This is a genomic window from Rhodocytophaga aerolata, assembly GCF_030503435.1.
GTDB lineage: Bacteria > Bacteroidota > Bacteroidia > Cytophagales > 172606-1 > Rhodocytophaga > Rhodocytophaga aerolata.
The window spans coordinates 288,357-403,699 of record NZ_JAUKPO010000003.1 but is presented as its reverse complement, the minus strand read 5'-3'; the positions used below and the strand labels follow the sequence as shown (position 1 = coordinate 403,699).

General features: G+C 39.2%; 99 protein-coding genes and 1 tRNA gene (1 of these 100 only partly in view). 57 read left to right on the top strand and 43 right to left on the bottom strand.

Annotated features, from left to right (window positions below):
• Window positions 1–8: 8 nt before the first annotated feature.
• From Q0590_RS08485 to Q0590_RS08435, 11 genes are all read left to right on the top strand, one after another.
• Entirely contained in the window at window positions 9–158 is a 150-nt protein-coding gene (locus Q0590_RS08485; protein WP_302037081.1) for a hypothetical protein, read from the top strand.
• Between the two features lie 163 nt (window positions 159–321).
• Window positions 322–528 (top strand): helix-turn-helix domain-containing protein, encoded by a 207-nt coding sequence (locus tag Q0590_RS08480; RefSeq protein WP_302037080.1) that lies wholly within the window; start codon window positions 322–324, stop codon window positions 526–528.
• Window positions 515–751, top strand: coding sequence for a hypothetical protein (locus Q0590_RS08475; RefSeq protein WP_302037079.1), 237 nt, complete (start codon window positions 515–517; stop codon window positions 749–751). Before Q0590_RS08480 ends, Q0590_RS08475 begins: the two co-directional genes overlap by 14 nt.
• Window position 752: 1 nt before the next feature.
• The gene (locus tag Q0590_RS08470) at window positions 753–1,382 is read left to right on the top strand and encodes a hypothetical protein (RefSeq protein WP_302037078.1); all 630 of its coding nucleotides are present in this window, start codon (window positions 753–755) and stop codon (window positions 1,380–1,382) included.
• Between the two features lie 278 nt (window positions 1,383–1,660).
• Window positions 1,661–2,320: a hypothetical protein gene (locus Q0590_RS08465; protein ID WP_302037077.1), complete on the top strand. Its 660-nt coding sequence runs from the start codon at window positions 1,661–1,663 to the stop codon at window positions 2,318–2,320.
• A 97-nt stretch (window positions 2,321–2,417) separates the two neighbouring features.
• A complete protein-coding gene (locus tag Q0590_RS08460) occupies window positions 2,418–2,771 on the top strand; it encodes a hypothetical protein (RefSeq protein WP_302037076.1) in 354 nt (117 codons plus the stop codon).
• Window positions 2,772–2,785: 14 nt separating this feature from the next.
• Window positions 2,786–5,299 (top strand): coiled-coil domain-containing protein, encoded by a 2,514-nt coding sequence (locus tag Q0590_RS08455; RefSeq protein WP_302037075.1) that lies wholly within the window; start codon window positions 2,786–2,788, stop codon window positions 5,297–5,299.
• A gap of 2 nt (window positions 5,300–5,301) precedes the next feature.
• Complete coding sequence (locus tag Q0590_RS08450; protein WP_302037074.1) at window positions 5,302–5,832, top strand: terminase small subunit; 531 nt, start codon at window positions 5,302–5,304, stop codon at window positions 5,830–5,832.
• Entirely contained in the window at window positions 5,816–6,070 is a 255-nt protein-coding gene (locus tag Q0590_RS08445; RefSeq protein WP_302037073.1) for a hypothetical protein, read from the top strand. The genes Q0590_RS08450 and Q0590_RS08445 overlap by 17 nt, the downstream gene beginning before the upstream one ends.
• 27 nt (window positions 6,071–6,097) lie before the next feature.
• Window positions 6,098–6,307 (top strand): hypothetical protein, encoded by a 210-nt coding sequence (locus Q0590_RS08440; protein WP_302037072.1) that lies wholly within the window; start codon window positions 6,098–6,100, stop codon window positions 6,305–6,307.
• Window positions 6,308–6,309: 2 nt separating this feature from the next.
• The gene (locus tag Q0590_RS08435; protein ID WP_302037071.1) at window positions 6,310–6,483 is read left to right on the top strand and encodes a hypothetical protein; all 174 of its coding nucleotides are present in this window, start codon (window positions 6,310–6,312) and stop codon (window positions 6,481–6,483) included.
• A gap of 130 nt (window positions 6,484–6,613) precedes the next feature.
• Here Q0590_RS08435 and Q0590_RS08430 read toward each other — a convergent pair whose 3' ends face one another.
• Both Q0590_RS08430 and Q0590_RS08425 read right to left on the bottom strand, forming a co-directional pair.
• A complete protein-coding gene (locus Q0590_RS08430) occupies window positions 6,614–7,726 on the bottom strand; it encodes a hypothetical protein (RefSeq protein ID WP_302037070.1) in 1,113 nt (370 codons plus the stop codon).
• A complete protein-coding gene (locus Q0590_RS08425; RefSeq protein ID WP_302037069.1) occupies window positions 7,723–8,274 on the bottom strand; it encodes a hypothetical protein in 552 nt (183 codons plus the stop codon). The genes Q0590_RS08430 and Q0590_RS08425 overlap by 4 nt, the downstream gene beginning before the upstream one ends.
• A 566-nt stretch (window positions 8,275–8,840) precedes the next feature.
• Here Q0590_RS08425 and Q0590_RS08420 point away from each other — a divergent pair.
• A complete protein-coding gene (locus Q0590_RS08420) occupies window positions 8,841–9,617 on the top strand; it encodes a hypothetical protein (protein WP_302037068.1) in 777 nt (258 codons plus the stop codon).
• 89 nt (window positions 9,618–9,706) lie between these two features.
• Here the strand turns inward: Q0590_RS08420 and Q0590_RS08415 are convergent, their stop codons facing one another.
• On the bottom strand, window positions 9,707–9,886 hold the full coding sequence (locus tag Q0590_RS08415; RefSeq protein WP_302037067.1) for a ribbon-helix-helix domain-containing protein: 180 nt from the start codon (window positions 9,884–9,886) through the stop codon (window positions 9,707–9,709).
• Between the two features lie 236 nt (window positions 9,887–10,122).
• Here Q0590_RS08415 and Q0590_RS08410 point away from each other — a divergent pair, with 236 nt between their 5' ends.
• From Q0590_RS08410 to Q0590_RS08395, 4 genes are read left to right on the top strand one after another with little or no spacing between them, the layout of a single operon-like run.
• Entirely contained in the window at window positions 10,123–10,389 is a 267-nt protein-coding gene (locus Q0590_RS08410) for a hypothetical protein (RefSeq protein ID WP_302037066.1), read from the top strand.
• The gene (locus Q0590_RS08405) at window positions 10,376–10,660 is read left to right on the top strand and encodes a hypothetical protein (RefSeq protein WP_302037065.1); all 285 of its coding nucleotides are present in this window, start codon (window positions 10,376–10,378) and stop codon (window positions 10,658–10,660) included. Before Q0590_RS08410 ends, Q0590_RS08405 begins: the two co-directional genes overlap by 14 nt.
• 5 nt (window positions 10,661–10,665) lie before the next feature.
• Window positions 10,666–10,902, top strand: coding sequence for a hypothetical protein (locus Q0590_RS08400; protein ID WP_302037064.1), 237 nt, complete (start codon window positions 10,666–10,668; stop codon window positions 10,900–10,902).
• 3 nt (window positions 10,903–10,905) lie between these two features.
• Window positions 10,906–11,325, top strand: a complete 420-nt coding sequence (locus Q0590_RS08395; protein WP_302037063.1) for a hypothetical protein — start codon at window positions 10,906–10,908, stop codon at window positions 11,323–11,325.
• 153 nt (window positions 11,326–11,478) lie between these two features.
• Here the strand turns inward: Q0590_RS08395 and Q0590_RS08390 are convergent, their stop codons facing one another.
• The 3 genes from Q0590_RS08390 to Q0590_RS08380 form a co-directional block, all read right to left on the bottom strand.
• Window positions 11,479–12,237, bottom strand: a complete 759-nt coding sequence (locus Q0590_RS08390) for an MBL fold metallo-hydrolase (RefSeq protein ID WP_302037062.1) — start codon at window positions 12,235–12,237, stop codon at window positions 11,479–11,481.
• 70 nt (window positions 12,238–12,307) lie between these two features.
• Window positions 12,308–12,922, bottom strand: a complete 615-nt coding sequence (locus tag Q0590_RS08385; protein ID WP_302037061.1) for a hypothetical protein — start codon at window positions 12,920–12,922, stop codon at window positions 12,308–12,310.
• A 238-nt stretch (window positions 12,923–13,160) separates the two neighbouring features.
• Entirely contained in the window at window positions 13,161–14,552 is a 1,392-nt protein-coding gene (locus Q0590_RS08380) for a saccharopine dehydrogenase C-terminal domain-containing protein (RefSeq protein WP_302037060.1), read from the bottom strand.
• Between the two features lie 185 nt (window positions 14,553–14,737).
• Between Q0590_RS08380 and cdd the strand changes: the two genes are divergently transcribed.
• Window positions 14,738–15,220: a cytidine deaminase gene (gene cdd / locus Q0590_RS08375; protein ID WP_302037059.1), complete on the top strand. Its 483-nt coding sequence runs from the start codon at window positions 14,738–14,740 to the stop codon at window positions 15,218–15,220.
• Between the two features lies 1 nt (window position 15,221).
• Here the strand turns inward: cdd and Q0590_RS08370 are convergent, their stop codons facing one another.
• The 6 genes from Q0590_RS08370 to Q0590_RS08345 form a co-directional block, all read right to left on the bottom strand.
• Window positions 15,222–17,123 (bottom strand): LysM peptidoglycan-binding domain-containing protein, encoded by a 1,902-nt coding sequence (locus Q0590_RS08370; protein ID WP_302037058.1) that lies wholly within the window; start codon window positions 17,121–17,123, stop codon window positions 15,222–15,224.
• 219 nt (window positions 17,124–17,342) lie between these two features.
• Window positions 17,343–17,984 carry an O-methyltransferase gene (locus tag Q0590_RS08365; RefSeq protein ID WP_302037057.1) on the bottom strand — a complete coding sequence of 214 codons (642 nt, stop codon included), beginning with the start codon at window positions 17,982–17,984 and terminating at the stop codon, window positions 17,343–17,345.
• A 120-nt stretch (window positions 17,985–18,104) separates the two neighbouring features.
• Window positions 18,105–19,340: a M16 family metallopeptidase gene (locus tag Q0590_RS08360; RefSeq protein WP_302037056.1), complete on the bottom strand. Its 1,236-nt coding sequence runs from the start codon at window positions 19,338–19,340 to the stop codon at window positions 18,105–18,107.
• Between the two features lie 110 nt (window positions 19,341–19,450).
• Window positions 19,451–20,017 (bottom strand): C40 family peptidase, encoded by a 567-nt coding sequence (locus Q0590_RS08355; RefSeq protein WP_302037055.1) that lies wholly within the window; start codon window positions 20,015–20,017, stop codon window positions 19,451–19,453.
• A 15-nt stretch (window positions 20,018–20,032) separates the two neighbouring features.
• On the bottom strand, window positions 20,033–21,709 hold the full coding sequence (locus Q0590_RS08350) for a L,D-transpeptidase family protein (protein WP_302037054.1): 1,677 nt from the start codon (window positions 21,707–21,709) through the stop codon (window positions 20,033–20,035).
• A gap of 463 nt (window positions 21,710–22,172) precedes the next feature.
• Window positions 22,173–23,312 (bottom strand): cystathionine gamma-synthase, encoded by a 1,140-nt coding sequence (locus Q0590_RS08345; protein WP_302037053.1) that lies wholly within the window; start codon window positions 23,310–23,312, stop codon window positions 22,173–22,175.
• A 373-nt stretch (window positions 23,313–23,685) separates the two neighbouring features.
• Between Q0590_RS08345 and gldJ the strand changes: the two genes are divergently transcribed.
• Window positions 23,686–24,855, top strand: coding sequence for a gliding motility lipoprotein GldJ (gene gldJ / locus Q0590_RS08340; protein ID WP_302037147.1), 1,170 nt, complete (start codon window positions 23,686–23,688; stop codon window positions 24,853–24,855).
• A gap of 58 nt (window positions 24,856–24,913) precedes the next feature.
• On the opposite strand, the gene Q0590_RS08335 is transcribed toward gldJ, so the two are convergent.
• Window positions 24,914–25,396 carry a ComF family protein gene (locus Q0590_RS08335; RefSeq protein ID WP_302037052.1) on the bottom strand — a complete coding sequence of 161 codons (483 nt, stop codon included), beginning with the start codon at window positions 25,394–25,396 and terminating at the stop codon, window positions 24,914–24,916.
• A gap of 313 nt (window positions 25,397–25,709) precedes the next feature.
• On the opposite strand from Q0590_RS08335, the gene Q0590_RS08330 reads away from it, so the two are divergent.
• From Q0590_RS08330 to Q0590_RS08270, 13 genes are all read left to right on the top strand, one after another.
• Window positions 25,710–26,054, top strand: a complete 345-nt coding sequence (locus Q0590_RS08330) for a carboxymuconolactone decarboxylase family protein (protein WP_302037051.1) — start codon at window positions 25,710–25,712, stop codon at window positions 26,052–26,054.
• On the top strand, window positions 26,054–26,401 hold the full coding sequence (locus Q0590_RS08325) for a hypothetical protein (protein WP_302037146.1): 348 nt from the start codon (window positions 26,054–26,056) through the stop codon (window positions 26,399–26,401). The genes Q0590_RS08330 and Q0590_RS08325 overlap by 1 nt, the downstream gene beginning before the upstream one ends.
• A gap of 655 nt (window positions 26,402–27,056) precedes the next feature.
• The gene (locus Q0590_RS08320) at window positions 27,057–28,823 is read left to right on the top strand and encodes an ABC transporter substrate-binding protein (protein ID WP_302037050.1); all 1,767 of its coding nucleotides are present in this window, start codon (window positions 27,057–27,059) and stop codon (window positions 28,821–28,823) included.
• Between the two features lie 228 nt (window positions 28,824–29,051).
• Window positions 29,052–32,396: a DUF4175 family protein gene (locus Q0590_RS08315; RefSeq protein WP_302037049.1), complete on the top strand. Its 3,345-nt coding sequence runs from the start codon at window positions 29,052–29,054 to the stop codon at window positions 32,394–32,396.
• 56 nt (window positions 32,397–32,452) lie between these two features.
• Complete coding sequence (locus Q0590_RS08310) at window positions 32,453–32,854, top strand: ATP-binding protein (protein ID WP_302037048.1); 402 nt, start codon at window positions 32,453–32,455, stop codon at window positions 32,852–32,854.
• Window positions 32,854–33,291, top strand: coding sequence for an rRNA maturation RNase YbeY (gene ybeY / locus Q0590_RS08305; RefSeq protein ID WP_302037047.1), 438 nt, complete (start codon window positions 32,854–32,856; stop codon window positions 33,289–33,291). Before Q0590_RS08310 ends, ybeY begins: the two co-directional genes overlap by 1 nt.
• Window positions 33,292–33,351: 60 nt before the next feature.
• Window positions 33,352–35,214: a tRNA uridine-5-carboxymethylaminomethyl(34) synthesis enzyme MnmG gene (gene mnmG / locus Q0590_RS08300; RefSeq protein ID WP_302037145.1), complete on the top strand. Its 1,863-nt coding sequence runs from the start codon at window positions 33,352–33,354 to the stop codon at window positions 35,212–35,214.
• Window positions 35,204–36,130, top strand: a complete 927-nt coding sequence (locus tag Q0590_RS08295; RefSeq protein ID WP_302037046.1) for a class I SAM-dependent methyltransferase — start codon at window positions 35,204–35,206, stop codon at window positions 36,128–36,130. Before mnmG ends, Q0590_RS08295 begins: the two co-directional genes overlap by 11 nt.
• Before the next feature lie 84 nt (window positions 36,131–36,214).
• Complete coding sequence (locus Q0590_RS08290) at window positions 36,215–37,822, top strand: Ig-like domain-containing protein (protein ID WP_302037045.1); 1,608 nt, start codon at window positions 36,215–36,217, stop codon at window positions 37,820–37,822.
• Between the two features lie 480 nt (window positions 37,823–38,302).
• The gene (locus Q0590_RS08285) at window positions 38,303–40,132 is read left to right on the top strand and encodes a tetratricopeptide repeat protein (RefSeq protein ID WP_302037044.1); all 1,830 of its coding nucleotides are present in this window, start codon (window positions 38,303–38,305) and stop codon (window positions 40,130–40,132) included.
• A gap of 907 nt (window positions 40,133–41,039) precedes the next feature.
• Window positions 41,040–41,489: a MarR family winged helix-turn-helix transcriptional regulator gene (locus tag Q0590_RS08280; protein WP_302037043.1), complete on the top strand. Its 450-nt coding sequence runs from the start codon at window positions 41,040–41,042 to the stop codon at window positions 41,487–41,489.
• A 38-nt stretch (window positions 41,490–41,527) separates the two neighbouring features.
• Window positions 41,528–43,990, top strand: coding sequence for a 3-hydroxyacyl-CoA dehydrogenase/enoyl-CoA hydratase family protein (locus Q0590_RS08275; protein ID WP_302037042.1), 2,463 nt, complete (start codon window positions 41,528–41,530; stop codon window positions 43,988–43,990).
• A 41-nt stretch (window positions 43,991–44,031) separates the two neighbouring features.
• Window positions 44,032–45,207 carry an acetyl-CoA C-acyltransferase gene (locus tag Q0590_RS08270; RefSeq protein ID WP_302037041.1) on the top strand — a complete coding sequence of 392 codons (1,176 nt, stop codon included), beginning with the start codon at window positions 44,032–44,034 and terminating at the stop codon, window positions 45,205–45,207.
• Window positions 45,208–45,296: 89 nt separating this feature from the next.
• Here Q0590_RS08270 and Q0590_RS08265 read toward each other — a convergent pair whose 3' ends face one another.
• Entirely contained in the window at window positions 45,297–46,031 is a 735-nt protein-coding gene (locus Q0590_RS08265) for a DUF4397 domain-containing protein (RefSeq protein WP_302037040.1), read from the bottom strand.
• 176 nt (window positions 46,032–46,207) lie between these two features.
• Here Q0590_RS08265 and Q0590_RS08260 point away from each other — a divergent pair, with 176 nt between their 5' ends.
• Together Q0590_RS08260 and Q0590_RS08255 are read left to right on the top strand one after the other, a co-directional pair.
• The gene (locus Q0590_RS08260) at window positions 46,208–48,004 is read left to right on the top strand and encodes an acyl-CoA dehydrogenase FadE (RefSeq protein WP_302037039.1); all 1,797 of its coding nucleotides are present in this window, start codon (window positions 46,208–46,210) and stop codon (window positions 48,002–48,004) included.
• A gap of 158 nt (window positions 48,005–48,162) precedes the next feature.
• Window positions 48,163–48,471 (top strand): DUF4235 domain-containing protein, encoded by a 309-nt coding sequence (locus Q0590_RS08255; protein ID WP_302037038.1) that lies wholly within the window; start codon window positions 48,163–48,165, stop codon window positions 48,469–48,471.
• A gap of 311 nt (window positions 48,472–48,782) precedes the next feature.
• Here the strand turns inward: Q0590_RS08255 and Q0590_RS08250 are convergent, their stop codons facing one another.
• The 5 genes from Q0590_RS08250 to ilvC all read right to left on the bottom strand — a co-directional run bounded on the left by Q0590_RS08250 (window position 48,783) and on the right by ilvC (window position 54,388).
• Entirely contained in the window at window positions 48,783–49,958 is a 1,176-nt protein-coding gene (locus Q0590_RS08250; RefSeq protein ID WP_302037037.1) for a 2-isopropylmalate synthase, read from the bottom strand.
• Window positions 49,959–50,060: 102 nt separating this feature from the next.
• Window positions 50,061–51,113 (bottom strand): 3-isopropylmalate dehydrogenase, encoded by a 1,053-nt coding sequence (gene leuB, locus Q0590_RS08245; RefSeq protein ID WP_302037144.1) that lies wholly within the window; start codon window positions 51,111–51,113, stop codon window positions 50,061–50,063.
• A 50-nt stretch (window positions 51,114–51,163) separates the two neighbouring features.
• Entirely contained in the window at window positions 51,164–51,748 is a 585-nt protein-coding gene (gene leuD, locus Q0590_RS08240; RefSeq protein WP_302037036.1) for a 3-isopropylmalate dehydratase small subunit, read from the bottom strand.
• Window positions 51,749–51,835: 87 nt separating this feature from the next.
• Window positions 51,836–53,239 (bottom strand): 3-isopropylmalate dehydratase large subunit, encoded by a 1,404-nt coding sequence (gene leuC / locus Q0590_RS08235; RefSeq protein WP_302037035.1) that lies wholly within the window; start codon window positions 53,237–53,239, stop codon window positions 51,836–51,838.
• Between the two features lie 105 nt (window positions 53,240–53,344).
• Window positions 53,345–54,388: a ketol-acid reductoisomerase gene (ilvC, locus tag Q0590_RS08230; protein ID WP_302037034.1), complete on the bottom strand. Its 1,044-nt coding sequence runs from the start codon at window positions 54,386–54,388 to the stop codon at window positions 53,345–53,347.
• A gap of 123 nt (window positions 54,389–54,511) precedes the next feature.
• Between ilvC and Q0590_RS08225 the strand changes: the two genes are divergently transcribed.
• A complete protein-coding gene (locus tag Q0590_RS08225; protein ID WP_302037033.1) occupies window positions 54,512–54,679 on the top strand; it encodes a hypothetical protein in 168 nt (55 codons plus the stop codon).
• Between the two features lie 30 nt (window positions 54,680–54,709).
• Here the strand turns inward: Q0590_RS08225 and ilvN are convergent, their stop codons facing one another.
• The 5 genes from ilvN to Q0590_RS08200 all read right to left on the bottom strand — a co-directional run bounded on the left by ilvN (window position 54,710) and on the right by Q0590_RS08200 (window position 61,292).
• Window positions 54,710–55,291, bottom strand: a complete 582-nt coding sequence (ilvN, locus tag Q0590_RS08220) for an acetolactate synthase small subunit (protein WP_302037032.1) — start codon at window positions 55,289–55,291, stop codon at window positions 54,710–54,712.
• Window positions 55,292–55,390: 99 nt separating this feature from the next.
• Window positions 55,391–57,130, bottom strand: a complete 1,740-nt coding sequence (gene ilvB / locus Q0590_RS08215) for a biosynthetic-type acetolactate synthase large subunit (RefSeq protein WP_302037031.1) — start codon at window positions 57,128–57,130, stop codon at window positions 55,391–55,393.
• Between the two features lie 10 nt (window positions 57,131–57,140).
• Window positions 57,141–58,841: a dihydroxy-acid dehydratase gene (gene ilvD, locus Q0590_RS08210; protein ID WP_302037030.1), complete on the bottom strand. Its 1,701-nt coding sequence runs from the start codon at window positions 58,839–58,841 to the stop codon at window positions 57,141–57,143.
• A 48-nt stretch (window positions 58,842–58,889) separates the two neighbouring features.
• Window positions 58,890–59,786: a branched-chain amino acid transaminase gene (locus tag Q0590_RS08205; RefSeq protein WP_302037029.1), complete on the bottom strand. Its 897-nt coding sequence runs from the start codon at window positions 59,784–59,786 to the stop codon at window positions 58,890–58,892.
• A gap of 507 nt (window positions 59,787–60,293) precedes the next feature.
• Complete coding sequence (locus Q0590_RS08200) at window positions 60,294–61,292, bottom strand: zinc-binding dehydrogenase (protein WP_302037028.1); 999 nt, start codon at window positions 61,290–61,292, stop codon at window positions 60,294–60,296.
• A 112-nt stretch (window positions 61,293–61,404) separates the two neighbouring features.
• On the opposite strand from Q0590_RS08200, the gene Q0590_RS08195 reads away from it, so the two are divergent.
• The 7 genes from Q0590_RS08195 to Q0590_RS08165 all read left to right on the top strand — a co-directional run bounded on the left by Q0590_RS08195 (window position 61,405) and on the right by Q0590_RS08165 (window position 69,832).
• A complete protein-coding gene (locus Q0590_RS08195) occupies window positions 61,405–61,986 on the top strand; it encodes a GNAT family N-acetyltransferase (RefSeq protein WP_302037027.1) in 582 nt (193 codons plus the stop codon).
• A gap of 139 nt (window positions 61,987–62,125) precedes the next feature.
• Complete coding sequence (locus Q0590_RS08190) at window positions 62,126–62,740, top strand: TetR/AcrR family transcriptional regulator (protein ID WP_302037026.1); 615 nt, start codon at window positions 62,126–62,128, stop codon at window positions 62,738–62,740.
• A 199-nt stretch (window positions 62,741–62,939) separates the two neighbouring features.
• Window positions 62,940–64,295 (top strand): TolC family protein, encoded by a 1,356-nt coding sequence (locus Q0590_RS08185; RefSeq protein ID WP_302037025.1) that lies wholly within the window; start codon window positions 62,940–62,942, stop codon window positions 64,293–64,295.
• A 105-nt stretch (window positions 64,296–64,400) separates the two neighbouring features.
• On the top strand, window positions 64,401–65,477 hold the full coding sequence (locus tag Q0590_RS08180; RefSeq protein ID WP_302037024.1) for an efflux RND transporter periplasmic adaptor subunit: 1,077 nt from the start codon (window positions 64,401–64,403) through the stop codon (window positions 65,475–65,477).
• A gap of 80 nt (window positions 65,478–65,557) precedes the next feature.
• Window positions 65,558–68,620, top strand: a complete 3,063-nt coding sequence (locus Q0590_RS08175) for an efflux RND transporter permease subunit (protein ID WP_302037143.1) — start codon at window positions 65,558–65,560, stop codon at window positions 68,618–68,620.
• A gap of 144 nt (window positions 68,621–68,764) precedes the next feature.
• Complete coding sequence (locus Q0590_RS08170; protein WP_302037023.1) at window positions 68,765–69,310, top strand: NUDIX domain-containing protein; 546 nt, start codon at window positions 68,765–68,767, stop codon at window positions 69,308–69,310.
• A 114-nt stretch (window positions 69,311–69,424) separates the two neighbouring features.
• Complete coding sequence (locus Q0590_RS08165; protein ID WP_302037022.1) at window positions 69,425–69,832, top strand: hypothetical protein; 408 nt, start codon at window positions 69,425–69,427, stop codon at window positions 69,830–69,832.
• Window positions 69,833–69,919: 87 nt separating this feature from the next.
• On the opposite strand, the gene Q0590_RS08160 is transcribed toward Q0590_RS08165, so the two are convergent.
• A complete protein-coding gene (locus Q0590_RS08160) occupies window positions 69,920–71,887 on the bottom strand; it encodes a T9SS type B sorting domain-containing protein (RefSeq protein ID WP_302037021.1) in 1,968 nt (655 codons plus the stop codon).
• Window positions 71,888–71,956: 69 nt separating this feature from the next.
• A complete protein-coding gene (gene hisS / locus Q0590_RS08155) occupies window positions 71,957–73,348 on the bottom strand; it encodes a histidine--tRNA ligase (protein ID WP_302037020.1) in 1,392 nt (463 codons plus the stop codon).
• Window positions 73,349–73,678: 330 nt separating this feature from the next.
• Between hisS and Q0590_RS08150 the strand changes: the two genes are divergently transcribed.
• Window positions 73,679–73,939 carry a hypothetical protein gene (locus Q0590_RS08150; RefSeq protein WP_302037019.1) on the top strand — a complete coding sequence of 87 codons (261 nt, stop codon included), beginning with the start codon at window positions 73,679–73,681 and terminating at the stop codon, window positions 73,937–73,939.
• A 75-nt stretch (window positions 73,940–74,014) separates the two neighbouring features.
• Here Q0590_RS08150 and Q0590_RS08145 read toward each other — a convergent pair whose 3' ends face one another.
• A complete protein-coding gene (locus Q0590_RS08145) occupies window positions 74,015–74,500 on the bottom strand; it encodes a phage holin family protein (protein WP_302037018.1) in 486 nt (161 codons plus the stop codon).
• 173 nt (window positions 74,501–74,673) lie between these two features.
• On the opposite strand from Q0590_RS08145, the gene Q0590_RS08140 reads away from it, so the two are divergent.
• The 5 genes from Q0590_RS08140 (at window position 74,674) to Q0590_RS08120 (ending at window position 80,650) form a co-directional block, all read left to right on the top strand.
• On the top strand, window positions 74,674–75,468 hold the full coding sequence (locus Q0590_RS08140; protein ID WP_302037017.1) for an XRE family transcriptional regulator: 795 nt from the start codon (window positions 74,674–74,676) through the stop codon (window positions 75,466–75,468).
• Between the two features lie 117 nt (window positions 75,469–75,585).
• On the top strand, window positions 75,586–77,130 hold the full coding sequence (locus tag Q0590_RS08135) for an AAA family ATPase (protein ID WP_302037016.1): 1,545 nt from the start codon (window positions 75,586–75,588) through the stop codon (window positions 77,128–77,130).
• A 136-nt stretch (window positions 77,131–77,266) separates the two neighbouring features.
• The gene (locus Q0590_RS08130) at window positions 77,267–77,779 is read left to right on the top strand and encodes a hypothetical protein (protein WP_302037015.1); all 513 of its coding nucleotides are present in this window, start codon (window positions 77,267–77,269) and stop codon (window positions 77,777–77,779) included.
• 60 nt (window positions 77,780–77,839) lie between these two features.
• Window positions 77,840–79,468: a VWA domain-containing protein gene (locus Q0590_RS08125; RefSeq protein WP_302037014.1), complete on the top strand. Its 1,629-nt coding sequence runs from the start codon at window positions 77,840–77,842 to the stop codon at window positions 79,466–79,468.
• Window positions 79,469–79,684: 216 nt separating this feature from the next.
• Complete coding sequence (locus Q0590_RS08120; protein ID WP_302037013.1) at window positions 79,685–80,650, top strand: TPM domain-containing protein; 966 nt, start codon at window positions 79,685–79,687, stop codon at window positions 80,648–80,650.
• A gap of 5 nt (window positions 80,651–80,655) precedes the next feature.
• Here the strand turns inward: Q0590_RS08120 and Q0590_RS08115 are convergent, their stop codons facing one another.
• The 4 genes from Q0590_RS08115 to hslV form a co-directional block, all read right to left on the bottom strand.
• Entirely contained in the window at window positions 80,656–81,879 is a 1,224-nt protein-coding gene (locus Q0590_RS08115; RefSeq protein ID WP_302037012.1) for a serine hydrolase, read from the bottom strand.
• A gap of 168 nt (window positions 81,880–82,047) precedes the next feature.
• Window positions 82,048–83,343, bottom strand: a complete 1,296-nt coding sequence (locus Q0590_RS08110; RefSeq protein ID WP_302037011.1) for an amidohydrolase family protein — start codon at window positions 83,341–83,343, stop codon at window positions 82,048–82,050.
• A 72-nt stretch (window positions 83,344–83,415) separates the two neighbouring features.
• Complete coding sequence (locus Q0590_RS08105) at window positions 83,416–86,430, bottom strand: amidohydrolase family protein (RefSeq protein WP_302037010.1); 3,015 nt, start codon at window positions 86,428–86,430, stop codon at window positions 83,416–83,418.
• A 373-nt stretch (window positions 86,431–86,803) separates the two neighbouring features.
• Window positions 86,804–87,340, bottom strand: a complete 537-nt coding sequence (gene hslV, locus Q0590_RS08100) for an ATP-dependent protease subunit HslV (RefSeq protein ID WP_302037009.1) — start codon at window positions 87,338–87,340, stop codon at window positions 86,804–86,806.
• 145 nt (window positions 87,341–87,485) lie between these two features.
• Between hslV and Q0590_RS08095 the strand changes: the two genes are divergently transcribed.
• Window positions 87,486–87,917, top strand: coding sequence for a YbjN domain-containing protein (locus Q0590_RS08095; protein WP_302037008.1), 432 nt, complete (start codon window positions 87,486–87,488; stop codon window positions 87,915–87,917).
• A 71-nt stretch (window positions 87,918–87,988) separates the two neighbouring features.
• On the opposite strand, the gene Q0590_RS08090 is transcribed toward Q0590_RS08095, so the two are convergent.
• Window positions 87,989–89,656, bottom strand: coding sequence for a pyruvate dehydrogenase complex dihydrolipoamide acetyltransferase (locus Q0590_RS08090; protein ID WP_302037007.1), 1,668 nt, complete (start codon window positions 89,654–89,656; stop codon window positions 87,989–87,991).
• Between the two features lie 111 nt (window positions 89,657–89,767).
• Window positions 89,768–90,118, bottom strand: coding sequence for a gliding motility protein GldC (gene gldC / locus Q0590_RS08085; RefSeq protein WP_302037006.1), 351 nt, complete (start codon window positions 90,116–90,118; stop codon window positions 89,768–89,770).
• A gap of 447 nt (window positions 90,119–90,565) precedes the next feature.
• Between gldC and Q0590_RS08080 the strand changes: the two genes are divergently transcribed.
• Complete coding sequence (locus tag Q0590_RS08080) at window positions 90,566–90,709, top strand: hypothetical protein (protein ID WP_302037005.1); 144 nt, start codon at window positions 90,566–90,568, stop codon at window positions 90,707–90,709.
• A 90-nt stretch (window positions 90,710–90,799) separates the two neighbouring features.
• Here Q0590_RS08080 and Q0590_RS08075 read toward each other — a convergent pair whose 3' ends face one another.
• Window positions 90,800–92,368 carry a GAF domain-containing protein gene (locus tag Q0590_RS08075; protein ID WP_302037004.1) on the bottom strand — a complete coding sequence of 523 codons (1,569 nt, stop codon included), beginning with the start codon at window positions 92,366–92,368 and terminating at the stop codon, window positions 90,800–90,802.
• Window positions 92,369–92,690: 322 nt separating this feature from the next.
• Between Q0590_RS08075 and Q0590_RS08070 the strand changes: the two genes are divergently transcribed.
• On the top strand, window positions 92,691–93,374 hold the full coding sequence (locus Q0590_RS08070; protein ID WP_302037003.1) for a DUF2306 domain-containing protein: 684 nt from the start codon (window positions 92,691–92,693) through the stop codon (window positions 93,372–93,374).
• A 70-nt stretch (window positions 93,375–93,444) separates the two neighbouring features.
• Here Q0590_RS08070 and Q0590_RS08065 read toward each other — a convergent pair whose 3' ends face one another.
• The 5 genes from Q0590_RS08065 to Q0590_RS08045 form a co-directional block, all read right to left on the bottom strand.
• The gene (locus tag Q0590_RS08065) at window positions 93,445–94,614 is read right to left on the bottom strand and encodes a hypothetical protein (RefSeq protein WP_302037002.1); all 1,170 of its coding nucleotides are present in this window, start codon (window positions 94,612–94,614) and stop codon (window positions 93,445–93,447) included.
• A gap of 206 nt (window positions 94,615–94,820) precedes the next feature.
• Window positions 94,821–96,104: an adenylosuccinate synthase gene (locus tag Q0590_RS08060; RefSeq protein ID WP_302037001.1), complete on the bottom strand. Its 1,284-nt coding sequence runs from the start codon at window positions 96,102–96,104 to the stop codon at window positions 94,821–94,823.
• Between the two features lie 280 nt (window positions 96,105–96,384).
• The gene (locus Q0590_RS08055) at window positions 96,385–96,738 is read right to left on the bottom strand and encodes an STAS domain-containing protein (RefSeq protein WP_302037000.1); all 354 of its coding nucleotides are present in this window, start codon (window positions 96,736–96,738) and stop codon (window positions 96,385–96,387) included.
• Window positions 96,735–97,211 carry a Fur family transcriptional regulator gene (locus Q0590_RS08050; protein WP_302036999.1) on the bottom strand — a complete coding sequence of 159 codons (477 nt, stop codon included), beginning with the start codon at window positions 97,209–97,211 and terminating at the stop codon, window positions 96,735–96,737. Before Q0590_RS08050 ends, Q0590_RS08055 begins: the two co-directional genes overlap by 4 nt.
• Before the next feature lie 88 nt (window positions 97,212–97,299).
• Window positions 97,300–99,516, bottom strand: a complete 2,217-nt coding sequence (locus Q0590_RS08045; protein WP_302036998.1) for a RelA/SpoT family protein — start codon at window positions 99,514–99,516, stop codon at window positions 97,300–97,302.
• A gap of 324 nt (window positions 99,517–99,840) precedes the next feature.
• Between Q0590_RS08045 and Q0590_RS08040 the strand changes: the two genes are divergently transcribed.
• The 4 genes from Q0590_RS08040 to clpX all read left to right on the top strand — a co-directional run bounded on the left by Q0590_RS08040 (window position 99,841) and on the right by clpX (window position 103,812).
• Window positions 99,841–99,922, top strand: a tRNA-Leu gene (locus Q0590_RS08040).
• 80 nt (window positions 99,923–100,002) lie between these two features.
• Window positions 100,003–101,370: a trigger factor gene (tig, locus tag Q0590_RS08035; protein ID WP_302036997.1), complete on the top strand. Its 1,368-nt coding sequence runs from the start codon at window positions 100,003–100,005 to the stop codon at window positions 101,368–101,370.
• Between the two features lie 213 nt (window positions 101,371–101,583).
• Entirely contained in the window at window positions 101,584–102,255 is a 672-nt protein-coding gene (locus Q0590_RS08030; RefSeq protein WP_302036996.1) for a ClpP family protease, read from the top strand.
• A gap of 327 nt (window positions 102,256–102,582) precedes the next feature.
• The gene (gene clpX, locus Q0590_RS08025) at window positions 102,583–103,812 is read left to right on the top strand and encodes an ATP-dependent Clp protease ATP-binding subunit ClpX (protein ID WP_302036995.1); all 1,230 of its coding nucleotides are present in this window, start codon (window positions 102,583–102,585) and stop codon (window positions 103,810–103,812) included.
• Window positions 103,813–103,872: 60 nt separating this feature from the next.
• On the opposite strand, the gene Q0590_RS08020 is transcribed toward clpX, so the two are convergent.
• A complete protein-coding gene (locus Q0590_RS08020) occupies window positions 103,873–104,667 on the bottom strand; it encodes an SDR family NAD(P)-dependent oxidoreductase (RefSeq protein ID WP_302036994.1) in 795 nt (264 codons plus the stop codon).
• Between the two features lie 166 nt (window positions 104,668–104,833).
• Between Q0590_RS08020 and Q0590_RS08015 the strand changes: the two genes are divergently transcribed.
• Entirely contained in the window at window positions 104,834–106,744 is a 1,911-nt protein-coding gene (locus Q0590_RS08015; RefSeq protein WP_302036993.1) for a RecQ family ATP-dependent DNA helicase, read from the top strand.
• Window positions 106,745–106,827: 83 nt separating this feature from the next.
• On the opposite strand, the gene Q0590_RS08010 is transcribed toward Q0590_RS08015, so the two are convergent.
• Together Q0590_RS08010 and Q0590_RS08005 are read right to left on the bottom strand one after the other, a co-directional pair.
• Window positions 106,828–107,382, bottom strand: coding sequence for a hypothetical protein (locus tag Q0590_RS08010; protein WP_302036992.1), 555 nt, complete (start codon window positions 107,380–107,382; stop codon window positions 106,828–106,830).
• A gap of 146 nt (window positions 107,383–107,528) precedes the next feature.
• Entirely contained in the window at window positions 107,529–109,748 is a 2,220-nt protein-coding gene (locus tag Q0590_RS08005) for a WG repeat-containing protein (protein WP_302036991.1), read from the bottom strand.
• A gap of 389 nt (window positions 109,749–110,137) precedes the next feature.
• Between Q0590_RS08005 and Q0590_RS08000 the strand changes: the two genes are divergently transcribed.
• Both Q0590_RS08000 and Q0590_RS07995 read left to right on the top strand, forming a co-directional pair.
• Entirely contained in the window at window positions 110,138–112,147 is a 2,010-nt protein-coding gene (locus tag Q0590_RS08000; protein WP_302036990.1) for a DUF3857 domain-containing protein, read from the top strand.
• A gap of 111 nt (window positions 112,148–112,258) precedes the next feature.
• A complete protein-coding gene (locus Q0590_RS07995; protein WP_302036989.1) occupies window positions 112,259–114,172 on the top strand; it encodes a DUF3857 domain-containing protein in 1,914 nt (637 codons plus the stop codon).
• A gap of 433 nt (window positions 114,173–114,605) precedes the next feature.
• Here the strand turns inward: Q0590_RS07995 and Q0590_RS07990 are convergent, their stop codons facing one another.
• Window positions 114,606–115,343 carry the 3' end of an OmpA family protein gene (locus Q0590_RS07990; RefSeq protein WP_302036988.1) on the bottom strand. Its footprint extends 1,317 nt past the window's final position, so only the last 738 of its 2,055 coding nucleotides appear in the window; the start codon falls outside the window, past its right edge — the gene reads right to left on this strand; its stop codon occupies window positions 114,606–114,608.

The following is a 115,343-nucleotide window of genomic DNA, read 5'->3' as shown; positions in this document are numbered from 1 at the left end:
GAAAAGATATGAGCAGAACTGAATTAATATCCAAACTCCTCAAAGTAGAGCCGAACCTGGCTATACAAGTACTGCGTAATGACCGGCTGGCTGCTAAGTTAAAAACCGATGCCTTACTCAAAGAGCTGGGTATAGCTGTAGAAAAACGGCCTTCCTAGCTATTTTAAAGCCCTCATGTAAGATTTACTTTCATAACTGGCCTAAAGTTTTACTAGAAGAAAACAAGGCTAAATCCTTACAATTCAAACTCACAGGTAATTGATACTGAGTTCATAAGGTATGCTATTATACCTATATTGTAGCTATAAATACCTGTAAGATATGACGCAAATCAAGCAAGTACCCACGCCTTTAGCCAGCTCTCAACCAAATGATGAAGTCTACACAACAGAAGATGCAGCAAGGATTCTAAAGTGTGGCAAGCAATCACTGCTTAGAAAATTCCGCAGTGGTGAAATACCGGCTAAGAAGAAACGCAAACGGTGGTATACGACACATTCCAATCTGTTAAGCTATGTCAACTCCTGATTACACCCTGCTAAAACAGGCTAAGAGCCTTTGCCAGCAAATCATCAGTACCGGCCTGCTAGTGGAGGGAATGCAGGTAGAGCAGACCATTGAGCAAATCAATACCTCTTCCTTACCGATCCGGCATAGGTTGCATTTGATTTGCGCCTTGAAAGAAGCCCAGGCCGGTGTGAGCAGGAAAACCAGAAAGTCCATCCGTCAACATATTCAATCTATTCCATAACATGAGCCCACAAGCACAAAAAGAACCAACCGAAAGAATACTAATCAGTGAAAATACAGAGCAGTTTGAGAATACGGTAAAGTACGCGGAAACTCTTTTACCTCTGCTATCAGAAGTACTTACCAGCTACCAGGCGAACAAGTTTGAAACTAAAATTAGTGATGCCGAAACCCTGGCCGACTTACTACGGGCTCCTGAATCCTTCATTGAAACCGAACGCCTGAAAGCCGTACCCGCTGATATCAACGGTATGCCCATTAATAAAGTAAAGTTCCTCTATGAAATAGCCGAGAAGCCTGCAACGGTTGAGGCACTGGAAAGAGCTATTGAAGCCGTACGAAGCAAAGGCGTAGACTGGGCTTTTTACACCATAGATAAGAAAGGTATACGCCTGAATACAGAATATATTGGTACCTACAAAGAACAGGTGAAAACCTATGCTACCGGTAAGCAGGCCGAACTATTGAAACTAGCCATGGAGCTGGAAAAGCTGGCCAATGAGTTTCACAGGCTACATGTCAACCAACCCTGGGGGCTGCTCTCTTTCCACTTTGGAGGCAGCTATGAAGGCGACCATTCCAGATACTACATTCAAAACAAACGCTTCTGCCTGCAATACGAAGCCCAGTAAACATATCAACGCCTTATGAAACAGTTAATAAGCGGCCTAAGGCTTTTAGCCGATGATTTGGAACTAATCGAGAAAAGAGGTCTGGACTCGAAAGAAGTAGTTGAAATGATAACCGATAGTTCTTTTATACCTGAAGTAAGTAGCCTCTATCAAAACATAGAATTCTTGCTGCAAACCATTCACGGCAAAGCGCCAAGAGAAATAGCCCAAGAGCGCATTCAACTCAATATTATCAAAGACAAAATAAAATTAGTGAATCAACAAAAAGCAATCAACATATGGCAACTACAACACAACAAGCTCCCAAAAGCACAACACAAGCAAGTCTTACCTTCTACCACAAAAACTTTTTTCACATCAAGCAACTGGCTGCAGACACTTGTAAAGAATTTCAGGAGTTAATTGATGCCCTTGCTCCGGAAATAAAAGCAGCCTTACCGGAAGATTTTGAACTAGCTAACCTGGAACCGCTATTCCGCAAAGAACGGGTAAAGCAGCTACCAGGCTGGCAGGCATTTGAAGCGGCTGGCGTAGATCTAACAGGGCAAGTGAAACTACAACCGGCAGAACTTGCTTTGATGGAAGAGGTCCGCAATCCTAGTTTTTCTCAAGGGAGTGTAAACTTTAAGCCAAAAGGAAATTTCCGCTATAAAAACGGCAAGGTATGCCTGGAAACTACTCAGCTGGCACTCGATCAAAACACCCTTATACTGGAAGGATTGGCCATGGAAACTTATAACAAGCTAACAACCCTGTATAACTCCATTATTCCAGAGCGGGAAAATGAACTTGAAAAGATGGCTCTGAGAAACAAGGCTGCCTGGTTTGTTTCTTTGGAAATGCTTACTGACGCCAGAGACTGGACTATTGATGGCAAAGAATGCCTGATTAATCCGAGTGTATTAAAACACCGGTTAGGCCTGCTATCACATTTTTAATTTTTCTATTGTATTCACGAATAAACAAGCCTTTAGCCCTGCTAATTGCCTGTTTTACAATTTATTCATCACTTGCTAACCTCCTCTCCGATACCTTATGTTTACCCTATTCAAAAGAAATCCTAGAAATACCCGCAAATTCTTAAAGCAGGAAAATGAGCAGCTAAAAACTGACTACCAGAAAGAACGGGAAAAGTGCTACCAGGCTAAAAAGCAAATCAAAGAATTAGAGCAGCAAAATAAAGAACTGAAAGCCTCCCTGAAAAATGCGGAAGGCCGGTGCAGTTCCTACCTGGATCAGATGATCAACTTATCAAATCAGGTGCTTAACCTTCGGGAAATAACCCTGGATAGCAAAGTAAGGCTGCATAAAGCAGAAATCTTAAATGAGCAGCTGCTAGGTGAGTTCCCGGATGATTTATCTAACCTGTTGAATTCAGACAATCAATAAACTATTTCCCATAGATGGAAACCACTGGAAAGAAAATCTTATTTGACCTTGCCATTGATAAAGGCGGATTGCTCAAGAATTTAGAGGAGGTAAAAGCTAAGCTAAAGGAAGCTCAAAAAGAATTTGAGAAATCGGATGCTGGTAGCGAAGCTTTTCAGCAGGCGGCTAACCGTGTATCAAGGCTCAAAGATGAGGTGGCAAGGCTTACTACTGTACAAAAGCTTAATCAAGGCTCCCTGGCTGCAAATAAGGAAGAGTTAAAGAAGCTACGCAAAGAATACGATAATCTGGCCAATCCGACAAAAGAGCAGATTAAGCGGATTAAAGATCTTAGCGATACGATTAAAGACCAGGAAGAGGCCATAGGTGTATTTTCCCGTTCTGTGGGCGATTACCGGGGCGCTATATCGGATGCCATTAAAGAGAATACCAACTTTGGCAAAACCATTGACGGGGTAGGCACTGCCTTTAAAACAAACCCCATTGGCCTGTTTCTCACCAGCTTAATTAGCCTGGTTACCCTATTGCAGGAGAACACCCAGTTTATGGAGTTCTTCACCCGTACCTTTGGCATACTCTCCACCATTACCAAAGCTATATCAAATGAGATTGTAAAGTTTGGGGAGAACTTTGTTAAAGCCTTATCTGATCCAAAGCAACTGCTTATTGACTTTGGCAACCTGATTAAAGAAAACATAGAAAACCGGTTTAAAGCCTTTGGTGTGATAGTCAAAGCCATAGGTGATCGGGATCTGAAAGCCCTGGCCAACGGATTACTGCAGGCAAGTACTGGTGTATCAGATATTACCGGTAAGTTTTCCAGAGGGGCCTCCGCTGCTAGTGATTTTGCTAAAGGTATCTATTCCCAGGCAGATGCGTTGAATAAGCTCAACTTAGAGCGTAAGCAATTAGAGAGGGAAGAAATCTTATCGCTATCCCGAACTAAGCAAATGCTGGCAGAAGAGGAGAGATTAAAAAATATTCGCGATGATGAGTATAACACCATTGAGAAACGCATAGCCGCTAACACAGCGGCCAGGAAATTGGAACAGGACCGGCTTAAAATTGAATCAGATTTATTCCAGCGCAAATTTGATAACCTCGATAAAGAAATAAAGCTGTTAGGTGAGGCCAACATCAGTAATGAGAAACTACGTGAACGGGAAGAGGCCAGGCTGGAGCTTGCTGATTTGCTGGAAGATTCCTTAGGCCGGCAGAATGAGTACATCACTGAAAACTTTAACCTGAATAGGGAGGCAGAAGAGAAAAACAAAGCATTCCTGCAGGCAAAGCTGGAAGACCGGAAAGCCACCATTGAAACCGAACTACTAGCCGTAGCAGCAGGATCAGAAAAAGAACTGGAACTTCGCGAGCAGCTGCTAAAAGCGGAACGAGACCTGACCTTACTAAATGAAGGCACCACCCAGGAAAAGCGAGTACTCATTGAGCAGACCACGATCAAAGAAATAGAAAAGCTTCGCAAAGAATTTCTAGAGAATCGAAAGAAAGAAGCCCTGGAGCTACTCGAACTATCCCGGCAGCAAGCACAAGAGGCACTGGATTTTGCCAAAGCCGCTGCTGATGCGGATAAGGAAATCCGTACACGTACAACCAATGAGACATCTGATAAAAAGACATTAGAGCTTACCACCAAACTGTTAGGAGGTGGTATTGAAAATGAGGAGTTTCAGGCAGAGCAGGATAAAATTGAGCTAGAACGCTTAGAACGCCAGCTGGCCTTAGCCCAGGAGTATGGCGAGTATACCGTTGATATTGAGCAGCAAATAGCAGATAAGCGGGTAGAAATTAAGCAAAACCAGGCAGATAGGGAGACTGCTATAGAGCAGGCTAAACTGCAAACGCTTTCTGCTATAACCGACTCTGCTGGATCGCTCATAGAACTACTTACCGGTAAGTCTGCTGAAGCAACTGATTTTGGAAAGGGTATTGCCGTAGCACAAATAGCTACAAACACAGCTATTGCCATCTCAGAGCTGATAAAGGCATCTGAAGGAAATCCTTTAAACTTACTCACAGGTGGTGCAGCAGGTGTATTACAGTTTACAGCTGGCCTTGCCAGAATCCTTGCTAATGTGGCTCAGGCTAAGAAGCTATTATCAGAGCCTACACCCGAACCTCCAAAGTTCGAATATGGGGGAGGCTTCCTGGTAGGTGGTAAAGATCATTCGGCTGGTGGCACAACCTTCTACTCTCCCGATAGTGGCCAGACATTCGAGGCTCAGGCAGGAGAAACCATTGCTATTGTTAAACGCAACGATACGAGAAGATTATCCATGCTCTCAGCAGAGAACGTAAGGCGTGGTGGCAGACCTTTCTTTGAATATGGAGGTGTGGAAGTGGTAAAGGGATTATCTACACCAGTGCAACAAAGGATTGATTCTAACAAGGATATATCTCAACATGTACAGACGGGTGTAAAAGCCCAGCCTATCTATGTGAGAGTATCTGATATTGAGAAAGTGCAGGAAGGTGTAAAATATGCAAAAGGATCAGCAGAACTTAAATAAGTATGCTTAATCAACGGCAAACGGTTTTTGTAAATGAATACCTTAGGTCAGGTAATGCTTACCAGGCAGCCCTTGCAGCCGGCTATTCAGAAACCTATGCTAAAGCCCGGAGTCATGAATTGTTGGAAAATGTTGGAATAAAATCAGCAATTGAAAAATTTAATCAAGCTATGGCAGAGAAAACGATTGTAACAATAGAAAAGCTAGTAGAGGAACTATCAAAGATTGCTTTTGCCAACATTGGAGACTTTATTGATTCGGATCATGTATGCAAAGACTTTACTCAGATAGATGTCAGTAAAGCAGCCGCTATCTCTTCCATTAAAACAACCATTACCAAAGGCAAAGACTATCAAACCACTACGAAAGAATTTAAGCTACATTCCAAGCTGGATGCCATTGATAAGCTTATGAAGCATTTAGGCGGCTATGTATCGGTAGATGATATTATTGACCGCATGACAGAAGAGCAAATTAATGAACTGGCAGATAAGCTAGTAAACAGAGCAGCACCCCATGAAAAAAGCAACTAACCGCAAATTACTACAGGCTATCAAGCAAGGCGACAGGCAGGCCGTTCAAAACTTAACTAACCCTACTGAGCAGGCACCTAAGATTGTGTTCTTGCATCGGAAGGCAGGCAGTGAGAATTTATACAATGCAGACGATACCCTATATGAAAATCCCAAAGATGGAAGCCATCTGCCGGTTATTCTGGTAGCCTCTCCGTTAATGAAACTTGCCTCCTCTGAAGATGAAATACAGCTTTAGCAACCTCACTAAACCTCACCTGGAAACATGAAAAAACAATACAGTAAACTTCGTCAGGCCGTCCGATCCGGCGACCTTTCCAAAATTAAACGGGCTACCACAGGCGACCTGGTAGTTGAGTATGACAAGCAAGGCAAGTATTACCAGAGGCTGTATAATCCTAGTAGGTTAGTAGAGATTGCAAAGCCTGAAACCACCCAAGTATTATTATTATTACCCGTTAACTACAGAGATTAGCTATGAGAAACCCCAAAAGCAACCTGCGATCTGCCATTAAATCCGGCAACGTAGAGAAGATAAAGCAGAGAAAGAAAGAGAAGGATTACAGCTTTTACTTTGGTCCTTTACCAGATGTACCTGTAGAGGAGCGGACTGGCTTCTGGTTTCTGCCTGATGGTATTACAAGTTTTTAACTAATTGACTATAAATACGTTACAAGAGTAGATTACAATCTAAAAAGTTATGGGTAAAACAGCCTTTCCATTGGAGGGGCTTTTTTATTTAATCTTTTTGGATTTTACCTAAAACATTTAGCATTAGCTTTCAATCCGGTTTCTTTATGTCAAGCATTTCTATTTTTTTAGCAGATCGCTTAAACCCAACAACAGTAACTACTTCTTCCCAATAAGGTTTTACCACATCAGCCATTAAGCCTTTTGGAACAATAACTTTGTATCTATCATTTTTATCAGTTATTAATCTAATTTCACTGTTATCAACAGAAGCAAATCCAAGGCGGCCAGTGATCTCAACAGGCTGATTCATTAATTCTATTTTCTTTATATCATTTGAAGGAGTAAGGGAGATATCAAAGTTTTTCTTTGTAAATGCTACTTTTTGAATATTACCTTGGTGCATAGTTGTTAGTCCAACCAACTTAACTCTTTCTCCATCTGGCGCCATCTGTCTAGTAAGAGCCACAAAGTTTTTGTAATAATCTTCATTTGCAATTTTCTCACTCAACAACTCATGTTCATTCGAATTAATCAAAGATATTCCACTGAAAATTTCTTTTACAACATCATTAGTTAAATCAACTATCGACAATTGTTTAGTTGGTTTACCAAGTTTAACAGTTACAGCAAAACTGGCTGCTCTTGGCACAGATATGTATTGCTCAAAATCATTTTTTATAATATCCTTTACCTCACCGGTTTCTCTAAAAGGTGTTCCTTTGATTCTCTCAGCTGTTCGATATACCAATTTTTCAAAAATTAAGAGTCTTTTGGTAAACTCCTCTACCCTGGCCACACCATAACCCACATCTTTCCCTGAAAGGGATAATTGAATATCATTCTCATCAAGTGTAATACCCTTTAATGCTAAGTGCCTTTCAAAATTTATTTGCTCAAATAAATCTCTTAGTTCCTCAGCTATTTGTTCTGGGGGGTCCCCTGCCAAGCCTAAAGCAACCATTCTTTCCGCTTCTCTTAAATTTTCTGATTTCATAGCTAGCGAGGCTGCACTTTTAAACAGAATAGACCGTGAAGGTTCGCTTCCTGATAACATCTGTGTCCTCAAAGCTGCATCTCTTTCGTAAATAAAGGCTTCAGCAAAAAGGTCTATAGCCTTTTCATAATTGCCGTTTCTTTTTTCAAGAAAAGCAATCTCAGCCAAGTCCATGGCTTTGTTATGTTGTACAATAATTTCGCTCATTTTTTACAAAAATGCCCCATTGGGTTATTAAACTCTACTACTGAAATAAACGCATCAAGATTAGTATTGTCAGAGCGATCGGTTTGTTTCTTTTTTGCTTCAACTCTTCTTAGCACCGTTTTTTTATTGCCCTGTTCTATACCAGAAATCTCAAGCCTGGCTGCATGCTGAAAAGGTAAAACATCATTGTCAGTTCTAGAAAGAAGATAATAATCAAAACCTGTCCCTTTAAAAGATCTTTCTACTGTTGTATATTCAGTTAGACGTACAGCTAACAAAATTGCTATACCTGTAGCTCCATACTCAGTAGCCTCTTGATGATCCCTCCAACCAAATTTTGCTCTTTGGTCAAGTGGCGTTTCCCACTCCAAAGAATAATCTTTATTGCATAAGCCATTGATCGAAAATGTAACCCCACTGTTATGGTTCCTGCTCATCAGCAGATATTTTGCTGCTTCAACTAAATAGCATCCAATATTTGGTGTAAGCGTAGGAAGTCCTTTACTTAATAAATCAATATTAAGTGATTCAATTTGTGAAATTTTCATTTAGAAGTAGAGTAGTAGAAGGTTAAAAGCTTGAAGCTTTATTTTTATAAAAGAGTACTATAAAATAATTGTAATGTATTGAGGGTGATTTACAGAAAATAATAAAGCTTGTCAATACCTGGAAATGGGTATTTTTAGCCTAATTCATCCGCAAATATTCGGTTTCCACAAAATTCTGGCAGGCATCCGCAATGTTATCGATTAGGTATTGATTAGAGAAAAGCAGGGAGCTGGTCATTGGCTTATTTATAAAGTCTGAATATATAAGCCAGAGGGAATAATTCCTAATAGTCGTATTTCTTTCTCTGCTTCTTTAGCCATTGTTTCCTGGTTGGATAAATGAGCGAGTGTAGCCATAGACCGCCAGTGATAGCAATGGCAAATATAAGTACCTGCAAAATTGGATGATATACTGAGGGATCTAGCGGCCATTCCATGCAGATAGATTCTGGAATGAAAGAAGAAGTAACAAACAAAGTAATTTTATAAGAATCAATTTCTTTATTTTAGTTTAAATATTTCTTTTATTCCTTAAAGTTTACCGATTAACCTCCTTAAAGCTAATTATGAAATTATTTTCAGAAAAGAATATTCCTATTCTAATTATTGCTACAGGTCTGCTTTTCGCATTACTAGCTCCATTCTTTTTTACACGTCCTGCTTTCCATACCGCTTTACAATTTAATAATACTGGCGCAATTGGGGATACTATTGGCGGTATTACAGGCCCAATATTAAATTTTGTTGGATTGCTTTTAGTCTATTTATCATTTAAGCAGCAATTTAATGCTAATAAAAGCCAATTTGATAGAATTGATAAGGAACGCAACTTTGAATTAACACTAAGATTATTAGAAGATTTTAAAAAACATAATAGTGCTCCAGATTTTGAAGCTATTAAATCAAATATCATTGCAAGTATGTATTCTAATATTGGAAGCTATAACCAAGATATGGGGCTAGTAAAATATGGCAGTATAACAGCAGAGGATTTACATAAAAAAGAAAGAGAGCAGTTTGAAAGAATTTTAAGACAAGAGTATTATGGAAGTGAATTCAACTCTCTGTTGTTTTTAGCCTCGCAAATTTTAAACAAGATAGAAACTTTACAATTTTATCATGAAGAAAAAGAATATTTAGAAGCTAGTTTTGACTATTTATTATTTGATAAATTTAATCATTCTGAGTTTTCCGAACTACTAAATTTCCTAAATAATGAATATAGCGAAATAGGCACAGTTATCGTGAACAATGATTACATTAAAAATGTAACGCTAAAAACAAATTTCTTTATAAAAATGAATCACCTTAATTCTTACATGATAAGAAGAAAAATACATTGATTTAAATTAAAATCTTTTTTGACTGGCTATACCCGTAACTTGATGAACTTTGTCGTTGAATGAATAATTTCATACTTTATAATGGTTCATCATTGACTATTTTTTCTCTTCTCAAACTCATCAATTTCTCTCATTAAAAGGGAACGTAAAAAATCAGATAGATTACTAAAGCCTTTTTCTCTGGCTACCTCCTCTCCTTTCTCTACAGCTTTCTCAGTAAGGCGTATGCTTCTGCTTACTTTGGGGTTATCAACTTTTGGTCTGGCCATTCAATTACGGTTTATTCAAATATAAAATAAATGTGTTGCATTAATAAAAAGTTGAATAAATTAATAATTAACGTACCCCATTTATTTGTATTAATGTAATACATTTACTATATTTGTTATACGGATTTGCACCCGTTCCCAATATATCAAAAGACATTCTAGAAGCCTTGAAGCTCAAAGGTGGGGAGTATTGGCCCCGTGCAAAACCTGAGAGCTCCAAGGTTTTTTCTTTTAGCATGTACACCTTTCAACTACCTCCGCAACAAACGAATCAAGCTAGATTCGTACGCCCGGCCCAGGCTAAGCTGGATCACTACAAAGAACAAACCGACGAAATGCTGGAAACGACTCATGAGCTATTACTGGCCTATGACCTGGTGAAAGACTACAGCAAGCAAGATGCCTCCTACTACTTGGAAATGTATCACTGGATGAACGCCAGATATGATTACGTGATGAGTTATGCCATGAGCTTTATTCCTGTTAGCCATGCGACATATTAAACCACGTCAAAGCTTTGAGGCTTATCTATACGGCCAGAAGCTGATAAGCATTGATGAGCAGCCAGAGCCGGTGGCAGCTCCTGTTACGGATGTATTCTCATCCGATGATGATAAGTTCAAGCAACTCGTAGAATATACCAGGCAGTTCCGGCACTATCAGAAGCTATACTTTGCTAAGACTAAGAAAGGCGAGTTTGCTAAAGATGAGCAGCACTTTATGATGAAATACCAGGAGAAAATTGATAACCTATTAAAACAAATTTCATTTTAGCTATTATGTCCACACAAACACAACTTCCATTATTAAAGGCAAGACTTGAAAGTTTTTCTCTGGATGAGACCTACATTGACTTCTGCCAGAAATGCAAAGCAGATACTGAATTTAAGCCCTTTCAAATGCAGGCTATAGATACAAGGGCATTTGCTAGGCTCGCCTGCCTAACGTGTAATACACCTATCCGCTGTGTATTTGAAGATCAAAATATAACTATTTATTCACCCTTAACTTTTTAAAACATGTCAGTAGTATTAGAAAATGACCGCCTTGTAATCTCTATCAAAACAGGCTCTCCTGAAGAGGAAATAGTAAACCTTCAAAAGAATTTACTCAGACTGCTTTCTGATCAACGGGAAGATGCAAACCATGATAATTACTGGGTACTATGGCTATTGCAGGAAATGATGCCAGACAAAAACAGTTTTCAGAATGCCAGTACCGGCAATAAGTTTGACATTACTGCGATTAAAGAAGTACTCTTTTCCTATTACCCCGGACAAATACTTGAATCTTTACTCAAGGCTCAGACTTATCTATGGAAGTATGCAACTATTCAAGAAGGCAGAAGTGTGGAAATAGAAGATATTGTAGGAGATCTAAGCTGTTTAGCTAAGGCTGTTGAGGAGGGTTTTAAGCAGCAAAAAGTAGCAATTTCTTAGCTTTCTGTTTCTATTTTGTTACTCATTAGCTCTTAACTTATTGATAATCAGCAATAGGTTATACTCTTATTAAGAGTGTAACGGACGAGCATACAGAGATAAGTAATGTCATCTCTGTATGAGACCATTTTGTAAATATCTCTAGGGTTACTGCTACGTACCAGGGTACCAATTTTTCAATTTCACCTCTATTTTACTATTGCCTGTAGTTACAGCTTTTTTAAATGCTTCTGTATCACTTAAGCCATTTTGCCCGCGGTAATGATATGGATAGACAAGCTTAGGTTTAAAAGCCAATACGGCTTCTGCTGCCTGGTTTACATCCATTGTGAAAGGCAAGTTCATACACACAAAAGCCACATCAATATTTTTAAGGGAACGCATTTCAGGAATATCTTCTGTATCACCAGAGAAGTATACATTCTTGCCTCCGATGGTTAATACATACCCATTTCCACGGCCCTTGGGATGCCTGGAATCTGCAGTTTCTGGCAAATTATACATTGGAATAGCAGTAATGCTTATACCTGCTTGTTCTGTTTTATTCCCATTGGCCACAATTACTAAATTGCTTTTATATTTCTCCGGAAGTTGCTCTGCCACCGCTTGTGGTACTACCATTTTGGCTTTAGAAATATCTATGCTCTCCAGAGTTTTAAGATCCATATGGTCTCCATGTATATCAGTGATCAGAATTAAATCCGGAGCAGCTATACCTGTATAAGCCTCTGCACCACCATAAGGGTCTATATAAATCGTTTTGTTATCCCAGGTAAGTACCGCACTCCCATGCAAAATGGGTTGTATAGTCAGCGTACCTTTATTGGTTGATATCTGATCGGCAGAAGATCTTTGGGCTATGGCAGAGCTTATTAGTATAGTAAAACAGAATAAAAAGATTGTACGGATCATAGGAAGGTTATCTTGAATACTATTAACTAATTCTGTAATGGTTTGTTGGCCTTATGAGTAAAATCTTTTATTATGAATTGCTGAAATAGGCAAAGAGCATCGTGCCTATAAAAGAAAGGATTGCTATTGAAGCTAATACGGCCACGCCTATCAATAGCTTATCTATAAAATACACACCTTTTTCCTTTTTGGTGGGTTGGACTTGAACTTGGGATGATGGTTTTAATTGATGAGATACTTTTTCTTGAAGAGATTGGATAATGATGTTTTGCTCTCTGGTACGTTCTGATAACATACCTATATTATTGTTTAATCCTTCAATAGCTAAGGATAAGTTCATTATAGTGGCATTTTTAGATTCAATTTCATCCTTTAAATCTTCTATGCGCTTGTCTTTTTCATGTAATAACTCTAAGGGATGCTGCTTAACTGCTTCTTTAAATTGTACTACTTCTTGTTCAAGGGATTTTAATCGTTCATAATCAACACTTATAGGCAATTGCATAGCTTTATTTTGTGGTGGATAGGAAGTATACAGAAACAAATCATTTACATATAGTTTACCTTCAACATCATATTTATAATCTCTTCCTTTTAAGCCTTTTCTACATAATCTCCGAATGCTTGCATCGCTCATACCCGTAATCTCGATGGCTTCCTTAATAGATACATATTGCTTATTCATACGCTTAGGCTTTAGTATACCTATGAATTTAATGGAATCCTTGTTAAATTCCTATTCAATACAGATTTTAATTAAAATATTGAGCATAATAACTAGCATTACATTTACCTATAACTACCTATGCTTTTATATTTGACATGTTGGTTTCTAATTAAAACTTTTGTTGAAGAAACTGTTACATCATATAAGAAAAAAGCCCCAATAGAGAGCTATTGAGGCTTGCAAAGAAGTGGTTATATTAAGCTGATAAATGTTGACTTTTTTTAGATTCTTCGTCTTTAAATTCTACACCTAATGATTTTAACTCTTCCATTACCGGCGCATATATTTCTTGCCAAACAGGAATCTGTACCCCTCTTGGAACAATTTTTCCTTGTAATACTAATTTTGCTGCTACTGCCAATGGTAAACCTACTGATTTTGCCATTGCTGTATGTAAATTATCTTCTCCTTTGATAATCAGTGATGAAACTAAACTTCTTATCTCACCCTCAATTTCATATTTGAATTGATGCTGCATAATGACCATATCTTTATCGCCGGGTGAGAGAATCCATTTTTTTTCTAGCAGTTCCTGAAGTATTTGTGCTGGTGTAGCGTTTGGTAAATTTATTTTTTCATCTTCAAATAAACCTAACCATTTTATTTTCCGCATTTCTTCAGAGTCTTCCGCCAGTCCCATATATGCTGCTACACGTTGCTCGACTGATTTTTCTACATCAAACCTGTTTGATAAAAAAGTAGTAATAAAATCCAGGTAAGTCATATTTTCTGAATTTTCCAGCGTATAACTGTCATCAGTTATGCCCAGTCTAACTAGTATCTGCCATGTTTTGCAAAAACCTGTTTTCCGCAATGTTCCTCTCATAATAGTTGTAGCCTTTTGTAAGCCATATATATCTTTATAAGATAGAGAATCGCGGTTACCATAGGCTTCCATTAACCCAAAATCGTCTACATGCACAGGTTCTGCCCGGTCGAATATCTGGTGAGGCGGAATATATTTATACTGGCCATCTTCCATATACTTAACTGTGCTCTGGCCGGCTACTACTACATTCCGGGGGTTCCAGGTAAATTTGTATCCCCAGGGATTATCATCAGATTCCGAAGAAACTAAGCCACCACAATATGATTTATATGAAATAATACTTCCTCCCTGAGATCTAATCTGGTCAATTACCTGCATAGCCGACATATGGTCAATTCCAGGGTCTAATCCCATTTCCATCAGAATAAGAACATCTTCTTGCAAAGCTTCTTTATTTAATTCTTTAATTTCAGGAGAAATATAGGAAGCTGTCAGCAAGTGCTTTCCAAACCGAATGCAAGTACGTGCCACATGAATATGATAAATAGCAGGCAGCATAGAAATTACTACATCTGTCTGACTAATTTGTTTTTCTCTTTGTTTCTGATCAAAAATATTAAATAAAATAGCATCTACATGTGCATAGGGTGCTGTTTTACGCTGCGCCTGCGACAAATCTGCATCTCCCACCGTCAGGTGCCAGCCATGCGTAGGAGCTTGTTCAGCTAAATATTCAATCAAATAAGTAGATGACCTCCCAGCCCCTAGAATTAATATTTTTTTAAGTTGAGATTCTTTATTATCGAAAGAATTAAACATATGAATAACGGCTTTAGGTGCTAATGGATAATTTTTTGTTTAAAATTTGTATATCTATGCTTAAGTAAAAAATGAATAATAGGAATATATCAAGATAATTTTTAATCCTAGGTATATTCTATTACATTTAACCTTACTGTAGATACAAAATTTGTCTACCCACTAAATTAAACGATTAATGAATTATGAAAAAACTAGATTTAAATATTTTTCTTTATGAATATAACGCAGAAGAATTGGATAAATTTGATATTAACCTGCTAGAAAAAGCGAAACAAACTTGCCAAACAGCCTATGCTCCCTATTCAAATTTTTATGTAGGAGCGGCTTTACTACTTGCAGATGGAACTATTGTTTTGGGAAGTAATCAGGAAAACGCTGCTTATCCATCAGGGCTTTGTGCGGAGAGAACGGCTGTTTTTGCTGCCAGTGCCAACTATCCGAAGCAGAAAATAATGGCTATTGCCGTAGCTGCATGTAAGAAAGATGCCTTAGGTTTTACATCTGTTGCTCCATGTGGGGCATGCAGGCAAGCCTTACTGGAATATGAAGTAAAACAAGAAGCTCCTATACGGTTGATAATGCAAAGTGAGAATAACAAAATTTATGTCTCTCCCTCTATTAGCAACATGTTACCTGTGCAATTTTCTATACATCAGCTGAAATAATTTATTTAGCTTGTTTTATCTTTAACGTCTCCCCTACCGCAACATTATAATCTGTTTTGTTATTCCATTCCTGTAATTCTTGCACGGTTACTGCATGTGCTTTAGCTATTTTGTATAAGGAATCTCCTTTCTGAACAGTATATTCTTTAAACTTGTCCGCAGAATCATTGCTCGTTTGTACTGGTTCAGACGGAGGCGCCACCTGTAAAGCTTGGCCAACTTTTATGCCCTCTGTTTCGGGAAGGTTATTCCATAGTCTAAGTTGAGCTACAGTAATAGCATATAATTTAGCTATTGCATACAGTGTTTGTCCGGTTGTTACAGTATGTACCTGTGTTTGTTCACCAGTTGTTTCTCTATCATCGGGCAATGAATCTACAGCTTGCTGTACAGGCGAGGTTGATGCCTGTTGAATGGGTACCGTGTCAGCTTTTATTTCTGTTAAAGTCTCTATTGGCGAAGTGGATTCTGATGAAGGAGGCGTTGACGATACTGGAGACGTTGCTATAGATGGTTGTTCAGCTTTTGGAGACGTTGTTTTTTCAGGTTGTTTTTCGACAGTTGTAGCAGTTGATGGCTTGCTAGAAACTATTTTTTCTGATTTAACAGGTGCTTTCTCCACTGGCTTAGAAGCTATTGTAGTGGCAGGTTTAGGTATGTTTCTGAATTCAACAGGTTTACTGGCAGGCCGGATATCACGTAGCCATAATACTCTGCCATGTTTTAGCTTTTCGGGTCTTTTCATCCGGTTCTTCCGCATGAGGGCTTTCATCGTGATACCATACATTTGTGAAACTTTCCATAAAGTCTCTCCCTCAGTTACAATGTGTTCCTCTACCCTTGCTCTGCTTTTCTTTTTGCGCAGATAATATACTTCGCCCGGAATAAGAGCCTCGTTACCTTTTAAATCATTGTATTGCAAGAATTTTACCCGGTCTATGTCTGCTTTCTGGGCAAGTTTTGCGCTGTTATCTCCGGGTTGTGCTTGTATGCCCGGCTTACCATTAATGGCATATAATATAACTTTATTGCTTCCTCTAATGCGGTTCTTTTTAGCTTTTAATTCCGGAAAAGCCGCTGTTAGCTTAGCCTGATATGCAACCGGAATCACTTCTTCCTCTTCTTCGGATACATTTTCTACAGGCAAATTTGCCCGTGGTACATTTAATTTTGCTAAGAGAACTTCTGCCTGCTGCGTAGGCGTGGGGAGAATCACAATGTAATCACGGTCTTCCGGAACTCTTCTCCGGTTAAGCCATTTATTATACAATTCCAGTTCAGCCAGAGGGACATCTGTTTCTTGAGCTATTTCTTCCAGGGTTTTTCCTTCACAATCCGGATATTGCAACAAGGTTACCGGGAGATCTGCCGACTTATCTATGGCATCTTCAAAGGCTATTTTGTGTGCCAGGAATTTAAGTATATACCAATGGGTATTGTTGTCAATATCCATTTTCTCAGCCCCAATGTGGCGTTGGTTCACACTACGTTGTGTACCTCCCAGCCCATTATTATAGGATTGGAGTGTATAAATCCAGTTTTGCAGGTAAAAATTATTTCTTTTTAAATAGCGGGCAGCACCGCGGGTAGCGGCTATAATATGTTTACGTTCATCTACATCACGGTCTACCACCATACCTACTTCCAGAGCCGATTCTTTTTTAAATTGCCAGTAGCCTACAGCATTCGACGTAGATACGGCATCAGAGATCAGTGAGCTTTCTTGTACAACAAGGTATTTAAAATCGTCTGGTAAGCCTTCTTCTGCCAGTATCTGCTCAATTAGGGGAAAATACATATTGATGCGGTCTACTTTCAGCTGAAAATACTTGGAATTGCTGGTTAACGCTTCTACATCGGCTGCAATCTTTCTGCGGGCCGACTCATGAATGCGCAGTTTCATGCCGGCAAATTCCATATATTGAGGAACCTCTTTAGCGAATGTAGTACAGATACATAGGAAACAAAATAGTATTGTAAGATATAGGTGGTGTTTTTGAGACATATGTAGTGGTCGGTTTGTTTTGAAACTCTACGTAAAAGCAGATTATTGTGTTCTTACACAAATATCATGTTAATTTCTGGTTGCTTCAACAAACTTTTTACCAACACGTCGCATTCTCTACAATTTGCGGGCAACTAACAAACCATCGCGGATGGGGAGCAAAATGTTTTCTACCCGTGAATCTTGCTGCACTTTTTTATTGTAATCCAATATGGCTTGGGTATCTACATCTACTTTTTTATGCGTTTGCTCAACAACTTTTCCACTCCACAATACATTATCGGCAATAATATATCCGCCTGGCCTTACTTTATCGAATACCAAATCGTAGTAAGTAGCATAGTTGATTTTATCTGCATCAATAAATACGAGATCAAATGTTGCTTTAAGCTCAGGAACTATTGTTAAAGCATTTCCTATATAATACTCCACATTATTTTCTATTCCTGATTCTGCAAAATAAGACCTAACCTGCTCTTCCAGCTCTTCGTTGATATCTATGGTATATAATTTACCATCTTTCTGCAAACCTTCAGCCAGGCATATAGCCGAGTATCCAGTGAATGTACCTATTTCTAAGATAGCCTTTGGCTGGATCATGTGAGAGAGCATAGCAAGTAACCTGCCTTGTAAATGACCAGAAAGCATTCGCGGTTTCAACACATTGGCATGGGTTTGCCGGTTTATTTTCTGAAGAAGTTTTGTTTCTGCTGTTGTGTGAGTTTCTACATAGGCAGTTAACGATTCATCGAGTATCATTTATTTCGGATGATGATGTAGTGAAATGGTAGCATCGGTATTCAATTAATAACAACGTATGATTGAGTAACATACGTAAGCTCATTAAATATAAATTTATAAACCTTGCAAAGTTAATCTCTACTGTTCAGGCAGAAAGGTTAAAAGGCTTAGCTCATCTTGGGCAAACATTTCATTTGCTAAATCTTGTAATTCAGCTGCTGTAACGGTTCGGATACTATCAAAAATTTCAGCAAGCGTATCAATCCGATTTAAATCCAATATGCTTTTACCCATCATCAGCATAAAATTTAAGTTACTTTCCTCAGCCATGGCTAGTTGCCCCATCAGTTGCTCCTTAGCTGCATGCAACTGAACAGTACCCATTTTCTTCTCTTTCAGCAATTTTAATTCCTTCTGAACCAAAGCGATACTTTTATTTAACTGTCTTTTTTCCGTACCGAAATATACAGCCATAAAACCTGTATCTATATAAGGTGTATAAGTAGCCTCTATTGAATAAACAAACCCGTATTTTTCACGAAGTGCCAGGTTTAGGCGTGAATTCATACCTGGGCCACCTAGAATATTAATGAGCATAAAAAATGGTAGCCGCTTACTATCATTTAATGCGTAGGCTGTGCGGCCAATAGCACATTGCGCTTGTGTAACGCTACGTGTTTTTTCTATCTGCTTGGGTTTGTAATTTGTAAAAGGATCTCTGACATGTTTAGCAGAAAATACAGGAATATGAGCCAGATACTTTTCAGCCATTTTCACTACTTTGGAGAAAGGCAAATTACTCACTGAAGAAAAAATAATCCGCTCGGTATTGAGATTTTCCAGAATAAACTGTTTGAAGTCTTCCTTATGAAAAGACCGGACACTTTCGGTAGTACCTAAAATATTATTGCCTAACGAGTGGTCTGCAAAAATTACATTATCGAAATCATCCTGAATGGCATCTTCCGGGGAGTCGTAATACATGGCCATTTCTTCCAGAATTACACTGCGTTCTTTTTCAATTTGCCGTTCAGGGAATACAGAGTCAAAAGTGATGTCGGTGAGCAGTTCAACTGCTTTTTCAAAATGTCTATCCAATACGGAGGCATGAAAGCATATTTTTTCTTTGGTGGTATACGCATTCAGTTCTCCACCTAGTGACTCTAACCGATTGATAATATGAAACGACCTGCGTTTTTTGGTGCCTTTAAATGCCATATGCTCCCAGAAATGAGCTATACCTTGTTGATGAGGCTTTTCGTCCCGGCTGCCAATATCTAAAATAAAACCGCAATGAGCTATTTTGGTATACGTTACCTGTTTATGAAGAATGCGTATACCATTGGGTAAGGTAAATATATTGTAATCTTCCATCTTTATCTCTCAACATACAAATTTACTCAAAAGTTGAAAAGAGCCCTTGGAAATTTAATTTTGTACACCCTATCAGAGCCAGCTTTAATTAGGCTACTGCTTGATTTTGTTTACTGTTCACTCTCAGGTAGTACCCTTTTTACTTTTAAAAACCTCCGCTTATAGTTTGGCCGAGCCAACGAATCATATTTTACATATGCCGAACTGGTTGCCGAAGACGCATGAACAAATTTTAGTGGTTCTCCTGGCTTAGATACTACAATACCCACATGGCCCACTTCCGGATTATCGGGGCTTGTTCCTCTGAAAAAGACCAGATCGCCTGGTTGGGCTATACTTGTATCTACTTCCATACCTAATTCCGCTAAGTGGCGAGAAGAGTGTGGCACTTCTACATCATACTTTTTAAAAACATAATAAATAAACCCTGAACAGTCAAATCCGGTGGTATCTCTGCCAGCTACTTTATAAGGTACACCTGCTAACGATGAAGCGTAATTTACTATTTTTTCACTTAGCCTTGAAGTAGGTTGTTCAATCGAATCTATGGAGGTAGGAGAAGTAATTTCTATATCTGGAGTTTCACTGTCTGTATCATAGGTAACATTGTTCCCTGAATCGCAGCCCGTATTATAAACTAACAGCAAGATTATGAACCCTTTTAGTTTCTGAAACATACTATCTCCTACCGCTTATAATTTACTCAATTGATTTTCTTTCCTGGTAATGGCTCTCAGTTGTACTTTATCGTGCCCATAAATATCCTCTCTGAAGTTAAGTATTCCTTCTTCGTCCACCCAAGCGGTACGGTATACAATTTGTACCGGCATTTTTTTAGGCAGTTTCACATTTTCTGGCTTTTCCTTTTTCATATATTCTTCCACTTTTTCCTCATCCCACTTGAGTAAATATTTAGCCAGTTCAGCGGGTTTCTCCAGCCGGATACATCCATGACTTAAATTTCTTTTCTTTTTCTTAAACAAGTGGTCGGCAGGGGTATCATGTAAATAGATAAACAAATCATTAGGCATCATAAATTTAACAGAGCCTAAGGAATTCTCAGGTCCTGGATTTTGTACAATACGGTAGTTAAAAGTTTCCGGAGTAAACTGCACCCAATCCACTTCATGAGGGTCCAGAGCAGTGGTATCTTTCACATCCCAGGTTTCATAAACAGACATATTGTGCTCCATCAGATAATCTGGATTTTTTTGTAGGATAGGCAACATTTCTTTTTTTGCAATGGTAGGTGGCACTGTCCAGTCCGGAGCAAATACAATGTATTCCAACGTATCGGTAAATACTGGGGTAGACGTATATTCCTGGCCTACAATTACATTCATCACTAACTCTTTCTTCCCTTTGTCAATTGCCTTAAGCCGGTATTCAGGTGTATTTACCAGAATATATGTATCGCCAATGCTGTCTGGCAACCAACGGATTCGCTCCATATTAAGCTCAATCATTTGAACAACCTCATTTACCGGCTTGTTTAGCCATTTTATTGTTTCCCTGGTAAGTTTTCCATCTGGCTGTATGCCATGACGTTCTTGAAAAGAGCGGATAGCTTCCTCTAATTGATTATTTTTTGCCGAATTCTCTACCTTGGTTGAATCTAGTTCGCCTGACATCGCCAACCTTTTTCTAACGATCGTAGCTGTTTCGTCAGACATAGTTTTCTCAGCGCTTCTTTCATTTGTTAACAGAGGCCATCCTCCTAATTTTATTACTTCTCTATGCCTAGCCAGCTGGCTTTTTAGCTGATTGTATTGAGCAATAGCTGGTGATAATTCATTCAATGATTGCCTGATACGTTTATTAGTAAGAGCTTCTTCCAGATGAATAGCCAGATCCTTTTTCCGGGGATGAACAAGCCATAAAGTATCTAGTTGGTAAGGATCTATTCTGCCAGAAAGCAAATGGGCTCCATAAGTCATATAGGAAGCAGTCATCATAAAGTCCAATTGTACAAGTTGTTTGTATAGTGTACTATCGTTTTTTACGGTTTTATCAGCATTTTCAACAAACAACTGATTTTTTAACTGACTTATTTCTTCCAGTTTATAGTTGGACGGCTCAAGGCCCTCCTCATATGCTTGAGTAATTGCCTTTATTAACGAATCTGCCTGGGGTTGCAACTCACTGCTTGTTAGCCATGCCAGTTGGTACTTTCTATTCTTGTAAAAATTATCAAAATCTTTTTTTACATACTGCCTAATGCTTTTATCTTTAAAATATTCTGCCGCTTTGAATGAAGCCATTTGCTGCTTCATTTCTTTTTCAAGTTCTTTTGTGTTATCTTCTTCACTCCTATTACACGCCACTCCTACTAATATACATAGTAGAAAAAAAATATTTTTCTTAAACATGTTTCTTAAATTATTTATAAAGCTAATCTTCCAATAAATTTCAGGCATATACGTAATTTATGGCAATACGTATGGAATAAACAATCAAAAGTTTTGGAGGAAACACGAATTATCTTCTGTAGAGATGATAGCTAAAAACAGGCTATATATCGAAAATATATAATCAATTATCGAAACAATACAAATAGTGTTTAGTTTTTACCGTATATTCTCAGATACAAAATAGCCCTTGCCTATGAATACAAAATATACTCCTGTAATTGAGCCCTCTCCACTCCTGGTAGGAATTGGAATTGGGTTTATTAGTGGCTGTTTGGCTACTGTACTCGTTCTTATTTTAGTTCTATAAACTTTTCTTGTTCAGCTTATCAATAATTCACTAGCTCTTTGAGCCTTTGTACAAATAAAAAGCCTGTATGAAATATGAATCATACAGGCTTTATTTCTTATTATCTGTAACTACTTAGCCAATAGCTTGTTTTAGATCATCAATTAAATCTTCGGCATCTTCTACGCCAATACTTAATCGAATAAGTGTATCTTTCAAGCCTGCTTTCTCACGTACTTCTTTTGGAATACTCGCATGCGTCATGGTAGCCGGATGCGTACATAAAGATTCTACGCCACCCAGAGACTCAGCCAGAGAGAATACTTTAAAACTTTCCATCACCCGTGTAGCATCTTCCATATTGTCTCCTTTTAATGTAAATGAAAGCATGCCGCCAAAATCTCGCATTTGACTCTTGGCAATAGCATAATTATTATGGCTTTCCAGACCTGGCCAGTATACCTTACTTACTTTAGGATGTGATACTAAAAACTCAGCAATTGCCCGGCCGTTTTCACAATGTCTTTGCATGCGAAGGTGCAGCGTTTTTATGCCGCGTAAAACCAAAAATGCATCCTGAGGACCACTTACTGCGCCACTCGCATTTTGAATAAAAGCAAGCCGGCTATGTAAGTCGTCATCATTTACAATAAGCGCTCCCATTACTACATCCGAATGACCAGCCAGGTATTTTGTAACTGAATGCATGACAATATCAGCTCCCAAATCCAATGGATTTTGAAGATAGGGTGAAGCAAAGGTATTGTCAACAGCTACCAGTACCTGATGATTTTTAGCAATTTTTGCAGCGCCAGCTATATCTATTATATTTAATAGCGGATTGGTAGGGGTTTCCAACCAGATTAACTTAGTTTGAGAATTGATATAGGTTTCAATAGATTGTATATCATCCATATTAATAAAATGAAACTTTATGCCAAAGTTCTGATAGATCTTTGTGAAAATTCTGTACGAACCTCCATACAGATCATTGGTTGAAATAATTTCATCTCCGGGCTTAAATAATTTCAAAATGGCATCAATAGCTCCCATGCCAGATGAGAAACATAATCCATATTTTCCATTTTCCAGCGCCGCCAGATTGTTCTGTAAAGCATCACGGGTTGGATTTTGTGTCCGTGAATATTCATACCCTTTATGCTTTCCCGGCGATGCCTGCACATAGGTAGATGTTTGATAAATGGGTGTCATGATAGCTCCAGTAGTTGGATCAGGATGTACACCGGCATGTATGGCTTTTGTTCCGAATTTCATATAATTGACTTAGTTAGATTAATGATTAAAACGTATGTCCGAATACTATGTATCGTAAATGTTCTTTTTGCAAGTCTATGGTACACCCAATTGAATCTGTTAGAATAAGCAAATTATTTTTGCATTTTTCCTTTACTTTTGTTCTTCAAGTTTGAGTGATAGGTAGCAAATTGATTCTATTTATTACATAATGCCTTTTTAGCGTTCTTTTTTAATATTATTACAATTGTTTCCTGCAATTTAGCGTTAGATAGTAAGATTTATAGAACAACAAAATTTATTTTGAATAAAATCTATAGTATATTAGCACTCCTCTTAAAGAAAAATAAGAAAACAGGTTATGAATAAAAATTTTAGCATACTTAAAACCGTTATGCTTGCCATTATAATAACGGTATTTGCTAGCGCTTGTAAAAAAGGGAAGCATCCTACGGCCGCCAATCCTGGCAATAAAAGTACGGCTACTGGCCTAGTTTACAATGAAGATGATGGCTTTCAGGTTCCAGATTTTGCAGGCCAACCTGCCGGACCTAACCTAGTTTTTATTGAAGGAGGCCGTTTTACAATGGGTTCTGCTGAGGAGGATATTTTAAATACAAGAGACAATCTTGAGAGAACTATCAGTATTCAATCCTTTTTTATGGATGAAACTGAAATCGCTAATATTCACTGGCTAGAGTATCTATTTTATATAGAGCGTGATTCGGGTGGGGTTGATGGTGAATTTTATCAGTCTGCTCTACCTGATACTACTGTTTGGGCCAGTGAGCTTGCTTTCAACGATTCGTATGTGGATCATTATCTGAGATATCCTGGTTTCAGGTATTTTCCGGTAGTTGGTGTCTCCTGGGAACAGGCAGTGGATTACAGTACTTGGAGAACTAATGTTGTTAACTATAAATTGGCCCAGGATGCCGGTGTTGAACCCCCTGCCGATGGTGGACGCATTCCGTTGGAAACAGGTGTTGTGTTACCAGAATATCGTTTACCTTCTGAAGCTGAGTGGGAATACGCTGCTAAAGCATTAATTGGTACACAGTATTTAGACGAGAATCAAACAAACGGACGTTTATATCCATGGGATGGACATGCTTTACGTAATCCATATGGCAAACAAATGGGTACTTTTTTAGCTAACTTCAAACGTGGACGAGGCGATTATGCAGGTATAGCTGGTAAATTAAACGATGCTGCTTTAATTACTGAACAAATTTATGCGTATCCACCAAACGATTTTGGTTTATATAACATGGCAGGTAACGTAAGTGAGTGGGTATATGATGTGTACCGTCCGCTTTCTTTCCAGGATTTCGATGATCTTAACCCAATCAGAAGAAATGGATTTTTGGATAAATCCTCTAGTTACGATAAAGCTAACTTTGGCTCATTAATAGATGACTCTGTACGGGTATATAAAGGCGGTTCTTGGAAAGACGTAGCTTATTGGATGGCACCTGGTACAAGAAGATACTTAGAGCAAGATTCAGCTACTTCGTTTATCGGTTTCAGATGCGCAATGATCAATGCTGGAACCAACAGATAATAGCAATCAACAAAACTAATATGTAACAAAAAGCCTGCTGATAGCAGGCTTTTTGCTTTTAAGCTGTTGCAATAGTAGCAATACTTACTTCCTTACAAGCTGCCTCTACTAATGTTAGTGCACATGCCTCTAAGGTAGATCCGGTAGTTACTACATCATCTACTAACAGAATACGTTGGTTAGCTATTACTGTAGCATCTTTTACACAATATACATCTTTTACATTCTGCCATCTTTCTAATCGCCGTTTGTTAGTTTGCGTTTCATTAAAAGTGCCTTTTTGTAACACATTCTGGTACCAGGGCAACCCCATAGAGTCTGATAACCCTTTAGCAAATGTATCACTTTGGTTGTACCCACGCTTTTTTAATTTATCTGGATGTAAAGGTACAGGCAGGATGAAGTCAAACTCTTTATTCAAACTTGCAGCACTAAGTTCATGCCCATACCAGTGTCCGAGTGTAATACCTATTTGCTGGTGCCCATTATATTTTAATTTATGTAATACCTTCTGCACGTTGCCTTGTTTTGTAAACTTCAAATAAGCCCAGGCATACCTTAGTGGCACTTTGCCCCAAAATTTTTGAAGCACTTCTGCACTACTACTCAGGTGATGATTTGTAACTGGCAAATTGTATTTACAATGGATGCATATTGATTCTTCGCCTCTTTCTAAAGGTCCTGAACACATTAGGCAATATTCCGGAAAAAGCATCGAAACGAAGTCTGTGAACATACGGTGCATAAGATACTAAATCAAATAAAGGAGATTGATCCAACTTTAATTTACTTATTTTCCTGGGTCTCGCTTATATTTTGTAGCTTCGCATAAGGTATATAATGTAATTAATACAATGGATTTAGTTGAAAGTTTCAATGACTATAGAAGCCGCATGAACGACAAAATCATGGGAGCTGATAATATTATTTTAAAACGAATTTTTAATCTGGATACCAATTGTTATGCGCCGGGTTCAGTTGATGTAGTTACCAAGGAAATGATTGGACTAGCTTGTTCGATGGTATTGCGATGCGACGATTGTGTAAAATACCATTTAGGTAAGTGTAAAGAGCTAGGCGTTTCAAATGACCAAATGTTTGAAGTATTTGCTATTGCCAATTTAATTGGAGGAACTATTGTAATTCCTCATTTGCGACGTGCTGTTGAATTCTGGGAAGCATTAAATGCCAAACAATGATGCAGGCTGAAGATAACGAACTCAATTTGAAATGGAATGTACTTCTGGATAAACTCCAAGAAGCAGTAGGTAAACGTCCGGCTGATTTAAATGCTGTATTGTTTTTAATAGGTGTACAGGAGCTTGGTCAGGGCATCAAACAATTTTCAAAGGAGCAGAAACAAGATTTGATGCATATTGCTATATGTAAGCTTTTGAGTTATTCTGGCATCTATGAGTTTGTAGGTACCGACGAACAAGGTTGGCCACACTGGAAGCTTGTTAAAAATTTGCCTTTTTTAGATTTACTGGATCAAGAAAAATTATTAAAATCTTTGGCTATTGACTATTTTGAAAAAGAGGTGTAAAAGCTGAATTACTTGTTTACTGCTATTTAAACACATCTTAATTTAAATTTTTACCTGCAAACTTGCCTTTTTAAGAAGCATTTTGGCTTGCTATCTATTCTATTTCAATCCCTCTCAACTCTTTTATTTAAGTCTTTCTTGACCCGTTGATTTTTTTTAATAGTAAAACATTGAGAAATATAGTACTACAACTATTCATTTCTCATGTATTCAATGTTCTTAGGGCCATGTAATACTTAAAGTTGGAAAAAGATTAATAGGTCTCTTTTGCTACTTTTTTCCGAATCCTTACATCTTAGAAGGTTTTTTAAAGCGATAATCTGCCTTATAGTACACCCTTATCACTCAACTTTTGCCAAAAGCTTGTAAATTTATAGAGTTCAGTAATCTTTATTTATGGAAGGCGTGAAACGGATAGAGGACGGATAACAAATGAATGTTTAGTATACATACTCTAATACTTTCTCGATTCATTTATTGAGAACTACTTTAACCTGATTTTTGAAGGTATTAGCAATGTATATAATTTTTTATTTTATGCCTTTATATTTCTGATGTTAGATTTTTTGTGCATTGTCTAACTTATTTGAACCTATCCTTCTAATTTACATCGAATCATTTGCTATTTCTTAGATCCTAATAATTAATTATTTCAATGAAGGTATCTTATTTATATATTATTCTCTTTTCAGTAGTGTTCTGGTCGTGCGACAATACACCGAAGCGTTCTACTATAAAAAGCAATTTGCCAGCTGAAGCCAAAGGAAATAGAAGCTATGGAGGTGTGTTCAGACTAAGCGAAGCAGAGTACATCAAAAGCCTTTATCCACCCAATATTACTGATGCTTTTTCGTACCGGGTAGCGGCACAGACATATGAAGGGCTTTTTAAATTCAATAAAGAAAATCTGGAAGTAATTAATTGCTTGGCCGAAAATCATCAGGTAGATGCTTCTGGTACTATATACACGATTAAGTTAAAAAAAGGTATATTTTTTCAGGACGATGCTTGTTTTGAGAATGGTATAGGGAGAGAAATGGTTGCTAGTGATGTAAAGTTTTGTTTTACGCAGCTTTGTACGCAGAGTCCAACAAACCAAAATTTCCCTATTTTCAAGGATATCCTTAAAGGTGCAACTCAATATTTTGAAGCAAGTGCAGGAGGAAAAAAACCTTCTTTCGAGGTAGAAGGAATCAAAGTTATTGATGATTATACCTTGCAATTAACACTTGAAAAACCCTCATCCGTACTGCTTTATAATCTTGCCGGGCCTGCAACCTTTATATATCCTAAAGAGGCTTTTGACAAATATGGCATTGACATGCGTATTAAACCTGTAGGTACCGGACCGTTTAGACTCTCTGATGTTGATGAAAATATCTCTATGGTGTTCAAACGTCATGATAAATATCATGGAGTAGATGAGTTTGGCAATAAACTGCCTTTTCTGGAAGCAATCAGTATTCAATTTATCAAGGATAAAAAAACAGAGTTGTTCGAGTTTAAGAAAGGCAATTTGGATATGCTTTACCGGTTACCCACTGAATTTATTATAGAAATCTTAGAGGAAACCGGAAGTAATGCTGCTGGTACAGAATATGCCCAATACGATTTGCAGCGGGCTCCGGAGATGCTTACACAGTTTCTGGCTTTCAATACGCAAGACAAGATATTTGCAGATGTTAATGTTCGTAAGGCTTTCTCTTTTGCTATTGACCGGGATAAGATTTTAGAACAGGTATTAAATGGAGAAGGTTTTGCTGCCGGTACGCATGGTATTACTCCTCCCTCCTTCAAAAATTATGACATCAATCAAATTAAAGGATATACTTTAGATGTAGATTCAGCTAAATATTATCTAGCAAAAGCTGGTTACGCCAATGGGAAAGGCTTTCCGGTGGTTACTTTGCAGTTGAATTCAGAAGGCGATAGAAATACCAACGTAGCGGTTGAAATACAGAAGCAGTTAAAAGATAATCTAAACGTCACTGTTAATTTGAATCTTGTTCCAATGGCACAGTTGGTTGATAATAGTATTTCAGGCAATTATAATTTTAATCGTATGGCCTGGCAGGCAGATTATCCTAGTGCCGAAAACTTTTTATGGATATTCAATGGAAAAGATGTGCCAAACTCTCCAAAATCTGGATCATTTCCCAATATAATGCGTTATAGAAACAATACCTTTGACAAGTTCTATACACAGGCATTAAATGCAAAAAGTATTGAAGAAGCCAATCGGTTGTTTTTACAGGCTGAACAGATAATAATGAATGATGCCCCTATAATTGTGTTGTGGTATGATGAAGGATACAGGTTAATTCAGTCGTACATCAAAAATTTTCCTAATAATCCTATGCAATATAGGGACTTCTCAGAAGTTTATTTAGAGAGGGCAAAAGATTCTAAACAAGAAATATAACAAGCTGTTATGTTTTCCTGTATAAGTGTTTTACCGATCAATATAATTTAGTAAATTATAGATTGTAATCCGGATAAATTTAGCAGTTCAATCTTTATTGTTCAATGACGGGCAGATCGCTTTCCCGTTGTTGAACAATTTATCAATTTAATAGCTTTAGATAGAATATTGCTTTACCCGACGATTATTTAATCTACATTATTTCGTAAACTACCTATTCTATTTTATATGTCCGATTTATCTTACCAAAACTTATTAGATAGGTTAACCGAGTATAAAAAAAAATACTACAGTAACTTATTGGTCCGGGGATGTATTGTTTCCCTTGCATTACTACTTTCGGCTTATCTATTTGTGAATACGCTGGAATACTTTGGGCAGTTTAATCCGGTATCCCGTGCCATCTTATTCTTTTCTTTTATTACTGTTCTGTTGTTCTGTGTGGTTTATTGGATTATCAATCCATTGTTAAAATTATACAACATTAATAAGCCGATAAGTGATGAAGAGGCAGCGGTACAAATCGGAAAATATTTCCCTGAGATAAGTGATAAACTGCTGAATACAGTACAGCTGCATTCATTAAGCAGTTCACAAAATGAATTATTGCAGGCTAGTATTGCTCAACGGACACAGCAACTTAGCTTGATTCGATTTTCGGACGCTGTAAAATATGATGAGAATAAGCGGTATCTCAAATATGCTGCTATTCCTACTTTACTTATCATTATTATACTCATATTCGCTCCTCAGTTCCTAACCGAAAGCTCTGCACGGATTGTTAATTTTAACAAAGCCTATGTTCCTGCAGCTCCCTTTTCGTTTACGCTTCAAAATTCTTCCTTAGACGTCTTCAAGAATGAAGATTTTACTATTTATCTTAACTTAGAAGGAAAGGCTATTCCCGAAGCAGTTTACATTACCTACAACGGCAGAAACTATAAAATGAATAGTCTGGGAAACCACAGCTTTTCGTATACCTTCTCAAAAATTCAGAAGGCTATAGATTTTTCATTTGATGCTGCCGGTTTTACTTCAACTACTTACTCACTAAATTTAATTACCCGGCCAAGTTTAACCCAGTTTAATGCACATATTTCCTATCCGGATTATTTAAACAGGGTAGACGATAAGCTAAACAATGTTGGAAACTTGGTTGTGCCAGAAGGTTCTCAAATAGACTGGGAATTTTCTTCTTCTGAAGCCGATAGCTTGCTTGTGTATTTTGAATCGGATAGTGCTTATGTACCAGCCCAAAAGAAGGCTAGGAATAGTTTTGGTTTTAATAAACAAGCTTCTGTTTCTGAACCTTACCGCATAAAACTGAAAAACAATTTTGGTTCTAACAAAGAGGATATTAATTATTTCCTGGAAGTGATACCTGATCAGTATCCAAAAATATCAGTTGACTATTTCAAGGACACTACTTTGTTTAATTATATTATTCTAGGAGGCAACATTTCGGACGATTATGGCTTAAATAAATTGACTTTGTTTTATAAAATAACTAAAGCAGGTTCATCTCCAGATAATAAGCCTTATCAATCTTTTCCAATTGGCATCCAATCCAAACAGGCTATACAGAATTTTTATTATCAATGGGTATTAGATAGCTTAAAACTATCTCCCGGCGATAAGCTTGACTATTTCGCTCAGGTCTGGGATAATGATGGAGTGAATGGTAGTAAAAGCACACGCTCTTCAAACTTTACATTTCAACTACCTTCTATTAATGAACTGGAGAAAAACTTGGAAAAAGAAGCTGAGCAGGCTAAGGGCACGATGAACAGTACGTTGAGTCAGGTTGATAAGCTGAAAAAAGATATTAGTAGTTTAGAAAACCGGCTAAAGTCAAAAAAGAATCTAGATTTTCAGGATAAGAAACTTATTGAAGATATCCTGAAAAAGAAAGAAGAACTCACAAAGAAGATTGAGGAAATGCAGAAACAGATGGGCGTCATGAATGAAAAACGGGACCGCTTTTCTGAAAACAGCAATCAGCTTTCTGAAAAAATGCAGCAATTACAAAAGCTTATGGATGAATTGCTCGATGAGGAAACCAAAAAACTTTACGAAGAACTTCAAAAACTTCTCGAGTCTAACCGCAATAATTCGCAGGATATATTAGAAAAAATTAATAAAAAAGAATCTAATCTAGAGAAAGAGATTGCCCGTGCTTTAGAGATGTTTAAGCAAATTCAGTTTGATCAAAAGTTAGAAAAGGAGATTAATGACTTAAACAAATTAGCTGAAGAGCAAAATAAGCTGAGCGAAGAAACAAAAGAAGGAGATGAAAATAAAGATAAAAACAACAAACTATCTGATGAGCAAAAGCAACAGAAGCAGGATGAATTGAAGCAAAAACAAGATGAATTGAAACAGAAGTTTGATGAAACAAAAGAATCCATAGAAGAACTAAAGGAGATGAATAAATCTTTGGAGCAACCCAGTGAGATGCAGAATACCTCCGAAGAAGAAAAAAACATTTCAGAGGAACAGCAAAAAAGCATGGAGCAGCTTCAAAATAATCAAAACAAGAAAGCTTCTCAATCTCAGAAAAATGCTGCTCAACAGATGAAAGACATGGCTTCTAAGCTTTCTGAAATGCAAAATGAGATGGAGATGGAACAAGCGCAGGAGAACCTAGATCATCTGAGAGACATTCTTGAAAATCTTATTACGCTTTCTTTCGATCAGGAAAAGTTAATGAAAGATTTCAGAAACGTAAATTTGTCAGACCCCCGCTTTGTTAATCTGTCTCAAGAACAACTGAAATTAAAAGATGACGCTAAAATTATTGAAGACAGCCTGTATTCATTAGCCAAGCGGGTTTTCCAAATAGAATCTTTTGTAACCCGTGAAGTAAGCTCTATGAAGGAATACATGGATGAAAGTGTACAAGGCATTCGGAACAGACGATTGAATGTAGCTACTGGTAATCAGCAACTGGCCATGACATCTATGAATAACTTGGCTCTCCTTCTAAATGATGTTCTTAAACAAATGCAAAACCAGATGTCGCAAGCCAAATCTGGAAAGCAACAAAAGTCCAAACAGAAAAGTCCAGGTTTAAGCCAGCTGCAACAACAGCTAAATGAAAAAATTCAGCAACTTCAAAAGAGCGGAAAATCCGGACGTGAATTATCTGAAGAATTGGCAAGACTTGCAGCCGAACAAGAAATGATCCGGAATGCGCTAAAAGAACTAGAGAAAGGTAAGATGAAAAACCGCGATGGCAAAGATGCAGATGGTGGATCTATGGGTGAACTTATGAAACAAATGGAAGAGACTGAAAAAGATTTGGTGAATAAAAAAGTTGACCCTAAAACTGTTGATCGTCAGAAGGAAATTCTTACCCGGTTGCTTGAGTCAGAAAAAGCCATGCGTGAACGTGACGAAGAAGAAAAGCGGAAAGCAGAACAAGCTAAGGACAAACCACGTAATGTACCTAGTCAATTTGAGGATTACATTAAGGTAAAGGAGAAGCAGATCGAATTATTGAAAACAGTACCTCCTGCCCTTTCACCTTATTATAGAAAAGAAGTAGATGAATACTTCAAGAAAATAGAGTAAACCCTTATATTTGCTTGCTTTTCAATTATGATTTATAAGAATAATTATTGTAACTAATGGAGTCTATTAATATACAAATTCCTTCTCTCATGGAGAATATCCGGATTATTGAAAGTTTTATTGATAATACGAAAGATATTTACAACATTGATGATGATATCTATGGTAATATTATGATTGCTGTTACTGAATCTGTCAACAATGCTATCAAACATGGGAACAAGGAAGACAAAACTAAAAATGTAAATTTATCCTTAATTCTAAAAGAAAACGAAGTTCGTTTTGTAGTGGAAGATCAAGGTCCCGGATTTGACTTTACCAATCTTTCTGATCCTACCCTACCCGAAAATATTGATAAACCAGGTGGACGCGGCATATTCTTAATGAAGCATTTGTCTGATGAAGTTCATTTTACTGATAATGGCAGAAAAGTTGAGTTGGTTTTTTATTTTGATTAATGGCATCTATTCATTTCTTTTCTGAAGATATTACTTTTCAGTTAAAAAATAAAAATGCTGTTCGTAAATGGTTGAAGTCCGTCATCATTTATGAACAGCATTCTCTTTTAACCCTTAATTACATTTTTTGTTCTGATGCTTATTTATTAGAAATTAATACTAAATATTTAAACCATAATTATTTCACAGATGTTATCACCTTTGATAATTCTTCATCTGAACTTTTAGAAGGTGACATTTTTATCAGTATTGACCGTATAACTGATAATGCAACTAAGTTTAATTCTACTTTTGACTTTGAACTTTTCCGGGTTATGGTCCATGGCTTACTTCACCTACTTGGGTATAATGATCATTCAGATAGTGAAATTGCTCAAATTCGGCTAAAGGAAAATTATTATTTATCTTTGATTGATTTTACAGTACGTTCCACGTGAAACAAAACTGCGATATACTAATTAAAAGGTTTCACGTGGAACAAAACGAATAAAAATATGATGTTTAAAGAATATGATGTTATTGTAGTTGGAGCGGGACATGCAGGTTGTGAAGCAGCACACGCAGCAGCAACTATGGGATCTAGCGTAATGCTCATAACTATGAATATGCAAACGATTGCTCAAATGTCTTGCAACCCAGCTATGGGAGGAGTGGCAAAAGGTCAAATTGTAAGAGAAATTGATGCACTAGGAGGAATGTCAGGAATTGTAACTGACAAAACGATGATACAATTCAGAATGCTGAATTCGTCTAAAGGCCCTGCCATGTGGAGCCCTAGAGCACAAAGTGACCGTATGAAATTTGCTGAAGAATGGAGATCGGTATTGGAGCAAAACACGAATATTGATTTCTGGCAAGATATGGTGAAAGGGTTGATAGTAGAAAAAGGAAAAGTAGTGGGTGTTAAAACTGGTTTGGATATAGAGATAAGAGGTAAAGCAGTAGTACTAACAAATGGAACATTTCTCAATGGTTTAATTCACATTGGAGAAAAAAATTTTGGAGGCGGAAGAACAGCAGAAAAAGCAGCTAAAGGAATAACCGAACAATTAATAAAAATGGGATTTGAAGCTGGGAGAATGAAAACCGGAACACCTCCACGAGTAGATGGCCGAAGCCTGGATTACACAAAAATGGAAGAACAAAAAGGGGATCTACACCCAGGGAAATTTTCTTACACTCTCACGGAACCATTAACCAAACAAAGAAGCTGCTATATCACCTATACAAACCAAAAGGTACATGAAATACTGAAAACCGGGTTTGAAAAATCACCCATGTTTGCAGGAAGAATAAAAGGATTAGGTCCAAGATATTGTCCTTCAGTAGAGGATAAAATAAATAGATTTGCAGATAAAGACCGCCATCAAATATTTGTAGAACCCGAAGGATGGAATACAGTTGAAATATATGTAAATGGCTTCTCTACATCCTTGCCGGAAGATGTTCAATATAGGGCTTTATCAAAAATTCCGGGTTTTGAAAATGTTCGCATGTTTAGGCCTGGCTATGCTATTGAGTATGACTACTTCCCTCCTACCCAACTAAATTTAAGTTTGGAGACGAAACTAATACAAAATTTATATTTTGCGGGCCAAATAAATGGCACTACAGGATATGAAGAAGCGGCATGTCAAGGATTAATGGCAGGGATAAATGCTCATAATAAGGTTAAAGGAAAAGAAGAATTTATATTAAAAAGATCTGAAGCCTATATCGGAGTTTTAATAGATGATTTAATCAACAAAGGTACAGATGAACCTTACCGGATGTTTACTTCCAGAGCTGAATACCGCATATTGTTGAGACAAGATAACGCAGATATCCGGTTGACAGAAAAGGGATACGCTCTTGGATTAGCTGACGAAGACCGTATAAAATTACTTCATATAAAGAAACAACAAACAGCGGAATTGTTAGATGAGGTAAAAAAATGGAAAGTGTCTCCAGAGTATATAAACCCGCATTTGGAGCAATTAAATAGCGCTCCCATTAAAGAGAAAACCAGTATCTATAATTTGTTAAAAAGGCCAGATATCTCTATAAATGATATATATAATTTCACTCCGGAAACAAAAGCAAGTCTGGCTATATATTCAGAGGAGATCAGAAATCAGGTAGAAATTAATATCAAATACGAACATTATGTAGAGAAAGAACAAAAAATGGCAGATAAAATTGGCAACCTAGAGGATCTAAGAATAAGTGAAACCTTAAACTATGATATGTTGGTGGCTATGTCGAAGGAAGGAAGGGAAAAATTAAAAAAAGTAAAACCAAAAACGATTGGTCAAGCATCCAGAATAAGTGGCGTTTCGCCGGCAGATATTTCAATATTAATGGTATACATTGGCCGATAATTTCATACAAATCAAACCGAATAGATTGCAAGTGACTTTAGAAAAAGTTGAGGCCTGTCCAGTATGCGGGTATAGAATAAGTAAACCCTATCTTATTTGTAAAGATCATTCTGTAAGTGGTGAAGAGTTTACTTTAGTTCAATGTGCAAGCTGTAATTTTGTATATACAAATCCACGACCTAATGAAAAGCAGATAGGAAAATATTATCAGTCAGCAAATTATATATCACATACAGATACAAATAAAGGAATCATTAATAAGGTGTATCACCTGGTAAGGAAAAAGACAGTAGCAGATAAAGTAAAGTTGGTAAACCGCTTGCATGAAAAAGGTAAGTTGCTAGATATTGGATGTGGCACAGGTGTTTTTTTAGAACACTGTCAAAAACAGGGATGGCAAACGAAAGGTATTGAACCTGATGAAGGAGCCCGCACTATAGCATATAACCGGTTAAATGTTCCCATTGAAAAAGATTTTCTAACATCTTTTCCAAATGAAAAATTTGATATTATAACCCTTTGGCATGTATTAGAACACATTCATGAACTCAATAAAACGGTTGAGAAAATAGTGAGTATGATGACGACAGATGCAAAAGTAGTTATAGCTGTCCCGAATATAGGTTCATATGATGCACAGCTGTATAAAAACTATTGGGCAGCATACGATATACCTAAGCATCTGTATCATTTTACAAAAAAAACGTTGGAATCATTAATGAGTAATTATGGGGTAAGGCTTGTGGAAATAATACCAATGAAGTTTGATGCATACTATATTAGTTTGTTAAGTACAAAAAATAAGTACAAGCAAATTAATTTTCTAGAAGCGATAACAGAAGGCTATAAATCTAATAAATGGGCAGAACAAAATGACAATAATTATTCAAGTTTAACGTATATATTTTCCAAATAAAGCAAACTAGCATCTACTAAGTAGATAACCCTCACAATTATAATAAATTGTGAGGGTTATTCATTTTTCGCTAAATTACTGAATATGAAACAATTAATAATTATCTTAAGTGTACTGATACTATCAATTACATTACTTCATAGGTGTGCAAGTGTTTCTCCTCCAACAGGTGGTGAGAAAGATGAACTTGCGCCAAAAGTTATCTCTACGATACCAGCTCAAAAATCTACCAACTATAATGGCAAAATAGTCGAAATGCTGTTTGATGAAGCAATTACGCTGGAAAATATTAAGCAAGAATTGCTTATAACTCCAAGAATAGAAGGCAATTATGAATTTGAAGTTAAAAAGAACCGCGTAAGTTTAAAATTTGATAAAAGCTTTTCGCCAAATACTACCTATACATTGAATTTCAGAAAGGCCATAAAAGATATAACAGAGAAAAATATTGCAGAAAATGAAAAGATAGTTTTCAGTACAGGAAATACAATCGATTCCCTATACATTAATGGCTCGGTTAAAGATCTTCTGACAAATAAACCTGTAGAAAATGCACTGGTTATGTTATACCAATATAACGATACATCAGTCATTACCAAACATCCACCCTACTACTTTACAAAAACTGATAAGCAAGGAAAATATTTAGTAGAAAATTTAAAAGGAGGAATTTATAATATCTATGCGTTGGTGGATTATAATAACAATTTGAAATATGAAGGAGCTAAAGAAAAAATTGCTTTTTTACCAGATTCGCTGGCTTTAACAACGAATATAGATTCGTTAGAATTTAATGTTACTATAATAGATAACGAAAAACCAAAAATACTTAGGGGAAGTGCAGATACAGATATTTATACCATAGAACTGAACGAAGGGTTAATCAATGCAAATGTAGAGAAGGAAAATCAAGAAATTTATTTTCAGATTGAGAAGAATAAATTTATTCAAGTATACAATACCTTTCAAACAACCGATAGCATTGCTGTGCAAATAACTGCTCAGGATTCTGCACAAAATATTCTACAGACTGAGACAAAAATAAAGTTTAACGCAGCAGGGAAAACCAAACCTAGAGTCCGGCCTTTTAAAGTAGATACAGATCCTAAAGGTGGAGACAAAATCACCGGTAATCTTTCCTATGAAATTGCATTCACAAAACCAGTCCGGACATATGACTTAGGGAAAATCCAGGTTTTGGCAGATACAATCACTCCTGTTCCACTAGATGAAACTAAAGATTTTGCCTGGAATGAAAGCCGGACGCAACTCAAAATTGAAAAACAGATTCCAACTTCGAAACTAACCAGAGTGGAAATTCCGGAAGAAACTTTTTTTAGTGTGGAGAATGATACCAACAAACATATTGTGACTGACCATGAGTTGAAGGACATAGAGGAGTATGGAACAATAAGTGGAATGATAAATACGAGAGAAAAAAATTTTATTATCCAGTTACTTAATGCGAATTATGACGTAGTAGAAGAACAGCGGAACATAAGCACCTACAGTTTCAATTATCTGCAAGCTGGTACCTATTTTCTACGGGTTATTATAGATAGCAATGGGAACGGACGTTGGGATCAAGGAAACTTTACAGAAAAAATTCTTCCTGAACGTATACTATATAACAAAAACGAAATCCCTCTAAAACAAAACTGGGAACAAACAGGACAAGATTTTTCCTTTTAAATATGAAAAGGTCAATTTGATATTAAAAAACTTCAATAAAAATGTGGATAACTTTGTGGATATGTCTAAAAACCCAGTAGACAACACATGGTTTTATAAAGAGAAACAGGGCGTAGAAAAAGGAAGAATGTGTATATAACTAAAAAATCCAACTCTTAACCAGTTAGCCTATACAAATACACAATCTGTAAACTACTTTATCCACAACACAAAAAATAGAAAAGCTCTAAAAGTTAACCACAATCTTGGAAATGTGGACAAGTGGACGGGAGAATATAACAAACAGAAAATCAGAAGCAAAAATGTGGATAACTCTGTGGACAAGTGGATAAATATCCACAAACATCAAAAGCAAATAATAAAAAGAAAAAATTTATCCACAGTATCCACACACTAATAATAAAAACTGTTATATATAAAAAAGAAAAATTATTAAAAGAAAGAGAAAGAAAAGTAAAAGAAACTTAAATAAAGAGCCATATGAGAAAACCCAGATTCATTAAACTGAAAAAGTGTGCGGTGGGGGTAATGTTGATTATGCCCATAGGGGTGTTTGCCCAGCAACAAGATATTCAACTGGCGAATCAGTATTTCGAGCAAAAAGAATATGACAAGGCAAAATCAATATACCAGAAACTAATCAAGAAAGAAGACAATGAAAAGTATGTCTATAAAAATTATATCCAGACATTGCAAAGATTAAAAGAAGGAGGTGAAGCAGAAAAATATATTAAAAAGCTTATAAAAAATAAGCCAGAAAATATAGCCTATAAAGCAGAATACATCATACTTCTGGAGAACCAAAATAAAGTAGAAGAAGCAAGTAAAACAGGAGTGAAATTCATAAATGAAACAGTATCGGATTCTGCAAGAACAGAACAGATGGCAAGTTATTTTATGGAAAATGAAAAGATAGATTGGGCAGAGAAAACATACCAGGAAGCAAGAAACAGAAGTGGTAAAGAAACTGCATTTGCCATTCAGTTAGCTAACATTTACAGATTGAAAAATGAAACTGTAAAGATGGTAGAAGAATATATCAACATAGCAGCGGAGAATAAAAGTAATTTGAGTGGTTTACAAAACATTTTGCAGGATAACCTTACAAAACAAGAAGATCTTGAAAAATTTGAGCAAATACTTATAGCAAAAATTCAGAAAGATCCAGGGCAGAGTGTTTATAGCGACTTATTGATTTGGTATTATATACAGCAAAAAGAATTCACCAAAGCATTTTTTCAAGCAAGGTCACTGGATAAACGATTAAAATTAGAAGGCGCAAAAGTGATGGAAATCGGATTGATCAGTTTACAGAATAAAGATTATAAAAGTGCTAGTAATATTTTTGAATATTTAGTGAAAGAATACCCAAGAAGCAGCACCTATCCTACAGCCAGAAGATACCTGATTTTATCAAAGGAAGAACTAGTAAAGCAAACCTATCCGATAAACACAGAAAATATAGTATCGTTAATTGCTGATTATCAAAAGCTTATAGCAGAATTAGGCAAAACTCCCCAAACAGCAGAAGCGTTAAGAAGTATGGGTTTGCTACATGCATTCTACCTGGATCAAAAAGAAGAAGGACTAAATTATTTGAATGAAGCTGTAAAAATTGCCCGGACAGAAGGTGACTTAACTGCGAAATGCAAGTTAGACATGGGGGATATTTATTTATTGAAAAATGAACCCTGGGAAGCTACGTTACTTTACTCACAGGTAGAAAAAAGCAATAAAGAGCAGCCCATAGGCTACGAGGCAAAGTTAAAAAATGCCAAATTATCCTATTACAAAGGAGAATTTGAATTGGCACAAGGACATCTGGATATTTTGAAAATGGCTACTTCCAGAGAAATTGCCAACGATGCCATGGATTTGAGTTTGCTCATTCAAGACAACACCGCAATGGATACAACCGGTGAGGCAATGAAAGAATATGCTTCCATAGAATTGATGCTTTTTCAAAATAAGAACCAGGAAGCTTTGCAACTTTTGGAACAAATGATGGAAAAATATCCAAACCATAGTTTGACTGATGAGATACTATGGCAAAAGGCGCAGATTTATATAAAAGAAAATGAGAATCAAAAAGCCATAGAAAATTTAGAAAAAATTGTGGCCAGCTATGGCCTAGATATATTGGGAGATGATGCCCATTTCTTGATGGCAAAACTGTATGAGGAAAAATTAGGGGATAAAGAAAAAGCTATGGAACTCTATCAAAATCACCTGACCAAGTATCCGGGAAGTATCTACGTTGCCGAATCACGCAAGAGATTCAGGCACTTACGAGGAGATTCTATAAATTAGACGAGTCTAAATTAGACGAGTCTAAAAAAATTATAAAGTTTAGACTCGTCTAATTTATGTAGATGTAGTAAAAAAAACAGCCCAAGAAAAAAGGATAGAAAGAAATACCTGCCGAACAACATTGGAGGAATTTTGAGATAGAAGGGATAAAAGAGCGTGACTAAAAAAGGAAAAAACTAGCAGATGTAATGTTGAAAATAGAAATAAAGAAAAACTCTTAAATGACGGAGCGATTTAAAAGCCCTATAACAAATGCAATCATCTAAATAGACAATCACACCACCACTATCATTAGATTAGATAGACACCCCTTCTAAATCGAAATTAGGCCACTTCAAGAGCAGTAAATCAATTTCACAGCAGGGAATATCTCAAACGTAAGATTTTTTGGAAGGTTGCCTCAAGTCAAAAGCAGTACTCGCCTCCAGTAGAAAAGCTAGTAGCACATAAACATGTACAAATTTTCACTCGTTATAATTGACTGATAGCCAGTAAATTTAGTATCTTAGTCCCCCTGTTTTTCAAAACACTACTAAAGAAAATCAGTTAAGAATAAGAAGGGTTTGTCTGGAAAATTCATTAGCGATACTTCAATCGTTGCCTGAAATAAAGATACTCCCATACAAGGCATGCGCCGGCCTGTTAACCTCTCTATGGCTCATACTTTTCTACTGCAACTACATCAAATAAATACCCTTCCTTCAAATAAATTTTCAAATAAAAATCTCTAAAATATATACAAGATTATCTGTATAACTAATCTAAGAGGGCTTAAAAACAAAGAAAAAAGGGCATATAGCATAATTATTTCATATATAATCTGAAAATAATTATTAATTTATTATGCTTGCATACTAAATATGCTTACATTTGGAGATATACCAGTACCTTAGAAATAGATTGAGAAATGAAGGCGCATCAAACAGTAGATTACCATATAAAAGCAGCCTGGCATGCTATCTCTAGGATGTATAATGCGCAGGCAGTAAAACATGAGATGACGGCATCCATTGGCTATGTATTGCTCAACATAGACGTAGAAAAAGGAACATCTGCCACTAAAATAGCTCCACTGCTAGGCCTGGAAACTAGGAGTCTCACACGGATGCTAAAAACAATGGAAGAAGATAAAATGATTTACCGGGAAGCAGACCTGAATGATAAAAGAGGAGTAAAAATTAAGCTGACAGAAGAGGGAAAACGAAAGCGGGAAGTGGCAAGAAAAACGGTAATTGCTTTCAATAAAATGATTCAGGAGAATATATCATCAGCAAAACTAGAGGTGTTTTTTGAAGTAATAGAAGAAATAAACAAGCTGGTTGAAAACAAAAAAAGTTATCAGGAAATAGAAGTTTAAGTCTACATCTACTCTATAACAAATTAAACCGGATACGTATGGAACCTACATTAGTAGAAAAAAAAATACAGCCAGAAAAAAGTAAAACAAGAAGTGCAAAAAGAACTATCAGGAAAGTAGCTGTGCTAGGCTCAGGCATCATGGGCTCTCGGATAGCTTGCCATTTTGCAAACATCGGCGTAGAAGTATTGCTGATGGATATTGTGCCAAAGGAATTAAGTGATGCGGAAAAGGCAAAAGGGTTGAGCTTAGAAAACAAGCAGGTAAGAAACCGGGTTGTGAATGATTCTTTTCAGAATGCCATAAAATCTTCCCCTGCCCCACTCTACCATAAGTCTTTTGCCAGCCGCATAAAGCTGGGAAATTTTGAAGACAATATGAAGGATATCGCCGCCTACGACTGGGTGATAGAGGTAGTAGTAGAAAACTTAAAGATCAAAAAAATTATCTATGACCAGGTAGAACAATTCCGGAAACCAGGCAGCCTGGTTACTTCCAATACATCCGGTATTCCAATACACCTGATGGCTGAAGGAAGAAGCGAAGACTTCCAGCGTCACTTCTGCGGCACACACTTCTTTAACCCACCCCGGTATCTGAAACTATTGGAAATTATTCCTACCCAAAAAACGGATCAACCTGTAGTAGATTTTCTGATGCACTACGGAGACTTGTATCTGGGCAAAACTACCGTACTTGCTAAAGATACGCCGGCTTTCATCGCAAACCGGGTAGGTGTGTATTCACTGATGCGTACGTTGCAAATCGTAGAAGAAATGGGGCTCACCGTAGAAGAGGTAGATAAACTTACTGGCCTGGTAGTGGGAAGGCCAAAATCCGGTACTTTCCGCTTGTCGGATATAGTAGGCCTGGACACGACCATTAATGTTTCTAATAACCTGTATGAAGGCCTTCCCACTGATGAATCGAGAAACGGATTTAAACTGCCTACAATCGTTCAGAAGATGCAGGAGAGGAAATGGCTAGGGGATAAGACTGGTCAGGGATTCTACCGCAAGATAAAGACACCAGAAGGCCAAACCGAAATCCTTTCCCTCGATCTGAATACATTTGAATACCGCCCGCAGCAAAAGGCCAGGTTCGAAACTCTGGAATCTACCAAAAGCATTGAGAATGTAAAAGACCGGTTTGCTGTGCTTTTAGCTGGCAGAGACAAAGCCGGAGAATTCTACCGCCGTACCTTCCTAGATATATTCCAGTATGTGAGCAACCGCATTCCAGAAATCGCCGATGAACTATACCGTATCGATGCGGCTGTATCTGCCGGCTTTGCCTGGGAGGTTGGGCCTTTTGAAACCTGGGATGCCATAGGTGTAAAGAAAGTAGTACAACTGATGGAAGAAACTGGTAAAAAACCAGCAGCCTGGGTGTATGAAATGCTGCAGTGTGGCCACGAAAGTTTTTACAAAGTAGAAGGTGGACAGAAACAGTACTATGATATTCCTACCAAAAGCTATAAAGCCATTCCAGGTACCGAAGAGTTTATTATTCTGGATAACCTGAGAGGCAGTGGAAAAAAAGTATGGGGCAACAAAGGAGCTACCCTGTTTGACATTGGAGACGGTGTACTAAACCTGGAGTTTCATACCAAAATGAATACGCTGGGAGCCGAAGTAGTAGAAGGTATTACAAAGTCAATTTCCTTGGCTGAGAAAGATTTTGCCGGCTTAGTGATAGGCAACGATGGAGCCAACTTCTCTGCCGGAGCTAACCTGGCCATGATCTTCATGTATGCTATAGAGCAGGAATATGATGAAATAGATTTTATGATCCGCCAGTTTCAGAACACCATTATGCGGGTACGGTACTCTGCTATACCAGTAGTAGTGGCGCCACACGGAATGACTCTGGGCGGAGGTTGTGAAATGGTAATGCATGCTGACCGGGTGCAAGCCGCAGCCGAAACCTATATGGGTCTGGTGGAGGTAGGTGTAGGCCTGATCCCTGGAGGCGGGGGTACTAAGGAAATGACCCTACGGGTTTCAGATAGAATAGAGGCAGGTGACGTGGAACTGAATGCCCTACAAAATACATTTATGAATATTGCCCAGGCAAAGGTATCTACGTCCGCACAAGAAGCCTTTGATTTAGATATTCTCCGCAGGGGCGATCAGATTACCCTGAACCGTAGCCGCCTGATTGCCGATGCCAAAACAGCTGTACTGGATCTGGTAGAGCAAGGATATACACAGCCTTTGCCACGGAAAGACATTAAGGTACAAGGTAAAACTGGTATGGCATTATTCAAGACTGGTATTTACGGAATGCTAACCGGCCGCTATATTTCCGAACACGATGCTAAAATAGCCAACAAAATAGCCTATGTCATGTGTGGAGGAGACCTCTCCTACCCTCAGCTGGTTTCTGAACAATACCTGCTCGATCTGGAACGGGAAGCTTTTCTTTCGTTAACTGGAGAAAAGAAAACCCTGGAAAGAATCCAGAGCATACTACAAGGTGGTAAACCTTTAAGAAACTAAAGTTTGTTATAAGATTAGTAACATCAAAAACAGAAAATTTTATGGATGCATATATAGTAGCAGGATATAGAACAGCCGTAGGCAAAGCTAACCGGGGTGGATTCCGCTTTACCCGCCCCGACGATCTGGCCGCTGACGTAATCAAACATCTCACTGCTTCCATTCCCGGATTTGACCCATCCAGGGTAGAAGACCTGATCGTAGGAAATGCTGTTCCAGAGGCAGAGCAAGGTATGCAGATGGGCAGAATCATCTCTCTGTTATCCTTACCACAGAATGTACCAGGAATGGTTATCAACCGGTATTGCGGTTCAGGGGTAGAAGCTATTGCTATTGCCTCTGCTAAAATACATGCTGGTCTTGCCGATTGCATTATTGCCGGAGGAACGGAATCTATGTCCCTAGTGCCGACAATGGGATGGAAAACAGCCTTGAATTACAAGATAGCTTCTGAAACCCCCGACTACTATACCAGTATGGGACATACGGCTGAAAATGTAGGCGAAAAATACAAGGTATCCCGGCAGGATCAGGATGATTTCTCTTACCGTTCACATATGCGGGCACTGGAGGCAATCAACAAAGGCATATTCAAAGAAGAGATTGTGCCTGTTACTGTGAAAGAAACATATATAGATGAAAACGGGAAAAAGAAGACGAAAGAATATATAGTAGACACCGATGAAGGTCCCAGAGCCGATACCTCTATGGAAGTGCTTGCCTCCCTGAAACCGGTATTTTCTAACCGAGGTAACATCACCGCCGGTAATTCCTCACAAACATCAGACGGAGCAGCTTTTGTGATGGTAATGTCGGAACGGATGGTAAAAGAACTCAATCTGGAGCCAATAGCCCGCATGGTAAGTTATGCAGCCATGGGGGTACAGCCAAAATATATGGGCATTGGGCCAGTAGAAGCCGTACCAGTAGCCTTAAAAAAAGCAGGCATGACCATGAACCAACTGGACTTAATTGAGCTAAACGAAGCTTTTGCGGCACAAGCCTTGGCTGTAATCCGCGAACTTGATATGGATATGGAGAAAGTGAATGTAAATGGCGGGGCTATTGCCTTGGGTCATCCACTGGGGTGTACTGGGGCAAAATTATCGGTACAACTGTTCAATGAATTGCGCAGACGAAATAAAAAGTACGGAATGGTAACTGCTTGTGTGGGAGGTGGCCAGGGTGTAGCGGGTATCTACGAATTATTATCTTAATAAAAAAACCTGTTAGGCTTTTTATGCAAGTCTAACAGGTTTACCACTATCCTATGCTTGAAAGAAGTTCAAGCAATTCTTTGACAAACTTATTGAGCACCAGTCGGGGTGTTATCGATAATTTCAGCTCCCAATGCGTTGCTATTGCCGGTAGGTGGGCTTAAAAAACCACGGGCAAATACAGTTAAAATTTTGCCAGCTTGTAATGTTACGCCAGGCAATGTTAAAGCTGTGGTTTGAGTACCGGCCACTCTTACAGCCAGATCATAGGTACCGGCAGGTAAAGGCGTAAAATCAGTAGCACTCTTGTACGCCCGGTTGGGTATCAGCACTGTGTTTGCTCCATTTGTTACATTAACAATATCTACAGCAGGCGCATCAGGTGACAGGTGGATAAAACGTACATGGGCTTGTCCGGAAGCTGGAAGAGCCAGGTTGTCTTCGGTTACCAAAGCTTCAAAAGCAGTTCCGGAAGCATCTGTGTTGATAGCAAAAATGGAATAATTCATGTTGGCTTCTACCATTTGGTTTGCTTCAATAGCGGTAGTAGAAGTTCCGGCAACATTTACTTTAAAATTTCTGGTACCGGCATCTACATTCAGGTAGCCGGTGTTATTCGGGAAAGTTAAGGGGGCAGTATTTACTTTAGAATTGTCTACCAGTAAATCTACACCGGGAGCACTAGGAGATGCATGCACTACCATAACCCTTGCCTGGGCTGGCGTGGCGTTATTATCATCGTCTTTGCAGGATGTAAAAGAAAAGCCAATACTGAGAGTAAGTGCAGTTAGAAGGAGTTTGTTGATTAATAGGTTGATTTTCATAAAACTACATATTTAAATTAAACGACTAATTAATGTTAATGTAACAGGCATATATGTATATTGTTTAATTTTTTTATAAAAAAGTTAAACAAATTTTGTAAGTAGTGTTTTGACAAAACAGAGATAGCCTTTCAAAAAAGATTTTCTAAAACAGAAACTTTTATTCACAATAGATTATGGAAACAGTAGCCAATAAAAAAATAGTAAAAGGCGGAGAATTTCTCATCAAAGAAACAGAAGCACAGCAAGTGTTTATTCCGGAAGAATTTACCGAAGAGCAGCAAATGGTTGCACAAACCTGTCAGGACTTTCTGGACAAAGAAGTCTTCACCCGGTTGGATGAAATAGACTCCATGAAAAATCCGGAACTGATGCCAACTTTAATGGATAAAGCTGGAGAACTTGGTTTACTAGGTACCTCTGTACCGGAAGAGTATGGTGGATTTGGTATGAACTTCAACACCTCTATGCTGGTAACCGAAGTTATTGGTGCCGGACATTCTTTTGCTGTAGCATTATCTGCCCACACCGGCATAGGTACCTTGCCAATCCTGTATTATGGAAATGAGGAGCAGAAAGCCAAGTATTTGCCAAAACTTGCCACCGGCGAATGGAAAGCGGCGTACTGCCTCACAGAACCAGATTCCGGATCGGATGCTAATTCTGGCAAAACCAAAGCTATCTTAACAGAGGATGGCAAGTATTACCTCATCAATGGCCAGAAAATGTGGATCACCAATGGGGGATTTGCCGATGTATATATTGTATTTGCCAAAATAGATAACGATAAAAATTTGTCTGCTTTTATTGTAGAACGTTCGTTTGGCGGAATTACCATGAATGAAGAAGAAAAGAAAATGGGTATCAAAGGCTCATCTACCCGGCAGGTTTTCTTTAATGATTGCAAAGTGCCAGTAGAGAATCTATTATCTACCCGGGAGAATGGTTTTAAAATAGCGGTAAATATCCTCAACATTGGCCGGATTAAATTAGGGGCCGCAGCTATTGGTGCATGTAAACGGATTATTAACACAGCCGTTAATTATGCCAACGAGCGTAAACAATTTGGCATTTCCATTTCCAGGTTTGGAGCTATCAAACACAAAGTAGGCGAAATGGCCACCCGTACCTATGTGAGTGAATCTGCTGCATACCGGGCCGGACAAAACATTGAAGATACGATCAATGCGTTAATTGCGAACGGAATGCCGGAAGCCGAAGCCAAATTAAAAGGAGTTGAGCAGTTTGCCATTGAATGTGCTATTCTGAAAGTGCATGGATCAGAAGTATTAGATTATGTAGCCGACGAAGGAGTTCAAATATATGGCGGCATGGGTTATTCGGCCGAAGCGCCTATGGACCGTGCGTACCGCGATGCCCGGATCAACCGGATTTTTGAAGGTACCAATGAAATTAACCGCTTGCTTTCTGTAGATATGATGCTGAAGCGGGCCATGAAAGGCGAACTGGATCTAATGGGGCCGGCTATGGCTGTTTCGAAAGAGATTATGTCTATCCCGGAAATGGGTGAAGAGGAAGAAGGTTTATTTGTGGCTGAGAAGAAAGTACTGCGGAACCTCAAAAAAGCTATATTAATGGTGGCCGGCGCTGCTGTTCAAAAGTTTATGCTGAAATTATCGCATGAACAGGAAATTATTATGAACATTGCCGATATGGTAATTGAAGTATATGCCACCGAATCAGCTTTATTACGTACCGAAAAATTAATTAGCCAACGGGGCGAAGAAGCTTGTGCGCATCAAAAGGATATGACCTTGCTCTATCTGAATGATGCCGTGGATAGAATAAATACTGCAGGTAAAAATGCCATCAATTCATTTGCTGAAGGAGACGAACAGCGGGTAATGTTGATGGGCCTGAAGCGGTTTACTAAGATTGCTCCAATCAATACAAAAGACACCCGCCGGAGAATAGCGGACCGGTTAATTGCAGAAAATAAATATATTTTTTAACACAGGTAAAACGCAAATCTGAGAAAAGCAGCCATACTTTATATGGCTGCTTTTTTTATACTGTAAAGTTTTCAAAAGAAATCTCATTTAATGAATCATTTACCTGAAGGAAAGAGTATATGAATATAAAGTAATTAACATTTTTAAATCGATTAGCTATGAATACTAAATCATTATTTGCCAATCAGGACATATATAAGCTAGCTCTTGCAGGTTCTACCGTAGTAGTAGGTGCCGCTGTAAAATCCCTATTAAATACCAGCTGGAAAACAGTAGCTAAGAAAAATCCACCACTGAATCCGGCTGCAGCAGATACCAGCTGGAAGGAAGCTATTTTATGGACCATTGTAAGCAGCGCTGCAATAGGTGTAGCCCAGTTGCTAGCCAGAAGAGGTGCAGATGCTTTGTTCCATAAAGCAAATGGAAATGTAGGCGTAAACCGGAATGCTACGTTAGCAGGTTTATAACTCTACAAAGTTTTTCATTCAAACAGAGATAACAGAAATTCATTTTATGTGGGGAGCCTTCTCTATAAAAACAGAAATGCTGTTGAATTTTTTTGAAAAACAGTTGAACAGAATAGATGCTTTATTAGATAAGTATTTATACATTTGAAACTTACTGTATTCTAATTTGTAGTTAGTCTACTATCGAGTTATAATGCGGTGTAATAATCAAAAAGAATCTTTTCTTAAATACACATAAAAAGCAAAAGCCGCTCCTGCATAGAAGCGGCTTTTGCTTTTTATGTGTATAATTTGTTATACTTATATTAAATTTATTTCCGGTTAGCTTCTGCTTTTACAGGGTATTGCTCAGCTACCAGTTCCTGCAAATCTTCGTCAGTAATCAGCTTCTTCTCATCAGCTAATGCAATAAACTTTTTGTACATATCATCCAGTTCAGCTTTATCGAAGCTATACCCTAGTAGCTCCAGGCGATGCTTCAACGCATGGCGGCCACTGCGGGCTGTCAGTACAATAGAAGAAGAAGGAATACCTACTTCCTGTGGGTTAATAATTTCGTAGTTCTCCGCATGCTTCAGGAAACCATCCTGATGAATACCAGAAGAGTGAGCAAAGGCATTTTTACCAACAATAGCTTTATTCGGCTGAACCGGCATACGCATCAGTTCAGAAACCAGTAAACTTGTTGGGTAAATTAATTTTGTATTGATATTTGTATGGAGCTTTAAATCCTGGTGAGTTTTTAGAATCATGGCTACTTCTTCTAAAGAAGTATTACCAGCTCTCTCCCCTATTCCATTCATGGTCACTTCTACTTGGCGGGCACCATTTACCAAGCCTTCCACAGCATTAGCCGAGGCTAAGCCCAGGTCATTGTGGCAATGCACAGATATAGTAGCTTTGTGAACATTCTTTACATGCTCAAATACATATTTAATGCGGTTACCAAACGTATGAGGCAAACAATAGCCGGTTGTATCCGGAATATTTACCACAGTAGCTCCGGCACCAATAACGGCCTCTACCAGTTGCACCAGAAAGTTAAGATCGGCACGTCCGGCATCTTCTGCATAGAATTCCACATCTTCTACAAAGCTTTTCGCATATTTTACGGCCCAAACAGCTTGTTCTAAAATTTTCTCCCGGGTGCTATTAAACTTGTATTTAATATGCATATCGGAAGACCCAATACCGGTATGAATTCTTTTATATTTAGCAAACTTGAGTGCGTCAGCTGTAATTTCAATATCTTCTTTTTTTGCACGTGCTAGTCCACAGATTATTGGATTGCGAACAGCTTTAGATATTTCCACTACCGAATTAAAATCGCCAGGGCTGGAAATAGGGAATCCGGCTTCGAGAATATCTACACCGAGGGCTTCCAGTTCAATAGCAATTTCAATTTTTTCTTTGGTTGTTAACTGGCAGCCAGGAACCTGCTCGCCGTCTCTTAAGGTAGTGTCGAAGATATAGACTCTATCGCTCATGATAAAATGGTTTTGTTAGTAATACCTATACATTCTGTACGCCGATTCAGCGTAAGGAAAGTTTAAAGATTGAAAGTTAAGGATTTATATTAAAAATGTACATTAAATCTTTTCAACAATTTTTTCGCCCATGGCATCGGTGCCTATAATTTTATCAGCAGGAGTAGTGCTATCGGCAATATCTCTGGTGCGGAAACCTTCTTTCAGCGTGGCTTCTACAGCCTTAATTACTCTTTCTGATTCTGCTTTCAGGTTAAAAGAAATATCTAACATTAAAGCTACTGATAGAATGGAAGCCAATGGATTAGCTACTCCTTTACCGGCAATATCATAGGCAGAACCATGGATTGGTTCATACAAACCAGTAATATCTCCTAAAGAAGCGGAGGCAAGCATCCCCATAGAGCCAGCGATCTGCGAAGCTTCATCTGTTAAAATGTCGCCGAATAAATTACCGGTAAGCACTACATCAAAAGATCGAGGATCTTTGATTAGTTTCATAGCGGCTGTATCAATGAACATATGTTCTACTTCCACATCCGGATAATCTTTTGCCATTTCCTGCACCACTTCGCGCCACAGCCTGGAAGATTCCAGTACATTGGCTTTATCTACAGATGTCACTTTTTTCCGGCGGGTTCGGGCAGCTTCAAAAGCACGTTTGGCTATGCGACGTACTTCGAACTTAGAATAGATCATAGTGTCTAACGCTACATTGCCATTGTCGCGGCGTTCACGGGGTTCACCGAAATAGACATCCCCGGTTAGTTCTCTAAAAAATAATATATCGGAACCTTTCAAAATTTCAGGTTTGATACTGGAGGCATGAATGAGTTCATCGAATAATTTGATGGGGCGTAAATTGGCGTACAACCCTAACTCTTTCCGCATTTTTAGTAAGCCCTGTTCTGGACGGACTTTTAACGAAGGATCATTATCGTATTTGGGATGACCTACCGCACCAAAAAGCACGGCATCCGAAGCTTTCAGTTTTTCTAAGGTTTCGTCTGGCAGTGGATTGCCAGTGGCTTCAATGGCTGTATGCCCAATAAGGGCTTCATCGAATGAAAAATGTACACCTGAATTAGCGGTAACTTTTTCCAGCACTTTTTTGCCCCAGGTGGTAACTTCCTTACCAATGCCATCGCCAGGCATTACTACTATTTTGTATTCTCTCACGTTGTTGTTAAGTGGTGTATTAGAATTTAATTTGCAGATTCAAACTGGGTTATTCTATCTTTTAAGCTCAGCAAATAATCTATATCATCATAGCCATTCAATAAACAAGCTTTTTTATAAGGATTAATATCAAAGCTTTCTGAAGAACCATCCGCTAAGATGACTTTCTGCGCTTCCAGATTTACCTCTATTGTAGAATGTGGATCGGCCTCTAATTGTGCCCATATTTTGCTTAAAAACTCATCCGAGACTTGTACTGGCAACAGCCCATTATTGAGGGCATTATTTTTAAAAATATCCGCAAAGAAACTAGAGATTACTACTTTGAAGCCATAATCATGGATAGCCCAGGCAGCATGTTCACGGCTAGAGCCGCAGCCAAAGTTCTTGGCAGCCACCAGGATATCCCCATAATAATTAGGATTGTTGAGGATAAAATCTTTTTTGTTACCATTGTTATCAAACCTCCAGTCGCGGAACAGGTTCTCACCGAAACCTTCACGGGTGGTAGCCTTTAAAAATCTGGCTGGAATAATCTGGTCTGTATCTATATTCTCTATCGGCAGTGGAACTACGGTAGAGGTAAGTGATTTGAATTTCTCTTTTTGCATGAGATAAAAATAAAGGCTGAAAACTTGAAAAGTTTTTTATATCATCTGGTAAAAACTTTTCAAGTTTATAAAATTTATTCAATGAAATTAAATCAATTCCCGCACATCAGTTACTTTACCAGTAATGGCAGCAGCAGCAGCTGAAAGTGGACTGGCAAGGAACGTACGAGCACCTGGTCCTTGGCGGCCTTCAAAATTCCGGTTAGAGGTAGAAATACAATATTTACCAGCAGGTACTTTGTCTTCATTCATTCCCAAACAGGCTGAACAACCCGGGCTTCTTAACTCAAAGCCTGCCTCTTCAAAAACCTTATCCAGTCCTTCTCTGATGGCTTGCTGTTCTACTTGTTTAGAACCTGGAATTACGAGTACCTCTACATTAGCTGCTTTCCTTTTACCTTTTACAAAATCAGCTACCAGACGCAGATCTTCAATGCGGGCATTTGTGCAACTGCCGATAAATACATAATCTAACGATTTACCAAGCAGTTGAGAACCTGGCTCCAGGGCCATGTACTCCAGTGATTTTTTAAACGAAGCTTCTTCACGGTGGTCTTTCAATTCTGCTACCGTTGGAATACGTTCAGTGATACCAATACCCATTCCAGGATTGGTTCCATAGGTAATCATGGGCTCGATATCTTCGGCATTGAAGGTCAATACTTTATCGTATTGGGCTCCTTCATCTGTTTTAAGGGTTTTCCAGTAAGCAATGGCTTCTTCAAACGCTTCACCTTGCGGTGCAAACTTTCTACCTTTTACATAATCGAATGTTGTCTGGTCTGGAGCAATTAATCCGCCGCGGGCACCCATTTCAATGCTCATGTTGCAGATAGTCATGCGGGCTTCCATGGAAAGATTGGTAATAGCCGAACCTGCATATTCTACAAAATAGCCGTTGCCGCCACTGGAAGAAATCTGGGAAATAATGTAGAGAATAATATCTTTTGATAATACGCCTTTACCCAGCTTTCCATTTACCTCAATCCGCATTTGCTTGGGCTTGTACTGCAATATACATTGTGTTGCTAAAACTTGCTCTACTTCACTGGTACCAATACCAAAAGCAATGCTGCCAAAAGCCCCATGCGTAGAAGTATGGCTATCTCCGCAAACCATCGTCATGCCTGGCTGGGTTAATCCCAGTTCCGGACCAATGATGTGTACAATGCCCTGGAATGGGTGAAGCAAGTCGTACAATTCAATGCCGAACTCCCGGCAATTTTTCCGGAGGGTTTCTACCTGAAACCTGGATAAGGCTTCTTTAATCGGCAGGTGTTGATCTTTGGTAGGAACATTGTGGTCGGCGGTAGCCGTTGTTCTGTCAGGGCGGGCAACCGGAATCCCCCGTTTACGCAATCCATCGAATGCCTGTGGACTGGTTACTTCATGAATATAATGCCGGTCAATATATAATACGTCAGGAAAGCCTTCTCTGCGGTTTACCACATGGCTGTCCCATAGTTTATCGAATAAGGTTGTTGCACTCATAGTTTGCCATCCAATGTTAGTAATAGGCTATGTAAAAAATAAAGAATAGGTATCAGATGTAAAATTACTTTATTCATCCGATACCTATAAACTAAGAGCTATATTTTACTTTTTGGGTCTTAATTTTCTCACTTGCAAGCCTGCCTGCCACATTTCTGATTCTCTCAGTTCTTTCAACTCTTGTTCCAGTTTCACTCGGTAATCTGGCTGGCTGTTCAGTTTTATGGTTCTTTCGGCTTCTTTACCAGTGGCTACACTTTCGTATAATTCCTCGAACACCGGAGCTACGGCATCGCGGAATTTATGACGCCAATCTAGGGCACCACGCTGAGCAGTGGTAGAGCAGTTGGCATACATCCAATCCATCCCATTTTCGGCTACCAGCGGCATTAAACTCTGGGTAAGCTCCTCTACCGTTTCGTTAAAAGCCTCACTAGGTGAGTGGCCTCTTTTGCGGAGTATGTTGTATTGTGCTTCAAAAATACCTTGAATAGCACCCATTAAAGTACCTCTTTCGCCGGTTAAGTCACTGTATACCTCTTTTTTGAAATCTGTTTCAAACAAATAGCCTGAACCTACGCCAATACCCATTGCCACTACTTTATCTTTGGCTTTGCCAGTATAATCCTGGAAGATGGCAAAGCTAGAGTTTAAGCCCTGTCCTTCTAAAAATAGTCTCCGCAAGCTGGTACCAGAACCTTTAGGAGCTACCAGAATAACGTCTACATTTTTAGGTGGAATAATACCAGTTTGTTCTTTGTAGGTAATACCAAATCCGTGAGAGAAATACAAAGTTTTGCCTTCTGTCAGGTATTTGCTAACTGTTGGCCACATAGCAATTTGTCCGGCGTCAGATAGTAAGTAACAAATAATCGTACCTCTCTGTAATGCTTCTTCGATTTCAAACAAGTCTTTGCCTTCTACAAAACCATCTTTCACCGCATGATCCCAAGATTTAGAGGGCTTCCGTTGACCAACGATTACATTAAATCCATTGTCACGCATGTTTAACGACTGGCCTGGGCCTTGTACACCATAGCCAATAACAGCAATGGTTTCGTTCTTCAACACTTCACGTGCTTTTTCGAGGGGGAACTCTTCTCTAGTCACTACATTTTCTTCAACCGTTCCGAATTTAATTTTTGCCATGTTTAGTTAATAATTGAAAAGGGGTTTAAAAAATAATATAAATTGAATTAAGATTATGTAAGCCAACAGGTTGTAATAATATTGATTAATTACCTCATCGAGGGCTTCTTACTTTTATTTTGCTTGTCCAAAATAAAAGTAACAAAACAAAAAGACAGCACCAACAGAGATTTTTTTACGCCTGAAAAGGCAGGCCCACAGCCTCTGGCAACTGCACATGCCCAAAAAGTCCGCGCTGTTACTGCACCACCTATCGCACAAGAATTACATCTTAAAAAGTATAATCTGTAACCAGCATATGAGCATACCAGCACATCTGTTTTATTCCTTTACTAAAGAATTGGCGCTCAGTTCTTCCAGTTCTTTGAGGAAAGTTTCTGTCCGTCGCTTTGATTTGGATATGGAAATCCGCCCGGACCGCACAAATTCCGATACGCCATAGGCCTTCAGTTCTTCAAACAGCTTTTGCGTTTCTGACTTACGGCCGGTTTTCTCTATAATAATATATTCTCTTTCGATTACTAATATCCTTGCAAAATTATCGCGGATCAGTTTTTCTATCCGGTTGTTGCTATCATTGAGGAAAGGCTCTAAGGGCACTTTGTATAAAGCCAGTTCCTGAAAGTGCGTTTCTTCTTCCTCATATAAAAAAGCGCCCAGCACTTCAATCAGTTTTCGGACCTGTTTTACCAGTTTCTCAGCCCGTTCACGGGTAATTTTTACTACAATGGTATAGCGGCTTACACCAGCTACTTCTGATTCAGAAACATTAATGCTTTCAATATTTATTTTCCGGCGGGTAAAGATAATAGTAATGGCATTTAATAATCCACTTTTATTTTCAGTTAGCACAGAAATTACAAAAAGTTTTACTTCTGTACTATAGCCATTTGGATGTTCCATGGGGTAAATTTATTCTTTTTCAGGGAAGGTTTGTTAAATTTTGAAGTGAATCTCCCTTTTATAGGAGATTCATCTATATAATTTGTATTGAGCTGCCTTTTACTCTAAACGGATATTTCCTACTGAATCTCCGGCAGGAACCATTGGGAATACGTTTTCTTCCTTCTCTACCACTACTTCCAGTAAATAGGGTCCGTTGTGGTCCAGCATCGTTTGAATAGATTGCTTCAACTCTTCTCGTAAAGAAACTTTAGCAGCATTGATATAAAAACCTCTGGCAATGGCTACAAAATCCGGGTTGGTCATTTCAGTGGCAGAGTAGCGCTTATCGAAAAATAGCTGCTGCCACTGGCGAACCATACCTAAGAAGCTGTTATTGAGAATCACTATTTTAGCGCCAATATTAAACTGAAAGATAGTACCTAATTCTTGTAAGGTCATCTGAAAGCCACCGTCGCCGATAATAGCCACTACCTGTTTATCTGGCCTTCCTATTTTGGCACCCATAGCTGCCGGTAAAGCGAAACCCATAGTGCCTAATCCGCCAGAGGTAACATTGCTGTCTGTGGTATTATATTTATAATACCGGGAAGTTGCCATCTGATGTTGTCCTACATCGGTTACTACAATGGCTTCGCCTTTAGTCATTTCAGAAATAACGTTTACTACTTCTGCCATTAACAAACCTCCTTCAGCTGGGTGCAAGGCTTTATTTACTACTTTTTCATACTCAATTTTATCACACTCCCTGAATTCATTTACCCACTTATCATGCTTGTTTTCTTTTAGTTTGGGTAATAAGGCTTTCAAGGCAGCTTTTGCATCGGCATTAATAGCAACTGTTGTTTTTACATTTTTATCGATCTCCGATGGGTCAATTTCAATATGAATTACCTTGGCTTGTCTGGCATACGTTTTTAAATCGCCGGTTACCCGGTCGTCGAAACGCATACCAATGGCAATTAACAAGTCACATTCATTGGTTTTTACATTTGGGCCATAGTTGCCATGCATCCCTAGGTAACCCACATACAAGGGATGATTACATGGAAAAGCAGATAAGCCTAGTAAGGTAGAAGCTACCGGAACCCCTGCTTTTTCAGCCACTGCCAGTAATTCTTTCTGTGCACCAGATATTAAAATGCCATGGCCTGCCAGAATATATGGTTTTTTAGCAGCATTAATCAATTTAGCAGCGGCTTCTATATCATCGTTATTTACCTTTGGATACGGAGCATAACTTCTGATTTTTTCGCATTTCTTGTAAGTATATTCAAATTTGGCAAACTGTACATCTTTGGTAATATCTATCAATACCGGGCCGGGGCGGCCAGTTCTGGCGATAAAGAAAGCTTTGGCTATCACTTCAGGTAGTTCTGTTACATCGGTAACCTGATAATTCCATTTAGTGACCGGCATAGAAATACCTAGTACATCTGTTTCCTGGAAAGCATCTGTCCCCAAAAGTGGCGTGGCAACCTGGCCAGTAATACACACCATTGGCGTAGAATCTATCTGTGCATCGGCAATACCAGTAATCAAGTTAGTAGCCCCAGGGCCTGACGTAGCAAACACTACTCCTGTTTTTCCGGTTACGCGGGCATAGCCTTGGGCTGCATGCGTAGCCCCCTGTTCATGACGCACTAAAATATGCCTCAATCTATCCTGATATCCATACAGGGCATCATAAATGGGCATAATGGCACCGCCCGGATAACCAAAAATCGTATCTACTCCCTCTTCCAGTAAGCCCAGTAAAAGTGCTTCTGCACCTGATACAATTTGACTTACTTGTTTTTCTGATTGATCGCTTAAAGTTTGCTTGGTTAATGCTTCCATGTTTCGTTAATTATAAATCTGTCACGCATCCTTCAGAAGCTGAAGAAACGGTTTTAATGTATTTTCTTAGTACCCCGGATGTTGCTTTCAATGGTGGAGCTACCCAGGCAGTTTTTCTGCGGGTAATTTCCTCTCCGGATACGGCTAAGTCTATCGTATTATTTACGGCATCTATTACTATTCTGTCTCCATTTTTTACTAAGGCAATAGTACCTCCATCCTGCGCCTCTGGTGTGATGTGGCCTACTACAAAGCCATGTGTACCTCCAGAAAAGCGGCCATCAGTAATTAAGGCTACGCTGTTTCCTAATCCTGCTCCCATGATAGCACCTGTTGGTTTTAACATCTCTGGCATACCTGGTCCACCTTTAGGTCCTACATAGCGGATTACTACTACATGGCCGGCCCTTACTTTACCAGTTAAAATTCCGTCATTTAGTTCATCTTCCGAGTCAAAAACAATGGCTTCACCGTCGAATTTTTCTCCTTCTTTGCCAGTTATCTTGGCTACCGCTCCCTGTTCGGCCAGATTACCAAATAAAATTCGGATGTGTCCGGTTTCTTTAATAGGGTTGCTGAATGGACGGATAATATCTTGTCCGGCCGGCATATCTTCTACTTGTTCCAGGTTTTCCCGTAAGGTTTTTCCAGTTACGGTCAGGCAGTCTCCGTTAATAATTCCTTCTTTCAAAAGCATTTTCAGAATGGCTGGCACCCCTCCCACCGCATCCAGGTCTTCCATCATGTATTTACCGCTGGGTTTCAGGTCTGCCAGAAGTGGCACTTCATCATTCACCTTTTGGAAATCTTTCAGAGACAATTTTACACCTACAGATTTAGCAATGGCTAGTAAGTGTAGCACTACATTGGTAGAACCTCCTAGAATGGTAGTAAGCTTAATAGCATTCAGGAATGACTCATAGGTCATGATGTCTTTCGGCTTAATGTCTTTCTTGAGTAATTCTAATATGGCCGGGCCTGCCATGCGGCATTCTTGTTTTTTCCGTTCACTTAAAGCAGGGGAAGAAGAACTATAGGGTAAGCTCATGCCCATCGCTTCAATAGCCGAAGCCATGGTATTAGCTGTATACATGCCACCGCAAGCCCCGGCACCTGGAATAGAATTCTTTATTACTTGTTTAAAATCTTGTTCTGAGATAGTACCTGCCGATTTTTTGCCTAAAGCTTCAAACGCAGAAACAATATTTAATTTTTCGCCTTTATACAAGCCTGATTTAATGGTTCCGCCATACACCATCAATGACGGACGGTTCAGCCGGCTCATAGCTATCATGGCACCAGGCATATTTTTATCGCAACCTACCACGGTTATAAGGCCATCGTAATAATGAGCACCGGAAATAGTCTCTATGGAATCGGCAATAATGTCGCGGGAGGGTAAGGAATACGACATGCCGTGTGTTCCCATGGAAATACCGTCGCTTACGCCTATGGTATTGAAAATAAGGCCGACGAGTTTAGTATCCAACACACTTTTTTTGATCTGGGCAGCCAGTCCATTCAGGTGCATATTACAGGTATTTCCTTCATACCCGGTACTGCAAATACCTACCTGCGCTTTAGACATATCTTCTTCGGTGAATCCTGCGCCATACAGCATCGCCTGGGAGGCTGGCTGTGTTTCGTCCTGCGTTAAGGTGGCACTGTATTTATTGAGTGGCTGTGTAGAGGTGTTTTGGGAGGTTTCCATTAAAAATTCTTTATGTACAATAAGGGGTTAAACAATAGGTAGTTTGTTTTATATAATAGTATAAGCCGGATCGTGGTAGTTCCGCACAAAATGCTTGAAATCTCTTTCCAGTTCGTAGGTAATGGTATGGTGATATTCCTTCTTATATTGAATTTTGTTTACAGATTTGATGGGAGCTATTTCTACGGCGGTTCCTGTCAGGAAAGCAGCGTCTGCGGCATATAATTCATCAGTAGTAAACAATTTTTCAATTACCTCAATCTCCTTCTCTTTGGCCATCTCCATAACGGCTCCCCGGGTAACACCGGGTAATATATTTCCACGGGGAGGCGTATATAATTTGCCATTTTTTTCAATAAATAAGTTAGAGGCGGCGCCTTCGGCTACAAATCCATTCTGGTCCAGTAGAATAGCTTCATCATAGCCAGCATTACGGGCTTCGGTGGAAGCTAGAATGGAATTTACATAGTTACCACAGGTTTTGGCTTCTACTGGAAAAGCTTTGGGACTTGGCCGCATAAATGAAGAAATATACACATGAATGCGTTTATCACCTAAGTACTTGTCCCATTGCCAGGCGGCTATAAATAAATTAGACGTAGAATCTTTTTTTACCTGTAAGCTCATATTTTCATCCATATAAATTAAAGGACGGATATAGGCATCTTCCAGGTTATTTTTTTCTAACAGCAAATAAGTGGCTTGAATTAATTCCTCTATATGCAAAGAATGAGGAATTTGCATGAGTTGTGCCGAGTGTAGCAAACGTTCGTAATGCTCTCTGGCTTTAAACAGTCTGGTGCCATGCTGTGTGTGGTAAGAACGGATTCCTTCAAATACACCCATTCCGTAATGAACGGTTTGTGAATACAAGCTGCACGTAGCCTCTGACGCCTTCACAAATTTGCCGTTCAGGTAAACAATCGAATCTTTCGTATGATACATTCCGCTTTTAAAAAATTTTGTTTCGTTCGTTGGTAACTATACTTACAAAAAAAGCCTTCCCCATTCATGGAAAGGCTTTTCATTATACATAGATTACCTGTTGTTTACTTATAAAAGTAGAGCAACAAGCATTTTTAGAATATTTTCTTGACAATGTATGCATATCCCTTATTAGATAAAAAAGCCTTTCTGTTTGAGAAAGGCTTACGTATATAATACACCTTTCTCATGCTACTGAAGTACCACCAGTAGAATGAGAAGAAGGAATAAATTGACTCTATTTAAGTTCATTTCAATCTAAAAAGTGGGTTAAGTTTGCTAAAATTCCTCATTTATGCAAAAAATATTACAGAAAATTTTGATTATTATTGAATATATAATATTTACTTTTGGATAAGTCCTATTTTTAATTTTTGTCTTAGGTTTAACGTAAAAATGCTTAGCGTATAATTATTCATATATAGTTTATAGTCACATCGTTAAATTTGGTTACTTGAGTAGATATACCTACTCAATTTTCAGAACAATTTTACCAAATTGTTCTTTGTTGTCCATTCGCCGTAAAGCCTGTTCGGCTTCTTCCCAGGGAAATATCTTGTTTACAACCGGCCTCAGTTGATGTTGAATAATAAAATATACCATTTGCCCAAATTCTTCCTCCGATCCCATGGTAGCACCCAGAATGGAAAGCTGTTTCCAGAAGATCCGTTGAGGCACCAGTTCTTTAATTACCCCTTGGGTACCTCCATAGATGGCAATTCTTCCTCCTACAGCGGCAATGTCTACCAACTTTGCAAAGCCTTCTCCGGCTGAACTATCTATTAGTACATCAAAGCCTCCGGTCTGTTTTTTTAGCTCATCCGCCCAGTCAGGTGAAGTATAATTGGTACCACCTATAGCGCCCATTTCTTTGGCTCTGGCAATTTTTGCTTCTGAACTGGAAGTAACATACGCTTGAGCACCTATAGCTAACGCATATTGCAGAACAAACAGGGCTACGCCTCCCCCAATGCCGGTAATTAATACTTTCTCGCCTTTTTGCACCTGTGCCCGGCTAATTAATGTCCGGTAGGCAGTAAGGCCGGCTAATGGCAGGGCTGCAGCTTCTTCAAAACTCAGGTGTGCTGGTTTATCAGCCAGATACCGCGTAGCTACTTTTACATATTGTGCAAAAGTGCCTTCATCCGGCAACCCTAATATTTTAAAACTTTTCCCCTGCCCCTTCGGATTATTGCCCCAGTTATGACTAGGATTAATAATAATTTCTTTTCCTACCCAATGTTTTTCGGCTTCACTGAACGCCTCCACCACCACCCCTGCCCCATCTGAACCCAGAATAGACGGATATTTAATACCTCCATACTGGCCTTTCTGAATCCATACGTCCCGGTGATTAAGAGCTGCGGCTTTCACCTGTACCAGTACTTCCCCAGGCTGTAGAGAGGGCGTTGATACTTCTTTTATAGCTAGTGGCTGGTGTAAACCTTCTAAAACAAGTGCTTTCATAGGTTAAAAATTTTTGTAAGGAGGAGGCTACTGAGTAAATAATCTAACACGTACTAAGCCTATTATTGTTTATATTCGTGTGGAAAGTAAAAAAGCAAAAGCATACCTGCATATGCAAGAAATTCTAGCCCCAATTCCTCAAAAGCTAACTTCACCAAGACTTATGCTACGCCCGTATCAGGAGGGTGAAGGCGCTATGGTATATCAATTGGTAGCCAGTAACCGAGACAGATTAATAGATCATTTCCCGAAAACCATTACTCAACTCACGGATGAAGCACGGGGAGAGTTGTTTATAAAAAATAAACTTGCTGAGTGGCATGCACAAAAGGGTTATGTATTTGGCATGTGGGAGGCAAGTGGGCAGCAGTATATCGGACAAATATCAGCCAAAAACATAGACTGGGAAATACCCCGGGCAGAGCTTTCTTATTATATAGATCAGGCCTATGAAGGGAAAGGATTTGTAAAGGAAGCCTTGTTACTACTGATTAAATTTTGTTTCGACCATTTGCACACACAAAAACTATTTATACGCACAACCCCCACCAATACCCGTAGCGGCAAACTAGCCGAAAGCTGTGGCTTCCGAAATGAAGGGATTATCCGGAAAGATTTTTTAACATACGATAAGACGTTATCCGACGTAGTGTACTATGGAATGACGGCAGAGGATTACCATTCATCACTATAGTTTATAATTTTAATTATTATTAATGTATTTATAATCAGCAACTTACGACATGTAATTCTTTGATGTATAAAGAAAATTTGAGAAAGTGCTTGACTTTACTAAACACTGTTCAGTATATTTGTGTCGTTAAGTTTTAAGAATGGGAATTTCAGAGAGAAAAGAACGGGAGAAGCAGGAAATGCGGGATTTAATTTTAAATGCCGCCACAGCTATGTTTATTGAAGAAGGCTATGATAAAACATCTATCCGCAAGATTGCTGATAAGATAGAATATAGTCCGGCTACTATTTATTTGTACTTCAAAGATAAAGATGAGATTTTCCATGCCATTCATGACAAAGGCTTTGATAAGTTTTTTGCCTTAATGGAAACAACCAGATCTATTGAAAATCCCTTCGACCGCCTGATAAGGTTATCGGATCTATACATAGATTTTGCGTATGAAAATCCGGAGTATTATGATCTGATGTTTATTATGATGGCTCCTATAGAAGCTCTCACACATAATAATGAGGACTGGACCTGCGGATTTCAGGCGTATAACTTTCTGAAAGCATTAATTAAAGAATGTATGGATGAAGGGCTAATGAAAGAAATGGATGTAGAGGTTGCGGCTCTATCCATATGGTCATTTAAACATGGCATGACCTCCCTGGCCATTCGTAATAGGTTTAAAATGTATAGTGAGGCAGAGGTAAAAAAGCTTATGAAAGAATCATGCGATATGATGCTTGATCTGTTCCGGAAAAAGTAAAAAATTTTGCTTATAACTAAACGGTGTTCATAAAATAAATATCGTTCATATTCGACTACTATTCAAAGCCAGATTCATACACTTCAGCTACAAAAGCATAGCATTCACCCCAATAAGGCGTGCTAACTGGGTTCCGGAATTGTATACTTACCATAAAAGGAGAAAATAACAAGCACTTACACATAAACAATAAACTCTTATGCAACCCAATCGTTTCTTCATAGTCTTTCTGCTGATTGGCACCGCATGCATTCAAGCTTTTTCGCAAAGCACTATTCTCAATGCTTATGTAGAAGAAGGCGTGCACACTAACCTGGCTTTAAAACAGCAAACCATTAGCCTTGAAAAAAATATTGCTGCTCTGCAAGAAGCAAAAGCTTTATTTCTGCCCACCCTAGATTTGGATGCCCGTTATTCCAGAGCTGCCGGAGGCAGGTTAATAGAGTTTCCGATCGGAGATATTCTTAATCCGGTGTATAGCACCTTAAACCAGTTAACGGAGAGCAACCAGTTCCCTACCCTCAACAACGAAGCTATTCCTTTCTTGCGTCCACAGGAACATGAGACCCGCTTACGGTTTGTACAGCCCATTCTGCAGCCAGGTATTTTATACAACCAGCAAATCCGCCATACCCAGGTAGACATACAGAGCAATGCTGTTGCTGTATACAGGAGGCAACTGGAAGCCGATATCCGCAGCAGTTACTATACTTACCTGAAAACCATCCGGGTGATAGACTTATACAAAAAAGTACAGCAGTTGCAGCAGGAAAATATAACCTTTAATGAAAAGCTATTTAATAACGACAAAATCACCTACGATGTAATCTATGCCTCCAAAGCAGACCTAAGCGAAACAGAGCTGAAACTGGCCGAAGCTGAAAAAAACCGAAAGGTAGCGGCAGCTTACTTTAACTTCCTGCTCAATAAATCTTTGGATACAGAAATACAGGCAGACACCGTATTTGCTTTTAAAGACGTAGTACTTCCAGGAGAAGAAGAATTAATATCTCTGTCTTTACAAAACCGCGAAGAATTAAAGCAATTAAGTAGTGGTATTGTTGCCTCTGAGCAAAACGTAAAACTGAATAGAAGCCGGGCATTGCCCACATTAAACCTGGTGTTAGATTATGGCTTTCAAGGCACCAGATACAGCTTTACCAGTAACGACGATTTTGTACAAGGATCATTGCTGCTAAACTGGCGCATTTTCGGAGGTCTGCAAAACCGCAGCCGAATTACCCAGGCCACCTTAGATAAACAACGTTTGCAAACCCAGCAAAGCGAGCTGCAAAACCAGATTAAACTTCAGGTAACAACCGCTGCCGAAAATGCCAAAGTAGCCAGGCAAAGCATCCAAACAACTACCGAACGCCTGGAAAGTGCCCGCAAATACTTCAGTATAGTGAATAAAAAATACCGGGAAGGAGCCGCCTTATATATAGAGTATTTAAGTGCCCTCACTACCCTCACCAATGCAGGTATCAGCAAAATAGTGGCCGAATACGATTACCAGATCAAACTCATTGAACTTAACCGCATAGCCGCCAGATAGAATAATGACGCATGATGCGTAACGAATGAATACTATTCGGTGATTCTCAAAAAACTATAATCCTTTATCCGCACATCAACACACCCGCACATCAACTTTATCCCTATGAAAAATACAGCAAATATCTTCTACATGGGCATATGGGTTTTGGGTATATATGCCTGTAGCCCAAATCAAGCAAAAGAAAACACCATTACAGAAGAAAAGGTACCGGTAAAAACACAGCAGGTGCATGCCCAGACTATTACACAGCCTATTAGTACAAGTGGCTTACTAGCTTCCAAGCAAGAGGTAAAATTGTCTTTTAAAACAGGCGGCATTATTCAGTCCATAGCTGTAGATGAAGGGCAGACGGTAAAAAAAGGCCAGGTGCTGGCAAGCCTGAATTTAACAGAAATCAATGCACAGGTGAGCCAGGCCGAGCAGGCATTTGACAAAGCACAGCGGGATTTGAACCGGGCGCAAAACTTATATGCTGATAGTGCGGCCACTAAAGAGCAGGTACAAAATGCCACCACCGGGCTGGAAGTAGCTTCCGCTACGCTGCAATCCGCCAGATTTAACCGGCAATATTCAACCATTTATGCACCGGAAAACGGACAGATTCTAAAACGGTATGCTGAAAGTGGAGAGCTGCTTTCTCCAGGTTCGCCGGTATTTGTGTTTGCTTCTGCTAGCAAAGAACAGTGGATTCTGCGTACAGGTGTATCTGACAGGGACATGGTACGGATAACCTTAGGAGATAAAGCCACAGTACAATTCGATGCTTACCCCGGAACAGATTTCCCAGCTACGGTAACAGAAATAGCCCAGATGGCCGATGCGTCCAAAGGTACTTTTGAAGTGGAGCTGACTGTAGATCCGCAAGGGAAAAAGCTGGCAACTGGTATGGTAGCCAAAGTACAAATACTTCCTTCCCAGAAAGTAGCCGCTGTAATAGTGCCAATAGAGGCTTTGATAGAAGCAGATGGTGAGAAAGGATTCGTGTATGTGCTGAGTGATGACAAGCAGACAGTAACGAAAACAGCCGTAACACTGGCCGGAATTTATGATAATCAGGTAGGAATTAGCAGCGGTTTAGAGGAGAACACCACCATCGTTACGGAAGGAAATAATTACCTGACTGAAAGTTCCAAGGTGAAAGTAATAACCCAGCCCACGGCTGTTAGCCAGGTTAAATAATCTTTTATAGCATAGGATTTAAACCCTACGCTATGAATGAGCACTACGCTATTTATCTCTCACACTATCAAGATATAGTTATGAAAATTGCTGAATTTTCTGTGAAAAATTACCAGTTCACCATTATCATTTTCATTATGGTATTGGCACTGGGCTTGAATTCGCTGTTTAATATGCCCCGCGGCGAAGATCCTACCTTTAAATCTCCACAATTCGGAGTGGTCGTTGTGTATCCGGGTACCAGTCCTACGGATATGGAGGAGCTGGTGGTAGATCCATTAGAGGAAAAGCTAAATGAACTGGACGACATTAAAAACATCCGGGCAGATATTGACGATGGTCTGGCGGTAATCCGCGTGGAGTTTACCTATGATGCTGATCCGGATAAAAAGTATGACGAGGTGCTCCGGGAGATAAATAACTCTCGCAGCAGCTTGCCTGAAGGCATTATTGATCTGCACGTGCAAAAGTTTACTCCTTCTGATGTAAATATTCTGCAAGTAGCCCTTATTTCGGAAACAGCTCCTTACAAAGTCCTGGAAAAACAGGCAGAAGAATTACAGGAACGCCTGGAAAAAATTAAAAGCCTGAAAAACATCGATACCTGGGCCTTTCCGGAGCAGCAGGTACGCATTTCAGTAGACTTAGGTAAAATGGCCTCTTACCGCATAGGGTTGAACAAAGTGCTGGGAGCTATTCAAAGTGAAAATGCTAATATTCCCGGAGGTAGCATAGAAGCGGGCACGAAGAAGTTCAATGTAAAAACCAGTGGCGACTATGCCTCTATTGACGAAATCCGGAATACAGTGATTCAATCATCCGGTGGGCAGACTATTTACCTGAAAGATATAGCCGATGTAAATTTCAACTACGAGAATGAGAGCTACCTGGCCAGGCTCAATGGAAAACGGGCTGTATTTGTTACCGCCAGCCAGAAAGATGGCATGAACATTTACCACGTCCGTGACCAGGTAAATCCGGTACTGGAAGCCTTCCAGAAAACCTTGCCAGCTACCATTCAATATGAAAAAAGCTTCGATCAGTCGGAAAGTGTGGCACACCGCTTATCTGGCTTCACCAGAGACTTTGCTATTGCCATATTTCTTGTACTGTTAACTCTACTCCCCTTGGGTTTCCGGGCTTCCGTAGTGGTCATGATCTCCATTCCATTATCCCTGGCTATTGGACTGGCCTTACTGGACTTTGCCGGATTCAGCATTAATCAATTAAGTATTGTAGGGTTGGTTGTCGCCTTAGGGTTATTGGTAGACGATTCTATTGTGGTAGTAGAGAATATTGCCCGTTACTTACGAATGGGCTACCGCCCGAAAGATGCTGCCATTGCTGCTACCAGGCAAATTGGTGTGGCCGTATTGGGATGCACGGCTACGTTAATCTTTGCCTTTTTGCCGCTGATGTTTTTACCCGAAGCTGCCGGGGATTTTATCCGCAGTTTACCGATGGCTGTCGTTACCACCGTACTGGCTTCCTTATTCGTATCGCTTACAATTGTGCCTTTCTTATCTAGCCTGATTTTGAAAGAGGAAGCACATGAAGAAGGCAATTTCTTCTTGAGAGGATTAAAACAATTGATTGGAGGCTCATACCGTCAACTGCTGAATAAAGCTATTGCTTATCCGATTGCTACTTTATTCATAGCATTGGCCATTTTTGTAGGAAGCCTGGCCCTGGTTCCGGTAGTTGGGTTCAGCTTGTTTCCTAAATCCGATAAGCCTCAGTTTTTAATTACCGTTGAAACTCCGCTGGGTACCAGCCTTTATGAAACAGACCGCATTGCCAGAGAGGTAGAAAAAGTGTTGAATACCAAAAAGGGCATAAAAAACTATGCCACTAACGTGGGGCGGGGCAATCCGCGGATCTATTATAATGTGATTCAGAAGAATGAGTCGGCCAACTTTGCTGAGATTTTTGTACAGCTGGAGAATATGCCCCCCAAGGAGATTGAACATTTTGTAGACGAATTGCGGGTAAACTTTACCGATTATCCCAATGCCAAAATTCAGGTGAAACAGTTTGAGCAAGGCCCACCCATAGATGCGCCTATTGCTATCCGTATCTTCGGTGAAGACCTAGACTCTCTGCGTTCACTGGCTTTCAAAGTAGAGCATATAATTAAAAATACACCTGGAACCATCTATGTAGAAAATCCGCTTACCACGCTGAAAACCGATTTGCAGGTACGCATCAATAAAGATAAAGCAGGTATATTAGGCATTCCAGTAAGTGAAATTGACCGCACCATCCGGATGGGTATTGCCGGTTTACCGGTGGGCATGTTCCGGCAGGATAATGGAGACGAATACCAGATTAATGTAAGCCTGCCCCGAGGCAACCGCCAGACCATGGCCGCTTTTGATCAAATGTATGTGCATTCTGGAACAGGCACGCTGGTTCCGTTGCGACACCTGGCCGATGTGCAGCTGAAAGCCTCCCCTACCATTGTCCGCCACTACGACAAAGACCGCTATGTTACAGTAAACGCATTTGTAAGAACAGGCTACCTGACAGACAATGTGACCACAGAAATTCTTCAGAAACTGGATACGTTTGACTTTCCGGATGGATACCGCTACATGCCTGCCGGAGAACTGGAGAGCCGCCAGGAATCTTTCGGTGGACTGGGTACCATCGTAATTGTAACTGTATTTGGTATTCTGGCTATTCTGATTCTGGAGTTTAAAACATTCAAAAGCACGTTAATTGTATTATCCGTTATTCCATTGGGTATTATTGGTGCAGTGCTGATGCTGTTGTTTACCGGCAACTCGTTCTCTTTCACAGCTACCATTGGCTTAATTGCGTTGGTTGGCATAGAAATCAAAAACTCCATTCTGCTGGTAGATTATACCAACCAGTTACGGCAAAATGGAATGGGTTTGGACGAAGCAATCCAGGAAGCCGGGGAAACCAGATTTATCCCGATCATCTTAACTACTTTAACAGCTATTGGTGGTTTAATCCCTTTGGTGTTAGAAAACTCACCACTATATTCTCCACTGGCCCTGGTGATTATCGGTGGTTTAATAAGCTCTACCTTACTTACCAGGGTAGTTACCCCAGTATTATACAAATTATTGCCACCCAGAGTGGAAGTAGCAAAAGAGGCCGCTGTATTGGCGTAGATTGATTAGTAATGTGTGTTATAATAGAAAGGAGCTTAAATAGCTCCTTTTTAGTTGATGGAAACACCCTAAGAAAAAGACTATGTGCTAACATTAAACATAACCTAGCCCATTCTCCGTATACTGATCAATAATTTAGGTAAGATGATGGAAAAGAGAAACGGACCCTGGACAATTCAATCTACTCAGAATAAATACAAAGATGAGTTTTTAGAACTATGTGTAGACCAGGTAATTAAGCCCAATGGGGAACCAGGACAATATGCAACGGTAAAATTAAAGTCTGGTGTAGCCATTTTGCCTATAGATGAACATGGCCATGTATATCTCACCAAACAATTCCGCTATGCTATAGGAAAAGACAGCCTTGAAGTGATCAGCGGAGGAATAGAGGAAGAAGGAGAACCGCTGGAAGCTGCCAGACGTGAAGCTAGGGAAGAATTAGGTATTCAGGCAAAACAATGGATAGAGGCAGGGTATTTTCACCTGGAAACATCTATGATAAAAGGCCCGGTGTATCTATATATGGCAAAAGACCTGCAATTTACCGATACTTCTCAGGATGATACGGAGGACGTAAAAAAGGTGAAGATGAGCTTAGATGAAGCCGTTCAACTAGTAATGGATAGCAAAATTACTCATGGCCCCAGTTGTGTGTTACTGCTGAAAGCACAAAAGATGTTGAAATAATCTTTCCGGCTTCTACTCAATTTTTGCTGGAGTTATTCTATTTATAAGCACTTTTAAACAAAATATCCATACTTGGTAGTAAAGCCAAACGTTGTGAATAGTAGCTTTACTGCTATGAGCAAAAAGAACCGCCTTCGAAATGGTATTATCCTTGGAATTTTAGCCCTTTTAGGATATATCCTTTATGACAGCTTCTCGCAACCAAGTACCGGGGATTTAAGTGGAGAATTTAAAGAAGTAGCTTTTTACCGGAATGAAAACAACACCGGGCCAGTTAACAGAATATATGCCGTCACACTCAAAGATACACTCTGGCAGCAAATGCAAACCTATGGTGAGTTGATGCCGCATACCAAATATGGCACAACAAAAGTTTATTACTTTTTACAAAGTACGCCTGCTCCCACCCATGTATCTGCCGGTAAAGACAATTTTGAGGACACCTACAAACCTTATTGCCTTGCCGTCTTTGAGAAAGATGCCTTAAGCCGGGTATCCTTCAAAAAATATCCTTTTAGGTAAGCAATGTATCTTTCAGGGGGGATAGTGTTCAGCGTTTCTAGATATATGACAGGTAATTTACCTGCCTATCTATGAGTAGCCAGCACTCTACCGGATTAATTGAACGGCACCTTCTTTTGTATACACTCTGCCGGAAAAATCCCGGACCCGTACAGAGTATACGTATTTTCCGGGTGGGGCTTCTTCATTGCGGTAAGTTCCATCCCAACCGTTTTCCGGTGCATCAGATTGAAATACTACTTCTCCCCAGCGGCTGTAAATAGTAAGCGTGAATTCACTGATAAATAACCCTTTGGTTGTAAAAATATCATTTAACCCGTTTCCATCAGGTGTAAAGCCAGTTGGCAGATGTACTTGTACTGGTTGTACGAGTTCTACAATGTTAGAATAGGCTGAATCTATCTGGCCATTGACAGGCAGGGCTAGTATCCGGAAACGCAAGATTTGTGTAGTCGTATCAATCACCTGGCCTTCAAACTGGGTAGTAAGAGACGTACCCATCGACTGAGAATTGTATACATTTCCTTGTGCATCAACCCGTTCCAGAATATATCCGCGAACTCCTCCGGGCCACTCCCGGTAAGCTGTCCAGTCGAGTTGAACGGTGGATGAGGTAGTAGTTTGCGTAAGTAAAACCGGGCAGGCAAGTATACTTTCGGCGGAGGTATTGCCACAGGTATTGGTATACTGAATGCGGTAACAATACGTATTAGCTGGAGTTATCGGATTCCCAGTATTATCCAGATAGGTATTGCTGGTGGTACGGTCCAGTTCCCGGAAAGCACCCCCATTATCCGAACGGAAAATGACAAATTCTTCTGCTTGCTGTCCTCCTGGTAATTCCCAGGTAAGGAGTGCAAAATTTCCAGTTTGTACAGAAGCTGTTAAGTTTTGTATAGCTGGAGGCGTATCAGTAGAAATGGCTCTTACACAGCTTTGAGTAGAAGTAGATTGAGCCCCGTTGCTATAGTTTGCTACTACCTGATAACAATATTCATCCGGACATCTAACACCAGCATCTATATAGGTCCGTTGGTTAATGTCTGTTATAGCTGTTAATGCTTGTCCATTGCGGTAAATGGTGAATCCCTGGAGTAAAGGCAAAGAATTAATCTGCCAGGAAACAACATTCTGATTATTGGTAGTAGTCGTTGTAAGAAGGATGCTGCTGATTTCATCGGAGCGTAGCTGGTTGCCGCAAACATCTACAGCAGCTACCTGAAATGTATAAAGCTCAGTGCTCACATCTACCGTATTTACCGCTTGCTGAAGCGGGTTTGCTGGTGGATTGTTAACAGCTGCTATTTCCTGATAAGCCCCGTTGGTACCAGTTTTCTGGTAAATTCTATAGTTCAGATGATTATTGGTCTGAAAATCTAACACTACATCGGTAAAGCTGTTAGCCGTGAGTGTATTAATAATGGGTTTTACTAAAGCTTGTATAGGGGTAATAGTCTGGCTGCTGGAGCTACCTGCACACGCCAGATTAGTTGGCCTGGTAATATGCTGCCCGGTAACGGTAATGGTGCGGAGAGTTACATCCGGATAAGTTCGCCGGGCAGTTGTGTTTGGCGTTACAACCTGGGTAGAACCATCGCCAAAGTTAATCAGGTACGAATCATAATTTGTATCGGTAATGCCAACTTCTACAGTCCGGCCGGCACAGGTGCTTAGTACAAAGGCAGGTGGAGGTGTGTCTAAGACTTCAATATAATCAACTCTAGTCAGGGTATCTCCTCCATTAGAAGATTCAAAGTTGCCAATCTGTCGGATGGTATAAATGCCGGGCGTGGTATAAGTAAAAGAGGTATTGTTCGTAAAATTTCCATTTCCGTAATCATAGCCAATCTGAGTGCCGTCTGTAGAGCAAGTGGTTACAGTAACGGTTAACGGAACACAACCCCGGGTAATATCAGCCGTAAAGCAAGGACCCGGCTGAGCAAAGGAATAAGTTACCGATAAGACAAATAGACTGATGCATATTCCTAAGTACCCAGTTGCTTTCCAGTTATGCTGTATAAAAGAAGAAACCAGGATACGCAGGAGTATAGGCATTAAGGGTATACGAATGGTTTTTGGTTAAACAGGAGATTGCTGATAAAACGCAGAAAATAGGCTAACCTGTTAAAGAATCACAGCTTTTATTAATTCTTCCAGAGTGACTTGTTGCTGGGAACCTATCTGCATATTTTTCAATGTAAGTTTGCCGCTCGCCATTTCATCGGAACCTACCAGTACGACAAAAGGAATTTGTTTGCTGTTGGCGTAATCCAGTTGTTTTTTCAGTTTGCCTGCTTCCGGATATACTTCGCTGTTAATGCCATTTTCACGAAGTTGTTTTAACAACGGCAAGGTATACAGCAAAGCGGCTTCATCAAAATGGCTGAATAATACTCTGGTGGTGGTAAAATTATTCTGCGGAAATAGGTTTAGCTCTTCCATAACATCATATATGCGGTCTACCCCGAAAGAGAAGCCTACCCCTGAAATACCAGGCATACCAAAACTACCAGTCAGGTTGTCGTAGCGGCCACCACCGCTGATGCTGCCTATTTGTACATGGTGGGCTTTTACTTCAAAAATTGCTCCGGTATAATACGAAAGTCCCCTGGCTAACGTGGTATCAAATTCCAGATGAGTGTTGCCTATTTCGAAAGCTTCTACCAGCTGCATTACTTGCCCTAATTCTTCCAGTCCCTTTCTGCCGGTTTCGGAGCTGGCAAAAAGTTCAGATAAGACTTTTTTCTGTTCTGCAAAGCTGCCTTTCAGAGAAAATACCGGATTCAGCTTTTCTACAGATTCTCTGCTAAATCCTCTTTCTTCCAGTTCTTTCTCTACCTTTTCCCGGCCTATTTTATCCAGTTTGTCTATGGCTACACATAAGTCGCCTTCTTTGCCCGGAGAACCCACTGCTTCAGCAATTCCAGTAAGAATTTTGCGGTTATTAATTTTAATGGTGAAGTCTTTTATACCCAGTTTACTTAGCACTTCGTTCATCATCAGCACAATTTCCGCTTCGCATAGTAAAGAATCGGTTCCTACTACATCGGCATCGCACTGGTAAAATTCCCGGTAGCGGCCTTTCTGCGGACTATCTCCCCGCCATACAGGCTGTATCTGGTACCGTTTAAATGGAAACTTAATCTCGTTACGGTTCATCACCACATACCTGGCAAAAGGCACGGTAAGATCGTAGCGGAGCCCTTTTTCTGTTAAAACAGGCGAATTAGTATTCTGGGTAAGCAGCCGGTTAAAATCTTGCCGCATCTTTTCTTTTTCACTATCACGGGCTTCATGCGGGCGTGAATTAAGGATTTTATACAGTAACTGGTCGCCTTCTTCGCCGTATTTGCCAGTTAGTACCGACAAGTTTTCCATAGCCGGTGTTTCCAAGGGCATAAACCCAAATTTTTGAAAGGTAGCTTTAATGGTATCGAAAATAAAATTCCGTTTCACCATTTTGTCTGGGCCAAAATCACGGGTACCTCTAGGTAAGGAAGGTTTCTGATTACTCATGGTATACTCTTATTATGATCAATCAACAGAAATGACGTACAGGGTTATTCTATGGATTAGATTAAATGAAGTGCGAAATTACTAAAAAAGTAGATGCTGCGGCTATTGTGCCGGGTGCATTCTTACCGTTTTAAAAGAAACCGGATACAGCAGGTATTCTTCTAAGCAAAGTTTTCTCTAAGGCAGGTACATTAACAGATGAAAAATATATCAGCTGAATGAATTGATTTTTAGACACAACTTTTAGTTTTGTGAGCGGATAGCTTTTATTAACAAAGCCGTACTCATTGCGTATAATAAATTAACTACTCACCAAATCTTAACATTATTATGGCTGCATGCGACCCAGTAACCTACCAGGGAGTTACTCCCCAGATATTTCAATCCGTAAAACAAGAGTTGGAAAGCAACGGCTTTTCTGTGCCTGGCACCAGCGGAACTATCCGCGGACCTTACGGCATCGTGATTGATTATGCCTGGGACGAACCTACAGAAAGCTTATTTATTCATGTGATAGATAAAAGCTTTTTTGTTCCCTGTAGTCAGATACACAACCAGTTAAACAATGCATTAACTAAATTTACTGCATAAAACTACTTACGTATGTTCTTATTATTACCTATGTTACCTATGCACATTTTCTAAAGCTCAGGTAACATAGGTATTTTATTTAGCCGCTTTCTTCACTCCTTTTGCTTCAAACCTCCCGGTCTTATCATAGTGTTTGAGCCGTTTCAGAATCCAATGCGGAATAAGGTCGGGCCGTATACTACCTATATTTTCCAGAATAGAAATTCCTTCCCGCACCATTATAGCTGAATAGGCCACAGCTGTAAACCATCCGAAGAAGCTGTTCCGCTCGCCAGCTATCGTATAATTAGCCATAATATGTACCAGTACCAGAAAACAGATATAGATTAGCATTTTCTGGAAAACAATACCAAACAGTTTCGCCGATACCGACTTACTGACTATAGCTTTGTAAAATAATAAAATCGTATCCGTTACCTGCAAAGTCAGGAAGAAAGTCAGAAATTGCCAGTCAGCAAACACATAGGTTTCAAAAAAATGCAGTAGCTGTGCAATGCTTTCTCCAGTATCTAATTTTGTAAGCATACACACAAATGCCGGTAGTACAAATAACATGTTCATAGCCTTAGTAGTTAAAATAATTTTATTGAAATGCTAAAATTTATATTTATTTATTAGTCAATCTGTTGTGTATTTTCATTAAAATTATTATATATTGCAGTATTATAACACGAATATACGTAAAATAATTTTAGTTACTGCAAACAATTTTAGCTTTTTAAACAAATAAACTGATGAACATTGAAGAAAGGATTAAACAACTGGCCACTGAGAAAGAAATACCGCTCAAAACCCTGGCTACTAAAATTGACATGACGGAAACTGGTTTTTATGCCATGCTGCGGAACAAAAGCATGAAAGTAGAAACCCTGCTAAAAATCAGTAAAGTATTGGGGGTAGAACCGGCTTCTTTTTTCAACAGCAAGCCAACAACCGAAGTAGCACCCGCCGCTTCATCCAGTGCAGAGTTTTATACTGGAGCTAATATCCGGATATTACCGATAGTAGTAGATAAAGAGGAAAACGAACGCATTACGTTTGTTCCCATTAAAGCAGCCGCCGGTTACCTTACCCGGTACCAGGATGTAGAATACATTCAGCAACTGCCCAGCTTTAATCTACCCAATCTGAAAGATGGCACCTACCGGGCTTTTGAAGTAGAAGGCGATAGTATGAAGCCCACCATTCATGCCGGCGATATTGTAATATGCCGCTACGTAGAAAACTGGTACCATATGATGGATAATAAGATCTACCTGGTAGCTGGCGTAGATGGAATTGGAATTGTGGTAAAACGGGTATTAAACCGTATCCGGAAAGAGAATAAAATAATATTGTGTTCGGAAAATGACTTTTATCCGGCTTTTGAGCTGGCCGCCAGTGAAATATTTGAAATATGGGAAGTAAAAGTAAAAGTCAGCACTAACCTGGAACCTCCTTTATACCTGGATAACCGCCTGCGTAGATTTGAAGAAAGCATTAATTCTGTTGTAGGGATGCTTACCAAAGTAATGGTCTCAGAAAGATAATTTATACAGCTCACAGGTTTAGGATGCTGAAATCTGTGAGCTGTACTTTCTCCAAACCTGCATTTTTCCGAACAATTCTAGCTTTTTCACAGTTAGGCAACTGAATAGAACACCTGCATGAGCCGAAAAGAAAGAATTAAACAGATAATACAATCCTTGCAAGCTGGTTTATACGAGAAAGAAGAAGCCATCCGCCTATCCTTACTCTCTGCTATGGCTGGCGAAAGTATATTTTTGCTGGGCCCTCCAGGAGTAGCTAAAAGCTTAATAGCCCGTAAACTCAAATATGCTTTCCGAGGAGGTAACTCCTTTGAGTACCTGATGAACCGCTTTAGTACACCCGACGAAATTTTCGGGCCGGTATCTATTAAAAAATTGAAAGACGAAGATAAATATGAACGGCTAACAGATAAATACCTGCCTGGAGCTAATGTAGTGTTTCTGGATGAAATCTGGAAAGCCGGCCCTTCTATTCAAAATGCTTTGCTTACGGTCTTAAATGAGAAAATTTACCGCAATGGCGAGCAGGAAGTAAAAGTGCAGATAAAAGCTATTGTTTCTGCTTCCAACGAACTGCCCGGACAAAGCGAAGGCCTTAGTGCCTTATGGGACCGTTTCCTGGTGCGGTATATGATTACAGAGATTAAAACGAGTGGCAATTTTGTAAACATGATTGTAGATACCTCAGATGTATATGAGGATGTGATGGAAGAAGAACTAAAGATTACCGAAAAAGAACTACACGAGTGGGATGAAGCTATTAACAGCATAGAAGTACCTGCGGAGGTTATTAATGTTATTCAGGTTATTAAGCATAAACTAGAGCAATATGATGCTGCCCATACCGAAAACTCCTTTCATGTATACGACCGCCGCTGGAAAAAAATGATCCGCCTGTTGCGTACTTCTGCCTTTTTGAACGAACGTACAGCTGTAGACCTGATGGATTGCTTTCTGCTCCCCCACTGCCTCTGGAACCGCCCCGAACAACTGGAAATAGCCCAGGAAATAGTTGCCGAAACTATCCGCAAACATGGGTACAGTATTGCCTTGAATATTACTCCACTGAAAGGAGAATTACGGGATTTTGAAGAAGATGTCCGTAAAGAAACCCAGATTCCCAATGTTGTGCTGGTAGACAAACCCCGGCCGGTAGATAAAGAGTATTACGAAATTCTGAACATAGAACAATACTTCGATGGCAACCGCATTAAGCGGGGAGATTACGACCGGCTGGCTATTGATGAGGAATCTACGATTAATTTGTATGATAAAAACGGTAACCTCACCAATCGCCTCAAAGCCCGAAAACCAGAAGATCAACCGACAGGTTTAGTCATTAATTACAATGCCCGCATTTATACGTTTCAACTGCTCACCGATAAAGCCGAAAAAACAGAATATATCTATAAGAAACCACATCCGCTGGTGCAGCGGTACTGGAATGACCGGGCAAACCAGTTAAATTCATTCATTCTGGAACAAAAGGAAACGATTAAAAATAGTATGCCAGAAGCTTTGCTTCATCTGCGGAACAATCTGTTTGTAGCCCCGGAATTTAGTGAACTGGTAGAAACTAATTTTCGTGAATCGGCTGATTCTCTGGATTCTTTAGCCTTACAGATAGAAAAGATTAAGCATTTGTACGATAGTATAAGGTAAACACAGTTGCATAATTTTTCTCGAATAAGAAGCATCTTTTTTAAAGAATCTTATACAGTCCTTACATCAGCTGCAGGTAAATCAGCTTCTCTGAAAGGAAAGATTTATGTATATTTATTGATAGCTTTCCGTTCAGGTGACACTCATCCTCATTATATGGCTCTTTATTGGCAGGTTGCTTTTTCCGGCAGCTTCAGAAGCGGATACACCCCGCTGGTACCGGCCAACTATGTATAATGATTATCTGGATTTCTTTGATGCACAGGGGAATAAAATAGGCCGGCTTGCCTATAATCCTGCCAGTTCTAAAGCTGTATTTACCTCCCGCCGGGTAGCCTTGCAATTCAAAACGAAAGGCTTTTACGATGGAGAAATCAAAATTAGACGCTACGATAGCCAGGATAAAATTGGCGTAATCCGAAAAATAAACCGCCGAAGGAATAAGCTGATCATGTCAGATGGCCGGGAGTATACCATAGATTTAAAATCCATGACGGTTAGTGAAGATGAGGTAGTGCTATTGAAATTTGAGGAGAAGAACAAAAATGAATTTATGGTGCAAAGCAACCTGCACAACGAGCAGGAAATGATGGAACTCAACGCCATTCTCATGTATGGCCGCATTGCCTGGATGTTCAGCGGGGTGTAACGCTAGCTCTTTAAAACTTTTTCCTTTCTTTAGTGCTTTAGTAAGTATAGTCTTACTCCCATGAAAGCATACGAACAGGCAGAAGAGGAATTCAAGCAATTTATTGAATTTGGGAATATATTCGATAAAGCCACTAGGCGGTATCTGGTGTATTACCTTCAACACAAAGTGCAGCCAGCAGCAGCCCTGGAATCTCACCGGTATAACAGTCCGCAGTACGATTACCTGAAAGAAAGCCTGGATACGGTGTTTGCTGATGATAAACTACTTAAAGTGGCTTCGGGCAATCTGAGCCTTTCCAAGCAGATCATCCACGATACGTTGCAGTGGATGCGCAAATCGCAACAGGAAATTAACCGGGATAATCCTTGCCAGGAGGAGTTTAAACGCCTGCAATCCTGGAAAGACCGGCCATTGCAAATTTATGCCGATACCTGGTATCACCTGACTAATTTCCTGAAAGAGACCTATACTAGAGAAGAAATAGACATCAGCTTTTATGAGAAGTATTTTGATGACATTTTCCGGGATAAGGCAAAATTTCTGGAATCTATCAAGAACCAACAAGAGAAACTGCCGATAGATATACTGCTCGACGATTTGCTGATGCAATGGGAAAAGTTGCTGATTGCAAAAAGTCTGCAATACGAAATGCAGGAAATGGTCAGGAAGCAAGACGAGTACGCCAAGTTGCTGTATGCGAAGGTAGAAGAGTATGAAAACATGATGGAACTGATTGCCCCTTTTGCGCAGGAAGTAGGCCGTTTCTGGGATATGTCGCGGGGCTTGTGGAAGCAAACTAATTTTGATGTATTGCATCGGTATGCTGAACTGCTGAAAAACGAAAAATCTATCCGCGAACTGGCAGATCTGCTGGGCCGGATGCGGGAAGCACAAACAGAGATAGAAGAACAGTTGTATGAATATACTATTTCCAAAGCTTCCTGGAAAGGCAGTATAGAGCAGAAAACAGAAATTGGGGGCATTCACGAAAGTGATGATTTAAACTATGTATTGCCTTCCGAAATGGCTATGCTATCGGATGCGGTAACAGAAACAGCTTTTTACAAAAAATATGTAGAAAAAGGCTTACTTACTTTTCAGTATCAGGGCCGTGAATCTGTTTCCGGGGAAGGTACCGCTACCGATAAGCGGGAAATTACCAGGCGGAAAGAAAAAGGACCATTTATTATTTGTGTAGATGCCAGTGCCTCTATGGAAGGCTTGCCAGAGCATGTGGCAAAAGTGCTTTGCTTTGCTATTCTGAAAATGGCTGCCGGTGAAGGGCGGAGGTGCTATCTGATTTCCTTTTCTACCGGCTTGCAGGTAATCAACTTGCTGGAGCTGGAAACCTCCCTGGATCAGGTAGTTAAATTCTTATCTATGACGTTTAACGGAGGTACCGATATTCACCCACCTATGTATGAAGCCTTAAATATGCTGCAAACCCGCGACTACAAAGAAGCTGATGTGCTGATGATTTCTGACTTTATTATGTATGAAATGCGGGAAGACCTGATGAAGAAGATCAAACAAGAGCAGCGGCGCGGCACACGTTTCCATAGCCTTACTGTTTCTACCGAGTCTAACGCCAGTATTGTAGAGCTATTCGATAATTACTGGATTTATCATCCCGAAAATAAAGAAATTGCCCGCCAACTGGCCGAAGATTTACGGAAGATAGATTGATGTGCTTATGTGTTGATGTTGGGTGTTCAGAGTAAAAACCTGTTAGGTTTTCAAAACCTAACAGGTTTGGGTTTGGCATATAAGTAACTATTTGCACAAAAACTATAAATGTAAATCGCACAACCATCAGCACATTAGCATATCAGCACATCATCCTTGGTTTACTTTATTTGAAGAATGCCATTAAGGATACATTTTGGCCATCACCTCAAACAAATGAACTTCAGATACATTCTTTTATTTTTTGCTCTGCTTTGCATCGTTGCCCATCAAAGCTTTGCCATACAGGTTCCTGTGCTGCAAGGCAGAATAAATGATTACTCCAACATCTTGTCTGCCGAAACCCGGCAGGCGCTGGAATACCAACTCCAACAGCAGGAAGACACTACCACTAATCAACTAGTACTTCTCACTATTCCTTCGCTTGAAGGGCAACCCATAGAGATGTTTGCCAATGAGGTTTTCAACACATGGAAACTCGGGAAAGCCGGAAAGAATAATGGCGTATTGTTGCTAATAGCCGTCAATGACCATCAAATGCGTATTGAAGTAGGCTACGGATTGGAGCATGTATTGACAGATGCCTTGAGTAACCGCATTATCCGGAATGAATTAACGCCCCATTTTAAAGAAGAACAGTACGAAGAGGGAATAAAAGCATGTATAAAAGCAATTGTCGGAGCAGTTGATGGAACTTATACGTTGTCTGCAGAAGATACCGAAGATGAGCTAAACGTAGCTGAACAGCTTTGGATCGGTATACCGGTGATGCTTGCACTACTGGTTTTTACAGCCATCATTATTTTTCTTGACTTTTTTGCCCCAGATTTAAAAATCTCCTGGTACCTGTTTTTATTTATCCTGATCTTCTACCTGGTGTTTCCGCCTATCATTTTTGGGGCAGCCGTTGGATTCAGCATTGCAGCCCTATATGTACTCTTCTTCCTGCTATCCAGAATATACTTTGGCAGCAAAAATGGCAAAGAAGCTGTTAGCCGCTTCCAGACATCCAAGTTTATGACAGCTGGCGCATCGTCCGGCAAATCCCGTTCTTCCAGTTCAAGCTCCTCTGGTTCTTCTTCCGGTTCTTCCTTTAGTAGCTGGTCATCTGGTAGTAGCGGCAGTAGTTACTCCGGTGGGGGCGGAAGCTCTGGTGGTGGGGGTAGCAGCGGCTCCTGGTAAATAGACTATTGTTGGGTATAATCAATGCTGAATTTTGAAAGGTCGGGTTTATTTTTCCTTTTTCGTTTAAACTCATGTTCTAAAATTACCCGGCCCAGGTTGGCTAAAAAAGGTTTTCCAATAGTTTCATATTCATACTGGTTGTCGTTGAAAATGCCATTTTCATTTACAAGAATGGTAGCCGTCAGCAAAAACTCTATCTTATTTTCCAGGTCAATAATATAGGCATTGTCAGTGAGGGTACCGTAGGCCCAGCCGGCTTTGTTGAAAATGCGGATGTTGGCAGGAATTTTCTTTTTAGTATCGCCATAGAGAAAGAACTTGCCATAGCTGTTATAATAACTTTCGTCATATACCGGGCTTTTGCTCTCTTCCGGAAACATAGACATATATTTATAAACAAACTGGTAATCAGCCTCTGTTAGCCCAAAACGTTGTTTTTGGGGCACGGCTTCTGGAAAAATTAGTGCCTGAAGTATACCATGTAAATCCTGCAAGGCAATCTGGTTTAAAGCAGAGAAATCCATGGGCTTTTCAATCAGTGTTTCCTGCTGCATATAGCCGCTGCCTTTTAAGGTTGTTTGCAGTTGATTGGGATACTCCTCCTGATTATAAGCAGCTGGTTGCTGATAAAGGATCTCCCCTTTTGTGTTATAAAAAGTAAATCCATTCGTACAACGGTCTTCTTCAGCAGTGCTTCCAACTTGAAGACGTTTGATGAAACGATTATTCGTAAAACCTTTGTTATGCAAACCATCGTGCATGCCTTTCTGTCCCACAAATTCATAGAGCCGGTTATACGCATCATTATCACTAACAAGTAGTATCTTTTTGATGTAATGTGCCAACGTAGGTTTGCCATCCGCAGCTGTAGAATCTTCCAACACGGCAGCTTGTTTGGTACAAGTGCTATCTATTTTCAGCGGACTTTCCTTGATTAAGCCTGGTACGTTGAGTTGATTGAGCTTTTCCAGGGAGAGCAGAACTGCCGGAAGTTTTACGGTACTAGCCGGGTAAAAATACTGACCTGCATCTGTGCGGTAAGAATAGGTGGTAAAAGAAGGTTTGTTGTTTTTGTCCCGGTTGATTTGCGTATACAGTACTTGTACCTCAAATTTTTCCGGATTCTGCAAAACCTTACTGAACAGTTCGGAATGGGATTTTAATAAGTCTTCTATCAAATTTTTGCCTTTGGCGGGTTTTGTTTGTGCAAATAGAGTGGTACTCATCAAAAGTACAAGAATTGAGATAACAACAAGTTTAAGCAAACGAAATGGCATGAGGTGATACATAAAGGGATTTAGAACAAGATAAGCTATTTTCTATAGCCAGGCAAAAAGCCTGACTTCAATAGTCAGGCTTTAGGCATTGTGTACAGATATGGGAAGCCTTGGATTTTACTTCGTGCTGTACTTTTCATCGAAGCGTTTAAACAGGCGTTTGTGCTTATTATCTAATACTATCTGGCGGCCTTGAATAAAGGCGTAGGTAACGTCATTAGTTCGCATATCTAATAAGTCGCCGGAAGAGACTACAAGTGTGGCATCTTTCCCTTTTTCCAACGTACCTGCCTGATTGTCTATACCGAGTATCTTGGCATTGTTAGCAGTAACCAGAGTAAGTGCTTCTTCTTTGCTGAGACCATACCCGGCAGCAGTACCGGCCATAAAAGCCAGGTTGGTATAATTTTTTGTTTCACCAGGATAACTTAGTCCTACCAGAATTCCTGCTTTGCTCAGCATGGCCGGAAGTTTGAAAGGTAAATCCACATCGTCTTCGGGACGGGTTGGCAAGCGGTGAAGTTCACTAACTATCACTGCTACATTGTTTTCTTTTAAAAAGTCTACGACCATCCAGGCATCCTCCCCTCCCATTATAACGACTTTCTTCACCCCATGAATTTTGGCAAATTGTACACCTTCTATAATTTCTTTGCCGTAATTGGCATGAATGTATAAGTTTTTGCTTCCATCAAACAGACCCCTCATCGATTCTAGTTTGAGATTAGCAGGTGAAGGATTTTTAACCTGGCTGTAGGCTAACGCATCGGCAAAGGTGCGGCTTAGTTCATCTAGAATTTTCGGATGCCCTTCGTTCTTCTTAATGGGTTCCGGGTCATACCAGATTCCTCCGGCTACAAACATAGCCGGCCAGTTCAGGTGAATGCCATCTTCTTTTACAGCCGCATCTTCCCAGTTCCAGGCATCTAACTTAACTAAGGCAGAGGTGCCAGTAACCAGGCCGCCTTGTGGTACTACCTGGGCTATCAATACGCCATTTGCCCTGGTGGTAGGGATCAGTTCAGAGTCGGTGTTATAGGCAATCAGCGAACGTACATTGGGGTTAATACCTCCTACTTCACTAAAATCCCTGGTAGCCCGTACAGCTGAAACTTCATCCAGTCCTAATCTGGTATTTGGTGCAATTAGTCCGGGATATATATGTTTGCCAGATACGTCTATAATATCGTATCCGGACCGGTCGAAATTGGCTGTAGCTGCCGAAGCTACTATCGTCAGTTTCCCATTTTCAAAGGCTATAATAGCATTTTCTATTACTTGTCCGTTGCCTAGATGTGCTGTTCCACCTACTAGGGCTACGGCTTTAACTTGGGGCTTTCCAGGGGTGGGTGGCTGGGCAATGAGGTGTATAGAAATGAATATACAGTATATAAAAGTGAATAATGCTCTCATGGGTTTGTTGAATAAAGGATGTTAGTTATTTGAAGAAATTTTAACATAGTCTTTCAGGCTTAATGACTTTGCCTACTCCTCTATTCCACCTATATCTTCACAATGCCAGATCTGAGTTTTCTTCAAAGCAGGGCTTTCTGCGGCAGCACCTCCGTTTTTGGCATCCATCATTTTTCTTACAATCCGGTTGCGTTCTGCTTTCAATTCTTCCCGCAACTTAATATCTCTTTCCAGGTCATAGTATAAAATGCCATCTACAAAGGTTTTTTCAGCTCTTGCATAGATAGAAAGAGGATGATCAGACCAAAGCACAATGTCGGCATCTTTGCCAGGTTTAATGCTTCCCATGCGATTATCCAGGTGAAGTAGTTTCGCAGGATTTAGGGTTACCATTTTTAAGGCCTCTTCTTCGGATACACCACCGTACTTTACTGTTTTGCCAGCCTCCTGATTAAGACGGCGGCCCATTTCAGCATCATCAGAGTTAATAGCAGTAGTAACACCTACTTTATGCATAAGAGCTGCATTATACGGAATGGCATCCTGTACCTCCATCTTGTATGCCCACCAGTCGGAGAACGTAGAGCCACCAACCCCATGCGCCTTCATTTTATCAGCTACTTTGTATCCCTCCAGAATATGAGTAAAGGTATTTACTTTAAAACCCATGGAATCCGCTACATGCAGCAACATATTAATTTCAGACTGTACATAGGAATGGCATGTGATAAAACGTTTGTTATTCAAAATTTCTACCAGAGCTTCTAATTCCAGATCTCTTCTAGGCGGAGTACCGATCTTGTTTTTAGAAGAATTATAGGCTTTCATGGCTTGTTCATACTCTTTTGCTCTAGTGAAGGCATCCATAAACACTTGTTCTACGCCCATACGGGTTTGCGGAAAACGGATACCATAGGCTTCGCCCCAGTTTGCCTGCTTTACGTTTTCACCCAAAGCAAACTTTATGTAGCCATCGGCATTGGGTATTTTCATTTCTTCTGGTGAAGCTCCCCATTTGAGTTTTATTAAGGCAGATTGTCCGCCAATAGGGTTTGCGGAGCCATGCAGCAGCTGGGAAGCCACTACCCCACCTGCCAGCTGCCGGTAGATATTAATGTCCTCTGAATTTACCACATCGCCAATACGTACTTCTGCTGTTACTGCCTGGGCCATTTCATTCACTCCATTGCTAATACCAATGTGTGAGTGTTCATCTATAATACCTGCTGTTAGGTGTTTTCCTGTACCATCTATTGTGCGTGCACCTGCCAGTGAGAGGTTTTTTCCTACCTTAGCTATTTTGCCATTCTGAATCAGTACATCTGTATTGTCTAATTTACCTTCTTTCTCGTTGGTCCATACCATAGCATTTTTGATAATGATATTCTCTGCCGATAATTTGGTATCCACTCCAAATGCATTAAACGGGTAAGTAACTTTACCCAAACTAGCCACATCAGCTTTAGCAGCGGAGTCTTTTTTTGCAGGAATTGCTTGTTTGAAAGCTTCTGAATACGTAGCTACCCATTTTACAGGGGTACCTTCGGCTGTAATACCTTCTCCTTTTAATGTTTTATCTTCTATCCAGCCGCTAAGTCTGTTTTCTCCTTTTTTGCTTTTTTTGTCAGGTGAATAAGCCAGGGTTAGCAAATTACTTGCTGAACGGGTAGCTTTTACTTTTAAGGTATCTTTGCCAGCTTGTACAGCAAACTCCGGATTACCGGCTTTCCCAGAAACCAGTAGTTTCATACCTGTTTGACCTCCTACTCTCAGATCGTATACTCCTCTGATATCTGTAACCGGCAGTTGATTTACGACATACTTATACCCTTGCACCCAATTCTCATAAATGGTATTTTGCTCACTGAACAGGTTATCGGAAGTAATAATAAAGTTGGCTAACATACCTTTTTTTAAGCTTCCCAGCTGATTATCTGCTTTTATTAGGTGTGCAGGAGTATAGGTAAGAGCTTTTAATGCTTCATTATCAGGTAGACCATATTGAATGGCTTTGCGTACATTGTTCCAGAAATCTTTTTTATCTTTTAAGCCACTGCTTGTAAGACTAAAAGTAATTCCTGCTTTGGCTAACGCTGCCGGATTAGCAGGAGCCAGTTCCCAGTGTTTCATATCAGCAATAGGGATCATTACTACATCTTGTGGATCGTCTACGGTGAGGGCATTTGGAAAATTAACAGGAATGACCAGAGAAGCGTTGGTTGCTTTAATTTCTGCTATCCGCTGGTATTCATCGCCAGCCCCTTTAATAATATATTGTATACCAAACTCATCTCCCAGTTTATCTGCACGCAGAACATTTAATTTATCACTTACTTCAAAAAACTGTGGCAAATTTTGCAATTGATTGAAAGCTTCCAGAGAAAGATTCTGCTCTTTGGCACTGCCTCCTTTTTTGTACCAGTCGGCATCCAGGTAGGTTTGGCGGAGTAAAGCTATAGCACCCATCAGCGAAGTGGGATAGTCTTGTGTAGAACTTCCTTTATTGAAGGAATACCAGGCAGCCGCTTTCTGCTTCAGCGTGGCCTCATTTTCCAAGCCTTCATGTAGGGTTATTAAAGTTGCAGACCCGCGTGCAATTCCGTCAGGGATGTGGCTAAGCACAGTGCCAAAACCCAGGCTACGCATTTCTTCGGCTTCCTTGGCATTTAATTTATATTGTTCACTGGCGTTTGTTTCCGGACGTATAGACTGGTTCCAGCTGTAAGGCCCCTTCTTGGCCGATTCCATTTGGGGGCCATTTTTAGGAGCCGGCTTAGGTACTTCTGGCATACTATAGAATGTGTGCAAATCTATTAGTCCGGGGTAGATATGATTGCCTTGTAAATCTACTTTTACATAGCCATTGGGTACTTGAAGATTAGCACCTGCTGCTTCTATTAGCCCATCTTTGATCAGTAAAGTTGCTTTTTCCAGGGTAGTCTGATAATCCGTGTGAAGCGTGGCATTGGTAAAAGCATACATTCTGCTTCGCTGGTCATACACACCATTTCTGGGGAATGTAACCTGTGCAAACAGGTGTACCTTCAGGAGCAGCAAGCCACCTAAGAGTAAAAACTTTTTATTCATATTGGAATGGTTAAGATTTGGGAGAAGCTATCAAATTATTCTATTATCGGACAGGGTAGTAGCTAACTAAAGGTCCTTTTAGTAGAATTATTATACTAAATATATAAAATCAGATTTAGAAAATTACGGGATGCTCTAACTAATAGATGGCTATGATTGGATAGGAAAATCATCTCAAGTGTACTATAATTAACCAAGTACAATAGGTAGTACTCACGTATAAGCTATACTATAAAAATTAACCCATCTGTAGGAGAATTAACTTGACGTTTTCTTCACAGATAGGTTAATTTCTAGTTATTAGTTAAAATTTTAAACTTACCCTTTTTTCTTACTACTACAGTTCTAGGCAGTAAATTGTAAACTCCTACGGTTATAGCTTTTCAATAACCAGATTATGATTGGTATAGATGCAAATGTCTGCCGCAATATGTAGCCCTTCTTTTACAATTTCTTCAGCAGTGAGATGAGGTGCATGTCTTTTTAAAGCTAACGCAGCGGATTGGGCATACATCCCTCCTGAGCCAATGGCAGCAATTTGTTCATCCGGCTCCAGTACATCGCCTGTGCCGGAAATCACCAGTAGTTCGGTTTTGCTGGCCACTACCATCATCGCTTCCAGGCGTCGCAGGTAGCGATCTGTGCGCCATTCTTTCGCCAATTCTATAGCTGCCCTTTTCAGGTTGCCACTATAGGCAGTTAATTTTTCTTCAAATTTTTCCAGCAGCGCAAAGGCATCAGCTGTAGAGCCAGCAAATCCGGTAATTATCTTACCATCCATGAGCTTGCGTATTTTTTTAACATTACTCTTTGCTACGGTATTCCCAATAGTTGCCTGCCCATCTGCACCAATGGCTGCTTCGCCATTATGCAATACGGCCAGTACGGTGGTTGCATGTATTTTATTCATATAATGTTTCTTTTTGTTTTTTTTATGCAATTCCCTTCCCCGAAAATTACATCTGAAGGGGTAAAGTTACTAAATAAAGGGAATTACCTTTTTTGCTTATTTTACTTTATTTCTGTTAATTTATTTACAAGACAAAACTCAAACTATGGAAAACATTGAATACTACTACAACATGATTGAAAACTGTATCACCAATCTGGGCGCAGATCCTAAAATATGCCGCGGTGAAAAACCAGGGCAATGGGATTTGAAAAAAGGATCGGCCAAAGTATGGATTGATATATGGAAGCAAGAGGGAGAAGAGTATGGCTATTTCCAGGCTATGGCTCCTGTGGTGGAAATTCCTAAGATGAACCGGGAAGCTTTTTTTAAGGAAATATTGGAAATTAACCACAAATTGTATGGAGTGGGCATGACCGTATTTGAGAACTGGGTATATATAAAAACGGTGCGGGAGCTGGATAACTTTAGTGAAGGCGAAGCATTAGCTATGCTCAATAGAATAGGCAATTATGCAGATGATTATGACGATGTGTTACTGAAAAAATACCACGCTGGCACAGCCCCTTTGTCATAAAAAGAAATGCCGAATGATTAATGAAATGATTTAGCTTTATTCATTAATCATTCGGCATTCTTTATTAATCCTTATACTAATATTCTTACCGGATCTTCCAGCAAGCCTTTTAGTGTTTGCAGGAAAGCAGCTCCCAAAGCACCATCAACCACGCGGTGGTCACAGGATAAGGTTACTTTCATCACATTTCCGATTTTAATCTCTCCATCTTTCACAATTGGCGTTTGTTTAATACCTCCTACGGCTAATATACACGCATCTGGTGGGTTAATAATAGCTGTGAAATCTTCAATACCAAACATACCCAGGTTAGAAACAGTAAAGGTATTTCCTTCCCAGTCAGCAGGTTGTAATTGTTTGTTTTTTGCTTTGCCACCTAGATCTTTAACTTCAGCTGCAATATGAGATAAGGTTTTATTGTCGGCAAAACGGACAACGGGCACCAACAATCCTTCTTCTACTGCTACAGCTACCCCAATGTGTATGTGCTGGTTATACCTTATTTTATCACCCCGCCAAGAAGAGTTAATTTTTGGATGTTTCCTTAAGGCTACAGCCGCAGCTTTTATTACTAAGTCGTTGAAGGAGATTTTAACTGGAGAAAATTCATTCATGCTTTGCCGGGCTTCTACTGCTTTATCCATGTTAATTTCCATGGTGAGGTAGAAGTGGGGTGCACCAAATTTACTTTCGGCTAGGCGGCGGGCAATCGTTTTACGCATTTGCGAAACTGGTACCTCTTCGAATTTTTCTTCGCCTACTATGCTTGGCAATACCATGGGTTTTTCGGCAGGCTTTGCAGCCGGAGCTTTTTCCTGAGCCGGAGCTGAAGTAGCAGGTTTGGCAGCAGGTACAAACGATTCTACATCTCTTTTTACAATACGCCCATTGTCTCCTGAGCCCTTAATCTGGCGGATATCAAAGCCTTTTTCCTGGGCTAATTTTTTAGCTAATGGAGATATTTTGAGGCGTTCATCGGAATCGGCAGCTACTGGTTCGGGCGTTTGTGCCGGACTGGTTGCAGCGGGAGCCGTGGTTTTTTCTTCCGGTTTAGATGGTGCGCCATTCGCCTCTTTGGCTGGCTGTGTTTTTGGTTCTTGTAATAAAGCTTTATAATCAGCACCTTTTTCGCCTATAATGGCTAATACGCCATCTACTACTACCGAGGCACCCGCTTCTACACCAATATATAATAAAGTGCCATCTTCATAAGATTCCAGTTCCATGGTAGCTTTGTCGGTCTCTACCTCTGCCAGCAGGTCGCCAGATTTTACAGCATCTCCTACTTTTTTATGCCAGGCTACAATGGTACCCTCTGTCATGGTATCACTCATTTTAGGCATCCGGATTACTGAAGCATTTACCTCAGCAGGAGCCATAGCCGGGGCAGTAGGTTTGGCTTCTTCCTTTACCGGAGCATCGGCCGGCTTACTGGCTGGAGCACTTCCATTACCATTTGTATTGTTACCAGATTGTTTCAATAAAGCATCAATATTTTCGCCTTTTTCGCCGATTATAGCAAGTATGCCATCTACTGGTACAGCATCTTTCTCTTTGGGGCCAATATACAATAGGGTTCCATCCTGGTACGATTCCAGATCCATGGTAGCTTTATCTGTTTCCACTTCTGCCAGTACATCTCCGGATTTAACAGTATCACCCACTTTTTTATGCCATGCAGCTATTACACCTTCCGTCATGGTATCGCTCATTTTGGGCATTCTAATGATTTCAGCCATAGGGTAAAATTACAGTTTCGATTTTAGTGTGTCAAAAATAGTTCTAATTAAGAGTTTATTCAAATAATTCCTAAAAGAGTTATAGGGTTTTGTGCATAACTTATACAAGCTTTATAGCTTCTCTTGCTCCTTCTTTATTTCTTCTTCCAGGTGTTTGAATAATTTACGGCAAACCGTGTGAATTTCCTCTGTCATTTTCTCGTCTCCTGTGGCTGTGCGAAGCGCATCGGCCATACCAGCAATGGTTTCGATATAAAACCGCTTCATATCTCCTACCGGCATGTCTTTCGTCCACAGATCAATTTTTAAGGTATTGAAATGAAAATGATCCCATAAGGATATAGTGATGGCTTTTGTTTCTTCCAGTCCTTCGTTCGGATTATCGGTAGCATCCCAGAATATTTTCTCCGGTATGTTTTTATCGTCTAATTCTACAGTGAATTTTATTTCTGATCGTTTCATGAGAATAATTAGTTTAAAAGGCTATACAAAACATTCGGTTAACGAAGCCAAAAGGCCAACTTATTTCTGAAGCTTGCGTAAGTTGTTGCTTAAAAACCCCTTCGTATCTATCAGTTTAACGCATATACGTAAAGCTTGGCTATAACTACCGTGTTCACTACAGGCAGCTGGCTACGTAGAAGACAAAAAACAAATTTTCTGCTAGTTACTAAATAATTCATTAATGTGAGAATCTTCGGTTGTTGATGAGGCGCCAAGTAGAATAATTGAACGCTGCGGATAAATGCAGAAGATAATTTTTTTAAATCTGTAGGAATAAAGTGAAATTTTTTATTAATTTATTGAAATTTTTTAATCCCTTTCGGAGCAGAGAGTGCAGACATTAATTGTGAAGCTATGTTATATAAAGTGTTTGTAAGGCAGGAATACATATCCAAGGCCAACCTAATGGGACAACTGAAGGAGTTGTCGGATGAAGTTGTACAGCAAGAGGAGTATCTGGTATTTATCTCCAAAAAGGGTTTCCGCAAATTATCTACTACTTTAAAAGAGCAGCGGATAGTTCATAAACTCGAAACAAAATTAACATAACTATAAAGCTATAGTCATGAAAATGCCCTGTAATAAAATACTTATTACAGGGCATTCCTCACTGGGGTTGCTATAGCATAGTTTCTGCTTTTATTCTTTTTTGAAATTACTAGCTTCAGGAAATGCTAGCATAATGGCTTCCAGCGTTTGCCGTTCCCGGTTCAGCGCTTCTTCTGTTTGTTTTTTATCTGTAATGTCTGTAATGGTAGCTACCAGGTACACTTCACCAGACTCATCAGTAAAGGTTGTTTTCCGGGTAAGTACCGTCCGCTCTATACCGCTGCTATCTGTATTAGATTCTATATTAACATTTTCTTCTCCGGAATTAAACACTACCTCATCTTTTTCATAGAAAATATCGGCCTGCTCTTTAGGGAACAAATCATGGTCGGCTTTATTCACTAGTTGTTCGCGTTTCATTCCAGCAAAAGCGCAGAAAGCATCATTCACCAGGATTAAGCGATGCTGACGGTCTTTCACCAGAATTGGGCTACTGATTTTATTAATAATACTGTGCAGGTAGTTTCTGGCTTTTGTCAATTCGTTTTCGGCCTGCTGGCGTTCTGAATTTTTGCGTTGTAAATCTTCCTGGGTTGCATGAAGTTCTTCCATATTCTGACGCATTTCTTCTTCCTGTGCCCGCATCTGCTCAGATTGCTGCTGCGATTCTTCCAGCAGTTTTTTGGTGCGTTCGTTTACTTTTGCATTGGAAATAGTAGAAGCGATACTCTCACCTAATTTCTCAATAAACTCAATTTGGTATTTCTGAAATTTTTGGAAAGAAGCCAGTTCTACAACGCCTAACACTTGGTCGTTTACTTTTAGCGGCACAATCAGGATACTTTTAGGGTTTGCCAGCCCCAGGCCAGAAGTAATGTGTACATAGTCTTCCGGTACTTCGGTTATATAAATAGTATCTTTTTCCAGGTAGGCTTGGCCTATGAGCCCCTGCCCTGGTTGAATGGTTTTCTCTATGTATTTTTTACGGTTGTAGGCATGGCAAGAAACCAGTTCCAGCTGGGGAAGTTGTCCGTCTTCTTCGTTAACCACAAATAAGCCTCCCTGGTTAGCATTTACGTACTTTACCAGACTAGTGATAATTTGGTCGCCGAGTGTTGTGATCTCTTCATTGTTTGCACGCAGAATATATACAAATTTGGCTAACCCTTCGGTAGCCCAGTTTCTTTCTTGTTCCTGGTTAGCGATATTTTTCAAATGGTCGCGTAGGTCGGTGAGTGTAGTGGCCAGAACATCTTTACGTCCATTTTTCTCTGTTGCCGAAGTATTATATTCAGCCTCCAAGTTGCCTTCCTTTATACTTTTTATAAACTCAGTAGCATTTTCGTTGTTTATAGCCAGGCTGTTTATAACGGTACCTATCTGGGCCAGTTGAGGAAGAGATACTTCTTCTATTCTTTGTTCTACATCACCTTGGGCAATTAAAAGGGCTTTTTCTGCTACTTGATTAAGGGCTTTAAGAAAAGTGTACTGAATGAAAATATATGCTAGCATAGCCAGCGCTGAAAACAGGAACAATAACAGTTCATCTATATAAGTTGTTGTCTGCCGATTGCACAGATAATTGACAATGGCTAAAAAAGCAATAGAACCCGGAATCAGGTAAATCTTTGCTGTAGTTACTGCATTCTCTTTCGACATAGATCAGGAATTTTCTTCAAAAAGCTTAAAAAATCAGAATATGAAAAAATCTGTTACTTGATTGCACAATTTAAAGTTTATGGAAAGGCCCTTATGTATAAATGAAACCCAGGTATAACGAATGTAGTGTTTTGAGCTATTTTATTCGAAATTGTTTGATAGGCTATACTAAAAAATCTCCCGATTTCTGGGTTTCCGCTTTACCAGGATCTTTATCTGCTTCAAGGGCAGTATTGTATGCTTCATCGGCAGTGTGTTGTGCATCCTGTAAGCAAGGCTTATTTTGGTATAGGAAGAGTATTCAAAATACATCATCTGTACAATGGAAAATATTTATATAGCTGTCCGTTACTTACATATTGCGGCGGGCATTACGGCATTTTTTGTGGCTCCTGTAGCAATGGTTGCCAGAAAAGGGAGTTCTGTGCATGTATTCTGGGGCAGGATATTTTTCTGGAGCATGGTTGTGGTAGCTTTCACGGCCATTCCTATATCTATCTATAACCCAAATATATTTTTGTTTCTGGTTGCTGTATTCAGTTTGCATTTGTCTGTATCGGGATACCGAGCTTCTGCGGCCAGAAAAGCAAAGAATGTTTATCAGAGTATTTTAATTGATAAAAGTATTGCTGGCGCTTCATTACTGGTTTACCTGTTGTTAATCGGCTGGGGGTTGTACACGGCATTAAGCACTGCGGATACAGCATTCGGGATTATTGCTATTGCTTTCGGATTAGTAGGCCTGCGTTTTTCTATAAGCCAGCTCCATAAACTTTATTGGCCTTCTACTACTAAAATGAACTGGTGGTTTGACCACATGAATGGTATGTTGGGTAGTTATATTGCTACTCTTTCTGCTTTTTCCGCCGTAAATTTTCATTTTCTGCCGCCTGTAGTCCGCTGGTTATGGCCAACTATCCTGGGGGGCATAGGAATATCTATCTGGGTGAATTATTACAAAAAGAAATTTAATAAGTTGCCAGAACAAAAGGTTATTGCTAAATAATGAGGAGTATCCTTGCGGCTGAGTAACAAGAATGTTATGGGCAATAGTATTTGAAATTGTATAGTCAAGTTCAAAATGCTCCTTCATTTAAAATGTAAAAAAATTTAAATGAAGGAGCAATTGGTTGTATCTGATTTAGAACAAAATAACTTCCTATTATAAAATTAAATAAAGCAATAAATAAAGCGATATATCTTAAAGTAACTGTTTTCTCTACTTTTTGAAGTATAAATAATGCGACAAAAAATGAAGGAAAAATATAGCATAGGCTTCTGGTTACATCTCCCACACTTAATGCTACGGCTGTAACTGCACAGATACCAACAAGAAATAAAAACAATTGAAAATAAAATTTTAGCTTATTCAATATTATTAAAGCAAATAAAAGTAAAATCCAAAAAAATTCAATAGGTGTAAATATTGCAGCAGCAATAAACGAAGAGTTTATTTTTAGGGAATATAATCCAACGTGCGCATTACTCCCTATAGGTGTAGATAAGCCATACTTTTGTCCTAGATAGAATCTAAGTAAAAAATATGCTGCCCATGCATACAAAACAGCTGTTGATGATTTACCAAGAGAAAATACTGATTTAAAATTGAAGTTTTCTATACCTTGTTCCTTCATCTTCCACCAAAAGTATACAAAAAAACTTGCTATCACCGCTCGTTCATCTAAAAAACAAGCTGCCAAGGTGAATAAAACAATAAGTGACTGATGGGAATACATTATGGCTAATGTCAAAAGGAAATACGCAATACCATCAAACCAAACATATTTAATATCCCAAAAGCAGGCTTTGCCAACATATATAAAGCTAATGCCTGCTACTAAAAGAAAAGCTGTTACCCGGTCGTTCGTAATTTTTTGAAATAACCTTGCCAAGACAATAAAAAAAAACACTCCACAAATCTGTTGGATAATAATTAAATGGATAACTTTTAATCCAAAAATATGGCCCAAAACAGGCATTGTTAGTCTAAAGGCACGTTTTGCTATATTATCGGCAGGATCTTTATATGTAGTTTCATTTATTTTTAAAGGACTTATTATTTGTTCATTTAAAGCTTTCCAATATGGGTTAATAGCACTTCTGAGATTATGCGGTGGAAAAGAAAAACAGACACACAAAAAAGTACATAACAAAGCAAATTGTAGGATCCAAGTTGGTTTGTTAACAAATTTCTCTATATATATAAACACTCTTCGGGAAATATTAGCTATGAATTCTATAATCATATAAAAATCTTATAAATGATATATTTTTCTAGAGATCATTCGTAATTAATGCCATTACTTACGAATGATCAATCAACTATTTTTTCGCGTATATTTTATCAAGGTAGTTATTAAAATTTCTAGCAATAATTAGTTGCAGTAAAATACTGTAAAAGGCTGCTAAAAGCAGCCTTTTACAGTATTTTACTGCATTATAAGAATATGTACTACCTTAAAACAGCTTCCCGCTGTAAAGTAGCTGTCCTGTCTGGACTTACAGAGAGCAGGGTGATAGGCAAGTTTAAAGAATCTTCAATAAATGCGATATATTCCGTTAATTCTGAAGGCAAAAGATCAAAAGTAGTTGCATTTTGCAGAGAAGTTTTCCAGCCTTTAAATTCTTTATATACTGGTTCCACTTCCTCATCCAGCAGATCGTATGGGAAATGTTCGGTTAATTCTCCATTTTTCAGCCGGTAATGGGTACAGATTTTAATGGTATCAAAAGAATTTAATACATCTACCTTCATCATAATCAACTGCGTAACGCCATTGATCATAATTGCATATTTAAGTGCAGGCAAATCCAGCCAGCCGCACCTGCGTGGACGGCCGGTAGTGGAGCCAAACTCTTTGCCTTCCCGACGAAGTATTTCTCCTTCCTCATTTAGCAATTCTGTAGGAAAAGGGCCGCTACCAACCCGTGTGCAATACGCTTTAAAAATGCCTAATACTTCTCCAATATGACGGGGTGCCACGCCTAACCCAGTACAGGCGCCAGCCGTCATGGTATTAGAGCTGGTAACAAAGGGATACGAGCCAAAGTCTATATCTAGTAAAGAGCCTTGTGCCCCTTCCGCCAGTATCGTTTCTTGTGTTTCAATAGCTTCATTAATCAGATATTCACTATCTACCAGGTTAAATTGATTCATGAATTCTACTGCTTCAAAGAAATCTTTTTCTAAGGGAGCCAGATCGTAGCTAAACTGATGGGCATCCAAGATGGATAAATGCCTTTCTAACAAAGCGGTATACCTTTCTGTAAAATTAGTTGCCAGAATATCTCCTACCCGTAACCCGTGCCGGGCAACTTTATCCTGATAGGTGGGGCCAATACCTTTTAACGTAGATCCGATTTTCTTTTCGCCTTTTGCCTGTTCATATGCAGCATCCAGCAACCGGTGTGTTGGAATGATAATGGAGGCTTTTTTAGAGATAAACAGGTTTTTAGATAAATCTACTTTGTACTTAGTTAATGCTTCAATCTCCTTGCGGAAGATGATAGGATCTAATACTACGCCATTGCCTATAATATTCCGGATCTCTTGCCGGAATATGCCGGATGGAATCTGGTGCAGTACATGCTTATTTCCATCAAACTCAAGTGTATGTCCTGCATTGGGGCCACCCTGAAAACGGGCTACCACTTTGTATTTTGGTGCCAGAAAATCTACAATTTTCCCTTTTCCTTCGTCGCCCCACTGTAAGCCTAATAATACGTCTACGCCCATCTTAAATAATAGTGATTATAAGAATTAATAATAAATACTTTATGCTATACCCTTGAAAAAACCTGGGAGAATCATACTTTTTACTGTTGAAGGCTATAAGAAAGAGGCAACTGATGTAAAACCAAATTGAAACATCCTGCTAAATAGTAGATGATACTTCATTCTTTCTGCGCACGAAATTATATGTAGAATGAACTACAGGTAGTAATATAATTATTCATGCTTTTAATAACACATTCCGTTTTATGCGCCTTCATTCTCACCTGCTCCTGACTTTAGCTTATTCCTCAGGCTCACTTTTTAGTTTGGTAATTCCCTCCGCCTGATCTTCTACGATACTGAAAATAGAAGTGAGTTTAGTGACAATCAATAATTTTTTTACTTGTTCTGATGGCCGGGTTAATACAAGTTCACCACCTCGGGTCCTGAATTTTGCAAGCAAGGTAGTAAGCAGGTTAATGCCAGTACTGCTGAAATAGCGTACCTGCGAAATATCTACCACACAAAGCAATACCCCTTGGCCAATAATTTTATCGGCGGCTGCTAATAATTCCTGCATGTCATAAGCCCCAGTTAAATCTCCTGAAAGACTCAGCCGGAGCACATTTTCTGTAATCTCTGTGGTATAGGTCATTGCGTAACTAGTTGTTTTTTATTTTCACAATGATCGTTGGTACAACTTCCGTAAAAAATAAGTGAATGATGCAGTACTTTAAAATTAAGCAGATTACCTACCATGTTCTGAATATTTTGTACACGGGGATCGCAAAACTCCATAACCTTATGGCATTCTGTACAAATAAGATGGTCGTGCTGTTTATAGCCGAATGACTTTTCGTATTGAGCCAGATTTTTTCCAAACTGATGTTTGCTTACCAAGTCGCAGTCTACCAGAATATCCAGGGTATTATAAACAGTAGCCCGGCTCACCCGGTAATTTTTATTTTTCATACTGATATACAGCGACTCTACATCAAAGTGTCCATCACGTGTATAAATTTCCTCCAGGATGGCAAAACGTTCGGGTGTTTTCCGTAACTCTTTGCTTTCCAGGTAAGCAGTAAATATTTTTTTAACTTCTTCGAAATTTCTTGTATTCAATGGCATAATATTTCAACGGCAAATGTATTAAAAACTACTAGGATTGGTAATATATTTTGCCCGCTTTTTCCGCAGGCATTCCTGACATAGTGCATCAGGCAGTGGTTTGAGAGTCGAAGCGGGTTACGTTCACAATGCCAGCTACTTTACTGAGTTTTTTCATCAGTATTTCCAGATGTTTAGTATCATGTACAAATAACATAATATAGCCCTCAAATATTCCATCGTTTGTATCAATTGTGATAGAACGCATATTTACCTTCAGCTCGTTGGAAATAATTTTAGTCAAATCGTTTACCAACCCCACTCGATCTGTTCCTGTTATGCGTAGTCCTGCCAGAAAAGCGATTTCTTTTTGGGACGTCCATTTGGCTTTGATAATGCGGTAGCCATAATTAGACATTAATTCTACGGCGTTAGGGCAACTAGTCCGGTGGATTTTTATGCCTTCATTTACGGTTACAAAACCAAACACATCATCGCCGGGAATAGGATTACAACATTTAGCCAGGATATAATCAATCCGGTCCATATCTTCCCCGATCAGCAACATATCTGACTCTACCCCACGGACTTTCTTAATCTGGTTTTCAAATGTTTTAGCATCTGATATTTCCTCCGATTTCCCGTTAGATTTCTCCTGACGCAGGTTCTTAAACTTATTTATTTCATTAACGTCTACGAATCCTTTGCCTACTTTATAAAAAAGCTCTATTGGAGTTTTACAGTTAAAGTATGCCCGGAGCTGGTTAGTAGTAATGTTATTTAAATCGATATGCAATTGCCGTAGCTTCCGTTCCACCATTTCTTTGCCCTGGGCGGTAAGCTTCTTTTTATCTTCCCGCAGGTATTCTTTAATTTTAGAACGGGCTTTGGAGCTTACTACAAACCGGAGCCAGTCTTCACTGGGTTTTTGCTTGCTGGATGTGAGAATTTCTATCTGGTCGCCATTGTTTAAAATATAACTCAGCGGTACCAGTTTCTGATTCACTTTGGCTCCTAAACAATGCGAACCTATTTCTGTATGAATGTCAAAAGCAAAATCCAGGGCAGTAGCTCCGTGAGGTAATATTTTAAGTTCACCCTTCGGCGTAAACACAAATACTTCTTCATTAAAGAGGTTTGTGCGGAAGTCGTCTACAAACTCAATGGCAGAACTGTTATCTTGTTCCAGCATCTCGCGTACGCGGCGTATCCACACTTCCACGGCAGATTCCTGTGCTCCATTGTCTTTGTATTTCCAATGGGCGGCATATCCTTTTTCAGCAATCTCATCCATACGTTCGGTACGAATTTGTACTTCTACCCACTGGCCGGTTTTGCTCATAACCGTAGTATGCAACGATTCATACCCATTCGCTCTAGGCGTACTTATCCAGTCGCGTAACCGGTCCGGATTTGGTTTATAAAAGTCAGTAACAATAGAATATACCTGCCAACAAGCTGCTTTTTCATGTTCGAGCCTGGTATTGAGTATAATCCGGATGGCAAAAAGGTCGTAAACTTCCTCAAAAGGGATTTTTTGCTTCTTCATCTTATTCCAGATGGAATAAATAGACTTCGGCCGGCCTTTAATAACAAAATCAAAGCTATGGTCTGTTAATTCTTTCTCTAATGGAGCAATAAAGTCCTTAATAAATTTTTCCCTGGCAGCTTTTGTTTCGCGCAGCTTTTCAGCAATCTGTTTATAAATATCTCCTTCTGTATACTTAAGATATAAATCTTCCAGTTCCGATTTAATAGAGTAAAGCCCTAGCCTATGTGCCAGAGGTGCATAAATATAAATGGTTTCAGAAGAAATCTTCAACTGCTGGTTGCGCGACATGCTTTCCAGTGTACGCATGTTATGCAGCCTATCCGCAATCTTGATCAGAATTACCCGTACATCGTCTGAAAGGGTAAGCAGCATTTTTCGGAAATTCTCTGCCTGCTGAGAGGTGCCATACTCAAATACACCAGATATTTTAGTAAGGCCATCTATAATTTTAGCGACTTTGGGGCCAAAATCCCGGTCAATATCCTCAATTTCCAGTTCGGTATCTTCTACTACATCGTGTAAGAGGGCCGACACAATGGAGGTTGTTCCCAACCCGATTTCTTCTACACAAATTTGGGCTACTGCCAGCGGATGATAAATATAGGGTTCACCCGACTTTCGCCGCATCTCTTTATGTGCTTCCAGAGATGTATTAAAAGCTTTTTTTATCAGCTTGGCATCATTATCTTTTAGAAAAGGTTTGGCTACTTTGAGTAATCTGCGATATCTTCTCAGAATTTCCTTTCTTTCCAATTCGAGGTCTACCGTTTCCATGTAAGATGTCTGTATTGTATTGGAAAAAGATAAAGCCCGGTGTGGGCTTATCAATTAATGTTTTATTAAGATAGCTTAAAAGTAAATAAAATCAAAGTTTGCATACAGATTTAAGCTTTTCAAGACGTTTTATCTAAGCAATTATCCCCTCACAATCAGAAAGCTTGAGTAGGTTCAATAATTATTTGCGTTCATCGGTTATTGTCCGGAAAAATGAATTGCTAACGATGAGTACCTACCTTTATAACAATAAAAAATATATTTTATATCTATTGTGCTTGAAAATTTTATTTGTACATTTGCAACTCATTTTGAAACAGCTGCGCGGATGTGGCGAAATTGGTAGACGCACTAGACTTAGGATCTAGCGCTTCACGGCATGGGGGTTCGAGTCCCTCCATCCGCACAAATCTAACCCCCATTGCCCATACAAACGGGACTGGGGGTTTTTAAATTAAGGGAATTACACTCAAAAATTATACTGCTTTGGATATTACACTCGACAAACAAACCAACACCGATGCTTCCATTAAAATTAAGCTTGCGGAAGCTGATTATCAGCCAAAGGTAGAATCAAAGCTGAAGGAGTACAGCAAGAAGGCGCAAATTAAAGGTTTCAGACCTGGAAAAGTACCCCCTTCTTTAATAAAGAAGATGTATGGCAAAAGTGTAATGGTGGATGAAATTAATCAACTGTTAACGGATGCGGTAAACAATTATATCAAAGAGAATAAACTGCCTATTGTTGGCGAACCGCTGCCAGATACCGATAAAGCTGAGACCATTGACTGGGATACCCAGAAAGAATTTGAGTTCAGCTATAATGTGGGCCTGGTTCCGGATTTTAAAGTGCCGGTAGACAAGTTAGACGTCACCGATTACCAGGTAGAATTAAGTGATGCTGAACTAGACGAGGCAATTAATAATCTGCGGACCAGAAACGGCGAGCACATCCATCCGGAAACCTCTGCAGAAGGCGACTTTTTGTATGGTAAACTGAAACAAGTAGATGGTGAGCTTGCAAAAGAAGATGCCTTTATTTCGTTAGTAACGGTAAAAAAAGATGCGCTGCCCCAGTTTGTAGGCGTGAAAAAAGAGGATACCATCACTTTTGATGTGCAGAATACATTCGAAAAACCAGAGACAGCAGCTCATGTACTAGGTACTACTACAGAAGAAGCAGAAAAACTGACTGGTAATTTTGAATTTACAGTAACGGATATTGAGCGGAGTGAGCCTGCCACGCTTAACCAAGACTTTTTCGATAAAATGCTGGGTAAGGATAAAGTAACTACCGAAGAAGAGTTCAAAGGCAAAGTAAAAGAAATTCTTCAAGATAATTACAAGCAAGGAGCCGAGAAACGCCTATCCGATGAAATACGTACTCAGCTGGTAGATAATACTGATATTACATTGCCAGATGACTTTTTGAAAAGATGGCTGAAAGCCTCTAACAACAATGTAACAGATGAGATCCTTTCCAAAGAATATAATTTATATGTAAAAGACCTCAAATGGAGCTTAATTAAAAATAAGCTAGCTGAAGAAAATAGCATTAAGGTTGAACATGAAGAAGTGGTAGACAAAACCAAAAACATGATTACCCAGCAATTTGCCAGCATGGGTATGGCTGAACTGCCAGATGAGAGCTTAACTTCTTATGCAGATAACTTCCTGAAAGCTGAAAAAGGTAAAAACTACATGAACATTTTCGAGCAGGTATTTACAGATAAAGTAATAGCGCAAGTAAAGTCTCAGGCACCTATAAAAACCCGGGCAGTTTCTTCAGAAGAATTCCAGAAGCTGGATGCTCATACACATGATCATGACCACGATCATGACCACAGTCATTAATAGAAGGTAAAGATTTTAAGGTATTTTATAGCATAAAATCTTTACTTTATAAAGCATTACAAGAGTTGATTAAAAAATTAGGCATGAAATACCCAAAGTTGATGAACTTTACCTTTCAAATCCTGATTCACATTTCAAGGAAATAGTTTAAAAAAGTCCTTCTAACAAAGGGCTTTTTTTTTAGTTTTGTATATATTAAACCACACACTGCGTATGCTTAATAAAGATGAATTCAGAAAATTTGCCGTTAAAGGCCAGAATATTAACGGTTCTAATGTAGACAGATATATTCACCATGTAGAAAACATGACCCGTACAGTAATAGAGGAAAGGCCTACCAACTTCCGCGAGATTGATGTTTTCTCCAGGTTGATGGCCGACCGTATTATTTTTCTGGGAATGGGTATTGACGACAATATTGCCAATATAATTGTAGCACAGTTGTTGTTCCTGGAATCAGCTGATGCTAAGAAAGATATACTTTTGTACATAAATAGTCCCGGTGGCTCGGTTTATGCTGGTTTAGGTATTTACGATACCATGCAGTATATCCGTCCGGATGTAGCTACCATTTGTACCAGCTTAGCGGCTTCTATGGGTGCTGTGTTATTATGTGGAGGGGCTGCTGGCAAACGTTCTGCTTTGCAACATGCACGCGTAATGATTCACCAGCCTTCCGGCGGTGCGCAAGGCCAGTCAGTAGATATTGAAATTACAGCTAAGCAGATAGTTATTTTGCGTAGAGAGTTGTATGAAATTATTGCTAAGCACAGTGGTAAATCATTTGAGCAGGTAGAAAAAGACTCAGACCGTGATTACTGGATGAAAGCCGAAGAAGCAAAAGCTTATGGGCTCATTGATGAAGTATTGGTAAGACATCAATAAAAATACAGACTATTCTCAATCCGGGAATAGTCTGTGTTAGCTTACACATCTACCAAGCTATTATTTATACTTAGAAAACAATACTGTTATACAAAATTTTGGAATTTGCCGCTGTATGGCGAAACTATAAATTTTACTTTTTTGTACTATTTAATTAAAAAAGGTCTGGACTACAAAAAATATATTTTCTTCTAGTCGGGAAGAAGGTGTAAAAAAATAAAAGATTTTTCGGTTGATGGAGCAGACAAAAATAAGTAGCTTACATAGCTGATAGTATATAAATCAGTCTTCTGATTATCAATTTGTACATAAATTAATCTCAATAAAATGGCTCAAACCAATTGTTCGTTTTGCGGAAGAAGTAAAAAAGAGGTCACTTTAATGCTTTCCGGCATAAACGCACATATTTGCGACCGTTGCATTATGCAAGGTCATCAGATATTACTTGAAGAAACTAAGCCCAAAGATAAAAGTGCTCCTGCCAGTTTTCAACTAATGAAGCCTGTAGAAATGAAAAATTTCCTGGAACAATTCGTAGTTGGGCAGGATGAAGCAAAAAAAGTACTGGCGGTAGCTGTATATAATCATTACAAGCGATTAATGCAGCCAAAAGCCGAAGATGATGTAACCATTGAAAAATCGAACATCATTATGGTAGGCGAAACAGGTACTGGTAAAACATATCTGGCCCGTACCATGGCTAAAACCTTGCAGGTGCCTTTTTGCATTGCTGATGCTACTGTTATTACAGAAGCTGGTTATGTAGGCGAAGATGTAGAAACTATTCTAACCCGCCTCTTACAAGCAGCTGATTATGATGTAGAAAAGGCAGAAAAAGGCATTGTCTATATTGATGAGATAGATAAAATTGCCCGTAAATCAGATAATCCCTCTATTACTAGAGATGTAAGTGGAGAAGGCGTGCAGCAGGCTCTGTTGAAGTTATTAGAAGGAACTGTGGTAAATGTGCCTCCTCAAGGTGGCCGAAAACACCCTGATCAGAAGATGATTGCCGTGAATACAGAAAACATCCTGTTCATTTGCGGAGGAGCCTTTGATGGGATTAACCGCCATATTGCCAAGCGTGTGAATACGCGTCCTATCGGGTTTGTAGATAAAACCAAATACGATTTTTCGCACGAACAGGAAAGCCTGCTTAAATATATTAACGCACAGGATTTGAAATCTTTTGGTTTGATTCCTGAATTAATTGGCCGCCTGCCGGTATTAACGTATCTGGAGCCTTTAAGCCGCGACACCTTACGCCAAATCCTGACAGAGCCTAAAAATGCTATTACCCGCCAGTATAAAAAATTATTCCAGATGGAAGGCATCCGCTTGGAATTCGATACCGATGCTCTGGATTATATTGTGGATCAGGCTATGTTGTTTAAGTTGGGAGCCCGTGGACTTCGGTCTATCTGCGAAGCCATTATGACAAATGCTATGTTTGAATTACCTTCCAGAACAGATATTAAAGAATTTGTTATAACCAGAGATTATGCAAAAACTGAATTTGAAAAGTCGAAGTTCAGTACGCTGAAAGCGGTAGCTTAATTTGAGTTAATTTCTCCAAAATAAAGCCTGTTAGATGATAGTTCTAACAGGCTTTATTTTTTATTTATTATCCGCTGTCGGATGGTTTTGAGGAACCGGGCTGTAGATGGTCCAGCCGCCATCTACCATTATGGTATCTCCGGTGATATGGCGTGCTTCTGTTGAGGCTAAAAAAAGAGCGGTATTTGCTACATCTTCCACATATCCTGTTCGCCCATTAGGCGCCACAGAATTCCAGTTCTTTTCATAATTTGGGTCATCTGTTAACGTGCGTTCAGTAATGGTGGCCCCAGCACCTATGGCATTTACTGTAATTCCGTAGGGGCCTAGTTCCAGGGCAAGCCCACGGGCCATTAAGCGTAAGGCCGCTTTGGTCATGCCATACGCACTCAGATTAATATGCGCCTGTACACCAGTCACTGATGACATAAGTATAATTCTACCTGGAATTTTGTATTCAATCATGGCCAATGCAGCAGCCTGAGCCGAGAAATAAGATCCCCGCATATTTACACTGGTTAACGTGTCGAAAGCTTCAGGTGTATAGGTAAGAAAAGCTCCATAATTGGTAATGCCAGCATTGGCTATCAACACATGCAATCCCTTATGAGTAGAAGCAAATTCTTTCACCATCTTCCGTACCTCTTCTACATTCGCTATGTCGCACGCATACGGGAATACACGCTGCTCCCCTATCTCGTTGTTTATCTTAGTAGCCGCCTCTTTGGCCAGTACTTCATTTTTATCGTTTAATGCAACAATAGCTCCTTCGCTGGCAAAGTGGCGGCATATACCAAAGCCTATGCCTGAGCCTGCTCCTGTAACCAATACATTTTTGTTTTCAAATCGTTTCATACGTATTCCAATGGATTTCTATAGCAAACAACGATTTACTAAAAAATCAGTAACTATAAAATATCAGGGCTTTATTAATATAGAATTTGATGTTTCTAATACACTTTTAGCGCATCATGGTCAAACCACTTATTTTTGTTAATTTTAGTATGTTCTTTACTGCCGTATGAGCCACATCCATGACATTTTAAAAACATATTGGGGCTACGATTCTTTCAGGCCTTTACAGGAGGATATTATTTCAGCTGTATTACAGAAACAAGATACATTAGCGCTGCTTCCTACCGGCGGAGGCAAATCTGTTTGTTTTCAAGTTCCGGCATTGGCTATGGATGGTATTTGTATAGTTATCTCTCCATTGATCGCCTTAATGAAAGATCAGGTAGAACAATTGCAGAAGAGACATATTCCGGCAGTAGCCCTGTATTCCGGCCTCACCCGCCGGGAGATAGATATTACCTTAGATAATTGTGTGTTTGGACAATACAAGTTTCTCTACATTTCTCCTGAACGTATTCAAACGGAACTATTTATTGAGCGGGTTAAACGCATGAAAGTTGGCTTGCTGGCAGTAGACGAAGCACATTGTATATCGCAGTGGGGTTATGACTTCCGTCCTCCTTATCTGGAAATTGTGAAGTTACGGGAAATTCTGCCAGATGTACCTGTAATCGCTTTAACAGCTACAGCTACCAAAGAGGTTAGAAAAGATATTATAGATAAACTGGCTTTCCGCAAACCACAGGTTTTTCAAAAGAGTTTTGCCAGGGAAAATTTATCGTATTCGGCGTTCAAGGAAGAAAACAAAGAAAAAAAACTCTATACTATTTTACAACGAGTACCTGGTTCAGCAGTAGTGTATGTACGTAGCCGCAAAAGGACACAAAAACTGGCAGAATGGCTTACTCAATCCGGTATTAGTGCCGACTTTTATCATGCCGGGCTAAGCAACCAGCAACGTTCCCAGAAACAGGATGCCTGGATAACTAACCATACCCGCGTAATGGTGGCTACCAATGCCTTTGGTATGGGCATAGATAAACCTGATGTACGCACCGTAATTCACATAGATTTGCCGGATACATTGGAAGCATATTACCAGGAAGCAGGCCGCGCCGGACGAGATGAAAAAAAAGCATATGCCGTAGCTTTGTATCACCAAAGTGACATTACAGATCTGCAAGAACGGGTAGAGCGTGCCTATCCCCCTATTGAGTTTATTCGGCGTACTTATCAATCTCTGGCAAACTACTATCAAATAGCTGTGGGCAGCGGATACCTTTCCAGCTATGACTTTGAATTAGATACTTTTGCAGACACGTATAAATTACCTCCTTCTGATACTTATTATGCCTTAAAACGATTGGAAGATGAAGGATTTATCCAGTTTAATGAATCTTTTTACAGTCCCTCTAAAGTATACTTCCAAATAGATAAAAAACAGCTTTACGAGTTTCAGGTGGCCAATGCCGGGTTTGATGTATTAATAAAAATGCTATTGCGAATGTATGGAGGAGAAGTATTTACCAGTTTTATGGTTATTTCAGAGTATGCTGTTGCCCGCCAGTTACAAATTCAGATAGCGGATGTGGAAAGAATGCTAACTGCACTGCATGGGTATAATATTCTGATTTACGATAAACAAAAAGATAAGCCACAAATTACATTTACGACCGTGCGGTTTAATGCGGTAGATATGCCTCTACAGACCCGCCATCTTCAAATTCGTAAACAACAGGAATTAGATAAAGTACAGGCAGTAATTACCTATGTTACCCACCAGAACAGGTGCCGGACTTTACTCTTGCTAGAATACTTTGATGAGATTTCAGATAAAGAATGTGGAGTATGTGATATCTGTCTTGAAAAAAAGAAACAAAAAGACTATTCAGACTATTTCCATCAAAACCGACAGAAAATATTGCAGCTATTAACAGGCAAGGAAATAAGTTTACAACAGCTCGTATATGCAATAAATCCTAAAAATGAAAAGATGTTGCTGGATACAATACGTGAAATGGCTGGCACCGGGGAAGTGAAATATGCAGCAAACGGCAACATTTATATACCCTCGTAATTCGTAATCCCTACAAAATAAAAAAGCTGCCTGATAATCAGACAGCCGTTAAAAGGTTTAAGGTTAAATGTATCTGGTTAATTTTATTTACTTTCAAATAAAAATTGCTCAATCTTCTCTTCAATAAATTGCGCTTGTTCAGGAGTATCCAGGTTCTTTAGCAAGAATATCGGGTCACTGTTTTTTACCACTACTTGCAGCTGATATGCCACATGGTTGAGTACAGCATCTGAGTAATCTTTCTCAATTACATTGAACTGCACTATATCGTCCCGTTTAATGGTTTTAGCTCCAAACCAAGGGAGTGGCTTAAAATGAATAGATATGGTAGATTTATTTATAGTAATTACGGTGGTATTAAAAAATCCGCATATCGCCTTATATAACATCCATAAACCAATTATCTGCAACGTACAAACAACTATTCCAACAGCAATTAATCCGGCTAGCAATATGCCGGTAGCTTTTGCATAAATAAGCTCATGTAAGGCAAACCCGGCAGATATATTAATAATAAATGCGAAGAGTAGCTGTAAAAATCTTCCGTATTCAAACCATTTTTTCTCAATCGTAAGACCGTTGTGCGAATCAACAAAAGAGATCTCTTCCGGAAGCAGTAGTTGTGAGCTAGTGTACATATAGAATGAACTTAAATATTTCATAAATTTTACTAATAAAATAATAATTTCCAAATATATATAATGGAAAATTTACAATTAAAGTGTTTTTTGTTATAAAATTACTTAACAGAAATTTGTTACTAATAGTTTTCTGAAATCAGCCCTTATTTTGCAGTGGCTTTAACTTTGGTATTTAGCGGTTGAAATGTGAAAGAAGTAGCTTTCTCTAATCCTATATAAGAGGCAGCAAATGGATTTTTTACCAGTATATCAAACAAAGGCGGGATAATTACTATTCCTTTTGCATCCGCTAATCCGTATTTATTATTTGTTCTTAGTATAGCTTTATTGTCCTGCTGTGGAAGTATCTGGTCATATTTTGCATAGAGCACTTCAAACCCTCTTTTATTAAGCATGCCCTGCTTCCCTTTATGCTCGAATAAATATACTCCCGTTGAATGCCTGGTAATTTTATCGAACGAAAAGGGTGTTAGTATTTTTCCTGTGACATCAATAATTCCATATTTATTATCCTTTTTCGCTAGTAATTTTCCATCTTGTATTAACCCTACTTCCTCGTAATAAGGCTGTATCACAAGTTTATCTTGCTTAGTAATAAAGCCCCATTTGCCTGCCAATCTCACAGCAGCCAGATTGCCTTCAAACGGGCGTACATCCTCATACCGGTTTGCTAATCGAAGGCGGCCAAAACTATCCACGAAACCATATCTGCCATTTATAATAGCTGGCAAAAATTCTTGTTCTTGCTGATATATTATTTTCTGAATACCACTGCCAGGCTTAACTAATACTTCTCCTTTGCTGCTATACAAAAATATATTTTTACCACTATACGCCCAGAAGGTATGGTCGGGTGTCATAGGTGAGATACTGTCATAAGCTGCTGGAATGCAAGGCATACCTGTAGTACTAATTCTGCCGTATTTGCCTTTTTGTTGAATGGCAATACTGCCGTCTGCTACAAACTGCATAGGTTCAGTAGAAGTGTATTTTACTCTTCCTGTATTGTCAAGCACTTCATATTTACCTGCTATTTTCCGGATATAATAGCCAAACTGGTTCATAGCAAAATAATCTGCTTTCGGTTCAATTACCCATTTCCCATTTTGGTGAAGTATACCATGTTTTCCTTTATATACAGCCACACAGATACTATCTGTTACTTCACCTAAAAAATCATATTGCAGGGGGATTACCTCTTCTCCTTGCTGATTAATGTAGCCATACTTACCGTTGTTTTCTACTTTTATTAAAGGATGTTGCGTAATGGGTTCTATCCAGGAGTAGGGCTGCTGAGTTATATTCGTTTTTGTTGCCCCTTGTCTCTTCAGGATTTCCCATTGCCAGCCTGTTTCATTCCTGGTTCCCGCTCTGATGAATTCAGGTGAATCAATATGGATACGGTCATAGACGGCTGGCAGAAATGATTGCAACACTGCTTTTTCATCTACAAGCACACCGTATTTAGTGGCTGTTTGATAAATAATAAATCCGTTATGCTCAGGCTGTATACCATCCATGTTAGCATGCAGTACACCGGTAGTGTCTAATATTCCTACTTTGCTCTGAATAGAAAAAGCATAATGCTGACCAGAAATAGCATACAACGTGTCTAACCCATACGTTGCTACAGAATCAAGTGAGCCAATTATCTTCCAGGAATTAAAAGGGGTAATTTGCAATTCCTGATTTTCTGTACGAATGGCTTTATGTTCAATGGGTAGAATAACCGTATTAGCCCAGTTCAGCAAACCATAGGCTTTTATAGTACACTGTATTTTTTCTGTAGATGCGTAAGCATACAGTTTGTTTGACCCTGCTAGTAATATGCCATCTACAGGGGTTGTTTCAAGGGCATGATATTGCAATGGAATGACTACTTTGCCTTGTATATCAATTACTCCATACAAAGTATCAGCAACAGGAGAAACAGAGACTTGCCCAACTTTAATTTTATCTCCACTAAAAGGAAGCATTATATCATAAGCAGCAGATCTTATTATTTTATTTTTAGTAGAAATCAATCCCCATTTACCAGATTGTTTATAACCTAGTATTTCGCCGCCCATAACCGCTGATTTATCTTTAGGCAGCATCCATCCTAAATCTTCATAAGAAGCAGGAATTACTTCCTTTCCTTTTGTATTGATTAATCCCCAGGCATTATTTTTTTTTACAAAAGCATAATTGTCTGTAAAAGGAAAGGCCTCCTCATATCGTGCTTCAAGTATTATCTGGCCACTTTCATTTTTATAGCCAAACTGTGCCTGCTGATCCTTAAAAAGGAAAAGTGGTTGGCTGCTTTGCGCAAAAGAAGGAATGGAAAAACAAAGAAATAAAAAGTAATAATAAATTCTGTACATATTGTAAGATACACACTGGCACATTTTTGAGTTCGATTCCCCTGAATTTGTCGACCAGTAATTGGGTTGAATAATTTACAATAAAATGCAAATATGGGTAATAATAGTTTATGGAAAAGGGGCATTATTCTTACATAACTACCATTATATACTTGGTAGCAGAGAACATAGTTAGGGTTAGCCAGTAATCAAGTAAGGCTGATACAGGAAATTGAAATAAAGTCTATACCTGCTTAGTAAGATACTATCAGAGCCAAACTGATGAGAGTTTTTGAGTAAAAAAGGAGAATAAACTTTCATAATCTGAGCAAATCTATACATGAGTTACAGAAGAGAGTGAACAAGTATTCAGAAAAAACAAATATTTTATGGTCAAAACTTTTAACCCCATGAAACATCTTTTTCTGGAGACATTTTCCAGAGTCATCATTTCAGTTTCTCTCTCTTTTCTTACCTTATCGGCTTTCGGCCAGGCAGATCCCATAAAATTTGGTAAAGTAGAATTGCCAGAATTGCAGATGAGCACCTATGCTAAAGATACCAGTGCGCATGCAGTAATTTTATGCGATTTTGGTAAATCTTATTTCAAGTATTCAGACCATGATGGATTCCAGGTGTATTTTGAAAGACAGGTACGTTTAAAAATTCTGAAAAAAGCAGGGTACGACTGGGCAAACGTACAAATTCCATTCTACCGTGTGAGTAATAGCCAAGAAGAAGAAGTGTTAAATTTAAAAGGATACACATATAATCTTAATGGCAAAGAAATTATAAAAGACAAGTTAACCAAAGAAGCTATTTTTGATGAGCAGGTAAGTGACAACTGGGTAATTAAGAAGTTTACAATGCCCAATGTGAAAGAAGGCTCTGTAATAGAGTTCAGTTATACAATTAAGTCTGATTTCCCTTTTACATTTAGAGAGTGGCAATTTCAAGAAAGTATCCCTGTTGTATGGAGTGAGTACCGTGCTACCATGCTCGAATATTTCGACTATAAAAAGTTATCGCAAGGCTATGAGTCATTCTCTACGGAAGTAAAAACGGTAACCGAACGTATCAACAGATTTAATGGAGATCCGAATCCGTTAACTCCGCAAGCTACTGTTTACCGCTGGGTAGCCAAAGACATGCCTGCGCTTCGTGAAGAGCCCTACATGACAACTATTAATGATTATGTGACCAAAATCAATTTTGAGTTGGCGACTGTTAAACTGCCTGGGCAAATGATACAACCAATTAATAATACCTGGCAAGCCTTAACAAAGAGTTTATTGGAGGGAGAAAGTTTTGGCCTGCCATTAAAAAGAACCGGCTTTGCAAAAGATGAGTTAGCGGCTATTTCCTTAAAATATACAGATCCGGTACAACGGACAACTGCTGTGTATAATTTTGTGAGAAAACAGGTAAAATGGAATGAGGTAAAGCAAAAATATACGTCTGGTTTAAAGAAAGCTTATGAAACACATAGCGGTAGCTCAGCCGATATTAATCTTATGCTGGTGGCTTTTTTAAAAGAAGTAGGTATAGAGGCCAATCCTGTAATTTTAAGTACCCGTGATCATGGAAGAGTGCTCGAGACATATGCTTTAATTACAAAATTTAATTATGTAATAGCACATGTAAATATCAATGGAAATGAGTTTCTATTAGATGCAACCGACCCGGTAATAAAGCCAGGTATGCTGCCTGCCAGATGTCTGAATGGGGAAGGATGGTTGGTATCAGAGAAAAATCCTCATTGGGTATCACTTCAACCAATAGAAAAACTAGCGCACGTATTTGTTGCCAGATTAAATGTTTCACCGGAAGGGGACTTGAAAGGAAATATAGATGTCTCGGATGGCGGATACAGCGCTCTGGCTATGCGTAAAAAGATTTTCTCTGAAGGGAAAGACAAATATATAGAAACTGTTAAAAAAGAACATCCTGAATGGCAAATTACCGCCCATAGTTTCACAGATGTTGAGGAGATTGATAAAACAGTGAATGCAAAATATGAAGTTACCCTATCTGATTTTGCACAAGTAGCCGGAGATATGATATACCTGAAGCCTATGCTTAGCGAAGCCAGAAACGCTAATCCTTTTAAACTGGAAAATAGGTTATTTCCTGTAGATTTTGCTTATTCAGTGGATGAAACATATGCTTGTACATTTACTATTCCTGAAGGATACAAAGTAGAAGAAATGCCAAAAGGTGCTATTCTGGATTTGCCGGAAAAGACAGGACGCTTTACTTATATGGTAGCTGTGAATGGCAACACTATCCAGATTACCAGCAGAATTACTTTAAAAAAGCCTGTATATTATTCGGAAGAGTATCCTTTTCTGAAAGAGTTCTTCAATCAGGTTGTGGCCAAACATGCAGAGCAGATTGTGATAAAAAAATCTAAAATTTAATAATCCGTATGTCATCGTATCGCTGCCCAGATAGGTAAAAAAACTTAACTTATTTGGGCAGCGATACTAATGTGTATAATAGTTTCACTTCCTACTAATTTTTATCATTCTATGTTCAACATTAAATCTGTTTCTCTTCTGCTATTTGTGTGCAGTTATTTCCGGGTTATGGCGGGAGATGGAAACTATGCTGTAAGTAGTATTCCAGCTAAACTATTAGAAAATGCTTATGCTGTGCAGCGTATGGAAGAAATCACTTTTACGGTAAAATCTCCTGGTGAAGCTACCAAGAAAACCCGTTATGCAATTACTATATTAAATGAAAAAGGAAAGAAATATGCCAAAGCCTACGTTGGGTACGATAAATTAGTAAAAGTAAACAATCTGCAAGGTTCTGTATATGATGCACAGGGTAAGTTAGTAAGTAAACTTAAAAAAGCTGATACACAAGACGTAAGTGCAGTTTCAGATAATTCCCTCTTTGAGGATAACCGCATGAAGATAGCCGCTTTTTCGTATTCTGAATATCCTTATACCGTAGAATTTGAATACGAAACTACCAGCAAAAATACCCTGTTTTATCCGGTGTGGACGCCTCAGGGGGCAGAGCACTATGCAGTAGAACAATCTATGTTTACGGTGATAATGCCGAAAAATTTGAAACTCCGGTATAAAGAAGTAAATATTAATCAGAAAGTGAGCCTTTCTTCAGTAGAAAACAACACCATATATACTTGGCAAATAGCTAATCTTCCAGTATTTGAAGTAGAGCCCTTATCGGCGCCGGCAACTACATTGCTGCCTATTGTATATACGGCACCTACAGACTTTGAAGTGGAAGGATATCAGGGCAACATGAGTAGCTGGCAAGAATTAGGCAAATGGCAACATAAATTAAATGAAGGCCGCGATGTATTACCTGAAAGCGTGAAGCAAAAATTACAGCAACTGACAGCCAGAGAAACTGATAAAGCGAAAAAGGTAAAAAAGATATATGAATACCTGCAAGCAAATACCAGATATGTTAGTATACAGCTTGGGATAGGGGGCTGGCAATCTTTTGAAGCGTCCTTAGTGGCAGACAAAGGATATGGCGATTGTAAAGCCCTTTCTAATTATACCAAAGCCATGCTTAAAAGTGTAGGGGTAGAATCTTATTTTGCTCTTATTAAAGCCGGAGATGATGAGCAGGATATTGCAACCGATTTTCCGACTATGCAATTTAACCATGTAATTCTATGTGTTCCGGTGCAGAAAGATACTATTTGGCTGGAATGTACCGACCAGACGAAACCATTTGGCTATATGGGAGGATTTACTGGTAACCGGCATGCATTACTTATCACTTCAGAAGGGGGAAAGCTCGTAAAAACGCCTTCTTATACAGCTAAAGATAATTTGCAGCACAGAAAAGCAGAAGTAGTTATTGCGGCTCATGGAGATGCCACCGCTGAAATAACCAGTGTTTATACCGGACAACAGCAAGATATGTTGAGCCAGATGATTTATGCCTATGGCCCGGAAGAACAAAAGAAAATGCTGTATAAGAGCATTAAAATACCTAGTTATGAGATTAATTCTTTTACATACACACATACGAAAGAACGTGTACCGGCAGTTTCTGAAAAGGTAGTATTGAATATTCGTAAATGTGCCTCAAAAAGTGGAAGCAGAATATTTCTTACGCCTAATTTACTGTCTGCCATCAGTTATGTACCACCTGTTACTGAAAACAGACGTTCAGCGGTTGTACTTCCACTTTCTTATATAGATACCGATACTATCCGGTATCATGTACCAGAGGGTTTCCATCCGGAATTTTTACCTGAAACCATTCATTATAAATCTGCTTTTGGTGAATATACAGCTTCCATCGTAGTAGATAGAGGCATAATTCTATACATCAGAAAATTTACGATGAACAGAGGCACCTATCCGGCAGCATCTTATAATGAGTTGGTTGAATTCCGCAAAAAGGTAGCAAAAGCCGATAAAACTCAGATTGTGCTTGTAAATAAAAGTTAACGAAGGTTGTTTTACAAATTACCTCTATCAATCAAATCCTAGCAGCTGATTGATAGTTTGAAGAGAAGGGATTAAGCGTATTTACTTTACGCTTAGTCCCTTCTCTTTTTAGATGAATATATAAAGAGAAAATACATACTATATGTATACTAATCTTATCATCTCCTGTTCAAGAGCCTTTTATGGTCTTGCGATTAAATGCTTTTATTCAAAGAAATTGTTAGAAATGTAATATGCTTTGATTGTCTGACATAAATTTAATCTAACTAGCTGAATACATGGGTGGGTTATATTTAACAACTCTGAAAGTAATAGCAGGCAAGTGAGCGTATTGTGCAGTTCTTAAGCGGCGTACTACTTGTGGGTATTCATAGAAAAAGCACCTTGTAAAAGGTGCTTTTTCTATGTCTGATTAAGTACTAAGGTTAAATGATTATTTTACGGCTGCCGATTGGTTCTGTACCTGGCTAATGATTTCAAACTCTGTTCTTCTGTTAATTTCTCTTCCTTCTAATTCATCATCATTAGAAGCTAAGGGTTTTTCTTCTCCATATCCAACTGCAATTAATCTGTTTGATTCAACACCTTTATCAGTTAGATATTTAACTACAGCCTTTGCCCTATTTTGAGAAAGTTTTTTGTTCAGTTCAGCAGAACCAATTTTATCTGTATGACCAGATATTTCTATAGTATAGCTTGTGTTTTCTTTCAGCATTTTTTCTAATTTTTCTAATTCCTGAAATGATTCAGGTTTTAGAGTTGCTTTCCCTGTATCAAAATAAATATTGCGTAAGATGGTTTTAAAACCTATCTGCAATTTAGAAAGAGAAATTTCTTTAACTATTTCCTTGGCTTCAGCAGATATAGCAGGGATAGATACATCTGCATTGGTGTACATATACCCATCTTTCTCTACGGCAATGCCATAATCCATCGAGCCACTATTATTAAACGTGCACGTATACACTCCTTCAGATACTTTAGTTAGACTAACTTCAGCTTCATTTGTTTTAGACTTCAACAGGATACTGGCACTTATCGGAGTTTGAGCAGAGGCATCAGTTATCCGAATAACCAGTTTTACTGGATTTAATGCATCAGGTACTTTTACGATTGGGGCCGGTTTACCTGAGATCTTCCGCACTTTCAGCTTGTCGTAGTTCTGCAAATT

Coding starts and splice junctions, on each gene's coding strand:
- Q0590_RS08315 (WP_302037049.1), top strand. CDS start 29,052: ATGTCCGATTTATCTTACCAAAACTTATTAGATAGGTTAACCGAGTAT.
- Q0590_RS08415 (WP_302037067.1), bottom strand. CDS start 9,886: ATGGCCAGACCAAAAGTTGATAACCCCAAAGTAAGCAGAAGCATACGC.
- Q0590_RS08380 (WP_302037060.1), bottom strand. CDS start 14,552: ATGTTTAATTCTTTCGATAATAAAGAATCTCAACTTAAAAAAATATTA.
- Q0590_RS08345 (WP_302037053.1), bottom strand. CDS start 23,312: ATGAAATTCGGAACAAAAGCCATACATGCCGGTGTACATCCTGATCCA.
- Q0590_RS08030 (WP_302036996.1), top strand. CDS start 101,584: ATGCTTAATAAAGATGAATTCAGAAAATTTGCCGTTAAAGGCCAGAAT.
- Q0590_RS08250 (WP_302037037.1), bottom strand. CDS start 49,958: ATGAGCGATAGAGTCTATATCTTCGACACTACCTTAAGAGACGGCGAG.
- Q0590_RS08365 (WP_302037057.1), bottom strand. CDS start 17,984: ATGATACTCGATGAATCGTTAACTGCCTATGTAGAAACTCACACAACA.
- Q0590_RS08325 (WP_302037146.1), top strand. CDS start 26,054: ATGCAGGCTGAAGATAACGAACTCAATTTGAAATGGAATGTACTTCTG.
- Q0590_RS08390 (WP_302037062.1), bottom strand. CDS start 12,237: ATGATCCGTACAATCTTTTTATTCTGTTTTACTATACTAATAAGCTCT.
- Q0590_RS08200 (WP_302037028.1), bottom strand. CDS start 61,292: ATGAAAGCACTTGTTTTAGAAGGTTTACACCAGCCACTAGCTATAAAA.
- Q0590_RS08125 (WP_302037014.1), top strand. CDS start 77,840: ATGAAAGCATACGAACAGGCAGAAGAGGAATTCAAGCAATTTATTGAA.
- gldC (WP_302037006.1), bottom strand. CDS start 90,118: ATGAAACGATCAGAAATAAAATTCACTGTAGAATTAGACGATAAAAAC.
- Q0590_RS08320 (WP_302037050.1), top strand. CDS start 27,057: ATGAAGGTATCTTATTTATATATTATTCTCTTTTCAGTAGTGTTCTGG.
- Q0590_RS08360 (WP_302037056.1), bottom strand. CDS start 19,340: ATGGAAGATTACAATATATTTACCTTACCCAATGGTATACGCATTCTT.
- Q0590_RS08370 (WP_302037058.1), bottom strand. CDS start 17,123: ATGAAACTGCGCATTCATGAGTCGGCCCGCAGAAAGATTGCAGCCGAT.
- Q0590_RS08270 (WP_302037041.1), top strand. CDS start 44,032: ATGGATGCATATATAGTAGCAGGATATAGAACAGCCGTAGGCAAAGCT.
- Q0590_RS08190 (WP_302037026.1), top strand. CDS start 62,126: ATGGGAATTTCAGAGAGAAAAGAACGGGAGAAGCAGGAAATGCGGGAT.
- Q0590_RS08005 (WP_302036991.1), bottom strand. CDS start 109,748: ATGTACAGAATTTATTATTACTTTTTATTTCTTTGTTTTTCCATTCCT.
- Q0590_RS08175 (WP_302037143.1), top strand. CDS start 65,558: ATGAAAATTGCTGAATTTTCTGTGAAAAATTACCAGTTCACCATTATC.
- Q0590_RS08080 (WP_302037005.1), top strand. CDS start 90,566: ATGGGACAACTGAAGGAGTTGTCGGATGAAGTTGTACAGCAAGAGGAG.
- leuC (WP_302037035.1), bottom strand. CDS start 53,239: ATGAGTGCAACAACCTTATTCGATAAACTATGGGACAGCCATGTGGTA.
- Q0590_RS08010 (WP_302036992.1), bottom strand. CDS start 107,382: ATGTACACTAGCTCACAACTACTGCTTCCGGAAGAGATCTCTTTTGTT.
- mnmG (WP_302037145.1), top strand. CDS start 33,352: ATGTTTAAAGAATATGATGTTATTGTAGTTGGAGCGGGACATGCAGGT.
- Q0590_RS08205 (WP_302037029.1), bottom strand. CDS start 59,786: ATGTATCATACGAAAGATTCGATTGTTTACCTGAACGGCAAATTTGTG.
- Q0590_RS08075 (WP_302037004.1), bottom strand. CDS start 92,368: ATGTCGAAAGAGAATGCAGTAACTACAGCAAAGATTTACCTGATTCCG.
- Q0590_RS08165 (WP_302037022.1), top strand. CDS start 69,425: ATGAGCAAAAAGAACCGCCTTCGAAATGGTATTATCCTTGGAATTTTA.
- Q0590_RS08195 (WP_302037027.1), top strand. CDS start 61,405: ATGCAAGAAATTCTAGCCCCAATTCCTCAAAAGCTAACTTCACCAAGA.
- Q0590_RS08120 (WP_302037013.1), top strand. CDS start 79,685: ATGAACTTCAGATACATTCTTTTATTTTTTGCTCTGCTTTGCATCGTT.
- Q0590_RS08480 (WP_302037080.1), top strand. CDS start 322: ATGACGCAAATCAAGCAAGTACCCACGCCTTTAGCCAGCTCTCAACCA.
- Q0590_RS08265 (WP_302037040.1), bottom strand. CDS start 46,031: ATGAAAATCAACCTATTAATCAACAAACTCCTTCTAACTGCACTTACT.
- Q0590_RS08465 (WP_302037077.1), top strand. CDS start 1,661: ATGGCAACTACAACACAACAAGCTCCCAAAAGCACAACACAAGCAAGT.
- Q0590_RS08410 (WP_302037066.1), top strand. CDS start 10,123: ATGTACACCTTTCAACTACCTCCGCAACAAACGAATCAAGCTAGATTC.
- Q0590_RS08420 (WP_302037068.1), top strand. CDS start 8,841: ATGAAATTATTTTCAGAAAAGAATATTCCTATTCTAATTATTGCTACA.
- Q0590_RS08255 (WP_302037038.1), top strand. CDS start 48,163: ATGAATACTAAATCATTATTTGCCAATCAGGACATATATAAGCTAGCT.
- Q0590_RS08450 (WP_302037074.1), top strand. CDS start 5,302: ATGCTTAATCAACGGCAAACGGTTTTTGTAAATGAATACCTTAGGTCA.
- Q0590_RS08115 (WP_302037012.1), bottom strand. CDS start 81,879: ATGAGTACCACTCTATTTGCACAAACAAAACCCGCCAAAGGCAAAAAT.
- Q0590_RS08095 (WP_302037008.1), top strand. CDS start 87,486: ATGGAAAACATTGAATACTACTACAACATGATTGAAAACTGTATCACC.
- Q0590_RS08065 (WP_302037002.1), bottom strand. CDS start 94,614: ATGATTATAGAATTCATAGCTAATATTTCCCGAAGAGTGTTTATATAT.
- leuD (WP_302037036.1), bottom strand. CDS start 51,748: ATGCAAAAAGAGAAATTCAAATCACTTACCTCTACCGTAGTTCCACTG.
- Q0590_RS08455 (WP_302037075.1), top strand. CDS start 2,786: ATGGAAACCACTGGAAAGAAAATCTTATTTGACCTTGCCATTGATAAA.
- ilvB (WP_302037031.1), bottom strand. CDS start 57,130: ATGGAAGCATTAACCAAGCAAACTTTAAGCGATCAATCAGAAAAACAA.
- Q0590_RS08105 (WP_302037010.1), bottom strand. CDS start 86,430: ATGAATAAAAAGTTTTTACTCTTAGGTGGCTTGCTGCTCCTGAAGGTA.
- leuB (WP_302037144.1), bottom strand. CDS start 51,113: ATGCCTGGCGATGGCATTGGTAAGGAAGTTACCACCTGGGGCAAAAAA.
- Q0590_RS08285 (WP_302037044.1), top strand. CDS start 38,303: ATGAGAAAACCCAGATTCATTAAACTGAAAAAGTGTGCGGTGGGGGTA.
- ilvD (WP_302037030.1), bottom strand. CDS start 58,841: ATGGAAACCTCCCAAAACACCTCTACACAGCCACTCAATAAATACAGT.
- Q0590_RS08330 (WP_302037051.1), top strand. CDS start 25,710: ATGGATTTAGTTGAAAGTTTCAATGACTATAGAAGCCGCATGAACGAC.
- Q0590_RS08000 (WP_302036990.1), top strand. CDS start 110,138: ATGAAACATCTTTTTCTGGAGACATTTTCCAGAGTCATCATTTCAGTT.
- Q0590_RS08140 (WP_302037017.1), top strand. CDS start 74,674: ATGAACATTGAAGAAAGGATTAAACAACTGGCCACTGAGAAAGAAATA.
- Q0590_RS08475 (WP_302037079.1), top strand. CDS start 515: ATGTCAACTCCTGATTACACCCTGCTAAAACAGGCTAAGAGCCTTTGC.
- Q0590_RS08160 (WP_302037021.1), bottom strand. CDS start 71,887: ATGCCTATACTCCTGCGTATCCTGGTTTCTTCTTTTATACAGCATAAC.
- hisS (WP_302037020.1), bottom strand. CDS start 73,348: ATGAGTAATCAGAAACCTTCCTTACCTAGAGGTACCCGTGATTTTGGC.
- Q0590_RS08020 (WP_302036994.1), bottom strand. CDS start 104,667: ATGAAACGATTTGAAAACAAAAATGTATTGGTTACAGGAGCAGGCTCA.
- Q0590_RS08055 (WP_302037000.1), bottom strand. CDS start 96,738: ATGACCTATACCACAGAGATTACAGAAAATGTGCTCCGGCTGAGTCTT.
- Q0590_RS08470 (WP_302037078.1), top strand. CDS start 753: ATGAGCCCACAAGCACAAAAAGAACCAACCGAAAGAATACTAATCAGT.
- Q0590_RS08145 (WP_302037018.1), bottom strand. CDS start 74,500: ATGAACATGTTATTTGTACTACCGGCATTTGTGTGTATGCTTACAAAA.
- Q0590_RS08425 (WP_302037069.1), bottom strand. CDS start 8,274: ATGAAAATTTCACAAATTGAATCACTTAATATTGATTTATTAAGTAAA.
- gldJ (WP_302037147.1), top strand. CDS start 23,686: ATGCTTGCCATTATAATAACGGTATTTGCTAGCGCTTGTAAAAAAGGG.
- Q0590_RS08180 (WP_302037024.1), top strand. CDS start 64,401: ATGAAAAATACAGCAAATATCTTCTACATGGGCATATGGGTTTTGGGT.
- Q0590_RS08090 (WP_302037007.1), bottom strand. CDS start 89,656: ATGGCTGAAATCATTAGAATGCCCAAAATGAGCGATACCATGACGGAA.
- Q0590_RS08135 (WP_302037016.1), top strand. CDS start 75,586: ATGAGCCGAAAAGAAAGAATTAAACAGATAATACAATCCTTGCAAGCT.
- Q0590_RS08290 (WP_302037045.1), top strand. CDS start 36,215: ATGAAACAATTAATAATTATCTTAAGTGTACTGATACTATCAATTACA.
- Q0590_RS08060 (WP_302037001.1), bottom strand. CDS start 96,104: ATGGGCGTAGACGTATTATTAGGCTTACAGTGGGGCGACGAAGGAAAA.
- cdd (WP_302037059.1), top strand. CDS start 14,738: ATGAAAAAACTAGATTTAAATATTTTTCTTTATGAATATAACGCAGAA.
- Q0590_RS08275 (WP_302037042.1), top strand. CDS start 41,528: ATGGAACCTACATTAGTAGAAAAAAAAATACAGCCAGAAAAAAGTAAA.
- Q0590_RS08350 (WP_302037054.1), bottom strand. CDS start 21,709: ATGTTTAAGAAAAATATTTTTTTTCTACTATGTATATTAGTAGGAGTG.
- Q0590_RS08395 (WP_302037063.1), top strand. CDS start 10,906: ATGTCAGTAGTATTAGAAAATGACCGCCTTGTAATCTCTATCAAAACA.
- Q0590_RS08445 (WP_302037073.1), top strand. CDS start 5,816: ATGAAAAAAGCAACTAACCGCAAATTACTACAGGCTATCAAGCAAGGC.
- Q0590_RS08355 (WP_302037055.1), bottom strand. CDS start 20,017: ATGTTTCAGAAACTAAAAGGGTTCATAATCTTGCTGTTAGTTTATAAT.
- Q0590_RS08405 (WP_302037065.1), top strand. CDS start 10,376: ATGCGACATATTAAACCACGTCAAAGCTTTGAGGCTTATCTATACGGC.
- Q0590_RS08150 (WP_302037019.1), top strand. CDS start 73,679: ATGGCTGCATGCGACCCAGTAACCTACCAGGGAGTTACTCCCCAGATA.
- Q0590_RS08435 (WP_302037071.1), top strand. CDS start 6,310: ATGAGAAACCCCAAAAGCAACCTGCGATCTGCCATTAAATCCGGCAAC.
- Q0590_RS08310 (WP_302037048.1), top strand. CDS start 32,453: ATGGAGTCTATTAATATACAAATTCCTTCTCTCATGGAGAATATCCGG.
- Q0590_RS08070 (WP_302037003.1), top strand. CDS start 92,691: ATGGAAAATATTTATATAGCTGTCCGTTACTTACATATTGCGGCGGGC.
- Q0590_RS08485 (WP_302037081.1), top strand. CDS start 9: ATGAGCAGAACTGAATTAATATCCAAACTCCTCAAAGTAGAGCCGAAC.
- Q0590_RS08385 (WP_302037061.1), bottom strand. CDS start 12,922: ATGAATAAGCAATATGTATCTATTAAGGAAGCCATCGAGATTACGGGT.
- Q0590_RS07995 (WP_302036989.1), top strand. CDS start 112,259: ATGTTCAACATTAAATCTGTTTCTCTTCTGCTATTTGTGTGCAGTTAT.
- Q0590_RS08110 (WP_302037011.1), bottom strand. CDS start 83,343: ATGAGAGCATTATTCACTTTTATATACTGTATATTCATTTCTATACAC.
- Q0590_RS08015 (WP_302036993.1), top strand. CDS start 104,834: ATGAGCCACATCCATGACATTTTAAAAACATATTGGGGCTACGATTCT.
- Q0590_RS08430 (WP_302037070.1), bottom strand. CDS start 7,726: ATGAGCGAAATTATTGTACAACATAACAAAGCCATGGACTTGGCTGAG.
- ybeY (WP_302037047.1), top strand. CDS start 32,854: ATGGCATCTATTCATTTCTTTTCTGAAGATATTACTTTTCAGTTAAAA.
- Q0590_RS08050 (WP_302036999.1), bottom strand. CDS start 97,211: ATGCCATTGAATACAAGAAATTTCGAAGAAGTTAAAAAAATATTTACT.
- ilvN (WP_302037032.1), bottom strand. CDS start 55,291: ATGGAACATCCAAATGGCTATAGTACAGAAGTAAAACTTTTTGTAATT.
- Q0590_RS08280 (WP_302037043.1), top strand. CDS start 41,040: ATGAAGGCGCATCAAACAGTAGATTACCATATAAAAGCAGCCTGGCAT.
- Q0590_RS08185 (WP_302037025.1), top strand. CDS start 62,940: ATGCAACCCAATCGTTTCTTCATAGTCTTTCTGCTGATTGGCACCGCA.
- Q0590_RS08260 (WP_302037039.1), top strand. CDS start 46,208: ATGGAAACAGTAGCCAATAAAAAAATAGTAAAAGGCGGAGAATTTCTC.
- Q0590_RS08440 (WP_302037072.1), top strand. CDS start 6,098: ATGAAAAAACAATACAGTAAACTTCGTCAGGCCGTCCGATCCGGCGAC.
- hslV (WP_302037009.1), bottom strand. CDS start 87,340: ATGAATAAAATACATGCAACCACCGTACTGGCCGTATTGCATAATGGC.
- clpX (WP_302036995.1), top strand. CDS start 102,583: ATGGCTCAAACCAATTGTTCGTTTTGCGGAAGAAGTAAAAAAGAGGTC.
- Q0590_RS08400 (WP_302037064.1), top strand. CDS start 10,666: ATGTCCACACAAACACAACTTCCATTATTAAAGGCAAGACTTGAAAGT.
- Q0590_RS08045 (WP_302036998.1), bottom strand. CDS start 99,516: ATGGAAACGGTAGACCTCGAATTGGAAAGAAAGGAAATTCTGAGAAGA.
- ilvC (WP_302037034.1), bottom strand. CDS start 54,388: ATGGCAAAAATTAAATTCGGAACGGTTGAAGAAAATGTAGTGACTAGA.
- Q0590_RS08460 (WP_302037076.1), top strand. CDS start 2,418: ATGTTTACCCTATTCAAAAGAAATCCTAGAAATACCCGCAAATTCTTA.
- Q0590_RS08170 (WP_302037023.1), top strand. CDS start 68,765: ATGATGGAAAAGAGAAACGGACCCTGGACAATTCAATCTACTCAGAAT.